This window comes from Rhodothermales bacterium, from assembly GCA_039944855.1.
Lineage (GTDB): Bacteria > Bacteroidota > Rhodothermia > Rhodothermales > JANQRZ01 > JBBSMX01.
On the sequence record JBDUXZ010000037.1, the window covers coordinates 1 to 115,343 of the forward strand.

97 protein-coding genes, 2 tRNA genes and 1 pseudogene (1 of these 100 running past the window's edge) are annotated in these 115,343 nt (G+C 70.9%); 28 read left to right on the forward strand and 72 right to left on the reverse strand.

Annotated elements, in window-relative coordinates; all coding sequences use genetic code 11:
- From ABJF88_17905 to ABJF88_17995, 19 genes and pseudogenes are all read right to left on the reverse strand, one after another.
- The coding region (locus ABJF88_17905) for a hypothetical protein (GenBank protein ID MEP0548816.1) at nt 1–367 on the reverse strand (367 nt) is incomplete at its 3' end.
- A 301-nt stretch (nt 368–668) separates the two neighbouring features.
- Nucleotides 669–1,232 (reverse strand): hypothetical protein, encoded by a 564-nt coding sequence (locus ABJF88_17910; protein ID MEP0548817.1) that lies wholly within the window; start codon nt 1,230–1,232, stop codon nt 669–671.
- A 16-nt stretch (nt 1,233–1,248) separates the two neighbouring features.
- A complete protein-coding gene (gene hemN / locus ABJF88_17915; GenBank protein MEP0548818.1) occupies nt 1,249–2,625 on the reverse strand; it encodes an oxygen-independent coproporphyrinogen III oxidase in 1,377 nt (458 codons plus the stop codon).
- Nucleotides 2,626–2,628: 3 nt separating this feature from the next.
- Nucleotides 2,629–2,829, reverse strand: coding sequence for a cbb3-type cytochrome oxidase assembly protein CcoS (gene ccoS / locus ABJF88_17920; GenBank protein ID MEP0548819.1), 201 nt, complete (start codon nt 2,827–2,829; stop codon nt 2,629–2,631).
- Nucleotides 2,830–2,860: 31 nt separating this feature from the next.
- The gene (locus tag ABJF88_17925) at nt 2,861–5,590 is read right to left on the reverse strand and encodes a heavy metal translocating P-type ATPase (protein ID MEP0548820.1); all 2,730 of its coding nucleotides are present in this window, start codon (nt 5,588–5,590) and stop codon (nt 2,861–2,863) included.
- Between the two features lie 138 nt (nt 5,591–5,728).
- Nucleotides 5,729–6,481 (reverse strand): hypothetical protein, encoded by a 753-nt coding sequence (locus ABJF88_17930; protein ID MEP0548821.1) that lies wholly within the window; start codon nt 6,479–6,481, stop codon nt 5,729–5,731.
- Nucleotides 6,478–7,191: a polyphosphate kinase gene (locus tag ABJF88_17935; GenBank protein MEP0548822.1), complete on the reverse strand. Its 714-nt coding sequence runs from the start codon at nt 7,189–7,191 to the stop codon at nt 6,478–6,480. The genes ABJF88_17930 and ABJF88_17935 overlap by 4 nt, the downstream gene beginning before the upstream one ends.
- A gap of 2 nt (nt 7,192–7,193) precedes the next feature.
- A complete protein-coding gene (locus ABJF88_17940) occupies nt 7,194–8,924 on the reverse strand; it encodes a Na/Pi cotransporter family protein (GenBank protein ID MEP0548823.1) in 1,731 nt (576 codons plus the stop codon).
- Between the two features lie 129 nt (nt 8,925–9,053).
- Nucleotides 9,054–9,623, reverse strand: a complete 570-nt coding sequence (locus ABJF88_17945; GenBank protein MEP0548824.1) for a FixH family protein — start codon at nt 9,621–9,623, stop codon at nt 9,054–9,056.
- 43 nt (nt 9,624–9,666) lie between these two features.
- On the reverse strand, nt 9,667–11,118 hold the full coding sequence (gene ccoG, locus ABJF88_17950) for a cytochrome c oxidase accessory protein CcoG (protein MEP0548825.1): 1,452 nt from the start codon (nt 11,116–11,118) through the stop codon (nt 9,667–9,669).
- Nucleotides 11,119–11,270: 152 nt separating this feature from the next.
- A complete protein-coding gene (locus ABJF88_17955; GenBank protein ID MEP0548826.1) occupies nt 11,271–11,909 on the reverse strand; it encodes a cbb3-type cytochrome c oxidase N-terminal domain-containing protein in 639 nt (212 codons plus the stop codon).
- 1 nt (nt 11,910) lies between these two features.
- Nucleotides 11,911–12,111 (reverse strand): cbb3-type cytochrome c oxidase subunit 3, encoded by a 201-nt coding sequence (locus ABJF88_17960; GenBank protein MEP0548827.1) that lies wholly within the window; start codon nt 12,109–12,111, stop codon nt 11,911–11,913.
- Nucleotides 12,112–12,338: 227 nt separating this feature from the next.
- A pseudogene (gene ccoN / locus ABJF88_17965) lies at nt 12,339–14,463 on the reverse strand (cytochrome-c oxidase, cbb3-type subunit I).
- A 250-nt stretch (nt 14,464–14,713) separates the two neighbouring features.
- Nucleotides 14,714–15,229, reverse strand: coding sequence for a universal stress protein (locus ABJF88_17970; GenBank protein MEP0548828.1), 516 nt, complete (start codon nt 15,227–15,229; stop codon nt 14,714–14,716).
- A gap of 15 nt (nt 15,230–15,244) precedes the next feature.
- Complete coding sequence (locus ABJF88_17975) at nt 15,245–15,475, reverse strand: hypothetical protein (GenBank protein MEP0548829.1); 231 nt, start codon at nt 15,473–15,475, stop codon at nt 15,245–15,247.
- Nucleotides 15,476–15,508: 33 nt separating this feature from the next.
- Nucleotides 15,509–16,489: a universal stress protein gene (locus ABJF88_17980; GenBank protein MEP0548830.1), complete on the reverse strand. Its 981-nt coding sequence runs from the start codon at nt 16,487–16,489 to the stop codon at nt 15,509–15,511.
- Nucleotides 16,490–16,528: 39 nt separating this feature from the next.
- Nucleotides 16,529–17,341 carry an SDR family oxidoreductase gene (locus tag ABJF88_17985; GenBank protein MEP0548831.1) on the reverse strand — a complete coding sequence of 271 codons (813 nt, stop codon included), beginning with the start codon at nt 17,339–17,341 and terminating at the stop codon, nt 16,529–16,531.
- Nucleotides 17,342–17,631: 290 nt separating this feature from the next.
- Nucleotides 17,632–18,282 carry a response regulator transcription factor gene (locus tag ABJF88_17990; GenBank protein MEP0548832.1) on the reverse strand — a complete coding sequence of 217 codons (651 nt, stop codon included), beginning with the start codon at nt 18,280–18,282 and terminating at the stop codon, nt 17,632–17,634.
- A 49-nt stretch (nt 18,283–18,331) separates the two neighbouring features.
- The gene (locus tag ABJF88_17995; protein ID MEP0548833.1) at nt 18,332–19,957 is read right to left on the reverse strand and encodes a PAS domain S-box protein; all 1,626 of its coding nucleotides are present in this window, start codon (nt 19,955–19,957) and stop codon (nt 18,332–18,334) included.
- A 284-nt stretch (nt 19,958–20,241) separates the two neighbouring features.
- On the opposite strand from ABJF88_17995, the gene glgP reads away from it, so the two are divergent.
- The 3 genes from glgP (at nt 20,242) to corA (ending at nt 23,554) form a co-directional block, all read left to right on the forward strand.
- Nucleotides 20,242–21,879 carry an alpha-glucan family phosphorylase gene (gene glgP, locus ABJF88_18000; protein ID MEP0548834.1) on the forward strand — a complete coding sequence of 546 codons (1,638 nt, stop codon included), beginning with the start codon at nt 20,242–20,244 and terminating at the stop codon, nt 21,877–21,879.
- Between the two features lie 162 nt (nt 21,880–22,041).
- Nucleotides 22,042–22,401 carry a TerB family tellurite resistance protein gene (locus tag ABJF88_18005; GenBank protein ID MEP0548835.1) on the forward strand — a complete coding sequence of 120 codons (360 nt, stop codon included), beginning with the start codon at nt 22,042–22,044 and terminating at the stop codon, nt 22,399–22,401.
- A gap of 31 nt (nt 22,402–22,432) precedes the next feature.
- Nucleotides 22,433–23,554, forward strand: coding sequence for a magnesium/cobalt transporter CorA (gene corA / locus ABJF88_18010; GenBank protein ID MEP0548836.1), 1,122 nt, complete (start codon nt 22,433–22,435; stop codon nt 23,552–23,554).
- A 61-nt stretch (nt 23,555–23,615) separates the two neighbouring features.
- On the opposite strand, the gene ABJF88_18015 is transcribed toward corA, so the two are convergent.
- The 12 genes from ABJF88_18015 to ABJF88_18070 all read right to left on the reverse strand — a co-directional run bounded on the left by ABJF88_18015 (nt 23,616) and on the right by ABJF88_18070 (nt 35,881).
- Nucleotides 23,616–23,692: transfer RNA gene (locus ABJF88_18015), tRNA-Asp, on the reverse strand.
- Between the two features lie 138 nt (nt 23,693–23,830).
- Nucleotides 23,831–24,229, reverse strand: coding sequence for a high-potential iron-sulfur protein (locus ABJF88_18020; GenBank protein ID MEP0548837.1), 399 nt, complete (start codon nt 24,227–24,229; stop codon nt 23,831–23,833).
- 219 nt (nt 24,230–24,448) lie between these two features.
- A tRNA-Phe gene (locus ABJF88_18025) sits at nt 24,449–24,521 on the reverse strand.
- Nucleotides 24,522–24,726: 205 nt separating this feature from the next.
- On the reverse strand, nt 24,727–26,634 hold the full coding sequence (locus ABJF88_18030; protein MEP0548838.1) for an ABC transporter ATP-binding protein: 1,908 nt from the start codon (nt 26,632–26,634) through the stop codon (nt 24,727–24,729).
- 103 nt (nt 26,635–26,737) lie between these two features.
- Nucleotides 26,738–26,893, reverse strand: coding sequence for a hypothetical protein (locus ABJF88_18035; protein ID MEP0548839.1), 156 nt, complete (start codon nt 26,891–26,893; stop codon nt 26,738–26,740).
- Nucleotides 26,894–26,968: 75 nt separating this feature from the next.
- Nucleotides 26,969–27,376: a hypothetical protein gene (locus ABJF88_18040; GenBank protein ID MEP0548840.1), complete on the reverse strand. Its 408-nt coding sequence runs from the start codon at nt 27,374–27,376 to the stop codon at nt 26,969–26,971.
- A 116-nt stretch (nt 27,377–27,492) separates the two neighbouring features.
- Complete coding sequence (locus ABJF88_18045) at nt 27,493–27,975, reverse strand: CoA-binding protein (GenBank protein ID MEP0548841.1); 483 nt, start codon at nt 27,973–27,975, stop codon at nt 27,493–27,495.
- Nucleotides 27,976–28,155: 180 nt separating this feature from the next.
- Nucleotides 28,156–28,470, reverse strand: coding sequence for a hypothetical protein (locus ABJF88_18050; protein MEP0548842.1), 315 nt, complete (start codon nt 28,468–28,470; stop codon nt 28,156–28,158).
- Nucleotides 28,471–29,842: 1,372 nt separating this feature from the next.
- Complete coding sequence (locus tag ABJF88_18055; GenBank protein ID MEP0548843.1) at nt 29,843–30,139, reverse strand: DNA methyltransferase; 297 nt, start codon at nt 30,137–30,139, stop codon at nt 29,843–29,845.
- Between the two features lie 76 nt (nt 30,140–30,215).
- Entirely contained in the window at nt 30,216–31,694 is a 1,479-nt protein-coding gene (locus ABJF88_18060; protein MEP0548844.1) for a deoxyribodipyrimidine photo-lyase, read from the reverse strand.
- Entirely contained in the window at nt 31,687–33,267 is a 1,581-nt protein-coding gene (locus ABJF88_18065; protein MEP0548845.1) for an FAD-binding domain-containing protein, read from the reverse strand. The genes ABJF88_18060 and ABJF88_18065 overlap by 8 nt, the downstream gene beginning before the upstream one ends.
- Before the next feature lie 76 nt (nt 33,268–33,343).
- Complete coding sequence (locus ABJF88_18070) at nt 33,344–35,881, reverse strand: M14 family metallopeptidase (protein MEP0548846.1); 2,538 nt, start codon at nt 35,879–35,881, stop codon at nt 33,344–33,346.
- Between the two features lie 204 nt (nt 35,882–36,085).
- Here ABJF88_18070 and ABJF88_18075 point away from each other — a divergent pair, with 204 nt between their 5' ends.
- From ABJF88_18075 to ABJF88_18085, 3 genes are all read left to right on the forward strand, one after another.
- Nucleotides 36,086–37,012 carry a spondin domain-containing protein gene (locus ABJF88_18075; protein ID MEP0548847.1) on the forward strand — a complete coding sequence of 309 codons (927 nt, stop codon included), beginning with the start codon at nt 36,086–36,088 and terminating at the stop codon, nt 37,010–37,012.
- A gap of 60 nt (nt 37,013–37,072) precedes the next feature.
- Nucleotides 37,073–37,396 (forward strand): hypothetical protein, encoded by a 324-nt coding sequence (locus ABJF88_18080; protein MEP0548848.1) that lies wholly within the window; start codon nt 37,073–37,075, stop codon nt 37,394–37,396.
- An 869-nt stretch (nt 37,397–38,265) separates the two neighbouring features.
- Nucleotides 38,266–38,748: a T9SS type A sorting domain-containing protein gene (locus tag ABJF88_18085; GenBank protein MEP0548849.1), complete on the forward strand. Its 483-nt coding sequence runs from the start codon at nt 38,266–38,268 to the stop codon at nt 38,746–38,748.
- 66 nt (nt 38,749–38,814) lie between these two features.
- On the opposite strand, the gene ABJF88_18090 is transcribed toward ABJF88_18085, so the two are convergent.
- Complete coding sequence (locus ABJF88_18090) at nt 38,815–39,396, reverse strand: thioredoxin family protein (GenBank protein MEP0548850.1); 582 nt, start codon at nt 39,394–39,396, stop codon at nt 38,815–38,817.
- Between the two features lie 314 nt (nt 39,397–39,710).
- Here ABJF88_18090 and ABJF88_18095 point away from each other — a divergent pair, with 314 nt between their 5' ends.
- The 7 genes from ABJF88_18095 to ABJF88_18125 all read left to right on the forward strand — a co-directional run bounded on the left by ABJF88_18095 (nt 39,711) and on the right by ABJF88_18125 (nt 51,251).
- Complete coding sequence (locus tag ABJF88_18095; GenBank protein ID MEP0548851.1) at nt 39,711–41,624, forward strand: heavy metal translocating P-type ATPase; 1,914 nt, start codon at nt 39,711–39,713, stop codon at nt 41,622–41,624.
- Between the two features lie 35 nt (nt 41,625–41,659).
- Nucleotides 41,660–44,191 carry an ATP-dependent helicase HrpB gene (gene hrpB, locus ABJF88_18100; protein MEP0548852.1) on the forward strand — a complete coding sequence of 844 codons (2,532 nt, stop codon included), beginning with the start codon at nt 41,660–41,662 and terminating at the stop codon, nt 44,189–44,191.
- Between the two features lie 96 nt (nt 44,192–44,287).
- Nucleotides 44,288–44,770 carry a hypothetical protein gene (locus tag ABJF88_18105; protein MEP0548853.1) on the forward strand — a complete coding sequence of 161 codons (483 nt, stop codon included), beginning with the start codon at nt 44,288–44,290 and terminating at the stop codon, nt 44,768–44,770.
- Nucleotides 44,771–44,980: 210 nt separating this feature from the next.
- On the forward strand, nt 44,981–46,321 hold the full coding sequence (locus ABJF88_18110) for an OmpA family protein (protein ID MEP0548854.1): 1,341 nt from the start codon (nt 44,981–44,983) through the stop codon (nt 46,319–46,321).
- Nucleotides 46,322–46,614: 293 nt separating this feature from the next.
- Nucleotides 46,615–49,755 (forward strand): two-component regulator propeller domain-containing protein, encoded by a 3,141-nt coding sequence (locus ABJF88_18115; GenBank protein MEP0548855.1) that lies wholly within the window; start codon nt 46,615–46,617, stop codon nt 49,753–49,755.
- A 136-nt stretch (nt 49,756–49,891) separates the two neighbouring features.
- A complete protein-coding gene (locus ABJF88_18120) occupies nt 49,892–50,542 on the forward strand; it encodes a response regulator transcription factor (GenBank protein MEP0548856.1) in 651 nt (216 codons plus the stop codon).
- A gap of 139 nt (nt 50,543–50,681) precedes the next feature.
- A complete protein-coding gene (locus tag ABJF88_18125) occupies nt 50,682–51,251 on the forward strand; it encodes a hypothetical protein (GenBank protein MEP0548857.1) in 570 nt (189 codons plus the stop codon).
- Nucleotides 51,252–51,347: 96 nt separating this feature from the next.
- Here ABJF88_18125 and ABJF88_18130 read toward each other — a convergent pair whose 3' ends face one another.
- The gene (locus tag ABJF88_18130; protein ID MEP0548858.1) at nt 51,348–51,671 is read right to left on the reverse strand and encodes a metalloregulator ArsR/SmtB family transcription factor; all 324 of its coding nucleotides are present in this window, start codon (nt 51,669–51,671) and stop codon (nt 51,348–51,350) included.
- 194 nt (nt 51,672–51,865) lie between these two features.
- Between ABJF88_18130 and ABJF88_18135 the strand changes: the two genes are divergently transcribed.
- From ABJF88_18135 to ABJF88_18180, 10 genes are all read left to right on the forward strand, one after another.
- Complete coding sequence (locus tag ABJF88_18135; protein ID MEP0548859.1) at nt 51,866–52,435, forward strand: YeeE/YedE thiosulfate transporter family protein; 570 nt, start codon at nt 51,866–51,868, stop codon at nt 52,433–52,435.
- A gap of 14 nt (nt 52,436–52,449) precedes the next feature.
- Complete coding sequence (locus ABJF88_18140; GenBank protein MEP0548860.1) at nt 52,450–52,998, forward strand: DUF6691 family protein; 549 nt, start codon at nt 52,450–52,452, stop codon at nt 52,996–52,998.
- Nucleotides 52,999–53,107: 109 nt separating this feature from the next.
- On the forward strand, nt 53,108–54,571 hold the full coding sequence (locus ABJF88_18145; GenBank protein MEP0548861.1) for a rhodanese-like domain-containing protein: 1,464 nt from the start codon (nt 53,108–53,110) through the stop codon (nt 54,569–54,571).
- A 69-nt stretch (nt 54,572–54,640) separates the two neighbouring features.
- Nucleotides 54,641–55,792: a TSUP family transporter gene (locus ABJF88_18150; protein MEP0548862.1), complete on the forward strand. Its 1,152-nt coding sequence runs from the start codon at nt 54,641–54,643 to the stop codon at nt 55,790–55,792.
- Nucleotides 55,793–55,877: 85 nt separating this feature from the next.
- Nucleotides 55,878–56,207 carry a thioredoxin gene (trxA, locus tag ABJF88_18155; protein MEP0548863.1) on the forward strand — a complete coding sequence of 110 codons (330 nt, stop codon included), beginning with the start codon at nt 55,878–55,880 and terminating at the stop codon, nt 56,205–56,207.
- A gap of 11 nt (nt 56,208–56,218) precedes the next feature.
- Complete coding sequence (locus ABJF88_18160) at nt 56,219–56,575, forward strand: rhodanese-like domain-containing protein (GenBank protein ID MEP0548864.1); 357 nt, start codon at nt 56,219–56,221, stop codon at nt 56,573–56,575.
- 3 nt (nt 56,576–56,578) lie between these two features.
- A complete protein-coding gene (locus ABJF88_18165) occupies nt 56,579–57,439 on the forward strand; it encodes a sterol desaturase family protein (GenBank protein ID MEP0548865.1) in 861 nt (286 codons plus the stop codon).
- Nucleotides 57,440–57,465: 26 nt separating this feature from the next.
- Nucleotides 57,466–57,915 carry an OsmC family protein gene (locus ABJF88_18170; GenBank protein MEP0548866.1) on the forward strand — a complete coding sequence of 150 codons (450 nt, stop codon included), beginning with the start codon at nt 57,466–57,468 and terminating at the stop codon, nt 57,913–57,915.
- A gap of 16 nt (nt 57,916–57,931) precedes the next feature.
- A complete protein-coding gene (locus ABJF88_18175) occupies nt 57,932–58,471 on the forward strand; it encodes a rhodanese-like domain-containing protein (GenBank protein ID MEP0548867.1) in 540 nt (179 codons plus the stop codon).
- 40 nt (nt 58,472–58,511) lie between these two features.
- Nucleotides 58,512–58,754 carry a DUF2892 domain-containing protein gene (locus tag ABJF88_18180; GenBank protein MEP0548868.1) on the forward strand — a complete coding sequence of 81 codons (243 nt, stop codon included), beginning with the start codon at nt 58,512–58,514 and terminating at the stop codon, nt 58,752–58,754.
- Nucleotides 58,755–58,757: 3 nt separating this feature from the next.
- On the opposite strand, the gene ABJF88_18185 is transcribed toward ABJF88_18180, so the two are convergent.
- From ABJF88_18185 to ABJF88_18280, 20 genes are all read right to left on the reverse strand, one after another.
- Nucleotides 58,758–60,449 carry a GMC family oxidoreductase gene (locus ABJF88_18185; protein ID MEP0548869.1) on the reverse strand — a complete coding sequence of 564 codons (1,692 nt, stop codon included), beginning with the start codon at nt 60,447–60,449 and terminating at the stop codon, nt 58,758–58,760.
- A gap of 149 nt (nt 60,450–60,598) precedes the next feature.
- Nucleotides 60,599–61,711, reverse strand: a complete 1,113-nt coding sequence (locus ABJF88_18190; GenBank protein ID MEP0548870.1) for an ABC transporter permease — start codon at nt 61,709–61,711, stop codon at nt 60,599–60,601.
- Between the two features lie 9 nt (nt 61,712–61,720).
- Nucleotides 61,721–62,815: an ABC transporter permease gene (locus ABJF88_18195; GenBank protein ID MEP0548871.1), complete on the reverse strand. Its 1,095-nt coding sequence runs from the start codon at nt 62,813–62,815 to the stop codon at nt 61,721–61,723.
- Nucleotides 62,816–62,827: 12 nt separating this feature from the next.
- Nucleotides 62,828–63,583, reverse strand: coding sequence for an ABC transporter ATP-binding protein (locus ABJF88_18200; protein MEP0548872.1), 756 nt, complete (start codon nt 63,581–63,583; stop codon nt 62,828–62,830).
- On the reverse strand, nt 63,576–64,550 hold the full coding sequence (locus ABJF88_18205) for an ABC transporter ATP-binding protein (protein MEP0548873.1): 975 nt from the start codon (nt 64,548–64,550) through the stop codon (nt 63,576–63,578). Before ABJF88_18205 ends, ABJF88_18200 begins: the two co-directional genes overlap by 8 nt.
- Nucleotides 64,551–64,552: 2 nt before the next feature.
- Nucleotides 64,553–65,524, reverse strand: a complete 972-nt coding sequence (locus ABJF88_18210; protein ID MEP0548874.1) for an HlyD family efflux transporter periplasmic adaptor subunit — start codon at nt 65,522–65,524, stop codon at nt 64,553–64,555.
- A 2-nt stretch (nt 65,525–65,526) separates the two neighbouring features.
- On the reverse strand, nt 65,527–66,870 hold the full coding sequence (locus ABJF88_18215) for a TolC family protein (GenBank protein ID MEP0548875.1): 1,344 nt from the start codon (nt 66,868–66,870) through the stop codon (nt 65,527–65,529).
- Nucleotides 66,871–66,948: 78 nt separating this feature from the next.
- Entirely contained in the window at nt 66,949–67,587 is a 639-nt protein-coding gene (locus ABJF88_18220) for a helix-turn-helix domain-containing protein (protein ID MEP0548876.1), read from the reverse strand.
- 111 nt (nt 67,588–67,698) lie between these two features.
- Complete coding sequence (locus ABJF88_18225) at nt 67,699–68,076, reverse strand: spore germination protein GerW family protein (protein MEP0548877.1); 378 nt, start codon at nt 68,074–68,076, stop codon at nt 67,699–67,701.
- A 72-nt stretch (nt 68,077–68,148) separates the two neighbouring features.
- Nucleotides 68,149–68,673, reverse strand: a complete 525-nt coding sequence (locus ABJF88_18230; protein ID MEP0548878.1) for a DsrE/DsrF/DrsH-like family protein — start codon at nt 68,671–68,673, stop codon at nt 68,149–68,151.
- A 44-nt stretch (nt 68,674–68,717) separates the two neighbouring features.
- Nucleotides 68,718–69,026, reverse strand: coding sequence for a TusE/DsrC/DsvC family sulfur relay protein (locus ABJF88_18235; GenBank protein ID MEP0548879.1), 309 nt, complete (start codon nt 69,024–69,026; stop codon nt 68,718–68,720).
- Between the two features lie 37 nt (nt 69,027–69,063).
- Entirely contained in the window at nt 69,064–70,329 is a 1,266-nt protein-coding gene (locus ABJF88_18240) for an FAD/NAD(P)-binding oxidoreductase (protein ID MEP0548880.1), read from the reverse strand.
- A gap of 229 nt (nt 70,330–70,558) precedes the next feature.
- The gene (locus ABJF88_18245) at nt 70,559–71,863 is read right to left on the reverse strand and encodes an outer membrane protein transport protein (GenBank protein MEP0548881.1); all 1,305 of its coding nucleotides are present in this window, start codon (nt 71,861–71,863) and stop codon (nt 70,559–70,561) included.
- Between the two features lie 270 nt (nt 71,864–72,133).
- Entirely contained in the window at nt 72,134–73,057 is a 924-nt protein-coding gene (locus tag ABJF88_18250) for a universal stress protein (protein ID MEP0548882.1), read from the reverse strand.
- Nucleotides 73,058–73,077: 20 nt separating this feature from the next.
- Entirely contained in the window at nt 73,078–73,509 is a 432-nt protein-coding gene (locus ABJF88_18255; protein ID MEP0548883.1) for a hypothetical protein, read from the reverse strand.
- A gap of 60 nt (nt 73,510–73,569) precedes the next feature.
- On the reverse strand, nt 73,570–74,052 hold the full coding sequence (locus ABJF88_18260) for a hypothetical protein (protein ID MEP0548884.1): 483 nt from the start codon (nt 74,050–74,052) through the stop codon (nt 73,570–73,572).
- A 63-nt stretch (nt 74,053–74,115) separates the two neighbouring features.
- Nucleotides 74,116–74,901, reverse strand: coding sequence for a cupin domain-containing protein (locus ABJF88_18265; protein ID MEP0548885.1), 786 nt, complete (start codon nt 74,899–74,901; stop codon nt 74,116–74,118).
- Between the two features lie 187 nt (nt 74,902–75,088).
- Nucleotides 75,089–76,336: a TolC family protein gene (locus tag ABJF88_18270; protein MEP0548886.1), complete on the reverse strand. Its 1,248-nt coding sequence runs from the start codon at nt 76,334–76,336 to the stop codon at nt 75,089–75,091.
- Nucleotides 76,333–79,488, reverse strand: coding sequence for a CusA/CzcA family heavy metal efflux RND transporter (locus ABJF88_18275; GenBank protein MEP0548887.1), 3,156 nt, complete (start codon nt 79,486–79,488; stop codon nt 76,333–76,335). The genes ABJF88_18270 and ABJF88_18275 overlap by 4 nt, the downstream gene beginning before the upstream one ends.
- A complete protein-coding gene (locus ABJF88_18280) occupies nt 79,485–80,660 on the reverse strand; it encodes an efflux RND transporter periplasmic adaptor subunit (GenBank protein ID MEP0548888.1) in 1,176 nt (391 codons plus the stop codon). Before ABJF88_18280 ends, ABJF88_18275 begins: the two co-directional genes overlap by 4 nt.
- A gap of 156 nt (nt 80,661–80,816) precedes the next feature.
- Here ABJF88_18280 and ABJF88_18285 point away from each other — a divergent pair, with 156 nt between their 5' ends.
- Nucleotides 80,817–81,524, forward strand: coding sequence for a response regulator transcription factor (locus tag ABJF88_18285; GenBank protein ID MEP0548889.1), 708 nt, complete (start codon nt 80,817–80,819; stop codon nt 81,522–81,524).
- On the forward strand, nt 81,514–82,950 hold the full coding sequence (locus ABJF88_18290) for a HAMP domain-containing sensor histidine kinase (protein MEP0548890.1): 1,437 nt from the start codon (nt 81,514–81,516) through the stop codon (nt 82,948–82,950). Before ABJF88_18285 ends, ABJF88_18290 begins: the two co-directional genes overlap by 11 nt.
- Before the next feature lie 6 nt (nt 82,951–82,956).
- Here ABJF88_18290 and ABJF88_18295 read toward each other — a convergent pair whose 3' ends face one another.
- Nucleotides 82,957–84,264 carry a glucoamylase family protein gene (locus tag ABJF88_18295; protein ID MEP0548891.1) on the reverse strand — a complete coding sequence of 436 codons (1,308 nt, stop codon included), beginning with the start codon at nt 84,262–84,264 and terminating at the stop codon, nt 82,957–82,959.
- Between the two features lie 285 nt (nt 84,265–84,549).
- Between ABJF88_18295 and ABJF88_18300 the strand changes: the two genes are divergently transcribed.
- The 3 genes from ABJF88_18300 to ABJF88_18310 all read left to right on the forward strand — a co-directional run bounded on the left by ABJF88_18300 (nt 84,550) and on the right by ABJF88_18310 (nt 94,700).
- A complete protein-coding gene (locus ABJF88_18300; protein ID MEP0548892.1) occupies nt 84,550–93,249 on the forward strand; it encodes a glucoamylase family protein in 8,700 nt (2,899 codons plus the stop codon).
- Nucleotides 93,250–93,518: 269 nt separating this feature from the next.
- Nucleotides 93,519–94,178, forward strand: coding sequence for a hypothetical protein (locus ABJF88_18305; protein MEP0548893.1), 660 nt, complete (start codon nt 93,519–93,521; stop codon nt 94,176–94,178).
- A gap of 141 nt (nt 94,179–94,319) precedes the next feature.
- Nucleotides 94,320–94,700, forward strand: a complete 381-nt coding sequence (locus tag ABJF88_18310; protein MEP0548894.1) for a hypothetical protein — start codon at nt 94,320–94,322, stop codon at nt 94,698–94,700.
- 42 nt (nt 94,701–94,742) lie between these two features.
- Here ABJF88_18310 and ABJF88_18315 read toward each other — a convergent pair whose 3' ends face one another.
- The 18 genes from ABJF88_18315 to ABJF88_18400 form a co-directional block, all read right to left on the reverse strand.
- Nucleotides 94,743–95,147 (reverse strand): type II toxin-antitoxin system death-on-curing family toxin, encoded by a 405-nt coding sequence (locus ABJF88_18315; GenBank protein MEP0548895.1) that lies wholly within the window; start codon nt 95,145–95,147, stop codon nt 94,743–94,745.
- The gene (locus tag ABJF88_18320) at nt 95,144–95,371 is read right to left on the reverse strand and encodes an AbrB/MazE/SpoVT family DNA-binding domain-containing protein (protein ID MEP0548896.1); all 228 of its coding nucleotides are present in this window, start codon (nt 95,369–95,371) and stop codon (nt 95,144–95,146) included. The genes ABJF88_18315 and ABJF88_18320 overlap by 4 nt, the downstream gene beginning before the upstream one ends.
- Nucleotides 95,372–95,581: 210 nt before the next feature.
- The gene (locus ABJF88_18325) at nt 95,582–97,174 is read right to left on the reverse strand and encodes a L,D-transpeptidase family protein (protein ID MEP0548897.1); all 1,593 of its coding nucleotides are present in this window, start codon (nt 97,172–97,174) and stop codon (nt 95,582–95,584) included.
- The gene (locus ABJF88_18330; protein ID MEP0548898.1) at nt 97,171–98,040 is read right to left on the reverse strand and encodes a universal stress protein; all 870 of its coding nucleotides are present in this window, start codon (nt 98,038–98,040) and stop codon (nt 97,171–97,173) included. The genes ABJF88_18325 and ABJF88_18330 overlap by 4 nt, the downstream gene beginning before the upstream one ends.
- Nucleotides 98,041–98,217: 177 nt before the next feature.
- Nucleotides 98,218–100,929: a cation-transporting P-type ATPase gene (locus tag ABJF88_18335; protein ID MEP0548899.1), complete on the reverse strand. Its 2,712-nt coding sequence runs from the start codon at nt 100,927–100,929 to the stop codon at nt 98,218–98,220.
- Nucleotides 100,922–102,412 carry a PAS domain S-box protein gene (locus ABJF88_18340; GenBank protein ID MEP0548900.1) on the reverse strand — a complete coding sequence of 497 codons (1,491 nt, stop codon included), beginning with the start codon at nt 102,410–102,412 and terminating at the stop codon, nt 100,922–100,924. Before ABJF88_18340 ends, ABJF88_18335 begins: the two co-directional genes overlap by 8 nt.
- A 48-nt stretch (nt 102,413–102,460) precedes the next feature.
- A complete protein-coding gene (locus tag ABJF88_18345; protein ID MEP0548901.1) occupies nt 102,461–103,147 on the reverse strand; it encodes a response regulator transcription factor in 687 nt (228 codons plus the stop codon).
- On the reverse strand, nt 103,144–104,061 hold the full coding sequence (locus ABJF88_18350; protein MEP0548902.1) for a universal stress protein: 918 nt from the start codon (nt 104,059–104,061) through the stop codon (nt 103,144–103,146). The genes ABJF88_18345 and ABJF88_18350 overlap by 4 nt, the downstream gene beginning before the upstream one ends.
- 39 nt (nt 104,062–104,100) lie before the next feature.
- Nucleotides 104,101–105,072: a universal stress protein gene (locus tag ABJF88_18355; protein ID MEP0548903.1), complete on the reverse strand. Its 972-nt coding sequence runs from the start codon at nt 105,070–105,072 to the stop codon at nt 104,101–104,103.
- A gap of 63 nt (nt 105,073–105,135) precedes the next feature.
- Nucleotides 105,136–106,062, reverse strand: coding sequence for a universal stress protein (locus ABJF88_18360; protein ID MEP0548904.1), 927 nt, complete (start codon nt 106,060–106,062; stop codon nt 105,136–105,138).
- Between the two features lie 168 nt (nt 106,063–106,230).
- Nucleotides 106,231–108,084 (reverse strand): serine hydrolase domain-containing protein, encoded by a 1,854-nt coding sequence (locus tag ABJF88_18365; GenBank protein ID MEP0548905.1) that lies wholly within the window; start codon nt 108,082–108,084, stop codon nt 106,231–106,233.
- A gap of 38 nt (nt 108,085–108,122) precedes the next feature.
- Nucleotides 108,123–109,739, reverse strand: coding sequence for an AAA family ATPase (locus ABJF88_18370; protein ID MEP0548906.1), 1,617 nt, complete (start codon nt 109,737–109,739; stop codon nt 108,123–108,125).
- Nucleotides 109,740–109,750: 11 nt separating this feature from the next.
- Complete coding sequence (locus tag ABJF88_18375) at nt 109,751–110,776, reverse strand: hypothetical protein (protein ID MEP0548907.1); 1,026 nt, start codon at nt 110,774–110,776, stop codon at nt 109,751–109,753.
- Nucleotides 110,777–110,819: 43 nt separating this feature from the next.
- Nucleotides 110,820–111,788, reverse strand: coding sequence for a universal stress protein (locus ABJF88_18380; GenBank protein MEP0548908.1), 969 nt, complete (start codon nt 111,786–111,788; stop codon nt 110,820–110,822).
- Between the two features lie 232 nt (nt 111,789–112,020).
- Complete coding sequence (locus ABJF88_18385; GenBank protein ID MEP0548909.1) at nt 112,021–112,344, reverse strand: DUF5335 family protein; 324 nt, start codon at nt 112,342–112,344, stop codon at nt 112,021–112,023.
- 138 nt (nt 112,345–112,482) lie between these two features.
- Nucleotides 112,483–113,727, reverse strand: coding sequence for a M20 family metallopeptidase (locus tag ABJF88_18390; protein MEP0548910.1), 1,245 nt, complete (start codon nt 113,725–113,727; stop codon nt 112,483–112,485).
- The gene (locus ABJF88_18395) at nt 113,724–114,344 is read right to left on the reverse strand and encodes a flavin reductase (GenBank protein MEP0548911.1); all 621 of its coding nucleotides are present in this window, start codon (nt 114,342–114,344) and stop codon (nt 113,724–113,726) included. Before ABJF88_18395 ends, ABJF88_18390 begins: the two co-directional genes overlap by 4 nt.
- Nucleotides 114,345–114,395: 51 nt before the next feature.
- Nucleotides 114,396–115,343: the 3' portion of a universal stress protein gene (locus ABJF88_18400; protein MEP0548912.1), read on the reverse strand. The gene runs 9 nt beyond the window's last position; only the last 948 of its 957 coding nucleotides appear in the window; its start codon lies beyond the right edge, outside the window; it ends in the stop codon at nt 114,396–114,398.

Genomic DNA, 115,343 nt, shown 5'->3' on the forward strand with positions numbered 1-115,343 from the left:
GCGGGCGGTACGGGGAGTCGGGCGAGAGCCGCTCGTACTGGGCGAGGACGAAGAGGGCCTCGGCCTCGGCCCCGGCGCCCTCGTGGGCGACGCCGAGGTAGTAGAGCGTCTTGGGGTCGTCGGCGTCGAGGGCGTAGGCGCTCTGGAGCGCCTGGCGGGCGGGGTCGAACCGCTGGAGCTGGGCGTAGGCCTCGCCGAGGTCGCGGAGGGCGCCGGCGTCGGCGGGCTCGCGGAGGGTGCGGGCCTCGAGCTCGGGGAGGCGCGCGCGGAAGTCGGCGGTGGTGAGGGCGGCCTCGGGCGCGCACCCGGCGAGGGCCGAGGCGAGGAGGAGGAGGCACAGCGTGGGGCACGGGCGCAGCAGTCGCATGAGCCGGTCGCGTCGGTGAGAGTTCGGAAAGAAGCGGTACACATCCACTCGTGTCCTGCGCAGCGGCACGACTCGGGCGTGCCACCATCCCCCTCCTCTCGCCCCCGGCCCGGCCCCTCCCGATCGGCCGTCGGCATGAGGCTGGGCTCGGCGGAGCGCACCGCGAGTCTCAGGGTGATGCCCGCCAACTTAACGGAGCCGTAATTCCCAAACAAACAAGAAAATGGCGGCCGTCCAATTGCGGACGACCGCCACCGGAGAGCGCTTGCTCCCCGTCGTTCCTGTGCGCGGCGCGAGCCGGTCACGTCAGGGCGAAGAGCAGCCAGATCGTGAGGGCGAACGTGACGAGCATGAGGAGCAGCGTGCTCGCCTCACCGGCCGTCGTGACACTCTCTTCTCGTTCGTAATGCGGGATCAGGTCGAGGTTGGCCTCGGCAGCCTCGCGGCGGCGGGCGGCATCTTTGGCCGCCTCGGTCCGCTCGACGTCGCGTTCGTTTTGGTAGGCCTCGACGGCGTCGTCGTGGCTGGCGACGAACCGGCCGTAGCCGCTCCACGCCGCTTCGCCCGGGATGCCCTCGGCGCGGACGCGCCACACCAGCTCCGTCTCCCGCACCGGGAGGGCGCCGTAGAGCGTGAGCGCCGTCGTCTCGCCGGCGTTCACCTCCAGCACGTCGCCGGCGAAGTCAGGGCTCGCGGCCACTTGCAGCCGGTAGCCCGTCGCGCCGGGCACGCCGCGCCACGAGAACGGGACGGCCGAGGCGTCGACGACGGCTCCGTCGAGCGGGGCGAGGGGACGCGGCACCTCCGAAGAGGCCGGCGGCGCGGAGGCGGTCGGGGCGGGAGCGGTCGGGGAGTCGGTAGGCATGGACGTGGAGGTTAGGTCAGACGGTCTGGGAGTAGCGCGGCGCGGCGGTCGCCTCGGCGCGGTCGAGGTAGGCGTCGAAGGCCATCGCGGCGTTGCGGACGAAGGGCCGCCCCCGCTCGGGCACGACGATCCGGTCCGGGCCGAGCACGACGACACCCTCGGCTTCGAGCGCCGCGAGGGCGTCGAGCGCATCCGCGAAGTGCCGGTCGAAGTCGATCCCGAAGCGGGCTTCGACGGCGCGCTTGTCAAGAGCGAAGTCGCACATCAGCCGGGTGATGACGTGGCGGCGCAGCACGTCCTCGTCGGAGAGCCTGAGGCCCCGGGCGACGGGCAGGCGGCCGGCATCGAGCGCGGCGTAGTACGCGGCGAGCCCCTTCTCATTCTGGGCGTAGACCCGGCCGAAACCGCCGATCGCGGAAGCGCCGAAGCCGAGGAGCGCGCAGTCGGCGTGCGTCGCGTAGCCCTGGAAGTTGCGGTGGAGCGTGCCGGCGTCCTGCGCCTGGCAGAGCGGGTCGCCGGGTCGCGCGAAGTGGTCCATGCCGACGTGGCGGTAGCCGCGCGCGGTGAGCGCGTCGAAGGCGAGGGCGTAGAGCCGCAGCCGGGCTTCGGCGTCGGGCAGCGCCTCCGCGTCGATGAGCCGCTGGTGCTTCTTCATCCACGGCACGTGGGCGTAGCCGAACACGCTGAGGCGGTCCGGCTCGAGCGACGCCGCGAGGTCGAGCGTCCGCGCGAACCGCTCCGGCGTCTGGTGCGGGAGCCCGTAGATGAGGTCGAACGAGAGCCCCTCGAACCCGAGCGCCCGCGCCCATTCCGTCGCCTGCCGAACCTGCTCGAACGGCTGCACGCGGCCGATCGCCTCCTGCACCACGGGGTCGAAGCTCTGCACGCCGAAGCTGAGCCGGTTGAAGCCGGCGCGGCGGGCCGCTTCGAGGTGCGCGCGCGTGAGCGTCCGCGGGTCGGCTTCGAGCCCGACCTCGGCGTCGGCGGCGACGGTGAAGCGGCGGCGGGTGTGGGCCATCAGCCGTTCGATCCCGGCCGGGCCGAGCGTCGTCGGCGTGCCGCCGCCCCAGTGGATCTGGCGGACGAGCTGGCCCTCACCGACGCGCTCGGCGACGAGGTCGAGCTCGCGTTCGAGGTACGCGCGGTAGCGCTCGACGGGCTCGGGCCGGTCGGTCACGCGCATGTGGCAGCCGCAGTAATGGCACAGCTTCGCGCAGAACAGCACGTGGGTGTAAAGCGAGAGCGGGCGGTCGGGCTCGTCGCGCAGCCGGTCGAGCGCGGCCCCGTAGTCGTCGGGGCCGAAGCCGTCGTGGAAGTGCGGCGCAGTCGGGTAGCTCGTGTAGCGCGGGCCAGGCCGGCTCATCCGGCGGGCGAGGTCGAAGTCGAACGTCATGGGTCAGCGGGAATCGGGGCGGGAATCGAACGGCTCGGAAGCGTCGGGGCGTCGCGGCGGCGCGGGCTCGTCGTCGAGGAGGATGCGGAGAGCGGGCGTCTCGACGTCGTCGAACTGCCCGTCGCGGACGGCCCACCGGAAGGCGAGCACGCCGGCGCCGGCGAGCAGCAGCGCGAGGGGGACGAGGACGTAGAAGACGGTCATGGGTCCGTGGTCATTAGTCCGTAGTCATTGGTCACTGGTCCGTGGTTGCTCTGTCGAGCAGCGTTTCTGTGTCATCCTGAGCTTGTCGAAGGATCTCTCCCGGCACCGCGTTGCTCATCAGAGATGGGCTTCGCCGAGCCCTTCGGGGTTCCTCGGCTGCGCTCGGGATGACACGTAGGGAGGTCTCACGGAGCTCTTCACCGGAGCCGCCGGTGGCCTGCCGTTGTTCCGGCCACGGCGGCGTGCGATTCGCGGTGAACGAGCGCTGGAGGATGGACGAGGCAACTACGACGAGCGACGAGACCGGCATCGCGACGGCGGCGACGAGCGGCGTGACGAGCCCTGCGACGGCGAGCGCGGCGCCGCCGACGTTGTAGACGAGCGAGAGCCCGAGATTGCGGCGGACGACGCCGAGCGTCCGCGCCGAGCCCCGCAGCGCGTCGGCGAGCGGGGCGAGGCCGGGCCGCGTCATGAACACGTCGGCCGCGACGAGGCTCGCCGTGCTGCCGCCGCCGACGGCCACGCCGACATCGGCCGCCCGCAGCGCCGCCGCATCGTTGACGCCGTCGCCGACCATCAGCACCGTCCGCCCGTCGGCCTGCAGCGCTTCGACGAACGCACGCTTGCCTTCGGGCGAAACGCCGCCGTGCGCATCGCCGGGTGCGATCCCGACCTCGGCCGCGACGGCCGCCGCGACGGCGGGGTGGTCGCCCGACGAGAGGAGCACGCGGTAGCCCCGGCGCTGCCAGCGCGCGACGGTCTCGGCGGCCTCGTCCCGCACCGCGTCGCCGACGGCGAGCACGGCGACGACGATCCCATCGACGGCCACCGCGACGGGCGTGTGGCCGCGCGCCGCGAACGCCGCTACGGCCTCGGTGAACCGAGCATCGGCCGAGACCGAGCGCTCGGCGACGCAGTCGAACCGGCCCACGGTCACGTAGCGGTCGCCGACGACGCCGCACACGCCCTGCCCGGCCGTCGCCTGGAAATCGTCGACGTGGAAGCCGTCGTCTTCCGGCCCGCCCCGTAGCCCGGCCGCGCAGCCGCGCGCCTGCACGATCGCCGTGGCGATCGGGTGGTTGCTGTGGGCTTCGAGCGCGGCGGCGTAGTCGAGCGCGTCCTCGTCGCCGACGAAATCGACGAGGCTCATCCGGCCCTCGGTGAGCGTGCCCGTCTTGTCAAGCACGATCGTGTCGACGTCGGTGAGGCGCTGCGTGGCCTCGTCGCTCTTGATGAAGATGCCGGCGCGGGCGGCGCGGCCCGCCGCCACGGCCATCGCGAGCGGCGTCGCCATGCCGAGCGCGCACGGGCACGTGATGACGAGGAGCGCGACGACGTGCTGCGGCATCGCGCCCGGGTCGAGCCACGCCCAGAGCACGGCCGTGACAGCGGCGAGGGTGAGCACGGCGAGGGCGAAGTACCCGCTGATCCGGTCGGCGAGGAGGACGACGCGGGCCTCGCCCCCTTCCTGCTCGCGGACCCACGCGAGGAGCCGTCCGACGCGCGTGGCGTCGCCCGCCGCCTCGACGCGGACGCGGATCGGCGAGCTAAGATTGGTGGCACCGGCCTCGACGGCGTCGCCCTCGGCGACGGGCTCGGGCCGGCTCTCGCCCGTCAGCACGGCGTTGTTGAGCCGGCTCGCGCCCCGCTCCACGATCCCGTCCACGGGCACGACCTCACCCGCCGGGACCTCGACCACGTCGTCGGGCCGGACCTCGTCGAGCCGGACGACTTCGACGGCGTCGGCGTGGACGCGGCGGACCATCGACGGGATGAGCGCGAGGAGGCGTTCGGTGGCGTCGCCCGCGAGGCGGCGCGAGCGGAGCTGGAGCCACCGCGCCGTGAGGAGCGCGGCGATGAGGACGGTGATCGAGTCGAACCAGACCTCGCCGGTCCCCGTCACGGTCGCCCACGCGCTGTGGCCGGTGCCGACGAGGATGCCGAGCGCGATCGGCGTGTCGATGTGGAGGCGGCGCGGGTCGCGCGCACGGAAGGCGAGGCCGAGCGAGGCCCACGCCCGGCGGAAGAACGGCGCGCCGCCGTACGCGACGGCGGGGACGGCGAGGGCGAGGCTGACGTATCGCGCGGCACTCGCGAGCGCCGACGTTTCGCCGTCGAGCCCGGAGTAGAGCGCGAACGCGAGGAGCATCACGTTCCCGGCGAGCGCCCACGTCACGCCGAGCCGGACGAGGAGCCGTCGCTCGGCGTCGGTGCGCTGCGCCGCGTGCTCGCTCCGCATCGGCCGCGCCGCGTAGCCGAACCGGCTGAGCCACCGGCCGATGTCGGAGAGCCGGACCGTCGCGGGGTCGAACGTGAGCGCGAGGCGGGCGCGCGGGAGGTCGAGCCGCGCCGCCGTCACGCCGTCGAGTTCAAAGGGTAGCCGCTCGACGAGCCACACGCACGCCGCGCAGTGGACGCCGTCGAGGAAGAGCTCGACGGAGCGGAGCCCCTCCCCTGCCGGCTTCGTGTGCGCGTCGAGAAATGCGTCGGTGTCGAGCTCGCCGAGTTGGAGCGGGTCGGCCTCGGCGGGGCGCTCCGCCTTCCGCGTGGGTGCGAGGTCGCGGAGCTTGTAATACGTCCCGCCGAACCCGGCGGCGTCGAGCGCGGCGTAGACGACAGAGCAGCCCGTGCAACAAAACGCGACGCCGTCCTCTCTCCCCCGGATCGGGTGCGTCCCGACGGGGAGCCCACAGTGCGTGCACGGCGTCTCGGGGGCGAGGTCCGGCGCGGCGCGGCGAGAAGCTTGGAGCGTAGCGGGCATGGAGCAGCGGAAAGGTCGGAGCCAAGATCCACCGCCGCGCGCACGCGACGTGACAGCCGCCCCGCGTCCTGCGAAGTGGGGCGACGGGGCGGGCGCGTGTAGGGGCGTTCCCCACACGGCGCTGCCGCTGTCTTCGGCTTACCGCACCGGCGGCGGACCGACGGCCGGCTCCACATCGTACGCCGCGCTCAGCCCCTCTACGATCGTCCGCAGCACCTCGACACGGGCGTACCGCTTGTCGTCGCCCGCCACCACGGTCCACGACGCCTCGCGCGTATGCGTCTTCGCGAGCATGTCCGCGACGGCATCGTGATAATCGTCGCGCCGCTCGCGGTTACGCCAGTCCTCGTCGGTGAGCTTCCAGCGCTTGCGCGGGTCGGCCTCGCGCTCGCGGAAGCGGCGGAGCTGCTCGTCAGCGCTGACGTGCATCCAGAACTTGAGGACGACCGTGCCGTAGTCGACGAGCTGCCGTTCGAAGTCGCGGATCTCGTCGTAGCCCCGCTTCCACTCCTCCTTTTTGGCGAAGCCCTCGACGCGCTCGACGAGCACGCGGCCGTACCAACTCCGGTCGAAGATGGCGAGGCGGCCGGCTTCGGGGAGGCGGCGCCAGAAGCGGTGGAGGTAGTGCCGCCGCGCGTCTTCGCCCTCCGGCGGGCCGATGGGATGGACGACGTAGGCGCGCGGGTCGAGCGGGGCCGTGACGCGGCGGATCGCCCCGCCCTTGCCCGACGCGTCCCACCCCTCGAAGACGAGGACGATGGGGCGGCGTTCGAGATACACCGGATAGCCCAGCGCCTGCAACGCGCGCTGGTAGTACGCGAGTTCGCGCTGGTAGTCGTCCTTGTCGAGCGACCGGCTCAGGTCGGCGTTGTCGAGGCGAGGCGGCTTCATGCGGGGGCGAGGCGCGCTTCGAGCGCGTCGATAAGCGTGCGGTAGACGGCGTGGCGCGTCGCGTTCGGGCATGTCGCCGGGAGGACGGTCCACGGCGCGGCGTCGGTGTGGGTCCGCTCCAGCGCCTCCTCATAGACGGGCAGCCAGGCGTCGTAGCGGTGGTGATTCTGCCAGTCCTCGGGCGTGACGCGCCACGCCGTCACGGGGTCGGCCAGGAGGGCTTCGAGGCGGCGGCGCTGCTCCTCTTTGCTGATGTGGAGGAAGATTTTTACGAGGAGGTAGCCGTCATCGACGAGTGCACGCTCGAACTGGAGTATCTCGTCGTAGGCCCGCTTCCACTGCTTCTTCGTGACGTGGCGGTCGATACGCTCGACGAGGACGCGGCCGTACCAGCTCCGGTCGTAGAACGCCCACTCGCCGTGGCCGGGGATCTTCCGCCAGTAGCGCCAGAGCCACGGCCGCGCCGCCTCGAACGGACGCGGCGCGCGGATCGGGTGGACGGTGAACCCGCGCGGGTCAAGCCGTTCGGTGAGGGTGTGGATCATCGAGCCCTTGCCCGAGGCGTCCCAGCCCTCGAACGCCATCATCAGCGGGAGGCCGGCCTCGCTCGCCGCGCGGTGCAGTTCGGCGAGGCGATCGCGGAGGTCGGCCTCCTCTTCCCCGTAAGCTTCGTCCGAGAGCGTGCGCGTCAGGTCTACGGTGTCGAGCATCATCAGGAGGGGTCGAGCGTCGGCATGGTGCCGAGCGGGGCGCCGTCCGTCGGGAACGCGACGCTGCGCTGCTCGACGGCTTTGGCGATGCGCTTGGCGAAGTAGTAGACCCGCTTGAGGTACTCGATCAGCTCGGACTCGAAGCGGTAGAGGCTGAGCCGGTCGGGGTCGTCGGCCGTCAGGCGGTGGGCGAGGTGGGACTCGGCTTCGTCGGCGAGCCGCTGGATCTCGGACTTGGCGTCGATCACCTCCGCGGCCATCGCCGGGCTGTCAGCATCGAGCGCTTGGAAGGCGAGCTGGACGGTCCAGCACACCCGCTCGTGGAGGGCTTCGAGCCGCTCGCGCGTGCCCTCGCTGACGGTCATCCCCACCCCGAGTCGTTCGAGCCCAGCCCGCACGAGGTTCGTCTCGACGAGGTCGCCGATGTTCTCCATGTTGTTGGCCGCTTCGAGGTAGTCGAAGTGCTGCTCGGTCTGGGCGCGGTCGAGGTTCTCCTGCGCGAGTTTGCCGAGGTAGCCCACGACGGCCTCGTGGAGCCTGTCCACCTCATCGTCGAGCCGTTCGAGCGCCCTCAGCTCTTCTAGTTCGCCGTCGAGCGCGACGGGGAGGGCCTCGCGAACCATCGCATACGCCCGCTCGCCGATCCGGCGGAGCTCCATCCGCACCCGGTCGAGCGCGAGCGCGGGCGTGTCGAAGAGGATCGGGTCGAGGTAGCGCGGCTGCACGACGGCGCCGTCGGCCTCGGACCGCTCCGGGACGAGGCGCCGCACCAGCCACGCGAAGGCCCCCGTGAAGGGCAGGAAGAGCAGCGTGTTGGCGACGTTGAAGAGCGTGTGCGCGTTCGCGATCTGGCGCGGCGCCTCGGCGGCCAGCCGCGCCGCCCCCACCAGCTCCGGGTGACTCGGCGAGATGGCGCGCACGACCTCGGCGAGTTGGACCACGAGCCCGAACCAGATCACTACGCCGACCACCTTGAACACGACGTGGGCGACGGCGGCGCGCACGGCCTCGCGCGGCTTCCCGATCGCCGCCAGCATGGCCGTGGCGCACGTCCCAATATTCGCCCCGAAGACGAGGGCGATCCCCGCCTCGAGCGAGAGGAAGCCCTGGCTCGCGAGGACGATCACGACGCCCATCGTGGCCGACGACGACTGGATCACGGCGGTGAACACGGTGCCGATGAGGATCCCCACGACCACGTTATCCATCTGCTGCATCAGCGCCATGAACGGCGCGTAGCTGCGCAGCGGGTGCGTGGCCTCGCTCATCAGCTCCATCCCGAAGAAGATCAGCCCCAGCCCCAGCACCATCGTGCCGTACTGCCGGACGCGGTCCCGCTTCGAGACGAACTGCATCACGAACCCGACGGCGACGAGCACGAGCGCGTACTGCGTCACCTTGAAAGCCACGATCTGCGCCGTGAGCGTCGTCCCGATGCCAGCCCCGAGGATCACGCCGATCGACTGCGGCAGCGTCATCAGCCCCGCCGAGATGAACCCGACGACGAGCACCGTCGTCACCGACGACGACTGGATCACGGCCGTGACGAGCGCGCCGGCGAGCACCCCCGTGAAGCGGTTCTTCGTCAGCCGGGCCAGCAGCGTCTTCATGCCGCCGCCCGCGACCTGCTTGAGGGCGTCGGTCATCTGCTCCATCCCGAAGAGGAACAGAGCGAGGCCGCCTGCGAGGCCGATCACGATCGGCCCAGCGTTGATGGCATGGGTGGGATCCATGCGCGCGTGGAAAGATGCGTACGTGGGAGGAGTCCGCTGCGCCCGTCGCGGCGGAGATCACGAGGGTACGGCGGAACCCGGTTTCCTACAACCCCTGTGGCAAATCGGAACGCGGCGGACGAGCCCGCCTCAGCGCGCGACGTCGCGGCGGATCTCCGTCACGAACTGCTCGTCGCCGCGGCGGGCGGTGACGGCGAAGTCCCACAGCCCGTCGGCGTTGAGAGGCACGAACTGGCGGTAGACGCCGGGCGCGTCGGACGAAGCGAGCGGGATCCGAGCGACGGTGGCGGCGGACTGCGGACGGCTTACGCGGAGCAGCCCGTTCAGCCCCTCGACCGGTGCGCCCTCGCGGTCCCGCACCACCACGTCGACGGCGCAGAGCCCGCCCTCGCACGCGCCGACCTCGACGCCCGCGCTCCAGCCGAGCGCGTTGCTCGCCGCCTGCGCCGCCTGCTCGTCGTCGAACGCGATGGCGGAGTCGTAATACGCCTCGACGACTTGGGCACCCCCGTCAGACTGGGCGGCGAAGAAGGCTTGAAAGGCGGCGAAGATCGACAGGAGCAGGAGCGCGATGACGAAGCCGGGCCACGCGATGTGCGACGGGATGAGCGGCGGCTTGCGCGGCGGCGCGACCTCGTCGGCGGCGGCATGGCCGTCGCCGGCGAACGGGCCGGATTCGGGAAGCGGGGTTGGGGTCACGGGAGCGGGGGCTTGGCGGGAAGGAGGCGGAGGCATGCCGGTGTTACTGCGACGGGCCGAGGAGGGGGAACGGGACGATTTGCTCCGAGCCGTCGCTGAAGACGATGCGGAAGACGGCGTCACGGCGGTCGGCCCCGGCGAAGAGCGCGCGCGGGACGACGACGAACGCCTCGACCCGCTTCATCTCCGCCGACGCGAGCGGCACCGGCTGCACGCCGACGATCTTCACCTCGGCCTCGGCCGGCTCGACGGCTTCGATCTCGAACGTCGCCGCCGACGGCGTCTGGTTACGGACGCGGAAGCGGAGCCGGTTCGCGACGGTCCCGTCGGGCAGTTCGACGAACGGCTCGCCGACGGCGCGGCCCACGTTCACGTCGAACGCCCCGCGCGAGACCACGCCAACGCCGAGCATCGTCATCACCGTGAGAAAGAGGCCGGCGTAGATCACCGTGCGCGGCCGGAGGATGCGCGTCTTCAGCCCCTCCAGTTCGTGCTCCGACGTGTAGCGGATGAGCCCCGGCGGCTTGCCGATGTTCAGCATGATCTCGTCGCAGGCGTCGATGCACTGCGTGCAGGCGATGCACTCCATCTGGAGCCCGTCGCGGATGTCGATGCCGGTGGGGCAGGTGCGGACGCACGCGAAGCAGTCGATGCAGTCGCCCTGTTTGGGGATCAGCCCGGCCTCCTCCTGCTCGATCTTCTTCTTCGAGCGGCGGGCGCGCGGCTCGCCCCGGCGCGGGTCGTAGGACACGATCATCGAGTCCTCGTCCACGAGCACCGATTGGATGCGGGCGTAGGGGCACGCGATCGTGCACATCTGCTCGCGGAAGTAGCCGAAGTCGTAGAGCACGAGCGCCGTCGTGACGGCCATCAGCACGAAGAAGCCCCAGTGCTCCGTCGGCGGCCCCGTCATCCACTCGATGAGCCGGTCCCACCCGACGAAGTACGACACGAAGACGTGCGCGAGGGCGAGGGAGATCGCGAGGTAGATCCCCCACTTCGCCACCTTCCGCCACGCCTTGTCGAGCGTCCACGGCCCCTCGTCGCGCCGCTTGCGGACGTGCTCTTTCCCTTCGATCCACCGCTCGATCGGGCGGAAGACGAACTCGAGGTAGACCGTCTGCGGGCAGCCCCACCCGCACCACACGCGGCCGAGGAGCGCCGTGAGGAGGATGACGAAGACGAGCGCGCTGAGCCCGAGGAGCAGGAGGAGGAACGTGTCCGTCGGGTAGAACGTGATGCCGAAGAGTGCGAACTCGCGGTGGATGAAGTCGAGAAGGATCGCCGGCCGGCCGTTGATGCGGAGGATGGGGAGCGCGACGAAGAGCACGATCAGCCCCCACCCCATCACGAGGCGTTGCCGGTAGAACGGGCCCTTGCTCAGCGTCGGGTAGATCCACTTCCGGTTGCCCTCCAGGTCGAGCGTGGAGAGCACCGCGTCGGGCGATTCGAGGATGTCGACGCTGTCGGCGTCGATGAACGAGCGTGCGGCCATGGGGGCGGGCGTTTGGGAGAGACGACCCAAGATCGCGCGGCCCCGTGCTCGCCGCCGCCGTCCGACGCCACGGCCTGCCGCAAGGCGGCCCCGTCCCCCACCGTGGGGGGATTCCTTACACGCTGCGCTGTCGCCCCGGCGCTAGCCAGGCGCTAGGCCCCTTCGTAGGGGTCGAGCTCGCCCTCCGGCTCTTTGGCGCCGGCGGGGTCGGTGTCGTCGATGGAGCGGATGAAGGCGAGGAGCTCGGCGCGCTCTTCGGCGGAGAGCACGTTCTCCCACGGCGGCATCCCCTTCGCCGGCACGCCGACGGCGAGGATCTCCCAGATCGCCTCGTTCGAACTGCCGTGGACCCAGTAATCGTCGGTGAGGTTGGGGCCGATGAGGCCCTGCCCCTCGTTGCCGTGGCAGGAGGCACACGTCGCCGCGTAGACCTCGGCGCCGGCCGCAGCCATCTCGGCGTCGCTCGCATAACGCATGAGGGCGCGCTCGTCGGTCTCGAAGGCGGGGCCGCTCGCGGCGTACGCATCGCGCATCTCCACGAGCTCGGCCTGCGCCTCGGCGAGGTCGTCCTCGTAGGTGTCGACGAAGCCGAAGACCTCGATGCCGAGGAAGTACACCACGCCAAAGACGACGGTGATGACGAAGAGCCAGACCCACCAACCGGGCATCGGGTTGTCGTACTCGCGGATGCCGTCGTACTTGTGGCCGGGGATGACTTCGTCGGCGGCGCCGCCGACGAGGAGGGAGCCGGACTCGGGCGCTTTGGGAGACTCGGGAGGGGGCTGGCTCATGTCAGGGGCGGTTGCCGTTGTCGGAGGACGCGCGCGGGAGTTCGGGCGCGTCGTCGAGGGGGAGGTTCTTGTCGTACTCGCGCTTCCGCTTCGAGAGCGTGAAGGCGTAGATCACCATGAGCACGAAGGCGACGAGGAAGGCGATGAGCCCGATCTGGGCGAGGATGCCGGTCTCCATCGCGCGGACCACTTCTTTCATCATGGCTGGTCGGGGGCTTGAATTCCGTCGTCTGCGGGATCGTCTACGACGGTGCCGTCTTCGCTCCGGTCGAGGTCCACGTCGTCGGGCTCGGTGCCCGGCGGGAGGTCTTCGACTTCGAGGTCGGTGCCGGGGAGGTCGCCGGGCTGTTCGTCCTGCATGGTTTCGATGATCTCCTCGCGCTCGTGCTCTTCGAGGTCGTCCTCGGCGGGGGCCGCTCCGAGGAAGGTGCCGAGGCGCTGGAGGTAGGCCACGACGGCGGCGATCTCCTTGTCTTCGAGCCCGGCCGGCCCGCCCTGCTCCACGACGGAGGCGGCGACGGCGGCGGCCTGCGCGCGGGCGAGGGCGACGGCGTTCTCGACCTCCTCGTCGGAGTACGGCACGCCGACGGTGCGGAGCGCGCGGAGCTTGCCGGGGATGTCGTCGAAGTCGAGTTCGTGCGAGAGCAGCCACGGGTACGGCGGCATGATCGAGCGCGGGGACGTGGAGCGCGGGTTCTCCATGTGACGCACGTGCCACAAGTCGGGGTACTTCCCACCGACGCGGGCGAGGTCCGGCCCGGTCCGCTTCGAGCCCCAGAGGAACGGGCTCTCGTAAACGGTCTCGCCGGGCTTCGAGTAGTCGCCGTAGCGCTCGATCTCGTGGCGGAACGGGCGGACCATCTGGCTGTGGCAGCCGACGCAGCCCTCGCGGATGTAGAGGTCGCGGCCGGCGACTTCGAGCGGCGTGAACGGCTCGACCGTCGCGATGTCCTCCACCTGGTCGTCGACGAGCACGAGCGGGAGGAACTCGACGACGCCGCCGACGAGCACGGCGACCGTGGTGAGGGCGGTGAAGACGAGGGGCCACCCTTCGAGCCGGCGGTGGAAGCCGTTGGTGTCGAGGAATTTCATGGGGGATCGGGGTAGGGGCGCAGCATGCTGCGCCCGTACGGGGAAGGCGGGAAGATCAGTGGGCGGCGTCGGCGGGCTCGGCCTGGAGCGGGAGCGCGACGGAGGGGTCGGGGAGGTCCTTCGGCGCGCGGCGGACCGTCATCCACATGTTCACCATCAGCATCATCACGCCGACGAGGTAGAGCGTCCCGCCGATGAGGCGGACCCAGTACATCGGCTTGATCTGGACGACGGTCTCCATGAAGTCGGGGTAGACGAGGCGGCCGGCTGTGTCGAACGCCCGCCACATGAGCCCCTGCGTGATGCCGGAGTTGTACATCGCGAGGACGTACATCAGAATTCCGACGGTGCCCGTCCAGAAGTGCCAGTTGGCGAGTTTCTCCGACCACAGCGGCGTCCGCCAGAGCCGGGGCAGCAGCCAGTAGATCATCCCGAACGTGAGGAACCCGTTCCAGCCGAGCGCGCCGGAGTGGACGTGCGCGATGTTCCAGTCGGTGTAGTGCGAGAGGGCGTTGACGGACTTCACCGAGAGCATCGGGCCCTCGAACGTGGACATCCCGTAGAACGTGATCCCGACAACGAACATCTTGAGCACGACCGAGTCGCGGAGCTTGTGCCACGCGCCGCGCAGCGTGAAGAGCCCGTTGATCATCCCGCCCCACGACGGCATCCAGAGCATGACGGAGAACACCATCCCGAGCGTCGCCGCCCACTCCGGCACGGCGGTGTACTGGAGGTGGTGCGGGCCGGCCCAGATGTAGATGAACACGAGCGACCAGAAGTGGATGATGCTGAGCCGGTACGAGAACACCGGCCGCTCGGCCGCCTTCGGGAGGAAGTAGTACATCAGCCCGAGGAACGGCGTCGTGAGGAAGAAGGCGACGGCGTTGTGGCCGTACCACCACTGCACGAGCGCGTCCTGCACGCCGCGGTAGATGGGATAGCTCTTGAGGAGGTCGGCCGGGATCGCGAGGCTGTTCCCGATGTGGAGCATCGCCACCGTGATGATGGTGGCGATGTAGAACCAGAGCGCGACGTACATGTGCTTCTCGCGGCGTCGCCACAGCGTCCCGAAGAAGTTGACGGCGAAGACGACCCAGATGAGCGTGATGGCGATGTCAATCGGCCACTCCAGCTCGGCATACTCCTTCGACGTCGTATAGCCGAGGGGGAGCGTGATGGCGGCGCTGACGATGATGGCCTGCCAGCCCCAGAAGTGCACCTTGCTCATCACGTCGTTGAACATCCGCGCCTTGCACAGCCGCTGTGTCGAGTAGTAGATCGCGGCGAAGATGGCGTTTCCGGCAAACGCGAAGATCACCGCGTTCGTGTGGAGCGGGCGGAGCCGCCCGAACGAGAGGTACTCGCCGAGGTTGGCCTCGGGGAACGGGAGCTGCAGCGCGATCAGCGCGCCGACGAGCATCCCGATGAAGCCCCACAGCACGGTGGCGTACACGAACATCCGCACGATGGCGTCGTCGTACGAGAAGACCTCGAAGCGCGAGCGGTCGCTGCGGAGGAGGGCCGCTTGGGCGGTCGAGGAGGGAGGGATAGCCATAGGTCGCGGAAGCAGGTGCGGAACGGGGCAGGAGCGAGGGTCGGCGTGATGCGGAAAGGACGGGGGCAAGTAACCCCGCCGCGTGGAGGCGGGCTGACGGTGCGCGGTGCGGCGCGGTGTGGGGCACCTCTGTAGGGGCCGGTAGGGCGTTCCCCTACATCCACGCGAGCTGGATGCGCTCGCGCACGGCTTCGAGCACGCCGGTCCACGGCACCGCCTCGACGGCGAGCGGGACGACTTCGACCGGACACGGCGCCCGCGCGGCGACGGCCTCGGCCACGCTCCCGTGCAAGAGGCGCTGCACGCCCCGGCGGCCGTGCGTCCCCATCACGATGAGGTCGGCCCCGATGTCGCGGGCGCAGGCGAGGATCGACGGCGCGGGGTCGGGCGCGAGCCGCTGCTCGACGGTGAGGCGCACGTCGTCGCCCGCGTGGGCGGCGGCGAGATGCTGGAGGGCATCGCGCGCCACCGTCCGCATCCGCGCCCGCAGCGCGCGCGTCGACTCGGACTCGACGGCCTCCGGCGGGAGGTCGTGCAGGAGCGAGTCGAAGACGTGGAGGAGGTGGACGCGGGCGCCGAGCGAGCGCGCCTTCTCGACGGCGTGGTCGAGCACGGCGGCGTCCTCATCCGAGAGGTCGGTGGGGACGAGGAGTGTGGAGGGAGGCGACATGGGAAGCCGTAGCGATCAGGCCGGCAGGTCCGCCGAGGGCTCCCCTGCTCCCGTCGCGGTGCCCTCGTCCCCGGCCTCGTGCGCGGCAGTGCGGGAAACGCACGACCGGCAGCACGCGCCGCCCGAACTCCGGACGCACGGCCCCGCCGGGAGCGCCGAGGGGAGCAGGAACGCGGGATCCGCCGCGCCGAGCAGCGGCAGCGTCTCCGGCGTCAAGGAGGCAGGGGGAACGAGTTCGGGAGCCATAGCCGGTCGGTGAGTTGGTAGGGAAGGCAGGGTTCAGACGCCGACTTCCGGCTCCGGCGTCGGGCGTGCCGAGCGGTCGGCCGCGAGCGACTCGGCCTGCTGCACGTCGGCATCACTCTTCGTGACGAGGACCGGGCAGCGGGCGAGGCGGAGCACACGCTCGGCCACGCTCCCGAGGAGGAGGTGCTTGAGGCCCGAGAGCCCGCGCGTCCCCATCACGATGAGGCCGCTCCCGAGCCGCTCGGCTTCCTTCACGATCACGTTCGGCGACTGCCCGACGCCGACGTGGACGCGGACGTCGAGCGCCGTGCCGGGCGCCGCCGCCGTCTCGTCATCGACGAGGCCATGGAGCTGTTCGAGCGCGTGCTCGGCGAACTGCGGGCCGTACTCGTAGACGATGAACCCGGTATCGTAGAACGCGGGCACGGGAACCGTCTCGCCGACGTGGAGCAGGTCGAGCCGCGCGCCGAGGAGGCGGGCGAGGCGGACGGCCTGCCGCACGGCGGCCTTGCTCGACTCGGAGAAATCGACAGGCACGAGGATGGACGCGATCTCCTCTACGGTCGGCCCATTCGCGCGCACGGTGAGGACCGGGCACGGCGCCCAGCGAACGACCTCTTCGGCGACGCTGCCGAGCAGCATCCGCCGCAGCCCACTCCGCCCATGCGTCCCCATCACGATGAGGTCGATGTCATGCTCCTCGGCGTAGCGGAGGAGCGCCGGCGCGGCGGCCACATCGCGCACCACGGCGTGCTCCATCTTCACGCTGCCGGGGTCGAAGCGGACGTGCTCGTCGCGGTCGTGCTCGACGCCTTCCTTGAGCCGCTCGCGGAGCTTGTCGAGCGCGTCGGCCCCGGTGTCGGAGCGGCCGTAGGGGTCGGCGTGGAGCACGTCGGCGTGGACGACGTGGACCGTCGCCCCGGACTGGGCGGCGAGGAAGAGCGCGGTTTCGAGGGCGCGCTCGGCGCACGGGGAGAAGTCGCGCGCGACGAGGATGCTGCGGATCGGTTTCATGGGGGTCGGGGGAAGCGGCGGCGTTCCGGCCTGAGCGCGTCAGGCCGGGAGCCGCTCGATGTGGCGAAAGAGGTCGGAGTAGGCGGCGGATTCGGCGGGGCGCGTGTAGGGTGGCGTGGCGGTGCCGCCCCCGCTGAGGAGGAGGACTTGGCCGGTCACGCCGCGAGCCTCGCTGGAGGCGAGGAAGCGGGTCGTGTAAGCCGCATCGTAGAGTTGGTGCGAGCGGCGCTGCCGGTCCACGCGCACGGCCGCCGCCGAGCCCAGCGCTGCCATGTCGAGGGTGTGGTCGGCGCGGGCGGGGTCCTCCATCGCCACGCCGTTGAGCGTGACGCCGCGGTCGTGGAGCGCCGTCGCGGCGGCGTGCACGAAGGCGCCGAACGACGACACGGCGACCTTGCAGGCCGCCTCGCCGAGCCGCCCGGGCCATGCGCCCCGGAGGAGCGCCGTCAGCACGACGTTCCCCTCGGGCTGCCGCTCCAGCGCCGCCCCCGCCATACGGACGGCGGGAACGAACGAGGCGAGGTCGACGGAGAGCGCGCCGTCCCCCGCCCCGTTCCGCACCGTCACCTCGCCGTTGACCACGACGGCGTCGACGCGGCCGAAGGTGCTGAGCGCGGTGCGGATGATGAGGCGGGCGCCGGCGTCCGTCGCCGCGTCGGCCTCCACGAAGACCGGTTCCGCCTCGAGGCCGTGGAGCGCGCGGATGCGCTCGACCTCGGCCAGCACGGGCCGGGCGGCTTGGGCGTTGGCGTCGGAGAAGAGGATGCAGCGTGACTCGCCGGCGAGGCGGCGGGCGACGGCTTGGCCGATGGGGCCGGCGATGCCGGTCACGACGGCCACGGTGCCGACCATACTTGGGGTCGGCGAAAGGGACGCAGCTTCCATGGGAGCGGGCACTGGGGGTGGACTCGGAGGTTCAGCCCCAGGCTACGCCGTCCGCTCCCGCGCCGCTGACAGGCTGCGCGCCGCCCGCATCGTGGGGTCCTTGCGCCCGCCGATGTGGGGGAAATCCTCGCACGAAGAGACGATGAAGGGGCGAGCGGAAGAGACGAAGCGTGGAAGAGTGCCAGCCTTCGCTCTCGGTGCTCCGTAGCTCCCCGATTCCTCGTCTCCTCGATTTTTCGTCTCCTCGTCTCCTCCGATCAGTGCGCGCCTTCGCCCTCGACCCACTGCACGGCCTGCTGCAGCAGTTCTGTCCCCGTCTCGATGTTGAGCTTCTGCTTGATCCGCGCGCGGTAGCTCTCGACCGTCTTCACCGAGAGGTGCAGCCGCTCGGCGATCTCGCGCGTCGGCAGCCCACGCCCCGTCATCTCGAACACCTCCAACTCGCGGTCGGAGAGCACTTCGAGCGGGGACTGCATCGGGGCCTTCCGCCCCACGGCCGCCCCGAAGAGCAGCCGGTCCTTCAGCTCGTCGCTCATATAGATCCCGCCGCGGAGGACGTGGCGGACGGCCTGCACGATCTCGTTCCCCGCCTCCAGCTTCATCACGTAGCCCTTCGCCCCGGCGCGGACGGCGCGCTCGGCGTAGAGCGCCTCGTCGTGGCGGGAGACGACGAGCGTGAGGAGGTCGGGGTTGAGCGCGAGGAGGTGCTTCAAGAGCTCGATCCCGCTCATCCCCGGGAGGGAGATGTCGATGAGGACGAGGTCGGGCTTGAGCTTGTCCATCACCGAGAGGGCTTCCTCGGCGTCGGCGGCTTGCCCGACGACCTCGATGTCGGACTCGGCCGAGAGCGTGAGGGCGAGGCCCTTCCGCATGAGCGGGTGGTCGTCGACGATCATCAGGCGGTGCATGGCGAACGGGGCTAAAGGGGGCGAAAGAAAGGGGCGGAGGATCGAGAGATTACGGGCGGTGGCCGTCGAGGAGGATCGTGCAGGTTACGATCGTCCCCCCGTCGACGGCGGGGCGGATGTCGAGGGTGCCGCCGGCGATGCGGGCGCGGTAGTGCATGATGCGGACGCCCATGCCGCGGTTGTCGTCGGGCCGGGCGGGGGCGGCGACGCTTCCGCCGTGGACCCCGGCGACAGGCGTATCGACGGCGGGCGTGTCGGCGCCGCCGGCGCGGATCGCATCGGGGAAGCCGACGCCGTCGTCGTGGACGCGGAGCCGGACCTGCTCCTTCCCCACCGAGAGCGCGATGTCGATGCGGCTGGCGCGGCCGTGGCGGACGGCGTTGCTCACGGCCTCCTGCGCGATGCGGAAGAGGTGCATCGGGTGCGGGACGGCGGCGACGCCGGCGTCGAGCCCGCTCGTTTCGAACGCGCACGTGACGTTGAAGAGCCGCTCGGCGTTCGAGGCGAGCCGCGTGAGCGCGGCGGCGAGCCCGTTCGCTTCGAGCTCGACGGGCACGAGTCCACGTGCGAGGCCTCGGGCGTACTCGTCGGCTTCTTTGATGAACTGCGTGATCTCGCGCGCGTCCTCGGCGACGGGCGAACCGGCGGCTTCGAGCTGCCGCGCGAGGCCGCGCGCGAGCAGGCCGATCCCGGTGAGCTGCTGGCCGAGCCCGTCGTGGAGGTCCTGCCCGATCCGGCGGCGCTCCTCGTCGGCGATGCGGAGGACCTCGAGCTCGAGCCCCCGCCGCTCGGAGATGTCGCGGACGATGCCGGTGAAGATCTTCCGCCCCTCCAGCTTCACCTCGCTCACGGCGAGGTCGAGGGGGAACGTGCTGCCGTCCTTGCGGCGGCCCGTCACCTCGCGGCCGATCCCGATGATGCGGCGGCGGCCGGTCTGGTGGTAGGCGTGGAGGTAGCCGTCGTGCTCCTCGTGGTAGGGCTCGGGCATGAGCACGCGGACGTTCTTCCCGATCACCTCGGCGGCGGCGTAACCGAAGATCCGCTCGGCCGCCGGGTTGAACGTCTCGATGCGCCCCTCCGCGTCGATCGTGATGATGCCGTCGACGGTCGTTTCGAGAATCGCGCGGGCGAGGGCTTCGCTCTCGCGGAGCGCCCGCTCGGTCCGGCTCTCGCCGAGCGCCCCCGCGAGCACGTGCCCCACGGCCGCGACGAAGGCGTGCTCCTCCTCCCCCAGCACGCCGGGCGCCGGCACGCACGCGGCGAGCACGCCGAAGGGCCGCGCCTCGCCGCCGATCCGCACGCACACGCCCTCCACCACCGTCGGCTCGGGCACGAACGGGGGTCGCGCCGTCCGCTCGCGGAGTGCGACCGGGCCGGACGTCTGCAACGCCTCGGTGAGCGGAAGCCCGGCCTCGTCGGATATCCTGCGCTCGCCCGTGCCGTTCGCCTCCGGATGAAGCAGGAGCCAATCCCCGCCCCGGACCTCGAACACGGCGACGAGGTCGGTCCCCAACGCCTCTCCCACCGTGCGGACGGCGCGCTCGACCACTTCCTGCGGCGTTGCGGCGGTTAGTGCGTACTGCCCCAGCGCGGCTACGGCGTCGTACCGCGGCGTCCCGTCGAGCCCCGCATCGGGGTCGCCGGGGAGGGATAGATGGGGGTTCGACGGGGGCATCTCGTACTCGTTGACGGCGGGGAGAGAAGGTAACGACGGGGTCGGGAGGCGTGAATCTACGGCGCACAGACGCACCGGCGGGGCCGCCGAGCGCGATCCGACCGCCTCTCCGTCGCGGCCGTGCGAACCAGGCCGGGCCGGCACGCATTCTGCGAGGCGGGAGCGCGCGTAGCGGCCATCCCGTGGCCTTCTCGCAGTTTTCACGCCCCCGAGCGCGAGGCGGCCCCTAGTCTCAGGAAATTTTCCTACGCCTCCCGCCGCACCCGCTAACTCCTTCCCTCCCTATGTCCTCTCGTTCGCAGCGTGTCGCCTACTTCTGCATGGAGTACGGGCTCGACCTCCGACTGAAAACCTACGCCGGCGGCCTCGGCATCCTCGCCGGTGACCACCTCAAAGGCGCACACGACCACGGATACCCCATCGTCGGCCTCGGCCTGAAGTGGAAGCAGGGCTACGGCAACCAGTCCTTCAACGAGAATGGGAAGCCGCAGACGGACTTCCGCTCGTATACCTACGCCGACGACGTGCTCGAAGACACCGGCGTCGAGGTCACTGTTAGCGTCGCCGACGAGGACGTGCACTGCAAGGTGTGGAAGACGACAGCCTTCGGCAACGTCCCGCTCTACCTCCTCGACACCGACCTCCCCGGCAACCCGGCGCCCCTCATCACGGACCGGCTCTACGGCGGGAGCCACGAGGACCGCGTCGCGCAGGAGATCGTGCTCGGGATCGGCGGCGTCCGCGCCCTCCGCGCGCTCGGGCTCGACATCGACGTGTACCACTTCAACGAGGGCCACGCCCTCCTCGCCGCCTTCGAGCTGATCCGCGAGAAGCGGGCCGCCGGCGCGAGCTACGACGACGCCCTCGCCGCCACGCGCGACGAGATCGTCTTCACGACGCACACGCCCGTCCTCGCCGGCAACGAGCAGCACCCGCTCGACCGGCTGATGGACCTCGGCGCGAACAACGGGCTCACGCGGGCCCAGCTCAAAGCGCTCGGCGGCGAGCCCTTCAACATGACCGTCGGCGGGCTCCGGCTCGCGCGGAAGGCGAACGCCGTCGCCCAGCTCCACGGCGTCACGGCGCAGCTCATGTGGCGCCACGTCGAGGACGGCGCCGAGATCGCCGCGATCACGAACGGCGTCCATCACCCCACGTGGGTCGACTCGGAGATCACCGCGGCGGCCGACGACGCCGACGCGCTCTGGGCGCAGCACCAGCAGAACAAAGAGGCCCTCCTCGACCTCGTCGAGCGCCGCACCGGCACCCGCCTCCGCGCCGACCGCCTCCTCATCGGCTTCGCCCGCCGCGCCGTCACTTACAAGCGGCCGACGCTGATCTTCACCGAGGAGGAGCGGATCGCGCCGCTCCTCGAGAGCGGGAAGCTCCAACTCGTCTTCTCCGGGAAGGCGCACCCGCAGGACGCCGCCGGCCAGGCCATCGTCGCCGAGCTCGCCGCGTTCAGCGAGAAGTACCCGAAGGGCGTCGTCTTCATCCCCGACTACGACATGGAGGTGGGCGCGGCGATGACGCGCGGCGCCGACGTGTGGCTCAACAACCCGCGCCGCCCCAAAGAGGCCAGCGGGACGAGCGGGATGAAGGCGGCCATGAACGGCGTGCTCAACCTCAGCACGCTCGACGGCTGGTGGCCCGAGGCGTGCGACCACGGCGCCAACGGCTGGCAGTTCGGCGACGGCTTCGAGAGCCCGGACGAGGACCTCCTCGACGCCCACGACCTCGAAGGGCTCTACGACGTCCTCTTCGGCGAGGTGGTGCCGACCTACTACGACGACCGCGCCCGCTGGGTCGCGATGATGCAGCAGAGCATCGCCGACACGCACGAGCCCTTCTCCGTCGAGCGGATGCTGCAGGAGTACGACGAGCAGCTCTACACGGCGAGCGCGCCGGCTCCGGCCGCGTAACCCGTTCGAGCAACCCCGGCAGCGGCCGGGCCGTCCGCTCTTTGCATGAGCGGACGCCCGGCCGCTGCCGTATCCTGTCTCCCCGAACCCGGCGAAGCACCGGCCGAACCGAAAGGCCGATCCGTTCGTTTGTCATCTCCCGTCTCGCCAAACCGCGCGTCCATGCCGCTCACGCTGCTCCTCCACGACCTCGCCCTCCTCTACCTCGCCCTCGCCCACGGCGCCGACGGCGAACTCGACACCGCCGAGCAGGCCTCCATGCGGGACCAGCTCCGCGCGTGGGCCCCCGGCACCGACCCCGCCCTCTGCGACCACGCCCTCCGCGAAGCCGGGCTCTCGTACGGCAACGGCGTGGGGAAGGAGAAGATGGACGACCTCCTCCAGCGGCTCCACGACGGCCTCGACCCCGACGGGCGGGCCCGCGTCCTCGCCGACCTCATGGAACTGGCCCGCGCCGACGATGTGGTCGAACCCGGCGAAACCGCGCTGATCGACCGGGTGGCCGCCGCGTGGGCCACGTGATGGCCCCGCCCGCTTAACCGGACTACGGCTCATGCACGTCCCCTCCGGCCCCGACGTCCTCCGACGTGTCCAGCGCCGCCTTCGGCCCAACAAAAAGCCGCCCGGCGCCGTCCCCGGCACGCTCGTCTACGAGGGCGAAGAGCCCGAGGCCCCCGTCCGCATCCACGCCTTCGACTACGGACCCGCCCGCTTCGAAGAACGCGAGATCGCCGACGTCGCCGCGTGCGCCTCGCTCCGCTCCTCCAGCACCGTCACGTGGATCGACGTCGACGGCGTCCACGACGTCGGCATCGTGGAAGCGATGGGTCGGCTCTTCGGGCTCCACCCGCTGACGCTCGAGGACATCGTGAGCACGGACCAGCGGCCGAAGCTCGAGGAGTACCCGGAGTACGTCTACCTCGTCCTCCAGATGATGCACTACGACCACGCGACGTGCCGGATCGAGCCGGAGCAGGTCAGCATCGTCTTCGGGCACGGCTTCCTCCTCTCCTTCCAGGAATCCAAAGAGGGCGACGTGTTCGACCCCGTCCGGCAGCGACTCCGCGAGGGGCGCGGCCATCTCCGGCAGATGGACGCCGACTACCTCGCCTACGTCCTCCTCGACGTCGTCGTAGACTACTACATGGAGATCCTCGAAGGCCTCGGCGAGCACATCGAAAGCCTCGAAGACACCGTCACCCTCCGCACCGACACCGACGGGCTCCGCGCCATTAACGGGCTCCGCAGGCAGGTCATCGCGCTGCGCCGCTCGATCTGGCCGCTCCGCGACGTGATCGTGGCACTGGAACGGAGCGACCGCCCCTTCGTCACGGCCGCCATCGACCCCTACCTCCGCGACGTGTACGACCACACCGTCCGCACGGTCGAACTCATCGAGTCGGCGCGCGAGATCCTCTCGTCGCTCGTGGAACTCCACCTCTCGACGGTGAGCAACCGGATGAACGAGGTGATGAAGGTGCTCACGATCTTCGCGACGTTCTTCCTCCCGCTCACGTTCATCGTCGGGATCTACGGGATGAACTTCGACCCGGCCGCCTCCCCGCTCAACATGCCCGAGTTGGCATGGCGCTGGGGCTATCCCTTCGCGTGGGCGCTGATGCTGGGCGTAGCTACCGCGATGTACTTCTTCTTCCGGCGCAAGGGCTGGCTCTGACCGCGAGGCAAAAAAAGAAGCCCCCGAGTCGGCGGGGACTCGGGGGCTTAAGCTTCGATCGTGGCGGTCCGGACGGGACTCGAACCCGCGACCTCTGCCGTGACAGGGCAGCGTTCTAACCAACTGAACTACCGGACCGGGCTGCGACCGAAGCGGGGCTATAATACCGCGCATCCGGAGCGAAGCGCAAGCGGCTCGAAAGCCTCCACAGGTTCTTTACCTGACGGGGACCCCCGAGCCGCCGCACCGACGTGCGGCGCTACGCGGCCGGAGCGTTTACGCGGCCTGCGCCGCCCACGACTGGCACCAGCCAGCGGGCGATACGGGTCCGGCGAAGAGCTGGCAGCCGCCGCACGGAGAGCCGCCCTGCGGCTGGGTGTAGAACCGGCAGTTCGCACAGTTCTGCCCTTCGCGGGGCGTGGCGTCGACGTAGCCGAGCGCCTGCCGGGTTTGGAGCGCTTGCGGGTCGAGGGCGTCGTAGCCCTCGCAACTCGACGCTTCGACGACGCGAGCGCCGTCGGACGTGCCTGCGGTGGTGGCCTCATCCCCGCCGCAGGCGGCGAGGAGGGTGGACCCGCCCAGCCCGACCGCGCCGACCGCAGCGAGGCGGCCGAGGAACGAGCGGCGAGAGAGCAGAGAGGGCGTAGTTGGGGCGGGGGACGTGTGGTCTGGCATGGTCAAACGGGGTTTGGGTGAAGAGACGCGGGCCGGGCTGGCGCGGTCGGAGAGCAGCAGCGGCTCTCGCGGAATCCGTTGGATAAGCCCGGCAGGAAGGGAGATTGGACCTGTTTGCTTCCTGTCAACGACGTACTCCGCATTCCGGTCCCGTTGGAGCAAAGTCACCCGACACAAAAAGTCCCGGCCAGCGCGGGGCTGGTCCGGGACTTCGGGAGGTGGCCAGAGGCGGACTTGAACCGCCGACACACGGATTTTCAGTCCGTTGCTCTACCAACTGAGCTACCTGGCCGGGTGTGGAGAATATACGCGGCGCATGTGCTCGGTGACGCCGCGCCGGAGTTAGAGACTTAGTGAAGACGCTGCGGACACTCATCGGAGGCACCCCGCGAGACCGGCCAGCCCGCCGAGCAGGATACGAATCACACCTCCTGGCTGGACGCAGAGTCAGCCGTCACGCACGGGACGGATTAGCGAAGCGCGGGCGAGATCGTGGGCTACCGGTAGCCCGCCGCTTGCAACTCGAACAGTTCGGCGTAGCGGTTGCCCGCCGCGAGCAACTCCTCGTGCGTGCCGATCTCTTCGAGCCGGCCGTCGGCGAGGACGAGGATGCGGTCGGCCATGCGGACGGTCGAGAAGCGGTGCGAGATGAGGACGGCGGACTTGCCCTCGGTCAGGTCCTTGAAGCGCTGGAAGACCTCGTACTCGGCGCGGGCGTCGAGCGCGGCCGTCGGCTCGTCGAGGATGAGGAGCTGGGCGTCGCGCATGTACGCCCGGCCGAGCGCGACCTTCTGCCACTCCCCGCCCGAGAGGTCGACGCCGGTTTTAAACCGCTTACCGACGACCTGCTCGTACCCATCGGGCAGCTTCTCGATCACCGAGTCGGCGAGGCTCCGCTGCGCGGCGCCCTCGATGCGCGGCCGGTCCTCCCGCTCACTGATCCGCCCGACGGCGATGTTCTCGGCGGCGGTGAGGTGGTAGCGGACGAAGTCCTGGAAGATGACGCCGATGTTCGCCCGCACGTCGGCGAGGTCATATGCCCTCAGATCGTGGCCGTCGAGGAGAATGCGGCCCTCGTCGGGGTCGTAGAGCCGGGCGAGGAGCTTGACGAGCGTCGTCTTCCCCGCCCCGTTCTCGCCGACGAGCGCGAGCGCTTCACCCGCCCGGAGGTGGAAGGAGAGGTCCCGGAGGATCCAGCGCTCGGCGCCGGGATAGCGGAAGCCGACGCCCTCGAACGTGAAGCCGTGGCGGATCGGCTCGGGGAACGGGAGCGGCTCAGCGGGCGACGCCACGCGGGGCGTGATCTCGAAGAACGAGAAGAGGTCGTCGAGGTAAAGCGCCTGCCCGGCCACCGTTGAGAAGCTGGCGAGGAGGCCTTCGAGGAGGGACCGGAGGCGGCCGAACGAGCCGGCGAGGAACGTGAGGTCGCCGATCGTGAAGTCGCCGCGGACGGTGCGGTAGACGATCACGGCGTAGGCGGCGTAATACCCCAGCGAGCCGACGGCGGCGAGGCCCGCACCCCACCCGGCGCGGCGGACGGCGAGGCTGCGGTTGGCCCGGTAGAACGCGTCGGCGAGGCTCCGGTAGCGCTCGGTGAGGAAGTCGTTGAGCCCGAAAATCTTGACTTCTTTGGCCGTCTCGTTGCTCGCGCCGGTGTAGCGGAGATAGTCGAGCTCGCGGCGCTCGGGCGTCCACGCATACGTCAGCGAGTACGACTGCGCGTTGAAGTGGGCCTCGCCGAGGAACGCCGGGACGAGGGCGAGCACGAGGAGCACGATGAGCCACGGCGCATACACGAGGAGCCCGACGCCGAAGGTCGCGATCGTGATGACGTTCTGCGCCTGGCTGAACACCTGGCTCATCAGCACCATCCGGCCGGTCGTCTGGCGGCGGGCGCGTTCGAGCTTGTCGTAGAAGTCGGCGTCCTCGAAGTGGGCGAGGTCGAGCGTCGCGGCGTGGGCCATGAGGCGGACGCTCGTCTCGTTCGTGAAGAGGTCGCCGAGGAGGCTATCGAGGAGGGCGACGGCGCGGCCGAGCGTGTCGGAGAGGATCGCGAGGCCGAACTCGGCGGCGACGAGCACGACGAGCGTCTGCAATTCCCCGCTCGCCCACCACGTATCGAGCCCGTCGAGCGCGAGCCCCGCTCCGGCGAGGCGGACGACCTCGTCGATGATGAGCTTGCCGACGTAGAGCATCGCCACCGGGAGGACGGCCCTCACGAGCCGGAGCCCGAGGTTCGCCGCCGTCATCCACGGGCTAACGGCCCAGACGAGCCGGAAGAGCGGGCCGAGGTTGCGGAGCGCGCCGAAGCGCTCCTGCAGCGAGAGGTCGCCCTGCTCGGCCGCCGCCCGTCGCCCTCGGCGGGCGGGGCCTCCGTTGCTCGATCCACCAGAAAACAGTGCCATGCCCGGCACACTCCGCACCCGGCGGGAGGTTTCGCGCGGCCCCTCAACGGAGCGGGGGTGAAGGCGCTCGGCCCCCACCCCCGCTCTCGGTGCACGAATCGCGCTACAGCCCCAGTATCGACCACGCTGCCGCGACGAGGGCGACGACGAGCGTACCCGCGAAGAACCACAGCGCGTAGCGGTCTGCGGGGTTCGGCGCGCCGTTCGTGTTCGTAGGGCGCGGGGTCGATCCGGTGGGGGCGTTCAGAGAAAGAGCCATGGGAGTGCGTAGAAATCGGAGAGAGGACGGAGGCGCAGAGGCCTCGCTTGAGGAGCGGTCACGACCACCCCATCCTCACAACCGATACACGCAGAGCCTGCATAGCTCGGGCGTCGTCCGGTCTGGCCCGAAGGCGTGCACCGAGCCGAGCGTCGCCGGACGCGTTGCGCGACGGGCAGCCTCGCCGGCCCCCTGCCCACCCGCCGCCCACTCGCTGGGCGATGGGCCGCTGAGCGGACGTTCGCCGAACTCCGCCGCTCCGGTCGGGAGCGGCGCCTCCTGCCACCCGAGCGTGTTCGCGAGGGCCACGACGTTGAGCGGGGTCGCGAACACGCTGCCCGAGACACTGCTCATCGCGGGCTGGAGCGCGGTCGCCGTCGTGCCGCGCGTCGCGCCCTGCTGCCCAGCCGCGGCTACGCTTCCGGCAGCGACGAGGATCGCTAGCAGGAGATAGAGTCCGGGATGACGACGGAGCGGTTGCACGAGCGGAGGTTTAGCGATCCGCTTTGAAATCGTATCCGACGGATAGTTCCAGCGACGGCGGCGGCGCTGCTATTTTCATGCAGCGAAGCGTGGAATCCCTCCGTGCACTGGCGGAATCAGCCTGCGAGCACCGGCTCCGGCAGACGGCCGGTGAGGCGCGAGACGGCGCGGATGCACCGGTGCCCCACGTCCACCGGGTCGAGGAACATCATCGGGCATGCGCCGGGGATTACGGCGATGCCGTGGGCGCGGCAGCGGGCCACAGCCGACTCGGAAACGCTACCCGGCCCGATCCCCCGGTGCATCCACAGCCGCGGGATGCCGAGTTCGACACACTCCTCGGCGATGACGGCCGTCGCGGCGGGCGATGTCACGGCCACGACGCCGTCGAGCCGGACGGGCACGGCGGCGAGGTCGGGGTAGCACACGTCACCCTCGACTTCGACGGTGCTAGGGTTGACGGGGTAGACGTCGTAGCCGGCGTCGCGGAGCCGGCGGTAGATGGCGTTCGCGGCCTCGGCGGGGTTGCGGGAGACGCCGGCTACGGCGATGCGCCGCTGCGCGAGGAAGTCGGCGGCGGCGTGTTCGAGCGTGTTCATACGGAACCTCGGATGGTGCACCCCACGATAGGCCGGGGCAACCGAGATCGCTGTCGGACACTCCCCGACCGCAACGTAGGCGAGTCCCTGAATCCGCCTGCGCGCTGCCCACCTGCACCCTGCTCAGCGGTAGCGCTGATCGGCATTCTCTTCAGAGGAGAATGCGAGACGTGGTGGCGCTTATCCGAGACCGGAACGTTGCCGGTAGCGCTCCAGCTCTTCGTCGCTGAGCTCACCCGGAGCGACGAGACGGTAATGGCTCTCGTCCACCTTGCGCACCTCATCTTTCGCTCCCGTTTCATCGACCGTGAACTCGAAGAGCGCAATCACGTCGTCGGCCATGAACTGCGCCGCAATGGGACGGCACACGAGGTTCGGGTATTTCTCCGCGCCGAGCGCCATGTCTTGCTCGATCTGCACGACGCCGATTTCGTCGTTCCCACCCTTCGCTTGGACCGGAAAGACGTAGTGGACCCCTCGCTTATCTACGCCCACGTATAGCTCGTCTGTCTCGACTTGCCCGATCCCCTTGACCGTCGTCCGCAGGTGATTCTGGAGCGAGTAGCAGGTGACCCGGTAAAGATGTCGATCAACCGGTTGCAGTCGAGACTGCCAGCCCCGTGCTCCAAGATGACACCGGGACGCGCTCAGTAATCACCGGGGGGATACAGCGCGTGGTCTGGCATATCAAACGTCTCACCGTGGATCAAACCGCTCACTCGGACTTCCTCTCCCCCGACTAGAGCGTCCAGCTTTCCTACCTGAGCCAGCACGTTATCGAAATCTATAAACTTGCACCTACCAATGATTGACTGGAATGAGGGCCGCATTAGCTGCCTCGCTACATGATCTCGCCTATAACTATTCGAGGATATGTACATTTCAATATTGTTATTTGGCTGCGACAACACCAAGTCGTTAAGGCGGAGAAGACCGCTATATATCGTAGTAGTCGACTCGATTTCGAACGCTTTCCTGACCACATTACGGTCTAGCCAGAGGACGTCAATATTTCGAATGATCCGCCGAGCAACCTCGTCAAATCCAAGACGCGGGAAGCGATCCAACGTGTAAGATTCGAAACGATGAGGCCCTACTGCGAGGTGGCGATCACCTGCAGGGACCCATACGGAATGTCCAGCGGCACGCCCTAAACGGATCAGAGCCCATTGAATCGCGACATGATCCCGGACAGTTGAGGAGACATCTCCATCAACGTCTTCGACTTCGTCTGGATCAACGCTTTCGCCTACTCGAGGCGGATATGCGTTGAGGTAGCGGGTGACGTCCAGCTTAGTGTGACCCGTTGTCTGGAGTATATAGCGTCCCTCATCAAGGAACACGTCAAGGCGGCGCGTACTCACGCCCTCAAGCATCTGGAGTACGAACGGGTGGGGCAGTACCAGTACGTTCTCCGCCGTGCCGCAAACCAAGAGCACAAACGAACCATGCACTGTTTGGGGGAAGACCCCCTCAGAGCTCGCCACTTCCTGCGAAAGGCCGAAGAAGTATTTGTGGCCCCGGAGAAGTTTAGAGTAGTTGATAGAGCAGGCTAGATCTCCGCTGCACCGATACAAACGACTCCTGCCAAACGGCGTCGCGTTACCATATTGCTGAATCAGTAGCTTGACAACCGATTGGACAGCGGATGGAAGGCTCATGGTTTAGTGAGCGATTAGTTCAGGCTCTACTTCTGTACCACACTCTAAGCATTTATAGCAGTCAACGTCGTGCCAAATTGATCGCTTGTAAGTCATATTTCCGTCCAGTAAGTTAACCGAGTAGTACATCACTTCTTCGAACCGATCCTTGTTTCCACAAGCCGGGCACTGAAGCACGAAGCTAGTACGGTTGCTATCTGATTCTCTCATGTGGCAAGGACCATTACAGAGACACTAGTGGAGGCTACCATGTGGACGACCGGATTCGGCTCGATCCCGACGCTCCCGATCCCGAGCTTCTTGCACTCGACGAGCGTCGTCCCCGTGCCGCAATACGGATCGAGGACCCGCATCCCCGGCTCCACTCCGAAGCGAGCCACGTAGTCCCGAACAAGGTGCGGAGGGTACGACAGGACGAAGCGGTACCACTCGTGAATGGGGAGGTCGTCCACATAGGGTCGGTTCAACTCAACCCCTGCTTTCTTCTGCGTGACGTAGGCCATAGATGGATTTCGGTTTTCTACAATCTACGGCCTGTGCCGACCCCGTTGCGTTGCTCCTTGCGAGGAGATACCGGAGTCAGAGGTAGCGGGCGAGCGCGGCGGCCTCGTCGTCGGGGAGGGCGGCGCGGAAGGTCGGGCGGGCCGCTTCGGCCTCGATCCAGGCGGGGACGCCGTCGCGCTTCTTGAGCGCGGCGCTCGTCTTCCGCGGGACCCAGCCGTAGACCTCCGTCTCGCGGTACGCCTTCTTGCTGTCGCCGAAGCCCCAGCGGATGCCGCCGTACGTCGCCGCGTCGCGGCCGTCGAGGCTGAAGCGGTCGTTGAGGTAACAGGCCGTCGCGAACGCGGCCTCGGGCCCAGCGCACCACGGGAGGATCTGCTTGACCCAGTACATGCGGAGGTTGTTGTTCATCCACCCGTCGAGGAGGAACTGCTTCTGGGCGGCGTTCCAGAACACGTCGTCGGTTTCTCCGTGGACCAGCGCGTCGAGGCTTCGGAGGTCGGGGCGCGGGTCGTCGGCGTGCGCGGCGAGCGTCTCGCGGGCCCACGTCGGGAGGCCGCGGAAGCGCGACCAGTCGGCGTCCCAACGGCAGCGGTGGTAGTAGTACTCGCGCCACGTCAGCGTCTCGTCGAGGAATTTGTAGCGCGCGGCCGGGTGGACGTCGCCCGCCTCCTCGGCCGCGACAACGGCGCGGGCCACCTCGCGCGGCGAGAGCACGCCGAAGTGCATCCACGGCGAGAGCTTCGACGTGCCGTCGGGCGTCGCCGGGTTGTTCCGCGTCCACTTGTAACGCCCGACGATCTGTTCGACGGCGACGCCGAGCCGGCCGAGCGCGGCCGACCGGTGCCCGCGGAAGTCCAGCGCGGGCGGCACCGTCATGTCGACACCGGTTTCGGCGATGAGCGCGTCGAGCCCGTCGCCGTCGAGGTCTTCGATGGCTTCGGAGTCGATGTCAAGGTCGCCGTCGAACCGCGCCACGTCGGGCTCCTGCCGCAGATCGGTGGCGAGGTGGAGCGCGCGCTGCGGCGTGTGGGCGGCGCGGAACGTCTTCGTCGCCCCGAGCCGCTGCTCGAACGCATTCATCGGCACGAGGCAGCACGCATCGACGCCGAGCACGGCGCGGTCGAGCCGGTCGGCGAGGGCGTCGGCGTACTCGCGCGTGACGAACGTCGGCACGTCGTCGCAGACGACGGCGGCGGCGCGCTCGGCCAGGCGGGCGACGAGGTCGACCTCGCTCTCCCCTTCGCGCCGGACCCACCGCACGAACCGCAGCCCCCGCGCCTCGACGCCCGGCCCGAGCTCCTGCGACGCTTCGAGGATGAACCGGTGGATGCGGTGCGAGGCGTACGGGTAGCGGTTCTCGAGCGCGTGCAGCACGACGACTGGCAACCCGCGCGCATTCCCGAGCGCGATCGCCGCGTCGAGCGCGGGGTTCTCGTCGGCGCGGAGCGCCTGCATCAGCCAGCACAGCACGTAGTCGCGTCCGCGCGTGATGATGCGGCGGTCGGTGAGCCGGCGTGTGCGGAGGCGGAGGAGGTCGAGCGCGTCGTCAGCCATCGGTCCGGTCCTCCACGTCGAAAAGCGGCGCGGGCTTCGGGAGCTTCGCCTTTTTCGTCTTCCGTGGCGCGTTCGACGTCCACGTCCGCGCGCTCGCCGGCCGCCGCGAGCCGTGACGCTCGTACACCCGTTCCGCCAACGCTTGCGTTTCGGGCAGCCGCTTGATCGCGTAGTAGTCGTCCTTGAACGCCTTCGACGTTTCGAGCCGGTCCACGATGGGCGCGGGATAGTCCGGGAGCGGTCGGGCGTGGTGCTTCAGGATCGCCTCGGCGGGCACGTCGGCGAGTTCGGGCACCCAGCGCTTGACGAAGACGGCCTCGGGGTCGTGGTCGGCGAGCTGCTTCTCGGGCGAGTAAACGCGGAGCTGGTTGATGCCGACGACGCCCGCCTGCATCTGCGTCTGCGCGATGTGGATGCCGGGCTCGTAGTCGGCCCAGAGCCGGGCGACGGGGTACAGCGTCTTCCGCCAGTCGATGCGGAGCGTGTGGACGGCGACGCTCGTGACGAGCGCGCGCATGCGGAAGTTGAGGAAGCCCGTCGCCGCCGCGCACCGCATGCAGGCGTCGACGAGCGGCCAGCCGGTGCGGCCCCCCAGCCACGCCTCGACGTGTTCGTCGCCGGGCGTCGGGAGGTCGGCGTAGGCCGGGTTCAGGGGTACGAACTCCATCTGCGGTTCGGATTCCAGCCGCTGGATGAAGTGGTCGCGCCAGTGCAGCCGGCTCGTGAACGCCCGCAGCGATTTCTCCCACTGCCGGGCGTCGGGGTGGGCGATGTCTTTGAGTTCGAGCCGCCGGGCCTCGGTCGCGGCGTAGGCCTGCCGCCCGGTGAGCGTCCCCCACGCGAGGTGGACCGAGAGCCGCGAGCCACACTCGAAGGCGTCGTTCGGCGACGAGATGCCGCCGGAGTAGCAGAACCCGCGTTCGTGGAGGAACGAGCGCAGCGTCTCCTCGGCCGCCGTCTCGCTCACCGGTTGCCGGAGGTCGCGCCGCACATCGGTGAGCGGGTGGCCGAACGCGCCGGGCGTCGGCGTCGCGCCCTCGGGAGGCTGGAGGGCGCGGAGGGCGTCGGGCACGCGGACGCGGGCGAGCGCTGCGTCGTCGGGCACCGGGAGCGGGCCGTCGGCCATGAACGCTTTCCATCGGGCCGAGCGCTTATCGCGGTCGACCCCGCCGCGAAAGACGCCGGTCTGCCGGTGCTCGTGCCACGCGACGCCGTGGGCTTCGCACCACGCGGCGACGGCCTTGTCGCGCTCGAACGTGACGCTGCTGCCGACCTCTTCATGCGAATAGATCGCTTCGAACGGCGCGGCCTCGTGCAGTCGCCCGAACGCCTCGACGGCGTCGGCGTGGAGGGCGAGCACGTCACCGCCGTGGGGCCGGAGTCGGCTACGGAGATCGGCGAGCGCTTCGATCCACGCGGCGACGTGGAAGCCGCTCGTTTCTTCGGCGCGGAGCACGGTGGGCTCAAAGAGGAAGACGGGCACGACCGGAGCGCCCGTGTCGAGCGCGGCGGTGAGGGCCGGATTGTCGGCGAGGCGGACGTCTTTTTTGACCCACCAGAGAACGGGCGACATGACGCGACGAGCGGACGGGAAGGGAGAAGGGATCGTGCCTACGCCCCCGCCGGATGAAGGTTTGCTAACCCTCGCTCTACAACCCCCCGAAGAACACGGCGTTCGCGAAGAGCAACCGGCCCGCGTACCAGAACCCCCGGAAAAGCGGGTCGTCGACGAGGTAGATCACGCGCCCCCGCCCCAACTCCTGCACGCCGAACGCGAGCGAGTCCTCCAGCCTCTTCCCCGTCTCGTAGCCCGCGAAGCCGCTCACCGGCTCGCCCGAGCGCAGCACGCCGACGTTCCACCCGTCTTTCAGAAACGGGTACGCCGCGGTGCTGCGCTTGAAGGTGTGCGTGTCGCCGTCGTAGCCGAAGGCGAGGGGGTGCGTCGCGTCGAGCGTGACGCGGAAGACGCTGCCGGGCACGTCCTCGGCGATCCGGTCCCGCTCGCGGTTGCCGTACACCGTGAGCCGCGCCTCGACGGTGTCCCCCTCTGCCTCGTCGTCCTCTCGCTCTTCGACGGCAAATCCGTCCTCGCCCGCGAGCGCGGCGACGGCCCGCTCCAGCGCGACGAGCCGCCCGCCGTCCCGCACCCAGTCTTTCAGCGTGCTCCGCCGGCCGTCGGTGAGGAGGTCGCCGTAGGAGCCGTTCGGGAGGACGAGCACCTCGTAATCGGCGAGCGTGGCGGCGCGCAGCCCGTCGGCGGGCAGGAGCGTGACCGGGTAGCCGAGCTGGGCGTCGAAGTAGTGCCAGACCTCGCCGACGGCGCTCGACGAAAGCGCGTCGTCGACGAGGAGCGCGACGCGGGGGGCGGAGATCGCGCGCACGTCCGACGAGCCGAAGTCGGGGCCGCTCGTGACGAGGCCGCTCGCAACGGCCGTGAGTCCCTGCCCGGCGGCGGCCTCCCGCACCGCCGCGTCGAAGTCGATGCGCTCGTTGCCGCGCCGCGTGAGGACGAGCGTGCCCCGGTCGTAGCGCGCGCCGTCGATCTCGAACGGCTCGGTGGCGACACGCGGCCGGACGCCCGCGTCGAATAGCCGCGCCAGCGCACGGGCGTCGGCGAACGAGGTCCAGCGGAGGAGGTAGGCGTACGGCCGGGTCGCGGACGGCGGCGGTGCCACGGACGGCGTCCACGGACGGAGGGCGAGGTTCGGAGCCTCGGCGAGCGCCCAGCCGTCGAGGTCGTAGACGTACGGCAGCGCCCACGCCGTCGCGTCGTAGCTGAGCGAGTCCGACAGCACGGGCGACGGGTCGAAGAGCACGCTCGCGAGCACGCCCTTCGGCTGATCGGTGGTCACGACGAGATCGTCCGGCCCGAGCGCGAACCGCTCGTCTTCGCCGTCGGCGTACCGCCGGCCGCGCAGCGTCACGTCGCGGTCGGCCCGCTCGGCGCGGACGCCCTGCTCGGCGAGGTGCTCGGCGAGGGCGGCCAGTACGCCGGCGTCGCCGCGCACGACGAACGCCCGGTACGGCCCCCGGTCGGCGTCGCGGTAGTAGGCGCGGAAGTTCGTCGTGATCGCCTCGCGCTCGCGCGCCGCCACCTCGACGGTCGAGAGGCCCGTCGCGACGTGGTGGGCGATGCGGTCCGTGAGCGTCAGCGTGTCGCCCTCCGCCGTGCGGACCGCGAGACCGCCGCGCCCGCCGCCCGCCTGCTCGTAGGTCATCCCCACGGCCCCGTTGAACATCGGCCATGAGTCGCCGTAGCCGGGATAAAGCAGGTCGAACACCTGCCCGGTGAAGTAGAGCCAGCCCTCACGGTCGAACCGGGCGGCGTGGTTGCGGCCGATTGTGGTTTGGAGGTCGCGCTGCCAGTCGGTGATGCGGGCGTGGAGCGGCTCGGCGGCGGGGGCGAAGTAGTACGGCGCGTCGATCCCCTGCTCGTGGAAGTCGACGTGGACGTGCGGCAGCCAGCGGTTGTAGAGGGCGAGACGGGCGCGCGTCTCCTGCTGCGTGCCCCACGCCCAGTCGCGGTTGAGGTCGAAGAAGTAGTGGTTCGTCCGGCCGCCGGGCCACGCCTCGTCGTGCTCCCAGCCGGCGGGATCAGCGTCGGGCCGGATGCCGAGGCGGCGGTGGAAGCCATCGACGTAGCGCTCGCGCCCGTCGGGGTTGAGGCACGGGTCGAGGACCACGACGACATCGCGCAGCCACGCCTGCGTGCGGGCGTTCGTCGGGTCGGCGAGGGCGTAGAGCGTCGCGAGCGCGGCCTCCGTGCTCGACGACTCGTTGCCGTGGACGCCGTAGCTCAACCAGACGACGCTCGCCTCCGGTACGGCCCCGCCCGGCAGCACGCCCGCCGCGCGGAGGTTCTGCTCCCGCACCGCGTCGAGCCGACCGAGCCGCTCCGGCGTGGCGACGTAGGCGACCCCGAGCGGGCGCCCCTCGACCGTCTCGCCGTAGGGCTCCCACCGCACGTTCGGCGAATGAGCGGCGACGTGCTGCACGTAGTCCACGACACGGTGGTGCGGCGTGAAGCGGTCGCCGAGTTCGTACCCGAGGAACGTGGCGGGCGATTGCAGGGCGTCGGCGCGCGGCGGGACGGCTTCGCCCGCTCCCTGCGCGATGGCAGGCAGCGCGAACGTCAGCACCAGCGCGGCGAGGGCGAAGGGTCGGCGGAGCAGCAGCGGGGCGGGCATAGAGCGGCGGAAAAGTGGGCCGCCAAAGATAGGCGGCTGCGATCTCCGATGAAGGCATCGAAAGACGGATCGGCCGCGGCGTGCGCCTCGTGCCCTCCCCGCCCGCTTGTTTCCGTTTCGTTACATGCGGCCGGTTGCATTATGCCACGGCCTGCCGTTCCTTTACCTTCCGTTCATCCCGCTGGTTTTCCGAGGCCTTCCCCGATGCTCGCTCGCGTACTCACGTTTTTGTTCGCCCTCACGCTCGCGCCCCTCGCCGTGGCGCAGAGCACGGCGACGTACCGGGTGACGTTCGAGAGCACGTGGAGCGCGGCGACGCACCCCGACGGCTTCCCGCCGGACCCGCACTTCTCCGGCCTCATCGGCGCGGCCCACGACGCCACGGCGACGTTGTGGGAGAACGGAGGGATCGCCTCCGACGGCATCGAGCAGATGGCCGAGACCGGCTCGAAGACGCTCCTCCGCAACGAGGTCGAAGCACTCCTTGCGCAGGACCGGGCGCTCGCCGTCGTCTCCGGCGGCGGCATCGGCCTCTCCCCCGGCGCCGTCACGCTCACCTTCGACGTCACGGAGGACCACTCGCTCGTCTCGCTCGTGACGATGCTCGCCCCGAGCCCGGACTGGTTCGTCGGTGTAAGCGGGCTCGACCTTTTCGACGACGGGGCATGGCTGCCGGAGAGGGCCGTCGACCTCTTCGTGTACGACGCAGGCACCGATAGCGGGCCGACCTACACCTCGCCCAACCAGGACACCGATCCGCCCGAGCCCATCACGCGGATCGTCGATGCGCCGTTCGCCACGAACGGGACGGTCGGCACATTCACGTTCACCCTCCTCAACGTCACTGGGTCCGAAGACGCCGCTCCCGCGACGGCCTTCGCCCTCGCCGCGCCGACGCCGAACCCGGCCGTAACGCGGACCACACTCCGGCTCCAACTCGGCACGGCGCAGCCGGTCCGCGTCGAGGTGTTCGACCTCCTCGGCCGCCGCGTCGCCACGCTCCACGACGGCGTGCTCGCGCCCGGCAGCCACCCCTTCGACCTCGACGTGCGGGCGCTCCCGAGCGGGATCTACTTCGCCCGCGTGCAGGGCGCCGGCACACAGGCTACGCGCCGCTTCGTCGTGCGCTAGCGGTCGCCCGAGCGTAGCCCTACGTCCCCAGCGGCTTCCTCATTCTCGCCCCTTGACGCCGTGTGGGAAGCGATCCAAGCGTGGTTCCTCAGCCTCGGCCCGCGGTACGGCGTCGACCCCATCATCTTCGGGGCGATCTACGTCGGCGCGATCCCGTTCTTCACGCTCTCGCTGGGCTGGCTCATCCGGAATCTGAAGCAGAAGAAGCCGGTCGCGCTCCCGGCATTTCTGACAGGGTTCTTCTTCCTCTCGGCGTACCTCTACCTCCTCGTCGCGGGGCAGAACATCCCGTGGTGGGTCTACGGCGCGATCGCTGCCCTCGTCGTGTTAGGCGCTTGGTCGACGGTGCAAAAGATCCGCACGAAGGTGCGCGCTCCCGAGTAGCGAGCATGGCCGATTTGGGAGGGCGGGACAGACCGCAACGGCGCGCCCGACGCATGTTCGTTTCATATCCGGTTGTTTTGCCAGTTTTTATTTGCGCTGGATGGGCGATACTACGGACTCACCCTCCCGCTGCTCCTGAGCGAAGGGGCTCATTCCCTCCCTCATCCCGCCTCCCTATGAGCGAGTTTTACAAGTCGTGTTCAACGCTCCTGCCCTTGTTTGCCCTGATCGTCATGTCAGGGCTAACCACGAATTCCGCTGCCCACGCCCAGACCCTACACAACAACCGTGCTTCAGCACTCCCCATTTACAGCGCACCAGGCCCTTACACGTATTCCCATGTGGGAGCTACCGGGGGCACGTTTGTAGATCGCGTGGCCTCGTGCCAGTCCAACGATGGCCGGAACACCACATGGGTTGCGTTTCGTCCCGAAGCGAATGGGACGATTGATGTCACGACCGCCGGCTCCGATTTTGACACCATCTTGCTCATCACCGATACACTGGGTAACGAACTAGCCTGCGATGACGATGGGGGCCCGAGTACGCAGTCAACGATCAGCGGCTTTCAGGTTTCGGCGGGTACGCAGTACTTCCTTCGAATCTCCGGATGGAACGGTCAAGAAGGGAATGTGGCGGTTTCTATTCAAGGCGTCGACCTGAGGCACCCGTTCGACCGCTGGACGGAAGCGATCAGTACCCTATCGACGAACAGCCGAATCTTTGGGTGGAACTTAAATACGGTGGGAGGGCCGGGGCTCTCCTGCTTCGTTGCGGATGCGAACACCGCCGTATGGTATGCTGTAACGAACATCGAATTCAGCCGGGTAGCTTTTGAAGTGGAGTCCCTCAGCCCCAACTTCAACCCCATGATTCATATCTATAGCGGGGACCCCACGCAGCAGGCCAACCTCATCGACTGCTCGGACGCGCCGGGTGGGGGAACCACGGACAGAGTCCAGACCGATATCCAGCCCTTACAGGTCATCTACGTTCGTGTAAGTGGCGCGACATCGGGTCCCCAAGGGAGCTACTTCCTGAACACAATCGACCTGTTGAACACCGACGCCGAGGAAGGCGGTACTCCTACGAGCGCGACGCTGAGCGCAGCTTATCCCAACCCATTTGCGGATCAGACGACGCTCGACTACGTCCTCCCCGCTGCACAGGACATCCACGTCGCCGTCTATGACGTGCTCGGCCGCGAGGTCGCTGTACTCCACGAAGGCGTACAGACGGCCGGCGAGCACGAGGCGACGTTCGACGCCGCTGGATTGCCGAGCGGGCTCTATGTCGTCCGCCTCACGGTCGGCGATCAGACGCTCGCGCGACGCGTGACGATCGTGCGCTAAGCCCAGCCTTCATCTGCCGTCAGCATCAGCCCGCCGTGGGGATCGCTCCCTGCGGCGGGCCTTCCGTTAGCGGCTTTCAGCCGCGACTTCGATGCCGTCGACGATCTCTTCGAGCGTGGTCCGGCCCTTGTCGCGGGCGTAGAACCGGCGGACGATCTTGTAGCGCTCCTCCGAGTCCATCTTGAGCCCCTCCTCCAGCACCCACCGCTGGAGGTCGGTCGGGCGCGGTCCCCACCAGCCCCGCTCGACGAAATCCTCGTCGAGGAGGATGACGACGGGGATCGAGCGCGACGTGCCGTTCGTGAGGTGGGCGTCCATGAGGTCGAGGTGCGCGTCGCGGGAGAGCAGGCGGAGGTCGACGGTCGGGACGGCCTCGGCGAGGCCGGCGAGGACGGGGACGATGTTGACGGCGTCGCCGCACCAGTCTTCGGAGAGGACGAGGAGATGCCACGCGCCGGGGAGGGCGGCGGCGCGCTCGACGAGGTCGTCGGGGAGGCGGACGCGGTCCCACACGCTCTGCCAGAGTTGGGCGTTTTTCTCGGCCGTCGGGAGGAAGGTCTCGAAGGAGATGCCTTGCGCGTAGTAGGATTCGAGCGAGCCCTCGGTAGCGGCAGGATGGAGCGGGGAGATGAGCGGGGTATCGGACATGAGCACGGGGTTAGATGGCGGCCCGTTGTATGCGCGAGCCGAGGCCCCGTTCTCGCTCCGAGGTCGCGCCGCGCCCGATTCCGGGGCTTTGCGGGATTTCCTCACACGGGCGGCAGCCCCGCCCCCACGCCCTCTCGCGCGGAGCCTCTCCCCACCTCCCGCGTTCCATCTCCTCGCCCTCCCGTCTCCCCGTGGCCGACCCGCTCTCCCCCGTTTCGCACGCCCCTCCCCGCGCCGACGCAGTGCAGCGCCCCGCCGTCTCGAACGGCGCGCCAGAGCCTCGAAACGGCGCACTGCCCGCGCCGAGCGGCCCGCTGCCACGTCTCCGCACGTGGCTCGCCGAGACCCGCACCGAGGCCGTCTTCACCGCGCTCACGTTTGCGGGGATGATGACGGGGCTCGTCGGCGAGTGGTCGGACGCGCCCGCCGCTGTAGTGTGGACCGGCTACATCGTGGCGTACGTCTTCGGCGGGTGGTTCGGGCTCCGCGCCGGACTCGACGCGATCCGCGATTTCAAGGTCGACATCGACTTGCTGATGATCCTCGCCGCGCTCGGGGCGCTCGCGATCGGCGCGCCGTTCGAAGGGGCGATGCTGCTGTTCCTGTTCTCGCTCTCGAACGTCCTCCAGCACTACGCGATCGGCCGCTCGCGCCAGGCGATCCAGGCGCTGATGAAGCTCCGGCCCGAGACCGCCCTCGTCCGCCGCGACGGCGCGCTCACCGAGGTGCCCGTAGGCGAAGTCGCGGTGGGCGAGGTCTTCGTCGTCGTGCCCGGCGACCGGCTCCCGCTCGACGGCGCGGTGGAGACGGGCGAGAGCAGCGTCGACCAGGCCTCGCTCACCGGCGAGTCGGTGCCCGTCACGAAGCGGCCCGGCGACGAGGTGTTCGGCGGGACGATCAACGGCGGCGGCTCACTCGACGTGCGCGTGACGAAGCCGGCGGGCGAGTCGGCGATCGCGAAGCTGATCCGGCTCGTCGAGGAGGCGCAGAGCGAGAAGGCCGAGACGCAGCGCGTGATCGACCGGTTCGAGCAGCCGTACGCGCTCGGCGTGATCGGGCTGACGCTCGTCGCGATTGCCGTGCCCATCGTCGCGCTCGGTGAGGCGTTCGACCCGGCGTTCTACCGCGCGATGACGCTGATGGTGGCCGCGAGCCCCTGCGCCCTCGTCATCTCGACACCCGCCGCCGTGCTCTCGGCGATTGCGAACGGCGCGCGGCGCGGCATCCTCTTCAAAGGCGGCGTCTACGTCGAGGAAGCCGCGACGATCGAGGCCGTCGCCTTCGACAAAACGGGCACGCTCACCGAGGGCAAGACGAAACTGACCGACCTCCGCGTACTCGACCCTGGGCTGCAAGACGACGACCTCCTCGCCCTCGCTGCCGCCGTGCAGCGCCGCTCCGAGCACCACCTCGCCCGCGCCACCGTCGAGGCCGCCGACGCCCGAAGCCTGACAGTATTCGACGCCACGGAATTTCAGGCCACGGTCGGCCGCGGTGTCCGCGCCCGGCTCGACGGCGCGACCGTCCACATCGGCAACCCGCGCTACTTCGAGGGGCGAACGGACGGGTTCGACGCAGCGCTCGCCGCCGTCGACGAGTTGCAACGGGAAGGCAAAACCGCCGTGATCGTGGCGCGCGAGCGGGACGAGACACTGGAGGTGCTCGGCGCGATGGCGTTCGCGGACACGCTCCGGCCCGGTGCGGCCGAGGCCGTACGCGACCTCAAGCGGCTCGGCATCCGCGTCGTGATGCTGACGGGCGACAACCGCGTGGTGGCGGAGCAGATCGCCCGCGAAGCCGGCGTCGACGAGGTCTACGCCGACCTCCTGCCCGAGCGAAAAGTCGAGATCGTCCGCGAAATCCGCGAAACCATCGGTCCCGTCGCGATGGTCGGCGACGGCGTGAACGACGCGCCTGCACTCGCCGCCGCCACGCTTGGCATCGCGATGGGCGCCGCCGGCACCGACGTGGCGCTGGAGACGGCCGATCTCGTGCTGATGGCCGACGACCTCGACAAGATCACGTATGCGATCGCCCTCTCGCGCAAAACGCGGCGCACGCTCATCGCGAATCTCGGCTTCTCCGTGGGCATTATCGTCGTCATGCTCGGGTTCATCCTGACAATCGGGCTGCCGCTGCCGCTCGCCGTCGTCGGGCACGAGGGGAGCACCGTCCTCGTCTCGCTCAACGGGCTCCGCCTCCTCGGCTTCCGCGGGCACGGCGCGTAGCGGAACCGCCCCGGCACGACCGGTTTGCAGAGGCCATGCCAGCCCTCCCCATCGATCCCGTCCTGCCCGAGCTGCGGGCTACGCTGCGTGCGCACGTCAGCGCCGTGCTGCAGGCCCCGCCCGGTGCGGGCAAGACGACGCGCGTCCCGCTCGCGCTGCTGGACGAGGACTGGCTCGGCGGGCAGCGAATCGTGATGCTGGAGCCGCGCCGGCTGGCGGCCCGCGCCGCCGCGCACCGGATGGCTTCGACGCTCGGCGAGCGTGTCGGGCAAACGGTCGGCTACCGCGTGCGGATGGATACGAAGGTGAGCAAGCAGACGCGCATCGAAGTCGTGACGGAGGGCGTGCTGACGCGCATGCTCCAGAGCGATCCGGCGCTCGACGGGATCGGCCTCGTGATCTTCGACGAGTTCCACGAGCGGAACCTGCCGTCGGACCTCGGGCTCGCGTTCGCGCTCGAAACGCAAGCGGCGCTGCGCGACGATCTCCGCCTGCTCGTGATGTCGGCCACGCTCGACGGCGCCCGCGTCGCGACACTCCTCGACGACGCACCGCTGTTGACGAGCGAGGGCCGCGCGTACCCTGTCGAGACGCACTACCTCGACCGGATGCCAGAGCCTCACTGGCGGATCGAGGGCCACGCCGTCGCCGCCGTTCGCCGCGCGCTCGCCGAGCACGAAGGCGACGTGCTCGTCTTTCTGCCCGGCGCGGGCGAGATCCGCCGCACCGAGTCGATGCTGGGCGAGGGCGGGCTGCCACCGGGCGTCACCGTCGCCCCGCTCTACGGAGACTTGACGCAGGACGCGCAGGACCGCGCGATCGCGCCGAGCCCGGCGAGCACGCGAAAAGTCGTCCTCGCTACGCCGATCGCCGAGACGAGCCTGACCATCGAGGGCGTCCGTGTCGTCATCGACGGCGGGCTCGCGCGGGCTCCGCGCTTCGACCCGAACAGCGGGATGACGCGGCTCGAAACGGTGCGCATCTCGAACGCCTCGGCCGATCAGCGGCGCGGCCGGGCGGGGCGACTCGGGCCGGGCGTCTGCTACCGGCTGTGGACGCCGCCCGTGCAGGCCCACCTCGCCCCGCACACCCCGCCCGAAATCTTGACGACGGACCTCGCCCCGCTCGCGCTCGAACTCGCCGCGTGGGGCGTCCACGACCCGTCCGCCCTCCGCTGGCTCGACCCGCCGCCAGCCGCCGCGTTCGACGCCGCGCGCGACCTCCTCACCGATCTCGGCGCACTCGACGGCGGGACGATCACGGCCCACGGCCGGGCGATGGCAGCCCTCGGCTTCCACCCGCGTCTCGCCCACCTCGCCCTCCGGGGCCGCGACCTCGGCGTCGGCGCAACGGCGTGCGATCTCGCGGCCCTCCTCTCCGAGCGCGACCTCTTCCGCCGGCAGGGCGACACGTACCCGCCCGCCGACCTCCGCCTCCGGCTCGAACTCCTTGCCGCGCGCGACGGGCGAAGCGACAACGGTTTCTCGCGCGGGTACGCCGTCTCGCGCGGGGCCGTCCACCGCGTGCGGAAAGAGGCGGCGCACTGGCGGCAGCGGCTCGGCGTCGGCGACAGCGACCGGGACCGGGACATCGACGCGGCGGGCGTCCTCCTCGCCCTTGCCTACCCCGACCGCATCGCCGAGCGGCGGCCCGGCGGCGACGGGAACGACGTCCGCTTCCGCCTCCGCAACGGCCGCGCCGCTGTCCTCCGCAACGCCGGCGCGCTCGGCAGCGCGGAGTATCTCGTCGCCGCCCACCTCGACGGGCGACGCGGCGAGTCGACGATCTTCCTCGCCGCTCCGATCACGACGGCCGAGGTCGCGACGCACTTCGGCGGGCAGATCGCGTCGGAAGACGTGATCGCGTGGGACGGCGACGCCGGGCTCGTCCGCGCGCGGCGGCAGGAGCGGCTCGGCGCCGTCGTGCTCCGCAGCGGCCCGCTCCCGAACCCCGCCCCGACCGAGGTCGCCCGCGCCCTCCTCAACGGTGTCCGCGAGCGCGGGCTCGACGCGCTCCCGTGGACGAAGGAAGCGCAGAGGCTCCGCGCACGCATCGGCTTCCTCCACCACCACGACGCCGACTGGCCCGACGTCTCCGACGACGCGCTCCTCGCGGGCCTCAACGGCTGGCTCCTCCCCCACCTCGTCGGAATGAAACGGCTCGACGATCTGCGGCGGCTCGACCTCGTCGCGCTCCTCTCCGGCCTCGCCGGGTGGAACCGTCGCGCCGACCTCGACCGGCTCGCGCCGACGCACCTCACCGTCCCGAGCGGCTCCAACATCCCGATCGACTACAGCGAGCCCGCCGCGCCCGTCCTCGCCGTCCGTTTGCAGGAGGTGTTCGGGCTGACCGAAACGCCGCGCGTGGGCCGCGGGCGGGTCCCGCTCACGCTCCACCTCCTCTCCCCGGCGCAGCGGCCCGTGCAGGTCACCCAAGACCTCGCGAGCTTCTGGCGCGACGCCTATTTCGACGTGCGGAAGGACCTGCGCGGCCGGTACCCGAAGCACCCCTGGCCGGAGGATCCGCTCGCGGCGACGCCCACGAACCGGGCCAAACGGCGCGGATAGCCTATAGGGAACACACAGGTAGGGTTATGCTTTGCACATCTCAGGCCGGCTCTCGAGCGTCGGTCCCTCCACCCCGATCACCCATCCCCCAATTCTATGTATCGCCTCTCAATCAACCTCCTCACCGTGTTCATGCTCTTCGCGGGCGGCCTCCTCCTGAGCGCCTGCAACGCGGAGCCCGAGCAGTCCGAAGCGATGGAGGACGCCATGGAAGACATGGAAGGCCCCATCGAAGAGGAAATGCAGCAGGAGTTCGGCCTTTACGACACGTGGGACGCCGACCGCGACGCCCGCCTCACCTCCACCGAGTTCCGCGACGGCTACGGCACCGGCACCTACTGGAGCGAGTGGGACACCGACGGTGACACCTACCTCTCCGAAGACGAGTACAACGCCGCCTACAGCAACTACAGCTGGTACGACGAGGCGCAGTACGGCGAGTGGGACACCGACGCCGACGGCCTCCTCACCGAGGACGAGTGGAATACCGGCCTCTTCGACACCTGGGACACCGACCGCGACACCTACCTCTCGCGGGACGAGTACGACATGAACGACGGCATCTTCGACACGATGTAAGCCGCCGCGCCTTGCTCTTCGAGCCCCGCTTCCGCACGTCGGAGGCGGGGCTTTTTCGTGTCGCGATGCGACGGGGAACGAACGGCGTGCACGGACGGCGGCGCGCCGCGAATCACATCATCGGGTGATGCGCTCCGGCGGGTTCACCCCCTAGCGTGTCACTACGGGCTCCGAGCCCGACGCCGCCCCGTCCGCTCAGCCCGTGCCGCGATGCGCTCCGCCCGCCCGCTCCTCCTCGTCCTCTTCGCCGCCCTCTTCGCCGCGCAACCGGCCGACGCGCAGATCTTCGACCGACTCAAGGAAGGCGCTAAGCGCGGGGCCGAACGGGCCGCCGAGCGCGAAGCCGCCCGCCGCGCTGACGCCGCCGTGACCGACGTGTTCGAAGCCGCCGACGACGCCGTCCGCTGCGCCGTCGGCGACGATGTGTGCGTCCGACAGGCCGAGTCAGACGGCAAACCCGTCGTCTACGTCGACCGCAACGGCGAGCCGCTCCCCGCCGACCAGCAGCCGGCCGGCAGCGCAGCCGGATCGAACGGCGGCCCGGCTCCCGGCGGTGCCGCGCCGGGCGAAGGCGTGTGGGCGAACTACGACTTCGTCCCCGGCGACCGCGTGCTGTTCTACCACGATTTCGAGGGCACCCGAACCGGCAACTTCCCCTCCCGCCTCGACTACATCGCCGGCAACCTCGACGTGGTTGAACTCGGTGACAACAAGGTGCTCCGCGTCGGCGAGGGCACGAGTGAGGGCGGCCCGGGCGGCAACGGCTGCGTCACGATCCCGCTTCCCGAGACGTTGCCCGAGCGCTACACCATCGAGTTTCGGGTTCGGACGAGTGATCCGCTCACCCGGGCCAACGTCCAACTGTTCTCCGACGGCAGCGACGACACGCCCGACACGCGCTGTACCTACCCGCCCAAACCCCACGTCTTTGTGGGCCGCCACGAGCAGGGCCTCCAGCTTCCCGGCGCGGCGAAATCGACGGGCAACGCCGGGCTCACGGTGAACGAGTGGATGGACGTCGCGATCACCGTTGACGGCGACTACTGGAAGATGTACGTCGACGGCACGCGGATCGCGAACGTGCCGAAGTACGAGTTCCCCCGCGCCCCTGCGCTCCACCTCTTCCTCAACGTCTACCGCTACTCCCTCTTCGTCGACGACCTCCGCATCGCCGAGGGCGGCCCGCGCTCGCTCTACGACGACCTCGACGCCGACGGTTTCGTCGCCACGACCGGCATCCTCTTCGACTTCGGGCAGGCCACGATCAAACCCGAGTCCACCCCCACGCTCAACGAAGTCGTCGGCATGCTCGAGGACCACGGCGACCTCCGCCTCCGCATCGAGGGCCACACCGACAACGTCGGCTCCGACGACGCAAACCGGGCGCTCTCGGAGCGCCGCGCCGACGCCGTCCGGCAGCACCTCGTCGCACGCGGCGTGGACGGCGGACGGCTCACGACGGCCGGGCTCGGCGAGGACCGCCCGCGCTCGTCGAACGATACCGACGAGGGCCGCGCCGAGAACCGCCGCGTCGAGTTCCACCGGCTCTGAGCGACTGTTGAGTAACGATGGAGGATTGCGTCCCTCCCCCTCCGAGGGGGAGGACAGGTGGGGGTCCGCGACGGTCAATCACCCTGTGAGGCGTTACCCGAGCGTCGCAGCCCCCCCGCTCATCCCGCGTGCGGGATTCGCTGCCCCCCTCGGAGGGGGGCGGGCGAGTATTCAGCATTCCCAAAACGGTTTCTTAGTCGCCGCGGGGCGAGCGTATGCCGCGCCGGTCCCTGTGCTTATCACCGCTGCTCACGGTATGTTAGACTAACATCTTGTTCGTCTGACTGTTATCGATGCGCATCGCCTGGCTCCTGATCCTGACCGCGCTGGCCTGTCCGGCCTCCGCAAAGCCCGAGGCTCCGCTGGCGGACGCCCCGCCGCACGAGCCGGACGTCCGCTTCGAGCGCGCCCACGACGTCGAGCCCCACCTCCCGCAGTCGTCCGTCTACGAGATCCTCGAAGACCGGCGCGGCTTCCTCTGGTTCGCCACGCGCGAGGGGCTGGGCCGGTGGGACGGCTACACGATGCGGACGTGGAAGTCCGACCCGTTCAACTCCAACTCGCTCCCCGGCAACCTCGCCCGCCAACTCGTCGAGGACGGGCACGGCGACCTCTGGGTGCGCACCGAGATCAACGACTGGACCCCGTCGGGGGCCGCGCGCCTCGTCGGGCCGGAGCACGAGCGCGTCGTACGCTACGACACCGGCGACGGCGTGCTCTTCGTCGGGCCCGATGCGGAGGTGTGGGTCGCACGGAGTGACAGCCTCTACCGCTACGACCGGCAGCGTGACCGCTTCGTCGGGGCTGAGGCGCGGCTCGGGGACGCGCCTGCGCGGAAGGGCCTCACCCGGCGCGACGGCTCGGTGTGGATCAGCACGACAGCCCCGTCGCTGGAGCAGTACGGCCCCGGATCGCGGCGGCGCGTGCTGGAGCCCGGCTCTGGTTGGCCCGACCCGACGCCGGGAACGGGGACCGTGCTCGGCATCCTCTTCGAAGACGTGGAGGGGACGCTGTGGGTCGGCGGCTCGCAGCTCGGCCGCGTTCGTGGCGGAGAGATCAAGCCCGCCCTCTCGCTCCCCGTGTCGATCGACAGCTACGGCCAGGGGCTCGGCGTCGGCTCCATCTTCGACGGCGACGACGGGCGGCTCTGGCTGGGTACACTCGACGGCGTCTACCGCTTCGACCCCGACGCGCCGGACGCGGCGGAGCGCTTCTCGCTCCAACTCCCCGGCGACATCTCGACGCAGAACTGGGTGACGTCGCTCTACCGCGACCGCGCGGGCACGCTCTGGGCCGGGACCGTGTGGGGGCTCCACCGCTACATGCCCTACGACGAGCCGTTCCGGCTGATGAGCCACAACCCGAGCGACCCGAACAGCCTCGGCAGCGGGCTCATCCTCTCGCTCCACGAGGACGCGCACGGCACGCTCTGGGCCGGCACGCTCGGCGGCGGCCTCAACCGGATCGACCGCGCGACGGGCACCGTCACCCGTTTTCGCCACGACACGCGCGACGAGGCAACGCTCAGCCACGACTGGGTCTGGTCGCTCGCGAGCGACGAGCGCTCGCTCTGGATCGGGACGGGCGATGGGGTGGACCGGATCGACCTCGACGCGCCGGGCACTGTCGAGCGGCTCCGGGATGCAATCCCCACCGAGCTGACCGTCGGGCCGTGGGGGCCGAGTGCGGCGGGGCTCACGGTCGGGCCCGACGGCACGTTCTGGTTCGGCTATGCCGGGGCGCTCTTCCGCCGCACGCCCGACCGACGGTTCACCCATACGCTCCTGCCGGAGAATGTTGGGATCCAGGCAATGCTGCCCGTTCCCGGCGGCGCGTGGATCACCACGTCGCGCGGCCTCTTCCGGTTCGACGACGCGACGAGCACGTTCCGCATCTACCGTCACGACCCCGGCGACCCGACCTCCCTCAGCCACGACGCCACGATCTCGGTTCTGCTTGACCGCGACGGCACCCTCTGGGTCGGGACGAACAGCGGGCTCAACCGCTACGACCCGAACACCGACGGCTTCCACCACTTCACCTCGGCCGACGGCCTCCCGAGCGACGTCGTCTACGCCCTCCTCGAAGACGACGACGGCCTGATCTGGCTCTCCACGAACCGCGGCCTCGCCCGCCTCGACCCCGCGACCGGCACCGTCCGCGCCTTCACCCTCGCCGACGGCGTGGGCAACGTCGAGTTCAACCGCAACGCCGCCACGCGGGGCCGCGACGGCACGATGTACTTCGGCGGCGACCGGGGCATCACGGCGTTCGATCCCGCGCTGATCCGCGACAACCCGTACCGCCCGCCCGTCGTGCTCACCGCGCTCCACCGCGCGACGCGGACCGGGACGCAGACCGTCCGCTACCTCGGCAGCGAGGCCGTGGAGGTGGCGCCGGACGAATACACCCTCACGTTCGAGTTCGCCGCCCTCAGCTTCACGAACCCGCACCACAACGAGTACGCGGCGATGATGGTGGGCTTCGACGCGGACTGGGTGGACCTCGGGACGAGCCGCCGCGCGACGTACACGAACCTCCCGCCGGGCCGCTACACGTTCCGTGTGAAGGCGGCGAACGAGGACGGCGTGTGGAACGAGGAGGGCACTGCGATCCCGCTCGTCGTGCGCCCGCGCTTCTTCCAGACCGCGTGGTTCCGGCTGCTGGCCGTCCTCGGTGCCGTCGCGTTCGTGGGTGCCGTCGGGTGGTCGGCGTCGCGGCGGCAGTACCGACGCGAGCTCGCCCGGCTCCAGGCCCGGCAGGCGCTCGAAGCCGAGCGCACGCGGATCTCGCGCGACATGCACGACGAGGTCGGCGCGAGTCTCACCGAGATCGCGATCCTCTCCGAGCTCGCGCAGCGCGACCTCCTCCGCACCGGCGGCGACGGCGCGCCGAGCACCGAGCGCCTCAGCCGCATCGCCGACACGAGCCGCGCCATGCTCGACGCGATGGGCGAGATCATCTGGGCCATCAACCCACAGCACGACCGGCTCGACCGGCTCGCCGCCTACCTCCGCGAGCACGCCGCACGCACGCTCGAAGGCGTCGCGCCCGGAGGCGTGGGCCTCCACGTCCGCCTCCTCTTCCCCACGGACGTCCCGCCCCACGTCGTCTCCGCCGAGTTCCGGCGCAACGTGTTCCTCGTGCTCAAAGAGGCGCTCCACAACCTCGTCCGCCACGCCGGGGCCCACACGGCCACCGTCCGGCTCGAACTCGACGGCGACGCCCTCGTGCTCACCGTGCAGGACGACGGCTGCGGGATGCCGGAGCACGACGCCCCCCGGCCGAGCGGGCGTGGCGGCAACGGGCTCGGCAACATGGCCCACCGCGCGGGGGAGATCGGCGGCACCCTCACGCTCGACGCGGCGCCGGGGCGCGGCACCCGCCTCACGCTCCGTGCGCCCCTATCTGAGCGGGTAAAGGGAGAAGGGTAAAGTGTAAAAAACGGAAACGATCTATGTTGCACGGCGCTCGGTGGCTGCGGTCTCTTCACCCTTTACCCTTTAAACATCACCCCTCCATGCGATTGACGCGGAGGCCCCGGAGCGGGATGTTGGAGCGTACGTCCGCATGCGCATAACGAAGCCAGCCGAGATGATCCGCGTCGCCATCGTCGAGGACCGCACCGAGGTCCGTCAGGGGTTGGGCTACCTCATCGACGGCTCCGATGGGTTCACGTGCGTGGGCACCTACGGCGACGCCGAGCGCGCGCTCGACATGCTCACTGGCGACAATGTGGACGTCGTGCTGATGGACATCGGGCTGCCGGGGATGCAGGGGACCGAGGCCGTCAAACTGCTCAAAGCGTCCCACCCGCGCGTGCAGGTGATGATGCTCACGGTCTACGAAGACGACGACCACGTCTTCTCCTCGCTCCAGAACGGCGCGACGGGCTACGTCCTCAAGACGACGCCCCCTGCCGAGCTCCTCGAAGCCATCACGCGCCTCGCCGGCGGCGGCTCCCCGATGTCGAGCGGGATCGCCCGCCGCATCGTCGAGACGTTCCACCGCGCCCCCCTCGTGCCTGACGACGAGGCTCCGCTCACGGTGCGGGAAGAGGAGATCCTCGCGCTCCTCGCCCAGGGCTACCGCTACCGCGAGATCGGCGAGGAGCTATTCATCTCGATCGACACGGTACGGACGCACATCCGGCACATCTACGAGAAGATGCACGTCCGCTCCCGTGCCGAGGCCACGCTGAAATACCTCGGCCGGGGCTGAGACGCCTCGCCCGCCCGTGTCCGGCCGCCAGGTTGCACCGGGATAAGCAACTGTAAAATCACATCTACGGGTGAGGAAACCCTGGGCCAACGCGTGTCACTTTGAACACGTCGATTCCGCTCATCAGCCCGCTCCAGCCATGCCTCGTTTCTTCGCTACCCTCCTGCTTTGCTTCGTCCTCCTCCCCTTCGCCGCCTGCGACTCCAACTCCGATGGCGACGGAAACGGTAACGGTAACGGTAACGGTGGAAGCACCATCGGCAGTTCGAATGTGACCGTGTCGGGCGCGTTCTCCGACTCCTTCTCCGGCAATGCCGCCTTCGGCGTCGGCGAGGACGGCAGCAGTTTCTCGCTCGCCCTCTTCGAAGGAAACCTCACGGCCGGCGGGACCACCTCCGGCGGGCTCGTCGGAATCGGACGCAACGAGGGTCGACCCGGCGAGGGCACGTTCCAGATCACGGCGAGCGGCTCCGCGATGGACTTTGCTGCGGCGTACATCAGCGATTTCAGCAATACGACGGGGGGCATGTTCGTCGGATCGGCCACGGGCACGCTCACGATCACCTCGTCGACGAGCGGCCGTGTGGCGGGCTCGTTCACCTTTACGGGGCAGGCGGCCTCCACGTCCGGCCCGTTGGGCGAGGTCACCGTCCAGGGCACCTTCACCGCCGACCTCGCCAGCACGATCCCCTCCACCGGCTTCCCGTAACGCCCGGGGTTTGCCTACACACGGCACGCTACTCCTGCGCGCGCCACGCTGCTTCGGTGGCGTGGCGCGTTCCATTGGGGTGCATCGCGAGCCTGCTCAGTTCGACGCCGCGTCGGAGACCGCGGTGCGTTGAAGCTGGCCGCAGACGAGGAGGCAAAGCCCCGGCACGCTCGGGTCCGTGACGTGGTAGTGGGCGAACGCGCCCTCGCGCCGGCACCCGACGATCTCGCCGGCGGCGAGGGCACGGAGGTGCTTCGACGTGTTCTGGTGGCTCTGCTCCGTCGCCTCGGCCAGTTCCTGCACGGTGGCTTCGCCCCGGCCGAGGAGCATGTTCAGGATGCGGAGGCGGACCGGATCGCCGAGGAGGCGGAAGCGGGCGGCGGCCGTTTCGAGGAGGTCGTCGGGAACGGGAGGATGCATGAGGCTTTGCACAACCGATCGGTTGCCCTTGCTTATAAACAGGGAGCGATGGCCTTTCTACTTTCACAACCCTGCGTTGTTTCTAAGAATATAAACCTATCCCCTTCATCATTCCTTTGTCAAGCAGCGCCGGAACTGCGCAACTGATCGGTTGTACACGACGCCACACCACCTGAACCGACCGTCCTTCCTTTATGAACCTCGTTGAACCCTGGCCGTGGTACATCGCCGGCCCCCTCATCGGCCTCGTCGTGCCGGCCCTCCTGCTCTTCGGCGGGAAGGTCTTCGGCATCTCGGCGAACCTCCGACATGCCTGCGCCGCCCTCCCCGTCCCCGCCTCCCGGAAGCCGGGCTTCCTCCGCTACGACTGGAGGACAGCGGGGACGTGGAATCTCGCGTTCGTCGTCGGCGTCGTCGCCGGCGGGTTCGTCGGTATCCAGCTACTCTCCGACCCTAGCGCCCCGCTGTCGATCTCGCCCGACACCGTTGCCGCCCTCGCCGCGCTCGGCGTGACCGATCTCGCGGGCTTCGTCCCGGCACAGCTCATCTCGTGGAGCGCGCTCGCCACGCCCGCCGGCGCGCTGATGGTGATCGGCGGCGGTTTCCTCGTCGGCTTCGGGGCGCGGTGGGCCGGCGGCTGCACGTCCGGCCACGCCATCAGCGGCCTCGCCGACTTCCAGCTCCCGTCGCTCGTCGCCGTCGTCGGCTTCTTCATCGGCGGCCTCGCCGTGACGCACCTCCTGCTCCCCGCCCTCCTCGGATAATGTCACTGCCTGCCATGCTTCCCTATACGACTCCCCTGCCCGACCTCCACGCCGTCGAGCCCGACGAGTGCTTCGACACGGAGCAGGTCGCGCCCGAACAACGTCGCCGCGCGCTCGCTGAGGGGAACGCGCCCCTCGCCCTCGCCGCCTACGCCCTCTTCGGCGCGTACCTCGGCCTCGTGTTCACCAAGAGCCAGGTGATCTCGTGGTTCCGGATCTACGAGATGTTCCGGTTCGAGAGCTTCCACATGTACGGCATCATCGGGAGCGCCGTCGCGACGGCCGCCCTCTCGATCTGGCTCATCAAGAAGCTGAACCTCACGACGATCCACGGCGAGCCGATCCGGCTGAGCCCGAAGCTCTGGGGCCGCAGCCCTATCCCCGGCGCGCGCTACTGGATGGGCGGGATCACGTTCGGGCTCGGCTGGGCGCTCCTCGGCGCGTGCCCCGGCCCGCTCTTCGCCCTCCTCGGCGGCGGGATCTCGGTGATGGTCGCCGCGCTCGTCGCTGCGCTCGCCGGGACGTGGGCCTACGCCCTCCTCCGCGAACGCCTCCCGCACTAGCCTTACCCCACGTACAGGCGCCGCCCGGCACGCCCGGATCCGCCCGAATCGTACGCTCTCTTACCCAGAACCACCGTCGCTCCGCGACCCCACGCCAACTCCCAACGCCATGCTGTTCCGCCAATATTTCGACCCCAAGCTCGCCCAGTATGCGTACCTCGTCGGCTGCCAGCAGACGGGCGAGGCGCTCCTCATCGACCCGCTCCGCGACATCGACCGCTACGTCGAGGCCGCCGAGGCTGAAGGGCTCACGATCGCGGCCGTCGCCGAGACCCACATCCACGCCGACTTCCTCTCCGGCGCCCGCGAGTTCGCCGACCGCTACGGCGCGAAGCTCTACCTCTCCGACGAAGGCGCCGACGAGGGCTGGGCCTCGAACTGGGCCAAAGACTCCGACTACGACGTGACCTTCCTCCGCGACGGCGACACGTTCTGGATCGGGAAGATCGAGATCACCGCCGTCCACACGCCCGGCCACACGCCCGAGCACGTGAGCTACGTCGTCGTCGACAAGGGCTCCGGCGCGACGACGCCGATCGGGATCGCGACGGGCGACTTCGTGTTCGTCGGCGACCTCGGGCGGCCGGACCTGCTTGAGCAGGCCGCCGGGATGCACGGCGTGCAGGAGGACGCCGCGCGCACGCTCTTCCACTCGCTCCCCGCCTTCCGCGAACTCCAAGACTACCTCCAGGTCTGGCCCGCCCACGGCGCCGGCTCGACGTGCGGCAAGGCGCTCGGCGCCGTCCCGACGACGACGGTCGGCTACGAGAAGCTCTACAACGCCTCGCTCGCCGCGGCCGACGAGGGCGAGGACGCCTTCGTCGACGCGATTCTCGCCGGGCAGCCCGAGCCGCAGATGTACTTCGCCCGGATGAAGCGCGACAACCGCGACGGCGTTCCGCTCCTCGGCGCGCTCCCGCAGCCTCGCAAGCTCACCGCGCGCGAGCTCGGCGAGCGCGCCACCGACGGCGCATCGCTCGTGATCGACACCCGGCTCGACCGTTCCGGCTTCACGGCGAAGCACCTCCCCGGCGCGCTCTACGCCCCGATGAACAAGAGCTTCAATACGGTCGTCGGCTCCCTCGTCGTGGACGAGACGACGCCGCTCGTGCTCGTCATCGAAGAGCAGCACGTCGAGGAGGCCGTGCGCGACCTCGTCCGCATCGGCTACGACACCATCGCTGCCTACGCCACGCCGGACACGCTAGAAGCCTACTTCGAGTCCGGCGGCGAGGCCGCGTCCATCGAAGAGATCACGTTCGACGACGTGGCGCGGCTGAGGGACGACGCGGACACGGCGGTCGTAGACGTGCGCTTCGCGAGCGAGTTCGCCGGGGGTCACGTGCCCGGCGCGGTCAACGCCTCGTACACCCGGCTCCCGGACTATGTCGCGACGCGGATTCCCGAGGGCAAGACGCTCCTCGTCCACTGCGCGTCGGGTGCCCGCAGCGCAGCGGCCAGCGCCTTCCTCGCCCGGCTCGGCTACGACGTGAAGTACGTCAGCGACACGTTCGCGGACTACGCCGAAACGCACGACGTGGAAGCCGGCCGCCCGGCGCTCACCCACGCGTAACGCGTGCTCACTACCTGATCGCGGGCCGGGGAACGTCCTCGGCCCGCGCTCCTCTCGCTACCTCCTCTGATGCTTTACGCTCTCCTCGGCGCCGTCGCGATCGGGCTCGTCCTCGGCCTCCTCGGCTCCGGCGGCTCGATCCTCACCGTCCCCGTCCTCGTCTACCTCGCGGGCCAGCCCGACAAAGTCGCGATTGCCGAGAGCCTCGCGATCGTCGGCGCGATCGCGGCCGTGGGCGCGCTCCCCTACGCCCGCCAGAAGCTCGTCGACTGGCACAGCGTCCTTTACTTCGGCGTGCCCGGCATCATCGGGACGTACGGCGGCGCGGCGCTCGCGAAGTGGGTGCCCGGCCCGGTCCAGCTCGCGCTCTTCGCCGTCGTGATGCTCCTCGCGGCCGGGCTGATGTTTCGCGGCCGGAAGGAGGCCCCGGAGGGCGAGCACAAGCGGCAAGCGCTGTGGAAGATCGCGGGCGAAGGCCTCATCGTCGGCGTGCTGACGGGGCTCGTCGGCGTGGGTGGCGGGTTCCTCATCGTCCCGGCGCTCGTGCTCCTCGGCGGGCTCTCGATGCGGCTCGCCGTGGGGACCAGCCTCCTCATCATCGCGGCGAAGAGCGCGGCCGGGTTCTGGAAATACACCGACGTGCTCGCCGAAGCTGGGCAGCACGTCGATTGGAGCCTCATCGGGATTTTTGCAGCGATCGGCATCGTCGGCTCGTTCGCCGGGAATGCCCTCAGCCAGCGCGTGCCGCAGGCCCAGCTCAAGCGCGGCTTCGCCGTCTTCCTCGTCCTCATGGGCGTGTTCATCCTCGCGAAAGAGGGACCGAAAGCGCTCGGGATGCGGGACGCCCAGGCCGCCGCCGCTCCGGCACCGACCGAGCTAGCCGTCACCGAGATCGTCCGCCTCTCCCCTTCCGAAACGGCTGCCTACCTCGCCGCCACGCCCGACGCGGTCGTCGTCGACGTTCGGACGCCCGGCGAGGTCGCCGCGAGCGGTCGCCTCGCGGGCGCGCTCGTCCTCGACGCGATGGCGCCCGACTTCGAGGCTCGTGCGCTCGACGCCCTCGACCCGGCGCAGCCCGTCGTCCTCTACTGCCGCTCCGGCAACCGCTCGGGACAGGCCGCCGAACGCCTCTCCGCCCTCGGCTTCACCGATCTCGCGAACGCGGGCGGCTTCAACGCCCTCGCCGCCGAAGGCTTACCGACGGAACCCTACGCTCCGTAGCCCGGTTGCGAATATCCCGTTCTGCGCTCTGTTTCCGCACCAAAAATCGAGCGGCCGACTCCGCCGCGCCCAACGCCTGAACGCCATGTCTTCGCCTGATTTCTTCCAGACCGAAGTGCTCGACAAGAGCCGCGAGAAGCCCGTCGTCGTCGATTTCTGGGCGCCGTGGTGCGGGCCGTGCCGCGTGCTCGGGCCAACGATCGAGCGGCTCGCGCGCGAGAGCAAGGGCGCGTGGCGCCTCGTCAAAGTCAACTCCGACTCGCACCCCGACCTCGCGCGGCGCTACGGCGTGCGCGGGATCCCCGCCGTCAAGCTGTTCGTGGACGGCACGGTCGCGGCCGAGTTCACGGGCGCGCTCCCCGAGCCCGCGATCCGGCAGTGGCTCGCCCAACACCTTCCCGCCTCCACCTCCTGACCCCCGCTCCGATGTCGTTCTTCTCCCGCTCCCAGCCCGCCGCCCCCGCCAACACGTTCGACCTCGCCCCGGCCGACTTCCGCGAGCGCCGCTCGGCCGACGACCCCGTGCTCGACGTCCGCACCCCCGCCGAGTTCAGCGACGGCCACGTCGTCGGCGCGCGCAACGTCGACATCATGGCACCGGACTTCCGCCGGCAGATCGAAGCGCTGGATCTGGACCCGGACCAGCCGGTCTACCTCTACTGCCGGAGCGGCAACCGGAGCGGGAAGGCCGCCGCGATGCTGCGCCAGATGGGCTTCGACGACGCCCACAACATCGGCGGGCTGCACGGGCTCGCCGAGGCCGGCGTCGAGACGGAGCGGTAGCCGATGCCGGGGATTCCTCCGATCCTCGCGACGGTGCAGGCGGGCGTCGCCTTCGGCGGGCTCGTCGCGCTGCTGCTCGTCGAGAGCGCGCACCCGTTCTTCGCACTGTTCCGCGATCGGCGCGAGCGGGGCGTCCACCTGCTGCGTAACCTCGCGCTCGGGCTCGTCAACGCGGCCGTCGTCGCGCTCGTCTTCGCCGGGCTGTGGGTGCTCGCCGCCGCGTGGGCCGACGAACGCGGGCTTGGCCTGTTGAACGTGCTCCGCAACACGGTAGGCCTGCCGGGTTGGGCGCACCTCATCGGCGCCGTCCTCCTCTTCGACGTGTGGACGTACACGTGGCACCGGCTGAACCACCGCGTCCCGTTCCTGTGGCGCTTCCACCGGCTCCACCACGCCGACGCCGAGATGGACGTGACGACGGCGAGCCGCTTCCACGTCGGCGAACTCGCGCTGTCGTCGGCGCTGCGGATCCCGCTCATCGTGCTGATCGGCGCGTATGCGTGGGAGCTGCTGGTCTACGAGACGATGATGTTCGCCGTCGTGCAGTTCCACCACGCGAACGTCGGCCTGCCGCCGGCGCTCGACCGCGCGCTGCGGGCCGTGATCGTGACGCCGGCGATGCACAAGGTCCACCACTCGCGGCTCCAGCCCGAGACCGACTCGAACTATAGTTCGCTGTTCTCGTGGTGGGACCGGCTCTTCCAGTCGTTCCGCCTCCGCGAGCGGCCCGAGGAGATCCGCTTCGGCCTCGACGCCTTCGACGGCGCCGAGCACCGGACGCTAGGCGGGCTGCTGCGGATGCCGCTCGCCCCCGTCCGCCCACCCGACCGCAAAGACGACCCCGCCCCGCCCGGCAGCTCGTGATCCTCCGACTTCATCCCCGATACGCCATGCATCCCTTCCCGCATCGCTACACCTGCACTGCCACCTCAGACTCCGACGGGACCATCGGGCTGGAAAGCCCGGGGCTCCCCGTGCTCGCGACGGCCGCCCCCGAGGAGTTCGGCGGGCCCGGCGACGCGTGGTCGCCGGAGACGCTGTTCGTCGCGGCCGTGGTGAGCTGCTTCATCCTGACGTTCCGGGCCGTGGCCCAGGCCTCGAAGCTCGCGTGGCTCGACCTCACCTGCGAGGGCGACGGTGTCCTCGATCGCGTCGACCGCGTCACTCGGTTTACCGAGGTCCGCCTCCGGGCCGAGTTGCGCGTGCCGGAGGACACGGATCCCGAGCGCGCTCACGGCCTCCTCGAGCGGGCCGAGCACATCTGCCTCGTCACGAACTCCCTCACCGCTGCCGTCCACCTCGACGCCCGTGTGGTCGTGGGCGAAGCCGTCGGCGAATGACAGCGCCCGATCCCCCATGATCCGCCGTCTTCTCACGTCCCTCGCCGTGCTCCTCGGCCTCGGCCACACCGGCTGCGCGCAGTCGGGCGACGGCTCGCTGTCGTGGCGGGCGGTCGACGCCCTCATCGAGCGCGAGTTTCCCGCCGTCGCGTCGGTCTCGACCGATTCCCTCGCGGCGTGGCTCGACGACTCGACGCGCGTGCCGCCGCTGCTCCTCGACGCGCGAGAGTCGGAGGAGTACGCCGTGAGCCATCTCCCCGGCGCACTCCGCGTCGACCCCGACGCCTCGGCCGAAGCACTCGCCGCCGCCCTCCCGGGGGACTTCGACCCGGCGCGCCCCGTCGTCGTCTACTGCTCGGTGGGCTACCGATCCGCCCGCATCGCCGACCGGCTCGAAACAGCAGGCGCGCGGGACGTACGCAACCTCGACGGCTCGATCTTCAAATGGGCGAACGAGGGTCGCCCCGTCGTCCGCGACGGCGCGACGGTCCGGGAAGTCCACCCCTACGATGCTACGTGGGGCCGCCTGCTGAACCGCGACCTCCGCGCCGAGTAACCCTCCCTCCACGTCTCTCCTCTCTCTTCCCTATTCCGCCATGGATTTCGCCAGCACGCCCTTCGCCCGCTTCATCGTCAGCCCCGCCGGCCGCGCTACGCGCATCGGGGCCGGCCTCGCGCTCCTCATCGGCGGCCTCGCCCGGCGCGACACGGCCGGCGGCAAGACCGCAGCCGTGCTCAGCCTCGTCCCGCTCGCGGCCGGGGCGCTCGACCTCTGCGTGCTCGCGCCGCTCTTCGGCGCCCCGCTCGACGGCGAGGCCGTCCGCCGCGCCGGAAGCTGATCGCTACGGGACCGCGACGGGTTCGGCCACTTCTTCGATCCCGATCGGTGCGCGCGCCTGTGCCCCCGGCTTCGGCGGAATCCGGCTCATCGCTAGTTCGGCCATCGCCGTGATCGTCAGGCTCGGGTTGACGCCGGGGTTCGCTGGCAGCATCGAGCCGTCGACGGCGTAGAGGCCGGGGTAGCCGTGCACCTGCGCGTCCACGCCGATCACGCCCTCCTCGGCGTCGCGGCCGTAGGGGCAGCCGCCGAGGATGTGCGCCGTCATCGGCATGTCGAGCAGACCCTCGTTGACCGTGCCGTTGGCGATGCCGTTCGTCTTCTCCGCGAAGCGGCGCGTGACCTCGTGCGCGATCGGGAGGTGGACGGGGATCGTCCGCTCGTCGTCGGGCTCCGAGATGAGGTCGCGGCGCCCGCCGGTCCAGCGGCTCCGGCCGAAGCGGAGGCGGATGCGGTTGTCGACGGTCTGCATCACGAGGAGGATCGTCGCGCGGTCGGCCCAGCCGGGGAGGACGTGCGTGCGGAGGAAGTCCTTCGGGCGACGGGCGATGTCCACGATGGACTTGGCGAGCCGCGCGGGGAAGCTATCGGCGATGATCGGCGGCCCCGAGAGGTAGCGCATCAGCCCCGAGCCCGAGGGGTAGCGAACGGGCTCGACCGTCGTCACGTCGTCGGCGTAGAAAATCGACGTGATGGCGACGCCCTTCGAGTAGTCCGGCTCGGGCGTGCGGCTGACCGAGCCCATGAGTGCCTCGCTGTTCGTGCGGACGCGCTCGCCGAGGCGGGGCGACACGTCGGGGAGCGAGCCGGTGACGTCGCGGCAGCGGAAGAGGAGCCGCTGCGTGCCCAGCGCGCCGGCCGAAAGGATCACGTTCCGGGCGCGGACGCGCTGCGTATCGCGGCGGAGCGGGCGCGTCGAGCGGCGGTGGACGACCTCGTAGCGCGCGCCGTCGTCGCCGGTGATCGGGCGGATATCCTGCACGAGCCGTTCGGCCCACACCTCGGCGCCGCCCTGCTCCGCGAGGTAGAGGTAGTTCTTGACGAGCGTGTTCTTCGCGTCGTAGCGGCAGCCGACCATGCAGCCGCCGCAGTGGATGCAGCCCGTCCGCGCCGGCCCCGTGCCGCCGAAGAACGGGTCCGGCACTGTCTCCCCCTCCTCACCGAAGTAGACGCCGACCGGGGTGGGCTCGAACGTGTCGCCTCGGCCGAGTTCGTCGGCGATCTCGCGCATCACGTGGTCGGCGGGCCAGAGGCGGGGGTTGCGGGCGACGCCGAGCATCCGCCGAGCCGTGTCGTAGTGCGGGCGGAGCGCATCGCCCCACGGGATCGGATCGTTCCATGCCGGCGTCTCGAACGTCTCGTCGTAGGGCTGCATCAGCACGCCCGCGTAGCCGAGACTGCCGCCGCCGACGCCCGCGCCGTGGAGGACGAGCACGTCTTTGAACGGGCTGATCTGCAGAATCCCGAAGCACCGGAGCGCGGGGGCCCAGAGGTAGCGCCGCGCGTTCCACGTCGACCGGGCGAAGTCCTCGTCGCGGAACCGCTTGCCGCGCTCCAACACGAGCACGCGGTAGCCCTTCTCCGCGAGGCGGAGCGCCGCCACGCTCCCGCCGAAACCGGAGCCGACGATGACATAGTCGTAGGTCTCGCTGGAGGGAGACGAGCGGTGGCCGGAGCGCGCACGCGGGAGTTCCATCACGCCGGGGGTTTCCCGAGCGGCGGGGATTCGCCACCGGGGGTAGGGCAAGTTCGAGCGCGCCGGGCGACGGGGCGAGAGCCGAGGGCCGCACGCGCCGTAGGCCATCGTCCCGCCGTCGTGTGGGGGCGCGGCTGATATCCCCAGCGCTACGCCGCGGTCTTCCGGTAGCGCGCGAGGGCGAGCGGGAGCGTAACGACGGCGAAGAGCGCCATCGCCCCGATGCCGCCGGCCACCTCGCGGAGCCCGGCCCCCTTCATCAGCACGGCCCGCAGCAGCGCCGCGAAATGCTTGATCGGGTTCAGCTCGGCGAGCGCCTGCGCCCACCCCGGCATCGACTGCACGGGGGTGAAGATGCCGCCGAGGAAGAAGAACGTCACGAGCACGAAGAACGTCACGAACATCGCCTGCTGCTGCGTCGCCGCAACCGTCGAGACGAGGAGGCCGAGGCTGAGCGCGGCGAGGAGGTAGACCGCCGCGCCTGCGTAGACCACGGCGACCGAGCCCACGAACGGAATCCCGAAGACGAACCGGATAAGCGCGAGCCCGAGCGTGAGTTCGAGCAGGCCGAGCGCCCAGAACGGGATCAGCTTGCCGGCGATGAACTGCCCCCGCGTGATCGGCGTGACGTTGAGCTGCTCCAGCGTCCCGATCTCTTTCTCGCGCGCGATGTTCTGCGCCGTCAGCAGAATGCCGACGAGCGTCACCAGCGACGCGAGCAGCCCGATCGCCATGTACGCGAGGTAGCCGCGCTCCGGGTTGTAGAGCGTCCGCGTCTGCACCGCCACGCCCCGCATCGACGAGGCAGAGCGAGCAGGCGCTAGCTCAGCGCGCGAGAACGCAGCGAGGATCTGCGCGGCGTACGACTGCACGACGCCCGCCGCCGCGCCGTCCTCCGCGTTGAGCACGAGTTGGACCGTCGGTGCCGCGCCCCGGCCGAGGTCGCGCGCGAACCCGGCGGGGATGCGGAGCACGGCCCCTGCCTCGCGCTCCAACAGGGCGTCGTCGGCCTGGTCGCCCGACGCCGTGTACAGTGCGACGTCGAACCGGCCGCTCGCCGTGAACCGCTCGACGAGCCGCTCCGACGCCGGGCTTCGGTCGAGATCGACGAGCGCGAGGTCGGTGTGCTTCACCTCGAACGTCATCGCCTGCGAGAGGATGAGGAGTTGGAGGATCGGCGGGACGAAGATCTGCACGAGCATGATCCGGTCGCGGAGGACCTGGAGGATCTCTTTCCGAACAATGGCAAGAATCGTACGCATGGCGGCAGCCTACCCGATCCGGTCGTTGAACGAGCGCGCGCCGGCGGCGAGGAGCACGACGGCGAACACGCAGATCACGAGCACCTCCTTCCACAGCACGGCGAGGCCGACGCCTTTCAGCATCACCCCACGCGCGATGATGATGAACCACGTCGCCGGAACGATGTTGGTCACCGGCTGCAACCACCCCGGCATCGAGGCAATCGGGAAGATGAAGCCGGAGAGGGCGAGCGTCGGGAGCAGCAGGCCGAGGAGCGCGCCCATCATCGCCGTCCGCTGGTCCGGCGTCCGTGACGAGATGACGACGCCGAGCGCGAGCGAGACGAGGACGTAGACGAGCGCGGCGGCGAGGAGCAGTCCGATGCTCCCATGCACCGGCACCCCGAAGACGAGCCACGCCACGCCGAGCGCCGACACCGCGTTGACGAACGCGAGCACGAGGTACGGCACCACCTTCCCGACGACGATCTGGAACGGGCGCAGGGGCGAGACGAGCAGCACTTCGAGCGTCCCCGTCTCTTTCTCTTTGGCGAGCGAGATCGCCGTCATGAGTGCAGAAACGAGCGTGAGCACGAATGCGAGCAGGCCGGGCACGAAGAGGTTTTCGCTCGCGAGCGTCGGGTTGAACCGCATCCGCGTCGCCGTGCGCACGACCGCCGCGCCGCCGCCCCTCTCGCTCGACCACGCCTGCACGACGGTCCGCACGTAGCCCTCGGCCGTCGCGGCGAAGTTCGCATTCGTCCCGTCGCTAACGACGAGCACCTCGGCCGTCCCGCGCCCGACGCCTCGCGCGAAACCGATCGGGAGCACGAGGGCGACGTCGGCCTCGCCTGCCCGGAGCATGGGCTCGACGGAGTCGACGCTCGCGACCACGCCGACGAGCCGGAGCGCCGTCGTCGAGGCCACGGCGCGCGTCAGTTCGAGGCTCCGCGCGTCGCGCGAGGGGTCGACGACGACGACGCGGACGCCTTCGACGTCGGTGCGGATCGCGAAGCCGAAGAGGAGGACCATCGCGACGGGCATCAGCAGGAGCACGGCGAGGGTCTGCCGGTCGCGCAAGATGTGGCGCGTCTCCTTGACGACGAAGCTGCGGAAGGCACTCATGGCGGTGGCGGATTACGAGGGGCGAGCGAGACGGACAAACACGCCTTCGATGGAAGTAGCGCCGAACTGCGCCTTCAGCTCGGCGGGTGTCCCGAGCGCAGCGATCCGGCCGTCGACCATGATCGAGACACGGTCGCAATACTCCGCCTCGTCCATGTAGTGCGTCGTGACGAAGACCGTCGTGCCGCGCGCGGCGGCGGCGTAGATCATCTCCCAGAACTGCCGGCGCGTGACGGGGTCGACGCCGCCCGTGGGCTCGTCGAGGAAGACGACGTCGGGCTCGTGGAGGAGCGCGACGGAGAACGCGAGTTTCTGCTTCCATCCGAGCGGGAGCCGGCCGACGCGCTCGTTCGCGGTATGCTCGAAGCCGAGTTGCTGGAGGAGCGTCGCCATCCGCTCGTCGATCACGCGGTCGACGAGCCCGTAGACCCGACCGTAGAAGCGGACGTTCTCGCGCACGGTGAGGTCGTCGTAGAGCGCGAAGCGCTGGCTCATGTAGCCGATCCGGCGCTTGACCGCCTCGGGCTCCGTCGCCACGTCGAAGCCAGCCGTGTGCGCTTCGCCGCCGGAGGGCGCGAGAAGGCCCGTGAGCATCTTCATCGCCGTCGTCTTCCCCGCGCCGTTCGCGCCGAGGAAGCCGAATACCTCGCCCTTCGCCACGGAAAACGTGATGGCGTCTACGGCCGTGAAGTCGCCGAACGTCCGTGTGAGGTCGCGCGCCCACACGGCCGCGTCGTCCTTTGCAATCATGGGCTCGCGGTCAGACATGACGAACCTCGGCGGCGGCATCGAGATCGTCCATTAGCGCCATGAACACGTCCTCGACTGAGGGCTCGGCGGGCTCGGCGACGACGCCGGTCCACCCTTCGGCGTCGAGCGTGCGGCGGGCGGACGCGGCGAGGGCGGCGGCGTGCTCCCGGCTCGCCGCGCCGGTGCCGGTGATGTGGACCCACTCGCCGAACACGTCGGCGCGAGCGACGCCGTTGGTGGCGCGGAGCGTGCGGAGGAGCGCGGCGCGATCGCCCTCGGCGCGAACGCGAGCGAGGGGCGCGGCGAACGCGCGGGCGACGGCTTCGGGCGTGTCGGGCGCGCGGAGCAGCCGGCCGTTCTGGAGGAGCGCGATCCGGTCGCAGCGCGCGGCCTCGTCCATGTATGGCGTCGAGACGAGCGTCGTGATCCCGCCCGCCCGCAGTTCGGCCAGCATGTCCCAGAACTCAACGCGGCTGACGGCGTCGACGCCCGTCGTCGGCTCGTCGAGGACGAGCACGCGGGGGCGGTGGACGAGCGCGCACGAGAGCGCGAGCTTCTGCTTCATCCCGCCCGAAAGCGCGCCCGCGCGGCGGTCGTCGAAGGGCTCGATCTGTGCATAGATCGGCGCGATGAAGTCGTACTCGGCCTCGACCGTCGTCCCGAAGACGGAGGCGAAAAACTCTAGGTTCTCACGGACGGTGAGGTCGGGGTAGAGCGAGAACCGGCCGGGCATGTAGCCGACGCGGCGGCGAATCTCGCGGTAGTCGCGCACGATGTCGAGCCCGTCGACCGTCGCCGTCCCGTCGTCGGGCAGGAGGACGGTGACGAGGAGGCGGAACAGCGTTGACTTCCCCGCCCCGTCGGGGCCGATCACGCCGAACAGCTCGCCGCCTTCAACGGCGAGCGAGACGCCGTCGAGCGCGGGCGTTCCGTCGAAGCGCTTGACGAGGCCGTCGACGGTGACAGCGGCGGGAGCGTGGGGCATCGTCATTCCTCCGTCGGGCCGGGGGCAAAGCGGACCTCGCCCGGCATCCCGACTTTGAGCAAACCGTCCGGGTTGGGCACGCGGACGTCGAAGGCGTAGACGAGCTCGGCCCGCTCGTCGCGGGTCTGGATCGGCGTCGGGGTGAACTGCGCTTCGGCGGCGATCCACGTCACCATGCCTGCAAGCGAGCGCAGCGCGCCGTCCTCTCCATCGACGAGGATTTCCACCGACGCGCCGAGGCGGAGGCGCGGGAGCTGCGTGCCGCTGGCGTACGCGCGGAGCGTCAGCGTGTCGAGGTCGGCGACGGTGTAGAGCGGCGTGCCGGGCTGGACCGACTCGCCCCGCTCGGCGAGCACGGTGAGGACGGTTCCAGCCGTCGGGTTGACGACGCGCGCGTCACGCATCCGCTCGTCGATTTCGCCGATTTGTGCCTCGATCTGCCCGGCCTGCGCGGCGACGCTCGCGGCCTGCGCGCGGACGGTCCGCGCCCGCGCCGTCGCCTGCTCGATCTGCCGGCGGAGCACGGCGACCTCGCCCTCGCGCTGGTTCAGCTCCCGCGCCGTCGCGGCGGCATCGGCGAAGAGCCGTTGCGCGCGGGCGAGCTCTTTGCTTGCGGTTTCGAGTTGGGCGCGGAGGGCGCCAGCCTGCGCGGCGACCTCCGGCTCCTGCGCGAGCGTGGCCTGCCGCTGCGCCAGCAAGCTCTGCCGCTGCGCGCCGAGCGCCCGCCGCTGGAGCCCGAGTCGCGTCGTGTCGATGAGCCCAACGACGGTGCCTTCCGTGAGCCGGTCGCCCTCGTCCACGTCGAACCGGAGGAGGTGGCCCTGCGCGTCGGCCGAGACGGTGGTTTCGGTCGCTTCGAAATTGCCGTAAGCGTCGGGCTCGTCGCCGTCGCCGCAGCCGCCGAAGAACAGCAGGGCGAGCAGCACGCCGAGGACGAGGGCGCCGAGGTCGATGAGTGCGTGAGCGCGTCGCATGGTCAGTTCCGGTCGAGGGTGGGCGCGGCGGGAGCGGGCGGTTCGGGGAAGCGGCCGAGCGCGGAGAGGAGGCGGGCCTGCGCCTGCGCCCGCTCGATGCGGTGGCGCGCGAGCGTGAGCCGCGCCTCGGCGAGATCGGTGAGGCGGTCGGTGTAGCGGTCGGGCAGGAGCACGCCTTCGTCGAGCTGGCGTCGGGCGGCGCGGAGCACTTCTTCGCGGAGCACGACAATCCGCCGGTCGGCGGCGAGCGCGACGTCGAGCCGAGCGAGGGCGGCCCGCTCGTCGGCGACGTCGCGGAGGATCTGCCGGTCGAAGGCGGCGGCCTCGGTTTCGGCGATCTCGGCCTGCACGCGGAGCGCTTCGGCCGTGCGGCGCGCCCGGCCGCCGTCGAACACCGGCCAGCGCACCCTTGCGCCCACGATCCCGAACTCGGCCACGTCGTCAGCGAAGAGGTCGAACGGGCTCGGACGGCCGACACCGGCCTGCCCGAAGAGGCCGAGCGTGGGGCGCGTCGACGCTTCCATGGCGCGCGCCTCGGCTTCGGCGCGGGCGGCGGCACGATCGAACCGGACGCGCTCGGGCCGACCCGCCGCGACTTCCTCTTCTGCCAGCGCGGCGAGCGCACGGGCCGCCTCGGCGTCGAGGTCGGGCACGGCGAGCGCGGCGACGGCGAGCGGTTGCCCTGTGAGATCGGCGAGCACATCGAGCGCGGCACGCCGTCCCGCCTCGGCTTCAGCGATTGTCAGCCCGATGCGGAGCCGCTCGGCCTCTAAGGCCGCCGCGTCGGCCGCGAGCGCCGCCCCCTCCTCAGCCTGCCGCTGCACGACCCGGAGCCGTACGTCGAGATCTTCCGCCGCGAGCGCGAGCACGCCCGCCTGAGCGTCGAACAGGAGCGCGCCGAAAAATGCCTCCGCCGCGGCCTCGCGGAGCCGGTAGAGCGTGACGGCCACGCCGGCTACGTCTTCGGCGTAGCGGGCTCGCTCGGCAGCGGCCTGCTGCGCGACCCGACCGCCGTCGTAGAGCGTCCAGTCCGCCTCGACCTGGACGCGGGCCTGTTCGCGCGGCGGGCTCGGCACGGCCTGTTCGGGTAGGTCGATCGGGATCTCGGGCACCGCGTTCTGCACCGTCGCCTGTCCGCTGAGGGCTAGTTGTGGGAGACGCTGCGCGCGAAGCGCCGCCAGCCGGAGCTGGGTCGCGCGGGCGAGGAGATCGGGCTGCACGGCGCGGGGGTCCTGCTGTGCAGCCGCGGCACGGAGCGCGCCGAGTTGGAGTGTGTCCGGCGTGCTCGCCGGCTGCGCCATGGCAGCGGCTGACAGCGCGAAAAGGAGCGGGAGAAATAGGCGCATAGCGGTCAGCGAGCTTGCGGGGAAGATGAGTATCCGCGCGGTTTATCTACCTGGTTAACTGTCGTTCAAAAAAGGGGCTCATGGCGCGAGGCTGCGGAGGAGTGCATCGGCGAGGTTCTGGCGGCGGCGCTCCATCATTGCCTCCCGCGCGTCGGCGTCGAGGCCGAGGACCGCTTCGAGCATCGGGGCGGCGGCGTACGGGAAGACGAGTTGGGCGAGAAGCGCGACGAGGAGGTCTTCGGCCCGCGCCGGGCGTAGCCGCCCCGCCTCGGCCTCCGCATCGAGCTGGCGCTGAAGCCCGTCGAACACCGCTCGCCGCATCGCATCGACGGGGAGCGTTTCGCCGAGGATGCTGCGGAGGTGGTCGGGGCGGTACTGGAACTCGGCGATGAGGTAGCCGGGGAGATACGGGTTCTCGTCGAGGATGCCGAGTTCGACCTCGACCGCGCGCTGCAGCTTGTCGCGCAGCGGAACATCGGCGGCGAGTGCCTGCAACATCTGTGGGAAGAGCGTTCGCGCCGCACGGAGGAAGACGGCCTCGGCGAGCTTCTCCTTCGAACGGAAGTAGTAGTGGAGCAGCGCTTTGTTGACGCCCGCCTCGTCGGCGATCTCCTGCGTGCGGGCACCCGCCGTGCCCCGGCGGAGGAACACGCGGTGCGCGGCTTCGAGGATCTGCGCCTCGGTGTCACTCGGAGAAACGGCGGGCGGGGTAGGCATGGATCGGGAGAAACGATGCGGAGCGGAGAAGCGTTAACCACGAGGTTAAATCATCCTACCAACCCAGAGTTCCCACCTCGGCCCTCTTCTTTCCACGGAGATGCCGACGCCTCAGCGGAGCAGCTTCCCGAGCGTGACGACAGCGGTAGCCGCAAGGGCCATTGCGCCGAGCGCAAGCGAGGTCACGTCGACGATGGGCTCGTAGCGCGTTCCGCTCGGTGTGACGCAGATGTAGCCCCGAGGCGTCACCCTCCCTCGGCCGAGACTCCCGCCCCCACCGCCGCCCTCCTCGTCCGGCCCACGGCCGGAGCCGCCTCCGAACCCGAAGCCGAGGCGGACTTCCGCGACGGGGATCACAGTAGTGTCACCGGACAGGACGGGTTCGCCAAAAATGGCGCGGGGACCGAGCGTCCGAAGCAGTTCTTCGATGGGCTGCGCTACGTCTTCCTGCCGAAAAAGCGGAGGCCTATCGACGCGTATCTGTTCCATGATGGGTCGGTACGGATGCGCCCCGGACGAGCCGGGGCGCGGTGCACGGGGTCCTTCAGCCGAAGGGCATTCTCAGATGAAGATGATCTGCGCGCCTTCGCCTTCCGCGAGGGCGTACATGTCGCCGACCGTGATGACGCCAGCGAGGTCGTCGATGAACTCATCCTCCTCGATCTTGAACATCTCGACGGCGAGCTTGCAGCCGTAGATCTCGCCACCGCCGGCGACGATCATCTCCATGAACTCGGAGACGGGCGGGATGTCGAGCTTGTCCATCTCCTTCCGCATCATCGCCGAGGCAAGCGCCTCGAACCCGGGGAGCCCGCCGAGCATCGTCGGCATCTTTTGCATGAAGGCCGGGTTGCCGACGGTCGAGGTGTGGAGGTGGTCTTGCCGGTCTTTGCGGATCGCTTCGAGGCCGAAGAAGGTGAAGAACATCTTCGCCTCCATCCCCTCCATGAGCGCGCCGTTGGCCATGATGAGGCCGGCATACACGTCTTCGAGCGTGCCCTTCGAGACGATGACGAGGACTTTGCGGACGGGGTGCTCGTCCGCCTTCTTAGTGGTGGGGTCGGTGTACGTGGCAGGGGCTTCCATGATGGTACCTCGATGGAGTCAGAGTGGAAGGGGAGGCAGCGGCGTCAGACGCAGCTCGCAGGTTTCGGGATGCCGGCGATCTTGCTCGACACCTTCAGCGGGCCGCCGGGGAAGAGGTCGTAGAACTCCTTGATCGTGACGAGGCCGGACTTGCCGATGCGGCGGATCGTCAGCGGCGTGCCCTCGGCGTAGCGATCCCGGAGGTAGTGGAGGACTTCGAAGTGCTTGTCGGTGAGTTCGAAGCCCTGCGCCTGGGCGATCTGGTGCGCGAGCTCCGGCGTCCACTGCCCGGGGTCGGTGAGGTAGCCTTCGTCGTTGACGTCGACGGTCGTAATGCCAATGGTCTGTTGCATGGGTCCGGGGGTTGATCGGTGGTCGGGACGGTGGGGGTCAGGCGGGCTCGGCTTCGGGCTCCGGCGTGCCGGCGTCTTTGCCGAGCATCGACATGTGGGACGAGACGGGGAGCGGCTTGCCGGTGAGGAGGAGGTGCCAGTAGACCCACTCGAAGGCGAGCTTGCCCATGTGGTTGGCGCGGGTCTCTTTGAGCAGGCTCATCGGGCCGAGGAGCGGGAGCGGGAATTTGCCCGGCAGCGGCTCCGTGTCGTAGTTGAAGTCGATGAGCGTAGCCTTGCCGTGGCCGGTCTCGATGAAGCAGTTGGCGTGGCCGTCGAACGCGGCATCGAGCGGCTCACCGTGGATGTAGTGGAGGACGTTCTCGGTCAGGATCTCGGCCTCGAAGTGCGCCACCGAGCCGGCCTTCGACGTCGGAAGGTTCGTCGCGTCGCCGATGACGAAGACGTTCTCGTAGTCCCGCGCCTGCAGCGTGTGCTTGTCGGTCGGGACGTAGTTGAGGTCGTCGGCGTCGCCCATGTCGCTGGCCTCGACGAGGTCGGCGCCCATGTTCACGGGGACGGCGACGAGGAGGTCGAAGGGCACCTCGCGCTCGTCGTACGAGACGAGGACTTTGCGCTCTTCATCGACGCGCTCGACGTAGAAGTCCGGGACGACGGTGATCCCCTTCTCCGCCATCAGCCCGCTGAGGAATTCCGTCGCCTTCGGCTTCGTGAACGCGCCGGAGAGCGGGGTGACGTAGCTGATCTCGACGCGGTCACGCATCCCGCGCTCCTCGAAGAACGAGTCGGCGAGGAAGGCGAACTCGAGCGGGGCGATGGGGCACTTGAAGATGCTCTCGGCGAGGAAGATCACGAGCCGCCCGCCCTCCCACGTCGCGAGCCGGTCGCGGAGCGCGCACGCGCCCTCGAAGGTGTAGAAGTCGAAGGCGTCGCGGTACCACAGCTCGCCGTCGAGGCCGGGCGTCTCTTCGGGCCGCGGCGTCGTGCCGGTGGCGACGATGAGGAGATCGTAGCCCAGCGCTCGCCCGTCCGTCAGCCGCACCGTGTTCGCCTCCGGCTCGATCTCTTCGACTTCGGCGACGACGAACGTGACGCCGTCGGGGATGAAGTCGCGCTTCGGGCGGACGAGCCGCTCGGCGTCGTAGATCTGGAAGGGGACGAAGAGGAAGCCGGGCTGGTAGTAGTGGTCTTCGTCTTTGTCGACGACGGTGATGGCCCACGCGTCGGCGTCGAGCGCCTTGAAGAGCTTGTTGGCCATCATGGTGCCGGCCGTGCCGGCGCCGAGGATGAGGAGGTTTTTCATGGCTCGTAGATGTTTTGGCTGCGGTCGTTTCAGGGTACGAAGCCGACGGCCTCGCGGCCGTCCGGCCAAAACCCCCCGATTGTGCCATCCCGTCACCCAATAGCTTGTAGGCAAGGACCCCACAACTGTCCAGTTGCATACTGGAGCTAGCTAATGAACAAGGCAGACGCGATCAAAAGCCGCAACGGCACCCCGACCGGACCGCCGAGGTGCCGCTGGGCAGTGGGGACTAGAACCGGTAGCTCACGCCCACCACGGCCGTCAGCGTCGAGAGCTCGCTCGTGACCGTCGTGCCGGGCACGCTCGACTGCCCGGTCATCGGGATCATCATCGGGCTCTGCATCGCCGAGGTCACCTCGTTGCGCGGGGCGTACTGCACGGCGGCCGAGGCCATCACGCGCGCGTTGACGAGGTACGAGAACCCCGCGCTGAGGTGGTGCTGCACGATCGCCGGCGCGGCCACGTTGAAGAAGGCCACGTCGTCGCGGATCGGGTTCTCGTTGTAGGCGTAGCCGAGGCGGACGGGCAGCCGGTCGGTGACGTCGTATTCGAGCCCGACGGCGGCGACCCAGATGCTCTCCCAGCCGAAGCCGGTGACGGCGCCGGTTTCGTCGAACGCGGCGGCCTGGAAGCCGTCTGTGTTCGCGAAGTCGAGGTAGCGGACGTCGGCCACGAGCGTCAGCCGGTCGATCCCGCTGTAGGCGGCGGCGACCGACGCGATCAGCGGGTAGTCGAGGTTGTAGCTGAACGTGCGGTCGGCGTACGCGAAGTCGAAGTCCTGGAAGAACTGCGGGGTCTTGACCGAGATGCCGGCGGTGAGTCCCGCGTCCGTGGCGTAGTGGAACCCCAGCTGCGCGCCGAAGCCGAGCGCCGTGGCGCGCGGGCCGTCGGGATAGCCGTTCTGGTCCGGGTTCGTCGCCGGGAACGGAGCGACCTCCAGCATCCCGACGTTGAGCGTCGGGGCGAGCCCGAAGGAGAGCCGGTCGTTGAAGGCGAACGCGTACGTCGGCGCGACCTGGAAGAGCGAGAACGATGAGCGCAGCGCGCCGAAGCCGCCCGCCTCCTGCGGGAACGTGATCGGGTTCCCGTCAGCCGTGGTCGGATCGGACGCCGCGTAGTTCACGCCGAACCCGCCGACGCCGAGCGCGCTGATCCCGAACGTGGACCGGCCGTGGGCCGGGCGGTAGACGAAACCGACCGCCGGGATCGGGAACGGGCCGGTGTCGCTCGCCGTCGTGCCGCTCAGCCGGACCGGCGGCGCGTCGGGCCCCATCGCCCCCGTCTCGATCGTCGAGGCGAGGTCGGTCGTCGGAAACATGAGTTGGAGGCTGACGTCGAGCTGCGTCGCGTCGAGCGTGGCGATGGCGGCGGGGTTCCAGTGCAGCGCCGCGAGCCCATCGCGGGGCGCGGCCATGCCGGCCCCGGACCAGCTCTGATCGATGGGGCCGACCCCGTTGAGGACGTGGCCCGTCTGCGCCACGGCGACGGGGAGCACCCCGAGGCTGAGGACGAGCAGGCCGAGGGTGAGGTGCATGTGTCGCATGACGTTCCTCCAAAAGAAAAGTGCGGTGCCGTGGGTGCAAGACGGGAGACCCCGACTCGGTACAAGTCAGCTTAGCACGCGCTACGGCAGCATGTCGTAGTCGGCAGGGCCTCCCCCGTGCCGTCCGAAGTCGACCCGTGGAGTAGGCCCGTTGCTTAGGGCCGAGCCCTCCCCTCGCCCCCGGCTGACGGCCGTCTAGGCCCCGTCCCCATCCCCCGATCGGGGCCTCCCCCACAGCGCGCCGACCTCATCGCACCGGCCTCACGCCTCGTCCCGGTCGGGCCGTTCGAGGTGGCGCATGGAGAGCACGGGGCACGGGGCGGAGCGGATCGTCCGCTCGGTCACGCTCCCGACGAGGGCGTGCTCCAGCCCCGTCAGCCCGTGCGTCGCCATCACGACGAGGCCGGCCCCGCGCTCCTCGGCCAGTTCGATGATCTCGCGGTGGGGACGGCCGACGCAAATGTGGAACGCGGCGGCCGGGTCGCCTCCGACCTCCGCGTCGAACGCGCGGAGGTGTCGCTCGGCGCGCTCGATGAACGTCGCTTCGGCGACGCCCGGCGACACACCGAACGCCTCGGGATAAAAGACCGGGTACGGCCCCGTCTCTTCGACGACGTGCACGAGCTCGACGGGCGCCTCGAACAGCGCGGCCGTCCGCTTCGCCGCGCCGACCGCGTTCCGGTTGGACGCGGCGAAGTCGACCGGCACGAGCACGGGCGCGTCCGGGCCGGGTGCCGTCCGCACCGCCGCGTTCGGGACCGTCAGCACGGGGCACGGCGCGAGGCGGACGACCTCTTCGGCCACGCTCCCCGCGAGGAGGTGGCGCACGCCGCGCCGCCCGTGCGTGCCGACCACGACGAGGTCGGCCCCGACCTCCCGCACGTAGTCGAGCAGCACCTCGGCTGCGACCTCGCCGCGCCGGACGACGACCTCCGGCCCGATCACGTCGAGCGCTTCGTCGCCGCCGAGCGCGGCCTCGGCGAAGGCGCGGGTACGAGCTTCCAGCACGTCGGTCGGCTCCTCCGGCTGCGGGAGGCTCCCGAGGTCAAGGTTGAAGATGGACGCGGCGTGGACGAGGTGGAGGCGGGCGTGGAGCCGCTCGGCGAGGTCGGCAGCGCGGACGAGCGCGGCCTCGGACCCCTCGGAGAAGTCGAGGCCGGCAACGACGGTACGAACGTCAGTCATGGTCGTGGGGGTTGGGCGAGCTATCTCCGACCGCGCGGGCCGGTCGCGCCGCGGCGCCAGCCGCGCCACGCGGGGTGCCCGGCGTCGTCGCGGAGGACGAGGACGGCGTCGCCGCGCTGCACCTCGCGGGCGATCACGATGGGCTCGCGGTCGAGCGTGACGCGAGAGCCGACGATGACGACGGCGTCTCCCGCGTCGATCTGCTCGTCCTGGCCTTCGAGATACCACGACGGGCCGAGGTGGACGGGGACGGCCTCGCCGTCAGCATCGACGACGAGGTGGACGCCGTAGCCGGTGCCACGCCGGTCCGGGTGCATCGCGACGCTCCGCACGGTGCCGCGCAGCGTCTCGACGGTGGAGAGATCGTACTTCGGCCCTTCGGCGGGCGGGCCGGACTGCGCCCAGGCCGGGGTGGCGAGGAGCAGGGCGAGGACAACGAGAAGTGCTTTCATGGCAGTGTGGGCTTAACGTGAGGGCGAGCCCCCGGACGAACGACGACAGGTAGGCCGACGTCAGTCGTCGTCAACTTCGTATGCGCCGGGGTTCGCCGATGTAGGGGTAGCGCGGATCTCGGGGTGGTTGATCTGCCCGCCGAGGTTCGCGACGTAGCCGATCCACCCGCCCGCCGCGAGGGCGAGCACGAGCGCCAGCGCCGTCGCCGAGCGCGGCACGGCCTTCGTCCGAAAACTGACGAGCAGCAGCAGCGCCACGACCCCGACGACGCCGACGGCGACCGCGGCCCCGAGCGCGGCGTCCTCGTGCGCCTCGATCGCCACCTCCGAGACGCCGACCTGATGCTCCACGAGGTCTTCGGCCTCCTCGCCGGAGAGGTAGACGGGCAGCACGAGGAGCCCCGCGAGCACGAGCAGGCCGAGGCTCGCACGCGCGACGCCGTCGTTCTTTCCGACGAGCGCCCAGACGAGCCCGAGCGTCGCGAAGACGATCCCGAAGAGCGGGGCGTGGTTGAGGATGAGGTGGAGGTGAGCGGCACTCATGGCGTCAGCAGTTGAGCGTTCAGCGTGGAGGGCGCGAGTTCAGAGAACGCGCGTTGGACGGAGTCACCGGGGGCGTATCAGCACGGCCCGGGCGTCCTCGATGGCTTCGAGGGCGTGGGCGACGCCGCCCGGCAGGACGAGGCCCTCGCCGGTGCGGAGCGTGTGCACGTCGTCGCCCACGGTCACGCGCACGGCGCCTTCGGTCACGAGCAAGAAGGCTTCGACGGGCACGGTGTGAGCGGGAAGCCCCTGCCCTGCCCGGAAAGCAAACCCTTTCACGCGGGTATTCCCGTCGTACAAGTCAGCCGTCGTGAAGGGCGCATCGTCGGAATCGGGAAGCAGGGGCAGGGCGGAGAAAGCCGACGAGGGCATGTCGGGAAGCGGAGTCGGCTCATGAGCGCGGTCCATCCCCCGCGCCACGAACTCGCTCACCGCACGGTGGGCGTGCTGCCGGATGAGCGCCACGACCTCGGGATCGTCCGATGTCTCGACCACCCGCACGCCGCGCGGCGTTGCCTCGACCTCCATCGAGATGGCGTCGGCGTGCTCGAAGATGGCGGCGAAGAGCGGGTCCCACCGCCGCATCGGCTGCCCCGATGCCAGCCGGTCCTTCATCTGACGGACGTGCTCGCGGATCCGCGCCGCGACGGCGGGATCGTCGGACTCGGTCCACGTCTCGACGCCGTCAGGCCGGTCGACGACGCGGCGCTCGATGGCTTCGTGGTCGGCGAGGAGGGCGTGGATGGTGTCGTGGTGGGCACCGCCTCCCTGCCCCATCCGGTCGCCCTGAGCGTGGGCCGCTGGCAGGGCGAGTAGGGCAGCGAGGAGGACGAGCAGTCGGGGCGTCATCGGTTTGGGCGTTTGAGAGTCAATGGAGACCGGCAATTCCGCATCGCATCGTGCGGTTACCGAGTTCAGCACGGTCGGGCTATCGCTAGAACCGGCGCGGCAACGATCAGCAGCAGGGAGACGAGGAGCAGTTTCGTGACGGCGGATCGGATTGGGAGTAGAGGGAGTGGGCGATGCACGGGGGCTTTCATCGACTCGCCGCGAGAGCGCCGGGGAAGACGAGCGCGCGGCCCGTGAACCGCTCCAGCTCGGCGAGGCGGAGGAAATAGTCGCGGAGGGCCGCGGCGTAGCGTTCTTCGGCGGCGAGCGCCGTCCGCTGCGCGTCGAGGAGCGCGAAGAGCGGGACCTCGCCGAGGAGGTAGCCCTCGTACGAGCGGGCGACGAGCGTGTCGGCCTGCGGGCCGACGACGTCGCGGTAGCGGGTCACCTGGGCGAGCGCGGCGCGGTAGCCCGTCCACGCGGCCTCGGCCTCGGCCGCGAGTTGGATTGCTGTCGCTTCTCGCGCCCACGTCTGCTCGCGGAGCCGGGCCTCGGCCACGGCGCGCGGGCCGCGAACCGACGGCGTGCCCGGAATCGGAATCCGCAAGCCGACCTGGAAGCCGACCGTATTGAACCCGTCGCCGAAGTCCTGCGGGAAGACCTCGACGGCGAGGCCGGGGAAGCGCGCGCCCTTCGCCTCGCGCACGCCGAGGCCGGCGGCGGCCACGCTCGCGCGGGCGCTCTGCGCTTCGGGCAACGACGGTAGCCCGCCGACCACGTCGGCGCGCGCCACGTCCACAGGCCGGAACGCGAGCGGCCCCGGCGTCACGACCTCGACCTCGGCCCCGAGCGCGGCGGCGGCGGCGACCACCAGGCGGGATCGGGCGAGCGCCTGTTCGGCTTCCACGAGCGCGGCCTCGGCTCCGGCGCGTTCGATCTCGGCGCGCATCGTCTCCAGCCCGGCGGCCTCGCCCACGTCCTCGCGCAGCCGCGCCGCCTCAACGAGCTGATCGGCGAGGGCGACGGCCTCGGCCCGCAATTCGATCAGCCGCTCGGCGTACATCACGCCCACGAACGCCTGCTCGACGTTCTGCCGGAGCAGGGTCCGCCGCGCCTCGGCGTCGAGCCGGAGCGCGTCGGCCTCGGCGTCGATGCGGCGAAGCCCGAAATACGTGGCGAACGGCGAAGCCAGCGACTGCCCGAAGACGAACCGCTGCTCGGCGAAGCCGTCGCCGTCGATCCCTTCGCGGGCGTACGACAGCGTCGGCGCGTCGAGGCCGAACCCGAGGAGGCGCTGCCCACGGTTCACAGCGAGCGCGGCCTGCAACCGGCCGAGGTCGGGGTGCTCGGCCTCGACGCGGGCGAGAGCGTCGTACACCGTCAGCGGCTGCGCCTGAGCCGGACCCATCAGCAGCACGGCGGCGAGGGCGAGAAGGATGAGCGCGAGGCGGGTCATGCCGAGACCTCGTGGGTTGATACGGCGGGGAGGCCTTCGGCGACGCCGTCGCCGCCGAAGTCGTGGTGGCCGGGGTCGGGCGGGAGCCGGTCGTCCTTCTCGATCCACGCGTAGACGACGGGCAGCACGAGGAGCGTCAGGAGGGTGCTCGTGATCAGCCCGCCGATGACGACGGTGGCGAGCGGGCGCTGCACTTCGCTCCCCGGCCCCACGTTGAAAGCCATCGGGATGAAGCCGAGCGAGGCCACGAGCGCCGTCATCAGAACCGGCCGGAGCCGGTCGGCGGCGCCGTCGAGCGCGGCCTCGCGGACGGATTTGCCCTCGCGGCGGAGGTGGTTGAGGTGCTCGATGAGCACGATCCCGTTGAGCACGGCCACGCCGAAGAGCGCGACGAACCCGATGCTCGCCGACACGCTCAGGTACAGCCCGCGCATCCACAGCAGGAAGATGCCGCCGGAGAGCGCGAGCGGGAGGTTGAGGAAGACGAGGAGCGCGTAGCGGACCGCGCCGAACATGAGGTAGAGTAGCCCGAGGATGATGAAGAGCGCGAGCGGCACGACGAAGAGGAGGTGCTGCGTCGCCCGCTGCTGGTCCTCGAACGCGCCGCCGTACGTGAGAAACACGCCCGCCGGCACGTCCACCTCGGCGTCGATGGCGGCCTGCAGGTTCGCCACGTACGTCCCGATGTCGAGCCCGTCGAGGTTGATCCCGACGATGACGCGACGCCAGCCGTTCTCGCGGGCGATCTCGCGCGGGCCTTCCTCGGCCGTGACGAGCGCGACGCGGTTCAGGGGAATCGTCTCGCCGTTCGACAGGCTCACGGGCGCGTCCATGATCCGGCGCGGGTCCGAGCGCGCGGCCTCGGGGTAGCGCACGACGATGTCGAACCGCCGCTGCCCCTCGAACACCTCGCTCACGGCCTGCCCGCCGAGCCCGGCCTCGATCGTGCGCTGCACGTCCTCCACGTTGAGCCCGTACGCCGCCACCGCCTCGCGGTCCACCTCGACGTTGAGGTACGGCTGCCCTTCGGTCTGCTCGACGAAGAAGTTGCCCGTACCCTCCAGCCCCGGCAGCACGCGCGCGATCTGGTCGGCGACGGCGCCGAGCGTCTCCAAATCCTCGCCGAACACCTTCACGGCGAGGTCGGACTTGACGCCGCTCGTGAGCTCGTCGACGCGCATCGCGATCGGCTGCGTGAAGTTGTACGCGAGGCCGGGCTCGGTTTCCAAGAGGGGGCGGATCTGCTCCTGAATGTCCTCCTTCGTCATCCCGTCGCGCCACGCGTCGCGCGGCTTGAGGACGACCCACACATCCGTCTGGTGGACGCCCATCCAGTCATTCGCGAGGTCGCTCCGCCCGGTTTTGGGGACGACGGTCTCGACCTCGGGCACGCGGCGCATGATCTCGCCCGCGAGCCAGTTCGCGTTCTCGACGCTCTCGGCGAGCGTCACGCTCGGCATCCGCACCTGCTCGACGAGGATGCTCCCCTCGTCGAGCTCGGGCAGGAACTCGGTCCCCATCCGGCTCATCAGCACGAGTGAGAGCACGAATACGGCGAGCGCGACACCGACGATCTGCACGCGGCGGTGGAGGTGCTTTTCGAGCCCGCGCCGGTACCACGGCCGCAGCCACTCCATCACCCGGTTGCGGCGGACTTTCACGCCCTTGCGGAAGACGAGCGCCGCCACGGCCGGGACGTAGACGAGCGCGAGCAGGAGCGAGCCGAACACGGCCGTCGCGACCGTGATCGCCATCGGGCGGAAGAGGATGCCCTCGGTGCCGGAGAACGTCGCGACGGGCACGTACACCATGAGGATGATGAGGACGCCGAAGAAGATGGGCCGCGCCACCTCGTGCGCCGCCTCGCGCATGATCTGGACGGCCGGGCGCTTCCCCCGCTCGCTCTCCAGCCGCGACACCATGTTCTCGATCATCACGACCGAGCCGTCGACGACCATCCCGAAGTCGATGGCGCCGAGGCTCATGAGGTTGGCGGCGAGGCCGAACTCGCGCATCCCGATGAAGGCGAAGAGCATCGAGAGCGGGATCACGCTCGCCACGATGAGCGCGCCGCGGATCTCGCCGAGGAGCAGCAGGAGCACGGCGATGACGAAGAAGCCGCCTTCGAGCAAGTTCGTCTGCACCGTGTGCGTCGTCCGCTCGACGAGGTCGGCCTGGTCGTAGAATTTTTCGACGCGGACGCCTTCGGGCAGGCCGGGCCGGATCTCTTCCAGCTTGGTCTCGACGGCGCCGATCACCTCGCGGCCGTTCCCGCCGCGCAGCATCATCACGATGCCGGTCACGACTTCGCCTTCGCCGTCTTTCGTGACGGCGCCCTGCCGGAGCTGCCGCCCGAGACGGACCTCGGCCACGTCGCGCAGGAAGACGGGCCGCCCGCCGCGCTCGGCCACGACGACACGCTCCAGATCCTCGGCCGTGCGGATCAGCCCGTAGCCTCGGATGATGTACTGCTCGCGGTTGTGCTCCAGATAGTTTCCGCCTGCGACGCCGTTGTTCGCCGCGATCGCGTCCATCACGTCGCCGAGGCCGACGCCCGCGGCGCGCAGCCGGGCCGGGTCGGCGAGCACGTCATATTGCTTGACGTGGCCGCCGAAGGCCGTGATCTCGGTGACGCCGGGGATTGTCTTGAGCTGCGGGCCGACGAGCCAGTCCTGCGTCTCGCGCAGTTCCGTCAACGAGTGGCCCTCGCCCTCGACGGTGTACTGGTAGATCTCGCCGAGCGCCGTCGAGATCGGCCCGAGCTGCGGCGCGTCGACGCCGTCGGGGAGCGCGTCGACGACGCTCTGCACGCGCTGGGCGACGAGCTGGCGCGCGAAGTAGATGTCGGTCCCCTCGTCGAACTCGACCGTCACGGCGGAGAGCCCGAACTGCGAGATCGAGCGGACCTCCTTCACGTCCGGCAGCCCGTTCATCACCGTCTCAATTGGGAAGCTCACCAGGCGCTCCACGTCAAGCGGCGAGTAGCGGCCGGACTTCGTGATGACGAGGACCTGCACCGGCGTCACGTCCGGGAGCGAATTGATGGGCAGCTGCGTGAGGGAGACCACGCCGCCGACGGCGACGAGCGCCACGAGCGCGAGGGCGACGAACTTCTGCCGCAGGCTGAAATCGATGAGGGCCTTGAGCATCATTCCTCTCCGTATTGGGCGTAGCGGCCGAGCGCTTTGAGGCTGAACACCTGGCTCACGGCGACCTCCTCTCCTGCTTCGATCCCGCCGGTGGCGACGACGAACGATTCGCCGACGCGGCCGAGCGTGAAGGCGCGGCGCTCGAACGTGCGGTCGTCGCGGCGGACGAAGACGGTGGCGGCGTCGCCCTCGTAGACGACGGCCGCCATCGGCACGAGCACGGCGGAGGCGGTGGCGGCCGTGGCGATGTCGAGCTCGACACTCTGGCCGGGCACGAGCTCGCGGGCGGGCGTCGCCACGCGGACGTTGACGGCGACGGCCCGGCGCTCGGCGTCAGTGGCGGGCTGGACGGAGGTGACGCGGGCGGCGACGGCGCGGGCGGGGTCGTTCGGCGGTCGGATCGTGACGGCGTCGCCGGGGCGGACGCGGGCGGCCTCGTCGGGCGAGACGAACCCGCGGACGAGGACTTCGGCGCTGCTCACGATCGTCGCGAGCTCGTCGTAGGCGGCAACGGACTGACCGAGGTCGATCCGGTGTTCTTGGACGAACCCGGAGCGCGGCGCGGTGACGGCGACGACGGCGCGGCCCCCGTCGCGGGCGTAGCGGTCGAGCGCGGCATCGGAGACGCCGGCGGCGGAGAGGCGGGCCTTAGCGGCCTGCACGAGCGCGTCGGCGCGCTGGAGGTCGGCGCGAGCTTTGTCGAGCACGCTCCGGGCGGTGATGCGCTTCTCGACGAGCGGCTCGTAGCGTTCGACCTGCTGCCGCTGGAAGTCGGCCTCGGCGCGGGCTTCGAGGTAGTCGCCGACGAGCGACGCCAATTCCAGGCTCTCGATGAGCGCGACGGTCTGCCCGGCGCGGACGGCCTCGCCCTCGTGCGCCCCGATGCGGACGACCCGCCCCCCGATCGGCGCGCTGACGACGGCGTACGCTTCGGGCGAAGGCTCGACCGTGCCCGGCACCGTCAGCACGACAGGCTCGGCGCTCTCGGCGACGCGAACGGTCTGCACGGCCAATTCGGCCGCCTGCGCGTCGTCGAGCCGGACGAGGCGGGTCTCGTCGGCGACGCGGATCGACGGCGGCGGCGGGGCCTCGGCGGCGACGGGGTCGGGGGCGTCGTCGCCGCACGCGGCGAGGGCGAGGGCTGCCGTGAGGAAGAGCGGGAGGAGTCGGGGCATGGCGGCGTCGCGCTGGTCTCCCGAAGGCTAGGCGTTGCCTGCGCCCCGTTCCTGAGAGCACCGTGAGAGCCGGATGAGAGGACGGTGAGAACGGCGCGACCGCGGCGCCGAGCGCCGTCCGCGTGCGTACCATTACGAGCGTCCTTCCCCGGATTCATGCACCGCATCCTCCTCATCGAAGACGAGCGCCACGTCGCCTCCTTCGTCCGGCAAGGGCTGGAGGAGGAGAGCTATGCCGTCGAGTGGGCGGCGACGGGCCGTGAGGGCGAGCGCCGCGCCCTCGCCGAGCCGTTCGACCTCGTGCTCCTCGACCTCCGCCTCCCCGACGTCCACGGGGTCGAGGTGTGCGAATCCGTGCGCCGCCACGACCCCACGCTCCCCATCTTGATGCTGACCGCGCTCGACGCCGTCGAAGACCGCGTGGCCGGGCTCCGCGCCGGGGCCGACGACTACCTCCCCAAGCCGTTCGCCTTCGACGAACTCGTCGCCCGCGTCGAGGCGCTCCTGCGGCGGGCCGCGCTGGAACCCGCCGCCCGCGCCCACGCCGACGGCCCGCTCGAACTCGACCCCGGCACGCGGCGCTGCGCCTGCTTCGGCGAACCGCTCGACCTCTCGGCCACGGAGTTCGATCTGCTGGCGTACTTCGTCGCTCGGAAAGGCCAGGTCCTCACGCGCGACGAGCTCCACCGCGACGTGTGGGGCCACCGCTTCGACCGCGGCACGAACCTCATCGACGTGTACGTGGGCTACGTCCGGCGGAAGCTCGACGCGGCGGGGTGCACGGCGCGGATCGAGACCGTGCGCGGCGTGGGCTACCGCTACCGCCCGGCCGACCAGACCGAAGAGGTCCGCGATGCAGGCTGAGCCCGGACCCGCGACGCCCCGGCCCGGCGCGTCGTCGTCGTTCCGCCGCCGGCTCACGCTCACGCTGGGCTCGGCGCTCGCGCTCGCGCTCGCCGCGTTCGGCGGGCTCGTGCTGCTCGGCGCGTGGGCGTTTATGACCTACAGCGCGCGGGCGCACCTCACGTCGGAAGTGGGCAACATCGCCGCCCACGTCGTCCACGCCGGCCGGCTCGACCTCGACGCGCCGCCGTGGGACGAGCCGCACCACCGCTTCACCGAGCCCCACATCGACCCCCACTTCGTGCAGGTGTTCGACGCCGAGGGGCGGCCCCTCCGCTCGTCGACGAACGTGGCGCGCCTCGGCGACGGCTTCCCGGCCCGCCTCCTCCCCGTCACCGGCACGGCCCCCGGCATCGAGCCACTGCGGACGTTCGAGGCCGGCGGCATCCGGTTCTACCACCTCACGACGCCGCTCACGACGCAGCGGGGCCGCGTGCTCGGCTACCTCCAGGTGTCGCGGTACGAGCCGCAGATCGGGACGATGCTCGGGCGGCTCGGGTTCGGGCTCGCCGTGGGCTACGTCGTCGCGCTCGCCGGGCTCGTCGCCCTGCTATGGGCCGTCGGCGGGCGCGTCGTCCGCCCGCTCGAAGCGATGACGGCGAGCGCCCGCGCGCTCTCGCCGGAGCGGCTGAGCCAGCGCGTGCCCGTTCCCCCCGGCGCCGACCGCGAGACAGCCGAGCTAGGCCGCGCGCTCAACGACGCTCTCGGCCGGCTGGAGCGGGCGTTCGGCGAGGTCCGCCGGTTCACGGCCGACGCGGCGCACGAGCTCCAGACACCGCTGACGGTCCTCCTCGGCCACGTCGACGTCGCGCTCCGGCGCGAGCGCTCGCCGGAGGCGTACCGCGAGACGCTCCACGTCCTTCGCGACGAGGCCGAGGAGATGGTCCGCACCGTGCGCGGCCTCCTCACGCTGGCGCGGCTCGAAGGCGCGGCGCACCCGCCCGAGCCCGTCGACGTGGGCCTCATCGCGCGCGACGAGGCCGACGCCGCTCGCCCCCGCGCCGAAGCCAAAGGGCTCACGCTCACCGTCGCCGCCGACGCCCCGGCGGGCGTCACGGGCCACCCGGCGCTGCTGCGCGAGGCCGTCCGCAACCTCCTCGACAACGCCGTGAAGTACACCGAGAGCGGCGAGGTCCGCGTCCGCGTGACGCGCCGGGACGGGCGCGTCGCGCTCGTCGTCGAGGACACCGGCGTGGGGATCGCGCCCGAGCACCTCCCCCACGTCACCGGCCGGTTCTGGCGGGCCGACGGCGTGCAGCACCTGCCGGGGAGCGGGCTCGGGCTGTCGCTCGTCGAGCAGGTCGCGGCACACCACGGCGGCGCGCTCTACGTCCGCTCCGAGCCCGGCGCCGGCACGCACGCCGAGCTCGTACTCCCTGCCGAGTGAGGCGCGTCACCCGGCCGCGTCGCCGAGCCAGCCGCCGGTGAAGCCCGCCCGGCGGAGGCCGTCGGCGAGGGGCCTGCACCCGCGCATCAACCGCCAGAGCAGGCCGCTCCGGTAGTTCTCGATCATCAGCACGACCGGCCCCTGGTCGATCCCGTAGTGGCCGGACGAGATCCACCCGCCGCCCGCGTCGCCGTCGGGGAATGTGGGGTTGATGCTGCAGAGGTAGCCGTAGCGGCCGATCGCGTCGGGGTACGTCCGGTTGACGTGGTGCAGGGCGCGGAACACCTCGTCCGGCGCGAACGGGAGCGAGGCGGCGACGGCCCACGGCGAGAGCGTGCCGTCGTCCAGGCCCCACGGCACGCCGCGCGCGCGGTAGCCGTAGAACGTCCGCGTCTCGCCGCCCACCTCGCGCTCGGCGGGGCCGGGGCCGTCCGAGGCGGTGACGCCCCAGCAGTCCTCGCCGTAGCCGTCGAAGCCGCGGGTGTTGCGGCGCGCGTAGGCCCGCTGCACGAGCGTCGCGCGGCGGGAGTTCTCGAAGTAGTCGATCCCGCGCTCCCGCATAAACGCGTCTTGAATATCCCGGAAATCGACCCAGACGTGGGAGAGTTGGTGGGTGAAGAGGGGGCCGGCGAAGAGGTGCTCGTGGCCGTAGAGCGTCTTCCAGCGGTAGCCCGCCGTCCACGCCGCATAGCTCGACGGCGGCAGCGGGTGCGTGGGCGAGCCGAGGCCGAGGGCGTAGAGCAGCAGCGCCTCGTTGTAGCCGACCCAGCGATACGGCAGGAAGCCGCGCTCCGGCCGCCACCCGTGCGAGACGGCCTCGCCCGCGCCGCCGGACTCCGGGTTGAGCATCCACGTCCAGTCCGCGCGGCGGTAGATCGCGTCGGCGAGAGAGCGAACCTCGCGCTCGGCCTCGCCGTCGCCGTCGAAGTAGGTGGCGGCGGCGAGGGCGCCGGCGAAGAGGAACGTCGAGTCGATCGAGGACAGTTCGCACTCCCACACGCGGCGGCCGGTGGCGGGGTCGAGAAAGTGGTAGAAGAAGCCGCGGTGGCCGGTGGCGTCGGGGGCCTCGCTCTGCTCGGCGTGCCAGAGGAAGCGGAGGGTGCGAAGGGTGCGGGCCACGGCGTCGGCGCGGGCGATGAACCCGCGCTCGGCGGCGACGGGGTAGCAGGCGAGCCCGAGCCCCGTCGCGGCGATGCTGGCGACGGACTCGGGCCGGGTGGTGTCCTGCACGAGGCCCGTCTCCGGGTCCGCCTCTTCGAGGAAATAGAGGAACGTCTGCCGCTGGAGCGTCTCCAGCACGGCGTCGTCGCCCATGCCGAGCGCTTCGGCGTCCCGCACGTCGTCGAACACGTCGGGGGCGGTGGGACGGAGGGGCGGCATGGAATCGGAGGGGCGAAGAGAGAGGCGAGGCCGGGGTGTGGAAGGGCGAGCGCGAACGCGGGTTCCATCACCGTGGCCCGATTATGAGGAGCTACGGCGAGGAGTAGGGGATTGCGGCCGCGCGCCGTAGCATGGGACGGAACCCACGCGCACGGTGGAGGTGTGGACCTTCTCCTCGCCGCGCCTGCCCCTCCCCCTCCCCCTTCGCCCGCCCTTCTCGTGTCCGAGCCCGTAGAAAACCCGTTCGACCTCGAAGCCCTGGCGGCCTACGCCCGCCGCATGGCCCGGACGCAGGCCGTCGTCGTCGAGCCGCGCCGGCTTACACGGCCTCCGCTCTTCCTCCTCCGCGAGGCGTACCGCGGCCTGCCCGAGGCGTACCGCGCCCTCAGCCGGGCCGCCAAGAAGCGGCAGTCGCTCACGCCCGCCGCCCACTGGCTCCTCGACAACTTCCACCTCATCCGCGAGCAGGCCAACCAGGTGCGGGAGGGGCTTCCGTGGTCGTACTACCGCGTCCTGCCCCGGCTCGAAAGCGGGCCCGACCGGGGGCGGCCCCGCGTGTTCGAAGTCGTGCGCGCCCTCGCCCAGCACACCGACAACGCGCTCGGCGACCGGCAACTCGCCCCGTTCATCTGGGCCTACCAGGAGGTCTCCCCCTTCCTCCTCTCCGAGCTGTGGGCGCTCCCCTCCGCGCTCCGCCTCGTCCTCCTCCAGAACCTCAGCGCCCTCGCGCAACAGGTCGTCACGGACCTCGAAGATCGGGCGGCGGCGGCGACGTGGGCCCGCCGGATCGCCGAGCACACCGAGGGCGACTCCGCCGATGTCGTGACGGTCCTCGCGGGGCTCGCCGAGCGGCACGCCCCGCTCTCCGACGCCTTCATCGTCACGCTCTCGACGGCGCTGCAGGGGCAGGGCGCCGCCGCCGCCCCCGCCCTCGACTGGATCGAGCGGCGGCTCCACGCGCGCGGGAGCACGCTCGACACCGTCATCCACCGCGAGACCCAACGCCAGAGCCATCGGCAGTTCAGCGTCGCGAACGCCGTGACCTCGCTCCGTGAGGTGGACCGGACCGACTGGCCCGACCTCGTCGAGTCGCTGTCGGTCGTGGACAAGGCGCTCCGGCGCGACCCGGCGGGCGTGTACGAGGCGATGGACTTCCTCACGCGCGACCGCTACCGCCACCGCGTCGAGGACCTCTCCCGCTACGCCGGCACGCCGGAGTTGGGCGTCGCCGAGCGGGCGCTCCTCCTCGCCGCCGACGCCGCTCACGCGACGGCATCGGAGGCTGCGACACCGACGACGGCCGAGCCCGTCGGGCACGTCGGCTATTGGCTCGCGGGGCCGGGCGCGGCCGAGCTGGAGACGGAGATGCGCTACCGGCCGCCGCTCGGGCAGCGGCTCCGGCGGTGGGCGCGCGCCCATCCCAACATCACGTACTTCGGCCTCGTGACGGGTTGGGCGGCCGTGCTCTACGCCGTCCTCGTCCTCCTGCTCGACATGATGACGGCGCCGCCGCTCGGCCTCGTCGTCCTCGCCTTCGCCGTCTCGTTCCTCCCCGTGCTCGACCTCTCGGTCGCGCTCACGAACTGGCTGCTCACGCGCGTGATGCCGCCGGACATCCTCCCGAAGCTGGCCTTCGAGGAGGGGCTGCCCGACGCGTCGCGGACGTTCGTCGTCGTGCCCACCCTCATCGACTCGCCGGAGAGCGCGCAGCGGCAGGCGGAGCGGCTCGAAGTCCACGCCCTCGCCAACCCCGACCCGAACCTCCGCTTCGGCCTCCTCACCGACTTCCCCGACGCGCCCGCGCAGCACGCACCGGGCGACGCCGCCACGCTCGCCGCCGCGCGCGAGACGGTCGCCGCGCTCAACCGGCGGTACCGCGACGACGCGGGCGACAAGTTCTTCCTCCTCCACCGCGAGCGCCGCTGGAACGCCGTCGAGGGCGTGTGGATGGGCTGGGAGCGGAAGCGCGGCAAGCTCGAAGAGTTCATCCGCCTCCTCCGCGAGCCCGACGCGAGCACGACGTACACCGAGATCGAGGGCGACTTCCGCGCCGTCGCCGCGGGCGATGCGTTCCGCTACGTCCTCACCCTCGACGCCGACACGGAGCTGCCGCCGGAGGGCGCGGCGGCCCTCGTTCGCACGGCGGCCCACCCGCTCAACCGCCCGCGCTACAACGCGACCCGCACGCGCGTCGAGCACGGCTACGGCGTCTTCCAGCCCCGCATCGGGATCGGGTCAGAGGCGGGGCACCGGACGGGCTTCGCCCGCGTCTTCGCCGGGTTCGCCGGGATCGACCCGTACACGACGGCCGTCAGCGACGTCTACCAGGACCTCTTCGGCGAGGGGATCTTCACCGGGAAAGGGCTGCTCGACATCGATGCCTTCCGCACGGTGCTCGAAGGCGTGTTGCCCGAAAACAAGATCCTCTCGCACGACCTCCTCGAAGGGCTCCACGCCCGCGCCGCCCTCGTCACCGACGTCGTGCTCTTCGACGACTACCCGTCGCACTACGCGGCGTTCGCGAAGCGGCTGCACCGCTGGGTCCGCGGCGACTGGCAGATCCTGCCGTGGCTGTTCCCCGCCGTCCCCGGCCCGGACGGGCGCTGGCGCCGCAACCCGGCCCGGCTGCGCGGGCGGTGGAAGGTGTTCGACAACCTCCGCCGCTCGCTCACGCCGCCGTCCGTGCTCGTCTTCCTCCTCCTCGGGTGGACCGTCCTCCCCGGCTCGCCCTTCGTGTGGACGGCGCTCGCGCTCGGCGTCCTCGCCTTCCCGATCTACGCCCCGTTCACGAGCGCGCTCCTCGCCCACCCCCGCGACGTCGTCTGGCGAAGCTACCTCCAGGGCGCCCTCACCGACGCCCGGCGGTCGACGGTGCAGGTGGGGCTCTCCGTCGTCTTCCTCGCGCACGAGGCGTACGTGATGACGGACGCGATCGTGCGGACGCTGTGGCGGATGTTCGTCAGCCGGCGCCGCCTGCTCGAATGGGTGACGGCGCAGCAGGCCGAGCAGCGGAGCGGCCGGGCGCCGGGCCTCTGGTTCTCCGTCCTCTGGGGCGGCCTCGTCCTCATCGTGCTCAGCTTTGTCAACCCCCTCGCGTGGGTCGTCGCGCTCCCGTTCGTCGCGGCGTGGGTGGCGGCGCCGTGGGTGGCCGACGCCATCAGCCGGCCGGTGAAGGAGACGGCGTATGTGCTCAGCGACGCCGAGCGTGCGCGGCTCCGCCTCGTCGCGCGGCGGACGTGGCGCTACTTCGACGCCTTCGTCGGGCCCGCCGACCGCTGGCTCGCCCCCGACAACTTCCAGGAGCAGCCCTTCCGCGGCGTCGCCCGCCGGACCTCGCCGACGAACCTCGGCCTCGCCCTCCTCGCCGCCCAAGCCGCCCACGACTTCGGGTACCTCTCGCGCAGCGCCCTCCTCGACCGCCTCGCCCACCAGCTCAGTGCGATCGACGAGCTGGAGCGGCACGCGGGGCACCTCTACAACTGGTACAGCACCGAGACCGGCGCCCCGCTCCACCCTCGCTACGTCTCATCGGTGGACTCGGGCAACCTCGCCGCCGCGCTCGTCGCCCTCCGCGAAGGACTTCGCGAGACGCCCGACGCGGCGTGGCCGTCGCCCGGCCTCGCCGACGCCCTCGCCGACGCCCTCGCCGCGCTCGACGAGGTCATCGCACGGCCCCGCGCCGACGTGACGGGCGAGAGCACGCGGCTCGTCGTCGCCGCCGCCCGCTCGCTCCGCGGCTCGCTCCCCGCTGCCTTCAGCGCCGACCTCCCGACGCGCTACGAGCAGCTCCTCGCGCTCGACCACGACGCCGAGGTCCTCCGCGACGCCGCGACCGACCTCGCGATTCGCTCCTCCGCCGACCGCGAGGAGTTCCTCTACTGGGCGAGCCAACCGTTCCTCCGCCTCCGCGCCGAGCGCGAGGAGCTGGAGCGGTTCGCCCCATGGCTCATGCTCGACGCCGATGCGCCCCCCGACCGCTTCGCCGCGCCGGGCTCGCTCGGTGGCCTCCGCGCGCACACGCAGGCGGCCCTCCGCCACAACGGGCAGCCCGGCCCGCTCCACGACGCGCTCGTCGCCGCCGACGAAGCCCTCACGTTCGCGCTCGACCGCGCCGAGCAGCTCGCCATCGACGCCGAGCGGCTCGCTCTCGGGATGGACTTCGGCATGCTCTACCGCAAAGGCGTCGGCCTCTTCGCGATCGGCTACGACGTCGACCGCGCCGCGCTCGACGCCCACGACTACGGGCTCCTCGCGAGCGAGGCCCGCCTCGCTTCCCTCCTCGCGATTGCGAAGGGCGACGTGCCCGTCGAGCACTGGTTCCGCATGGGGCGGCCCACCGCCGCACCCGACGGGCACAAAGTGCTCCTCTCGTGGAGCGGGACGATGTTCGAGTACCTCATGCCGGTGCTGCTCACGCGGCTCTTCCCCGGCTCGCTCCTCGAAGAGAGCGCCCGCAACGCCGTCGCCGTGCAACGGGCGTACGGGCAGCGGCACGGCCACCCGTGGGGGATCTCCGAGAGCGCCTATTTCAAGCTCGATCCCGAACTGACGTACCAGTACCGCGCCTTCGGTGTGCCCGGCCTCGGCCTCGACCGCGGCCTCCACAAGCACTACGTCGCGGCGCCCTACGCCACGCTCCTCGCCCTCCCGATCGCGCCCGAAGCCGCGCTCGCCAACCTCACCGCGCTCGCCGAGCTCGGCGCGTACGGGCCGTACGGCTACTACGAGGCCGTGGACTTCACGCCCCACCGCGTGCCGCCGGGGAAGGACCGCGCCGTCGTCCGCGCGTACATGGTCCACCACCAGGGCATGGGCCTCCTCGCCCTCGCCAACACCGTTCTCGGCGACGCGATGCAGCACCGGTTCCACGCCTCGCCGCTCGTCCGCTCCGTCGAGGTGCTGCTGCAGGAGCGCGTGCCGCGCGAGATCGAGAAGATCGCCGTGGCGGAGGAGATGGAGGAAATCGAACCCATCGACGCCCGGCCCGTCCGCCCCGCCGTCCGCCACGTCCCGGCCGAGCGGCTCCGCGACGAGGTGGCCCACGGCGCGCTCCTCTCGAACGGCGACTACTCCACCTTCGTCACCGCCGCCGGCTCGGGCTACAGCCGCCACGGCGGCGACGCCGTCACGCGCTGGACGCCCGACCGCACGCGCGAGCACGACGGCCTCTTCCTCTACGTCCGCGACGCCGACTCGGGCCGGACGTGGAGCGCCGCCGCGCAGCCCATCGCCGGCACGCCCGACCGCTACGAGGCGTGGCTCCACACCAACAAGGTCGAGATCGCCCGCGTCGACGACTGGATCGAGACGTTCAGCGAGGTCTGCGTCTCGCCCGAGGACGACGTCGAGCTCCGCCGCTACACCCTCACCAACTACGGCGACCGGCCGCGCCGGCTGGAGTTGACGAGCTACGCCGAGGTCGCCCTCAACGACGCCGACGCCGACCACGCCCACCCCGCCTTCTCCAAGCTCTTCGTGCAGACGGAGTACGTCCCGACGCACCATGCCCTCCTCGCGTGGCGCCGCCCGCGCAGCGACGAGGAGCCCCACCGCTGGCTCTTCCACACGATCGCCGACGACGAGCTCGACGCGGCGACGGGGCCGCTTCAGATCGAGACCGACCGCGCCCGCTTCCTCGGCCGGGGCCGCTCCACGGCCGACCCCGCCGCGCTCGACCCTGGCGCCTCGCTCTCCGGCTCGCTCGGCCCCGTGCTCGACCCGATCGTCAGCCTCCGCCGCGTCGTCGAGGTCCCGCCGAAGGGGAAGGTGACCGTGACGTTCGCCCTCGGCGTGGCCGACAGCCGCGCCGAAGCCCTCCGCCTCGCCGACCGCTACGACCACCCCGAAGCGGCCCGGCGCGCGTTCGACCTCGCGACGGTCTACGGCCTCGTCGAGCTCCAGCACCTCGGCTTGCAGGGGAACGACGCGCTCTATGCGCAGGGCCTCGCCTCGGCCCTCCTCTACGCCCCGCCGTCGCTCCGCGCCGACACCGCCACGGTCGCCGCGAACCGGCGGAGCCAGCCCGGCCTCTGGGCCTACGGCATCTCCGGCGACCTCCCGCTCATCGTGCTCCGCGTCTCGAAGACCGAGCACATGGAGACGGTCCGCCGCTTCCTCCAGGCCCACGCCTACCTCCGCGCGAAAGGCCTCCACGCCGACCTCCTCGTCCTCAACGAGCACCCGCCGTCGTACGCCGACGAATTGCAGAAGGCGATCCTCGACGCCGTGCAGGCTTCGCCGGGCCGGAACCTCCTCAACGAGCGCGGCGGCCTCTTCGTGCGCCGCGCCGACGGGCTGCCCGAGGAGGACCTCACGCTCATCCTCGCCGTCGCCCGCGTGGTCGTGGACGGGACGGCGCCGGAGCTCGCGCTCGACGGACCGCCGCCCGTGCCGCCGCCGCCCATCCGCGCCCGGCCTGCTGCGCCTGACGATCTCGCGGACGAGGACTCGGTGCCTGATGACCGCGCGCCGCTCCAGTTCTTCAACGGCTACGGCGGCTTCACCGAGGACGGGAGCGAGTACGTGATCCGCCTCGGCGGCGAGGGCGAGCCCGCCATCACCCCGCTCCCGTGGACGAACGTCGTCGCCAACCCCGACGTCGGGTTCACGGCGACGGAGAGCGGGACGGGCGCGACGTGGGCCGGCAACAGCCAGATGAACAAGCTGACGCCGTGGAGCAACGACCCCATCGCCGACCCCGCCGAGGAAACGCTCTACCTCCGCGACGAGGACGCCGGCATCTACTGGTCGCCGACGCCGCGCCCGGTGCCGGCCCCCGGCGGCTACGAGGTCCGACACGGCTGGGGCTATTCCACGTACCGCCACGCCAGCCGCGAGCTAGAGCAGGAGACGACGCTCTTTGTCCCGCTCGACGCCCCCGTGAAGCTCGTCCGCCTCCGCGTCACGAACCGGAGCGCGGAGCCGCGCCGGCTCTCGGCGTTCCGCTACCACGCGTGGGTCCTCGCCGATCAGCGCCGGAAAGGCGCGCTCCACACCGTCGTCGAGGGCAGCGAGGACGACACCGTGCTCTTCGCCACGAACCGGTTCAACGCGCCCTTCGCCGACCGCGTCGCGTTCTCCGCCGTCATCGCCCCCGGCGCGGCCGGCATCACGGCGACGGCGGACCGGACGGCGTTCCTCGGGCGCGGCGGCAGCCCGGAGCGGCCGTTCGCGCTGGAGCGGACCGAGGCGCTCGACGGCCACGCCGGGGCCGGGCTCGACCCATGCGCGGCGTTCCAGGTCCCGCTCGACCTCGCGCCGGGCGAGACGGCCGCGGTGCTGTTCCTCCTCGGCCAGACCGGCAGCCGCGACGAGGCCGAGTCGCTCCTCGCCCGTTTCCGCGACGGCGACGCGGCCGAGGCCGCCCTCGCCGAGGTCCGCGACTTCTGGCGCGAGACGCTCACCGCCGTCCAGATCGAAACGCCGGTGCCCGCGCTCGACGTGCTCGCGAACGGGTGGCTCCTCTACCAGAACCTCGCGTGCCGGCTGTGGGGCCGGACGGCGTTCTACCAGAGCGGCGGCGCATTCGGCTTCCGCGATCAGATCCAGGACTCGGCCGCGCTCGTCTACACCCGGCCCGACATCACGCGGGCGCAGATCCTCCTCCACGCCGCGCACCAGTTCGTAGAGGGCGACGTGCTCCACTGGTGGCACCCCGAGACGCAGGCCGGCATCCGCACGCGGTTCTCCGACGACCTCCTGTGGCTGCCATACATCACCGCGTCGTACGTCCGCACGACGGGCGACACCGCCGTGCTCGACGAGGAGATCCGCTTCCTCACGGCGCGGGCGCTGGAAGAGGGCGAGGACGAGGTCTACCTCACCCCGACGCCCGCCGGCTCCGGCTCGCTCTACGAGCACGGTTGCCGCGCCCTCGATATCTCGCTCACGAAGGGGCCGCACGGCCTCCCGCTCATGGGCAGCGGCGACTGGAACGACGGGATGAACCGCGTCGGCAACGACGGGCGCGGCGAGAGCGTGTGGCTCGGGTTCTTCCTCCGCCACATCCTCCGCCTCTGGATCCCCCTCAGCGAAGCGCGGGGCGACGACGAGCGCGTCGCCGCCTACCGCGCCTACGACGCCCACCTCGCCGACGCCCTCAACGACACCGGGTGGGACGGCGACTGGTACCGCCGCGCCTACTACGACGACGGCGCCCCGCTCGGCTCGTCGGAGAGCGACGAGTGCCGGATCGACGCGATCGCGCAGGGCTGGGCCGTGATGTCCGGGACGGCCTCGCCGCAGCGCGCCGAGCGCGCCCTCGCCTCGGCCGAAGCGCACCTCGTCGACCGCGACGCGGGGATCGTCAAGCTCCTCGCCCCGCCCTTCGACACGACGCCGCACGACCCCGGCTACATCAAGGGCTACGTGCCCGGCGTGCGCGAGAACGGCGGGCAGTACACGCATGGCATCCTCTGGCTCCTCCGCGCCCTCGCTGAGACCGGCCGCGGTGACACCGCCGCCGACCTCCTGGAGATGATCTCGCCCGTCACGCGGACGGCCACGCCGGAGCGCGTCGCCGTGTATCAGACCGAGCCCTACGCCGTCGCCGCCGACGTGTACGGCGTCGAGCCGCACACCGGCCGGGGCGGGTGGACGTGGTATACCGGCTCGGCCGGGTGGTTCTACCGCGTGATCGTCGAGAGCCTCCTCGGCTTCCGCATCGAGGGCGGCGACACGCTCGTGCTGACGCCGCGCATCCCGGCCTCGTGGCCCGGCTTCACCTTCCGCTACCGCCACGGCGACGCCGTCTACACCCTCACCGTCGCGCCCACCGACGACGACACCCTCCACGGCGACGTGGACGGCGAGGCGCTGACTTCCGACGGCGAAACCGTCCGCCTCCCCCTCCGCGCCGACGGCCATGCTCACGCTGTCGCGCTCCACGTCCCGCGCACCATGCAGCCCGCCGACTCCTGAGAGACGTACCGCCTGTGACCGGCCCGAAGAGCACAGGCGATGCGCACGAGTGCAGTCGTGTCGTTATGACGATGGCGTCCGTATGTTGACAGCCCCGCGCCGGGACTGCTCGTAGTTAGAGCGGCCTTGGCGTGGCCAATCACAGACGCTTACCGCCCCTCCACCGTAACCCCAGACTGCACGTTACGCCGACGGCGTCCGCGTTAAAACGCCGACAGCGTCGGCCTAATCAGGGGTTATGCTGCTGTTGAAATGAACGGTCACAAACCATGTTTATAGGACACCTCGCGGTGGCACTTGGTGCTAAGTCGATTGATCGCCAGGTACCTTTGCCGTTGCTGATTGGGGCTTCATTTGGTATCGATTTGCTGTGGCCGATTTTTATCCTGATTGGTATTGAGACTGTAGAGATAGATCCGGGTAACACAGCGTTCACCCCCCTGTATTTCGTTTCATATCCGTGGAGTCACAGCCTGTTGACTGTATTGGGATGGAGCTTGCTGCTTGGATTGATCGCAAGGGGCATGGGACTGTCCTCCAAAAGCGCAATACTCGTAGGCGGATTGGTAACGAGTCATTGGGTTCTGGACTGGCTTACTCATCGTCCAGATCTTCCTTTGTGGCCTGGTGGCAAAGTGACTGGCTTGGGGCTTTGGAATTCTATTCCCGCTACAATGATAGTAGAGGGATCAATGCTGGTTCTTGGAGCAATACTTTTCTTTAGGACAGTTAAGCCAAATGGGTGGAAGGGGTGGATTGCAATTTCCTCTTTATTACTGCTCGTTGTAGCGATTTGGGCTAGCCAGCCGTTCTCGCCACCACCGCCAAGTTCGGAAGCGATTGCGATTGTTGGGTTGACCACATTCCTGCTTCCGTTGTGGGGACTATGGATCGAAAAGCAGTCGACAGAGCTTTCTCACGCAGCATAACAAGCGCCTCCGCCTGACCGCACGAAGACCGACTTACCTCGTTTCATCTAACTATATTCATCGCCTCGTGCCATTGCTGTGCCGCCTGCGGCAGGTGAGGCGCAGCCCGTTCTGCCGCTTTGCAATCGATCAGCTAGAGCGATGCCCATCCTGCGGAAACTGCTGTGGGTGGACTGCACGGCCGGCGCCGTCGTCGGGGTGACGGTGATCGGGCTCAGCGGGTGGCTCAGCCGCCTGGAGGGGCTGCCGCAGGACGTCCTGCTCTTCACCGGCGTGATGAACCTGCTCTACGCCTCGTACTCGTTCTCGCTCGCCGTCCGGTCCGAGCGGCCGATGCGCCTCGTCAAGCTGCTGGTGTTCGCGAACCTGGCGTGGGTCCCGGTGTGCCTCGGGCTGGCGGCGGCCTTCGCCGAGTCCGCGACGCCGTTCGGGTTCGTTCACCTCGTCGGCGAGGCGTTCTTCGTCGGCGGGCTGGCCGTTCTGGAGTGGCGCCATCGGGACCTGCTCCTCACAGCGGCCTGAATCGGGACAGGCTCGTCGATCACCCTACCGCTGCACTCGCCGCTACCTCGGCTCCGCGTTGGTCTCCAGCCACTCCGCGAGCAGGACCTCGTCTACGGTCCCACCAGCCAGGCCTTCCATCACCGTAACCGTCTCCACTTCCTCCGGCTGGAGGTGGTACCCGTTCCGAAACAGGAACGCTCGGACGGCTAGCAGGGCGGCGCGCTTATTCCCGTCCACGAAGGCGTGGTTCTTGGCGATCCCGAACCCATACGCAGCGGCCAGATCGAAAAGCGTAGCCCCCTCCTCATACGCACGGAGATGTCGGGGCCGAGCGAGGGCGCTCTGGAGCAGCCCCTCGTCGCGTACGCCCTGTGCCCCTCCGAACAGCCGGATCGATTCCGCGTGGAGCATCTTCAGCTGAATCGCCGTGAGCCAGATGGGGTCGCTCCCGGCCGGCTCGCTCACTTGGCCAGTTCGCGGAACGCGTTCCGGTGGGAGCGCATGAACGCACGCGCGTCCTCCATCGCTGCCGCGAAGTCGGGGTCGTAGGGCGTCGCGCTGATCCCGTCCGGCGTGGCCGTCACGAAGAGCTCGTCGCCCTCTTGGAGTGCCATCGTGTCCGCGACGGGCTTCGGTATGATGAACCCAAGCGAGCCCCCGAACCGGCGGACCTTCGTCGTCTCAGGCATGGCCTTCCCTCTGTGGTTGATCGTGGGCTGTGGTTTCGGTCTCTGCTCATTGAACTTAAGTTCAACAGGCCATGCGTACAACGGCCCCGGAGCATTTCTTGTTGCTTTTCTCTTGTCGAGCCGGGTGCCTACAGAACCCGCGCGGCGCATGCGACAAACACGCTCCAGCGACGTGGAAGACGCCGTGAGCAGCTTCGCGGGATCGCAGGACTACGAGCCGTCCACCAGCCTGAGCGCATCCGCCAGCGGGTGGTCCCGGCCGTAGAGATCCGGGGCGAAGTGGACCGTTCCGGTTTCGTCCACCCACGCTGTCCAATAGCGGACGTGGATCGGGACGGGATCGGCGAGGGCGATCCGCGTCTCTTCCCCCACCGCGATGACCTCGTTCATCCGCTCGGCCGTCCACGCCGTATCAGCCCGGAGGAGCGCCGCGGCGAGGTCGATGGGCCGCTCGGCCCGGATGCAGCCGTGGCTCAGCGCGCAGTCCGTCCGCGCGAACAGCTCGGGGTTCGACGTGCCGTGGAGGCGCACGCCGAAGCGGTTCTCGAAGAGGAATTTCACCGGGCCGAGCGGGTTGTCCGGGCCGGGGTCCTGCCGGATCGCGTACGGGAAGCGCCGCGCCGAGACGGCCGACCAGTCGACGGCGTAGGGGTCGACGCGGCGGCCGTTGCGGAGGAGCGTCATATGGTGGCGGGCGAGGTACGACGCGCTCCGGCGGAGGTGGGGCAGGATCTCGGCCGTGGCGATGCTGTACGGCACATGCCAGTACGGGCTGAGCACGACGTGCGTGATCTCGCTCGCGAAGGCCGGCGTCGGCGTCCGCACGGTCCCGACGATGACGCGCATCACGAGCGTAGTCCCACCGCCGCGCACGTACTCCAGCCGGAAGCTCGGCACGTCGATGAGGACGTACTCCCGCCCGAGGCTCCGTGGTAGCCAGCGCCACCGCTCCATGTTCAGCTCGATCTGCCGGACGCGGTCCGCCGCCGGGACGTCGAGCGCGGCCTGCGTCTTCGGCCCGACGACGCCGTCCGCGTCGAGGCCGTGCCGGTGCTGAAACGTCCGCACGGCCGCGTCCACCGCCGCGTCGAAGCGTGGGGCTTCGGCAGTATCGGCCGCAGCCCGCAAGTCATCGGTGAAGCGGAGGCGGCGGCGCAGCGTGGCGATGCGTGCGTCGCGGTCACCGAGCCGGAGCGTCGGCCCCGGCGCTGTAGTTGGCCAGCCGCCGGCCTCGGCGAAGGCGCGGTAGCGGGCGAGGGTGCGACGCAGCCGGGTGTAGCCAGCGTGCGGCGGCGGCAGCGCGGCGAGGCCCTCCTCCACCCGACCGGCCCGGAGTGCGTCCGCGAGCAGGCGGGCTGGATCGACGGTGCGCGGCGGCTCGTCCCAGTCGTCGTACAGTCGGTCGGGGCGAACGCGGCCGGTGCGCTGATCGCGGGCGTAGCGGAGGAAGGCGTCGGAGAGGAGCACGTCGAGGCGGGCCTGCTCGCTCGCCGTCAGCGCACCGCCGCGCGCAATCGATCGGCGGAGGTCATTCGCGTGGTAGTCGGCGGGACGGAGCCCTTCGGCGGCGCTCGCCGCGAGCACGTCGGCGAGGGCGTGTGCGGTGGCCGTGGGGTGTCCGGCGACGAGCCACGCCGGGGCGTAGTCGCGGGCGTCGTAGAACGCGGCGAGGTCGGGCGCCGGATCGCTCTGACGTGCGAGGGCCGCGCGCAGGTCGCTTGCCGTGAGCGGCTGCGCCGCCGCCGTGCCGAGTCCGGCGAGGCCGAGGAGCCCCGCCACGAGGACGCGGGCGAGCCGAGTCATCCGGCTACCGGAAACGGCCGCGCGACGGCCTTCGGCTCTGCGGGGACTTTGTGCGCGCGCTCTTTCACGGCGAGCACCGGGCACGGCGCCGCGTGGACCACCGCCTCCGCCACACTCCCCATCTCGCCCCGTTCCCGCTCCTCCCCCCGCGTCCCCATCACGATGAGGTCCGCGTGGAGCCGCTCCACGTGGGCGACGATCTCCTCGGCCGGCTCGCCCGTGCCGACGTGGGCGACCATGACGACGTCGGGGCCCGCAGCGGCGACGGCGAAGCGGAACAGCCTCGCCTGAATCGCCTCGGCGCATCGCGGGACGTGCGCTCGTCGGCCAGCGTCTGGCACCACGTGGAGGAGGTCGAGCTGCGCGCCGAACCACGCGGCCACCCACCTCGCCTGCGTGACGGCCGTCCGGCACGGCTCGGAGAAGTCGACGGGGACGAGGATGCGGCGGAGCCCCGTCGAGCGCATCCGGTCCCGCACCGTCAGCACTGGGCACGACGCGTAGCGGACGACGGCTTCGGCGACGTGACCGAGGTCGGGCAGGTCCGCCCCACTCCGCCCCCGCGCGCCCATCACGATGAGGTCGACGTCGTGGCCCTCGGCGTAGCGCACGATCGCGCGCGGCACCGATGCCGCATCGACCTCCTCGACCGTCTCGGTGAGGCCCTCGACGAGGGGCAGGCAGAACTCGTCTCCCTCCATCACGGGAGGAGTTTCCGCGTGCCGATTTCCGTGGGACGGGAGGCGGACGTGGAGCGCGTAGAGCTCGGCGCTGAACTTCGCGGCGAGCCGCGCGGCGTAGGCGTAGGCCCAGCCCGAACTCTCAGAAAGGTCCGTCGGGAAGAGGATGCGGTGGATGCGAGACATGGCGGTACCGGCTGTGGTGGCAGACCCAGGCCTTGCTTGCTCGGGCGACCTCAGGCCCTGCTCGCACGGTACCGATTCCTCGTGGGCCCTCTTGACAGCCGGCCGGCCGATGGATCGTCAGCATCGCCCCCAACGCGCCCTGCGGTATTTCCCCATCCCCCTCCTCCCCCCGCGCCTTCACCGCTCGTGGCGCCGCGCGATGGCTTTGACGACCTCCGGCACGACGATCACCGGCACCGACGCGAGCGCGATCCACCCCCACGCGGCGAGGTCGAGCCCGACCGTCCCGAGCGCCGTCTGGAGCACGGGGACGTAGACGGCTGCGACCTGGAGCCCGAGCGAGCCCGCCACCGCGAGGAGCAGCCACGGGTTCGAGAAAAAGCCGAGCGACGTGACCGGCAGGCGGAGCGAGCGGAAGTTGAACACGTTCACCTTCTGCATCACCACGAGCGCCGTAAACGCCACGGTCTGCGCCCGCACGAGCGCGTCGGGGCCGCCCGCTTGCAAGGCACCGTGGAAGAGGAAGAGCGCGGCGGCGGCGAGGTACGCGCCCATCAGCAGGATCAGCCCCATCCACCGCCGCCCGAGGATCGGGGCCGAGGGGTCGCGCGGCGGGCGGCGCATCGCGTCGGCCTCGACGGGCTCGGCGCCGAGCGCGAGCGCCGTCGCCCCGTCGGTGACGAGGTTCATCCACAGGATCTGCACCGGGAGGAGGATCAGTGGACCGCCCGCCACGATGTTCAGCCCGACGGCGAGCACCTCGCCCGCGTTCGAGGTGAGGAGGTAGCGGACGAACTTCTCTACGTTCGCGAACTGCCGCCGCCCCTCCTCCACCCCCGCGATGATCGAGGCGAAATGGTCGTCGGTGAGGACGATGTCGGAGGCGTCGCGCGCCACGTCGGTCCCGCGCAGCCCCATCGCCACGCCGACGTCGGCCTTCTTGAGCGCGGGCGCGTCGTTCACCCCGTCGCCCGTCATCGCGACGACTTCGCCCTGCGCTTGCAGCAGCCCGACGATGCGGATCTTGTGCTCGGGCGCCGCCCGCGCCACGACGACGGGCGCGCGGAGCGCAGCGGCGAGGGCGGCGTCATCCATCCCGGCGAGGTCGGTGCCGGTGAGCGGCGCCCCCCCGCCGAGCCCGACCTGCCGCCCGATCGAGTGCGCCGTCTCCGGCGCATCGCCCGTGATCATGACGACGCGGATCCCCGCGCGCTCGGCCTCGCGGACGGCCAACGCCGCCTCCGGCCGAGGCGGATCCTCGATCCCGACGATCCCGAGGAGCACGAGGTCGCGCTCGACGGCGTCCGCGTCGAAGACGGCGTCGTCGGACAGCGCGCGGCGGGCGAGGGCGAGCGTCCGTTGCCCGGCTTCGGCGAAGCGCCGGTACGCCGCCTCGCCGTCGGCGCGGAGCGCGGCCGTCATCGGCTCTACGTGGTCGCCGACGCGGACGGCGTCGCAGCGCGGGAGGATCGCTTCCGGCGCGCCCTTGACGTGGGCCACCGCGCCGTCGCGCGTCTGCTCCACGACCGTCATCCGCTTCCGCTCCGACGTGAACGCGAACTCGGCCGCGCACGGGCACGGCGCCGTCGAGAGCGACGCCTTCATCGCCGCGACGACGAGCGCGGCCTCGGTCGGGTCGCCGGCGGCGTACCACGCGCCGTCCTCCGTGTATACATCGGCGTGGTTGCAGCGGAGGCCGGTTTCGAGGAGCGCGCGGAGGTCGGGCGCGCGGTCGGGGTCGAGCCGGGCGCCGTCGCGCTCGAAGTGGCCGTCGGGCGCGTAGCCGGCCCCGCTGACGGAGACGGCGCCGGAAGCGAGCCACACGGCGCGCACGGTCATCTCGTTCTGCGTGAGCGTCCCCGTCTTGTCGGTGCAGATGACGGTTGCCGCGCCGAGCGCTTCGGCGGCGGGGAGCCGGCGGAGGAGGACGTTGCGGCGGACCATCTGCCGCACGCCGAGCGCGAGCGTGACGGTGACGACGGCCGGGAGCCCCTCGGGCACGGCCGCGACGGCGAGGGAGACGCCCGTCATGAACATCGTCACGAGCGGGTGCCCGAGGAGCCACCCGATGAGTGCGACGGCGGCGGCCACGGCGAGCGCGACCCCGCCGAGCTGGCGGCCGAGCGTGCCGAGCTTCCGTTGAAGCGGCGTCTGCTCGTCCTCGACCTCGCCCGTCAGCCGGGCGATCCGTCCGAGTTCTGTCCCCATCCCCGTCGCCGTGGCGAGGCCGCGCGCGGTCCCGCTCGTGACCACGGTGCCGGCCCACACCATCGGCGCGCGCTCCGCGAGCGGCGCATCCGCCGCGACCGTCGCGACGCCCTTCGCCACCGGCACCGACTCCCCCGTCAGCGCCGACTCGTCGACGCGGAGGTCGGTGGCCTGCACGAGCCGGAGGTCGGCCGGGACGCGGTCCCCGGCGTCGAGCGTGACGAGGTCGCCGGGGACGAGCGTCCGGGCCTCGACCTCGCGCCCCCGGCCGTCGCGGACGATGCGGGCGTGCGGCGCCGTGAGCCCGCGGAGCGCTTCGAGCGCGCGCGCGGCCCGCCACTCCTGCACGAACCCGAGCACGCCGTTGAGCGCGACGATGGCGAGGATCGTCAGCGCGTCGACGACGGCGCCGACGGCGAGCGAGACGGCGGCGGCGACGAAGAGGACGAGGATGAGCGGGGTGACGAACTGCCGCCCGAGCAGGCGCCACCACGGATCGGCGGGCTGCACGGCGAGCGTGTTCGGCCCCGCCGAGGCCAGCCGCCGCGCGGCGTTGGCGTCTGAGAGCCCGCGCTCCGCATCCGCTTCGAGCACGCGGGCGACGGCGTCGACGGATTCGGCCCACGGGGAAATTAGCCGCTCAGCCGTGGAGTCGGGTGGAGAGACGGCGCGCTCACGCATCGCCCTCCGGCCGTGTCTTCGCGCGCTTCGAGCCGGTCGCTCCGGCCTCCGCCCGCGCCATCGGAACCCGGCACACGACGACGAGGCCGCCCGCCGGATTCGCCCGGAGGTCGAATTTCCCGCCGATCATCCGGGCGCGGTAGGCCATCGTCTGCAGCCCGAGCCCGCGCTCCTGCGGGCGCGGCGTGCCCGCGAGCCCACGCCCGTCATCCTCGACGGTGAGCACGACGGCGTCGCCCTCGACGCTGAGCGAGATCGTGACGCGCGTGGCCTCGGCGTGGCGGAGCGCGTTCGTGACCGCCTCCTGCGCGATCCGATAGAGCTGCATCGCCACCTCCGACCGCAGCGGCGGGAGGTCCGGCGACGCCTCGAACGTGCAGCGAAGGTCGGTGTGCGCGTCGGTGTCGGCGGCGAGGCGGGCGAGCGCGACGGCCGGCCCCTGCCCGTCCACGTCGACGGGGTTGAGGCCGTGAGCGAGGGCCCGCGCCTGCTCCGCCCCCTCATCGATGAGGCGGGCGACCTCCACTAGTTCGTCGGTGAGGTCGGGGGCCGTCTCGCGCGAGCGGCGGGCGAGGCCGCGCACAAGCATCCCGAGCCCGACGAGGTGGCTGCCGAGCCCGTCGTGGAGGTCGCGTCCGAGGCGGCGGCGCTCTTCGTCGGTGGCACGGAGGACTTCGGCTTCGAGCCGGTGCCGCTCGGTCACGTCGCGGAGAACGCCGAGGAGGCCGTCGTCGTCGATGCGGACGACGCGGAACTCGTACATGTGGCCTTCCACCTCGTTCGTGACGTAGTCGGTGTGGAGCACGCCCGAGGCGAGGGCGGCGGCGAGGCCCTTCTCGAGTTGCGCGGCGAGGTCCGGCGGGAGTACGGCGCGCACGGGGCGGCCCACCGCCGAGTCCGGGATGAGGAACGGGCTGCCCGACGGCGCCTGCACGTCGCGTACGATGCCGTCCGGGGAGAACAGGATCACGAGGTCCGGCAGGGCCTCGACGAACGCGCGGTTCCGCGCCTCGCTCCAGTGCAGCGCCTGCTCGATCCGTTTCTGCTCCGTCACGTCGGTGTGGACGCCGACGAGGCCGAGCGCGCGCCCGCACCCGTCGCGGATCATGCTCACGCGGAGGAGCACCGTCATCGTGCTCCCGCTCCGGCCGCGCATCTCCACCTCCCCCGTCCACGACCCATCGCGGACGGCCCAGAGAAACGCCGCGCGGCCCGCGCCGGGGTCGGCGAAAAGATGGAGCGGGCCGCCGCCGGCCTCTAGCGTGTCGGCGTCGTAGCCGACGAGGGCGCGGAGCGCGGGGTTCATGTAGACCACGCGGCCTTCGAGATCGACGATGCCAATCCCGTCGTGGGCGGCCTCGACGGCCTGCCCGATGCGGGCGATTTGGGTGGCCGTGGCGCGCCCCCGCGCCGCGCCGGCATCGGGGGTGGCACGGACGCGGTCGGGGGAGGCCGACGGGGTGGGGTGGGAAGAGTCAGGCATCGGGGTGGGGGAAGCGGAGGAGGCCGAGCCGCAGCGGTCGGCCGGGGGCTAGGTGCCGCGACTCGGCGCGGGGTGACTCCCGATCGACTCGACCCAGCGCATCGCCCGGCGCATGAGGTCCGTGGCCGTGTCCACGCCGAGCTTCGACTTGATCTTCGCCCGGTGGCTCTCGACGGTCTTCGGGCTGATCGAGAGGCGGTCGGCGATCTCGCGCGTGGGGTACCCGCGCCCGATCATCTCGAACACCTCCAGCTCACGGTCGGAGAGCGCGTGGAGCGCCGTCGCCGCGCCGTCCTCGTGGTGGGGCCTCGCCTGCCCGATGTGCTGGTAGAGCAGCCGGTCCTGCACGGCGTCGCTGACGTAGACGTGCCCGTCGAGGACGCGGCGGATGGCGCGGAGCACGGACTCGTCGCCCTCCATCTTCATGAGGTAGCCGCGTGCTCCGGCCTGCAGCGCGCGCTCGGCGTAGAGGGCCTCGTCGTGCATCGAGATGATGAGGACGGGGAGGTCGGGCCGCCACGTGAGGAGCTGCTTCGTGAGCTCGATCCCGTTCGTCCCCTCGATCGAGATGTCGGCGATGACGAGGTCGGGCTCCGTCGCCTCGACGCCGGCGAGGGCGGCGGAGGCGTTCGCGGCCTCGCCGCAGACGGCGAGGTCGGGCTCGGCGTTGACGAGGCAGGCGTAGCCCCGCCGCATCATCGGGTGGTCATCGACGACGTACACCTTCCGTTTCATGACGCAGCCTCGTCTGGTACGATGGCGCGGAGCGAGAGCACGGGGCACGGCGCGGCCCGCAGCGTGCGCTCGGTCACGCTCCCGATGATGGTGTGGTCGAGCCCCGTCCGCCCGTGCGTCGCCATCACGATGAGGCCGGCGCCGATCTCGCGGGCGAGGTCCACGATCTCGCGGGCCGGGCGGCCGTGGCGGATGTGCGTGCGGGCCGCCCCGTCCCCTACCGTCTCCTCCACCAACCGGCGGAGGGCGGACCCGGCGTTCCTGTCGACGGTGACCGTGTCAGTGACCGTGTCGTTGATCGTGAGCAGCGACGGGATGGGCCGGTGGTGCGCCGCCTTCCCTTCGAGGACGTGGACGAGCTCCACCGGCGCCGCGAACTGGTCCGCGACGAGGCGGGCCGCGGCGAGGGCGTCGTCGTTCGCCGCCGAGAGGTCTACGGGCACGAGCACGGGCGCGCTCGGCCCCGGCGCCGTGCGGGCCGCCGCGTTCGGCACCGTCAGCACCGGGCACGGCGACCGGCGGACGACCTCGGCCGCGACGCTCCCCATCAGGAAATGGCTCACGCCCCGCCGCCCGTGCGTGCCGACCACCACGAGCCCGGCCCCGATTTCGTCGGCGTAGCGCACGACGGCGTCGGCGGCCGCTTCCCCGCGGCGGACGACGATCTCCGGCCCGATGACGTCGACCGCTTTCGCCCCGCCGAGCGCGCGCTCGGCGAAGGCCCGCATGCGCTGCTCGTAGGAGTTGCCGGCAGGCCCGGCTTTGGTCCCGCCGTATTCGGAATACGCCGTCGACGACGAGTGGACGAGGTGGAGGCGGGTGTGGAAACGCTCGGCGAGGTCGGCGGCGCGGATGAGCGCGGCCTCGGCGCCCTCCGAGAAGTCGAGGCCGACGACGATCGGTTGCGTGGTCATGGCAGGTGGGGATTACGTGGGGATGCGGGGACGGATCGGCTAGACGGCGGCCGGCTGCGCGTCGCGCTCGGCCGGCACGCCGGCGTCGACGAGCGACTTGCCGAAGCTCTTGCAGACGAACACCGGGCACGGCGCGCTGCGGACGAGCTGCGAGGCAACGCTGCCGAGCAGGAGCCGTTCGAGGCCCGTGTGGCCGTGGCTGCCCAGCACGATGAGGTCGGCCCCCGTGGTCTCGGCGAGGTCGAGGATCTCGTTCACCGGGTGGCCGGCTTCGAGGTGCGTCGTGACGTGGTCGCGCAGCGTCGGCACCTCCGCTTCGAGGGCGCGCATGAGGGCGTCGAGGGTCTTCTGCGCGCGCCGGCGCGCCTCATCGAGGGAGACCTTCCCTCCCATCGGGTCGAACGGGAGCGTCGCCAGGTCCCCGGTGTCGAGCACGGTGACGAGGTCGAGTTCGGCGCCGTAGACGGAGGCGAGGGCGGCGGCGTGGCGCGCCGTGAGCGTCGAGCGCGTGGAGAGGTCGACGGGCACGAGGACGCGGCGGATCACCCACGGGGCCATGTCGTCGGTCTCGTCGTGGGTCCGCACGGTGAAGACGGGGCACGGCGCGAGGCGGACGACCTCCTCGGCGACGCTCCCCACCATCATCCGGCGGAGCCCGCGCCGCCCGTGCGTCCCCATCACGATGAGGTCGATGTCGTGGTCCCGGGCGTAGCGGAGGATGACGGGGGCCGGGTCGGGGCCGGACTCCTCGGCAGAGACGATGCGGACGGGCTCGTCGGCGGGCCGGTCGTCGCGCTCGGGGAGCGGGAGGTGGAGGTCGGCCGCGAGGTCGGCGGGGGTGATGCGGAAGTCGTCAAAGCACGTCTCCAGCGGGTCGCCGACGGGCTCGGTGACGTGGAGGAGGTGGAGCTCGGCCCCGTGGCGGTCGGCGAGGTAGGCGGCGTGCGTGAAGGCGCCTTCGGCGCAGGCGGAGTAATCGGTCGGGAAGAGGATGCGGCGGATCGTCAACATGGCAGTGGAGGCTGGAGGGTGGAGGGAGCGCCGGTCGATGGGGGGAGCGGCATGGGGATGGCCTCAGGCCGTCTCGTGGTGGAGGCGGGCTTCGGTGCCGGGCAGGAGCGATTTCTCGAAGGCCTTGACGGTGAAGACCGGGCACGGCGCGAGCTGCACCACCTTCTCGGCGACGCTGCCGAGGAAGAAGCGGCGGACGCCCGTGCGCCCGTGCGTCGCCATCACGATGAGGTCGGCGTCGAGCCGCGCGGCGGCGTCGAGCACGTCGAGCGCGGGGTTGCCCATCCCGCCGATGACGTGGAACGCGGGCGAGGCCGCCGAGCCGTCCGTCGCACCGAGCACTTCGGCGGCGATCTCGCGGAGGGCCTCTTCGGCAGCGGTGCGCTCGGCCTCGGACATCGGGTGCGGCTCGGGCGGCGCGTCCACGATGCCGTAAGCCGGGAGGGTCTGGAGCACGTGGAGGAGGTGGAGTTCGGCCCCGGTGAGGCGGTGGAGCTCGCGGGCGTGCGCGAGCGCCTTCCGTGCGTGGGCCGAGAAGTCGAGCGGGACGAGGATCCGCTTCGCCGCGACGCCGTGGTAGGGCGCGCTCGGGCGCGCGGTGAGGACGGGGCACGCGGCGCGGCGGACGACCGACTCGGCGACGCTGCCGATGAAGGCGTGGCTCAGCCCCCGCCGCCCGTGCGTTGCCATCACGATGAGGTCGGCGTCGATCTCGGCGGCGTAGTCGAGGATGCCGGCGTCGGGCGAGAACACCTGCCGCTCGGCCTCGACGAGTTCGACGCCGGCGGCGGCGGCGGTCGCACGGAGGCCGGTGCGGAAGGCGTCGTCGGCCTCGGGCGGGTCGAGCGTCTCGGCGGCCTCGTCCCACGTCACCGTGAGCGCGTGGAGGCGAGCGCCGTGGCGCCCCGCGTAGAAGACGGCGTGCTCGAACACGGACTTCGACCACGCCGTGCGGTCGGTCGGAAAGAGGACGTTCTTGATCAGTAGCATGGCGCGTCGGCGATGGGCGCCCTCGCTCCTACTTCCAGACCTCGGGCGCACGTGGGGAGATCACTCGGTACCAAGTACACGTTTTTGCGGCCCGCGCGCTGCCCTCCACGGTCTACTCCGGCTAGCGGAGGAATCCCCGTTCCGCTGTGGGGCCAACCCCGACGCTGGTCAGAGCCACACGCCGAGGAGGTTCCAGTACGCCAGCAGCGGCACGACGACGACCGCCGCGACCGCGACCGCGCTGTAGTGCAGCCGGCCCGCGACGGACCCGAGCCCGCGCCGCCACAGGATCACCGCCGCCGGCACCGCCGCGAGCCCGAGCACGGCGGCCACCGTCGGGAGTGCGAACGCCGCCTTGAGCGCGAGCGGGAACGGGTAGAAAATGCCCTGCGGCCCGAGCGCGACGAGCGACCCGGCGAGAATCGCCACGAACGCGAGGTGGAGCGCGCCCGCGAGCGCCACGAGGCCCCGCGCCCGCCGCAGCGCGAGCGGCCCGCGCCGACCGCGCGTACGGAACCGGCCCGCACCCCATGCCATGACGGCGGAGGCGAAGAGCGCGAGGCAGCCCCCGAACAACGCCGCCTGCACCGGCAGCGTCTCGACCCAGCCGATCCGCTCGAACGACGCCGTGCTCGTGTGCAGGCGCACCGCGCGGCCCGACGCGTCGGTCTCGAAGAAGAACCGCGTCGGGTCCGGCCCCGGCCCGGCCCACACGCCCGTCTCGACCTCGCGCAGCGGCACCCGCTCGCCGCCCACCGCCAGCACGAGCGCCGAGTCCGCCGCCGCGACGCGGAGGTGGTACGGCATCATCGGCGAGAAGAGGGCGAGCTTGTCCGCGCTCCGGTGCGGGTGCCGCGCCAGCCGATACGTCCCTGCGAAGCCGTCGGCCACGTAGTCGGACAGGCTGCGTGCGGCGAGCGGGGCGGGCGGCAAATACCCGAGCACCTCGGCCACGAAGCGGTCTTCCACGGCGTCGAGGAACGCCGGCGCGTCGGCGTTCGCGGCGATGAAGAGACCGAGGCGGAGGTCCGGGACGAGGATGACCTGGGCGACCCAGCCGGGCCACCCGCCGCGGTGCCGGAGGCTCGGGTGCCCGGCGACGGTGCCGCGGAAGAACCCGTAGCCCATCCCCGCGAGCGCCGGGTGCGGCGTCCACTGCCGGGCGTGCATCGCGCGCCGCGTCGTGTCGGCGAGGAGCATGTCGGCGCCGCGCCCGCCGAGGTGGGCCGCCATAAACCGGGCCATGTCCGCGCCCGTCGTGTAGAGCGCGCCCGCCGGGGCGAAGGCGACGTAGTCCGGCGGCAGCGGCACGGCTCCGGCCGGCGTCCGCGCATAGCCCGTGGCGAGCGCGCCGCGCAGGTCGACGGGCGGCGGCTGCCGGAACGTCGAGCGCGTCATCCCGAGCGGGGCGAAGACGTGCTCCTCCGCGTAGCGCTCGAACGCCACGCCCGACACGCGCTCGACGAGCGCGCCGAGGAGGCCGTAGCCGTGGTTCGAGTAGCTGTGGAGCAGGCCCGGCGGATAGACCCGATCCGGCAGCGTCCGGCGGAGGTAGCCGACGAGCGGCGGCGGCTGACCCGGCGTGCCGGCAGCGAGCAGCCGCTCGTCGAAGCCGGCCGTGTGCGTGAGAAGGTCGTGCGGGGTGACGGGCTCGCCGAACGCCTCGGGCACGCGGACACCGCCGAGGGACGCGTTGACGTCGGCGCCGAGGTCGAGCGCGCCACGTTCCCACAACTGCATCACCGCCGTCGCCGTGACGAGCTTCGAGACGGAGCCGACGCGAACGACGGTCTCCGACACGTCCATCGGCCGGCCCGCCGCCACGTCTGCCCACCCGTATCCCCGCTGCACGACCACGGAGTCGCCGAGCACGACGACGAAGACCGCACCGGGCGCCCCCGCGCTGTCGACCACGTCCGGCACCGCCCCGTCGGCGAACACACGGATCGCCTCGGGCGCCGGTTGCGGGTGCGCGGCCGGGGCAGCCAGAAAGAGGGTAAAGAGGAGGGCGAGATAGCGCATCGGACCACCGATGGCGGGCGGAGCCGAGCGGGCGGGCGTCAGTCGCTCCGTTCGGCGAGGGCAGTGAGGATCGCGCGCGTCGTCGCCTCCGGGTCCGAGGCCGCGTCGGCGCGGACGTGCTCGGGGTCTTCGAGGGCGTCGGGCGGCTCGTAGCGGGCAGCGAGGAAGGCGAAGTCGGACGCGCGGGCGTCGGAGACGACGGTGCCGTCGGCGCGGGCGGCGAGGCGGTGGCGCAGTGCGCCGGCGGGCGCGGTGAGTTCGACGAGGCGGTGGCGGACGCCGGCAGCGGCGAGGTGGTGGCGCAGCGCGTCGCGATGGCGGCGTGTGCCGAACGTGGCGTCGAGGACCGTGCTGAGGCCGTCGCTCGCGCGGCGGAGCGCGGTCTCGCAGAGCGCGTCGTACACGGCCTCGGTCCGGTCCGGGGCGTAGAGCGCGGCCCGCTCGGCCTCGCTCCCCCGGCGGAAGAGCGGGACTCCGGCCTGCGCCTTCCGCACCCGGTCCGACGACACGACCTCCCACCCGAGCGCCGCGCCGAGCGCCTCGGCCTGCGTCGTCTTCCCCGCCCCCACCGGCCCCATCACGGCGATCACGAGCGGCTCCGACCCGGCGACGGCGTACGCCATCGCGAGCTGGAAATACCGCCGCGCGCGGGCTCGGCTCGCGGCGCGCTCGGCCTCGGGCACCTCCGACTCGCCGCTCCGCATCGCCTCCACTTTGCCCCGCACGTAGGCCCGGTAGCCCTTGTAAAAGTCGATCACGTCCCACAACTCGGGATCGTCCAGCGACGCCGCCATGCGGGCGACGACGTGGTGCGCGAGGTCCGGCCGGCCGTGCACGTCGAGGTCCATCGCGAGGAACGCGAGGTCGCTCGCGATGTCGACGCAGCGGAAGCGCTCGTTGAACTCGATGCAGTCGTAGACGCAGAGCGCGTCGCCGTCCGAAACGTCGTCGGGGCGGAGGTGGAGGTGTTCGAGCCGGAGGTCGCCGTGGCCGTCGACGACCCGGCCCTCGGCGCGGCGGCGGTGCAAGAGTCGGGCGTTCGCGGCGAAGAACCGATCCGTCGCCGAGCGGAGCGCGTCGAACGCCGGGCGCGCGATCAGATCGCCGACGAAGCGTTCGGTCTGCGCGACGTTCTCGTCGGTGCTGAGGCGGAGCCGCTCGGGCCACCCCCACGCGGCGGCCTCGGGCGACGGCGGCTGCCCGCGATAGAACGCCGCGAGCCGCTCCGTCACCCGGTCGAGGTCGGCCGTGGTGAGCGCGCCGCGCCGGAGCCGGGCGTCGAAGAACCCCGCCGGATCGAGCCGCCGCATCTTCACCGCGACCTCGACGGGCTCGCCCTCCCCTTCGACGCACAGCGCGTCCCCGTCCCACGCGATCGGAACGACGCCTTCGTAGAGGCCCGGACAGAGCCGCTCGTTGAGCCGGACCTCCTCCTCGCAGAAATGCCGCCGCCGCGCGAGCGTCGAGAAGTCGAGGAAGCCGAAGTCGACGGGCTTTTTGACTTTGTACACGAACGGCGGGGCGAGGGCGACGACGGAGATGTGGGTCTGCACGATCTCGACGCGCTCGGGCCGGTGCGGGTACGCGGCCGGATCGGCGAGCGCGGCGAGCAGCGCGTGCGGCGTCGGAGGCGAGGGGGCGAGCGTCGGGGGCATGGCGGCGGGGGCTACGGCACGGGCGCCGGCGGCGCGAGCGTACGGGCCAGGAGGGCGTCGAGCGCGGGGTACGAGGCCGGGTCGAGCATATTCAGCGCGGGCACATCCGTGAGGCGGGCGAGGAGATCGAGCCCGGCCTCGGTGTTCGTCGCGATGCCGCTGACGAGGTCGGGCGCGAACCCGAACGCGGCAATCGCGCCGACGACGGCGTAGGGATCGGACGCGCAGAGCACCGTGCAGCCGACGGCGTCGCGGACGGCGGCGGCGGCGGCGGCCCCGTTGTAGCGCTCCAGCGGCGACGAGCCGATCTCGACCACGGCCACGTCGGCGGGGTGCGCGGCCATCCGCGCGAGGAGTTGGGCGAGCGCGGCGCGGTACGCCTCGGCCGGGTGGACCGTCGAGGGCAGGCCAGCGTCGACGAAGTCGTAGATCCACTCCGCGCCGGCATCCGCCATCGCCTGAATGTCACGGTAGCGGCCGGCCCCGGTCAGCTTCGCGCCGAGCACGCGGTGGCCCGCCCGCACGAGGCGGCGGATGAGCACGCGCGCCGCCGTCGTCTTCCCCGACGACATCGACGTGCCGACGAGGAGCAGCGTCGGCGTCGTCCACGGCCGCGCGGGTACGGGCTCGACGAATCGCTCCATCGTCGCCTTCGTGCCGCCGATCAGGACGTGACCCTCGTACCGGACCGAGATGATGCCGCCGACGTAGGGCGAGCACGAGAGGACGGCGCCGAGCAGGCCCGCCGACGTGAGGAACTGCATCCGCCCGTCGGCCTCCACCGCCTCCCACGAGCCGGTGACTTCGAGCGTCGCGTAGCGGTGGCCGAGCGCGCCCACGACGAGGTCGCCGGGGAGCACGCCGCGCATCCGCCCGCCCACGAGTTCGAGGTGGGCCGTCACTGGCGCCGCCGTGACGCGCACGGCGACGAGGTCCCCCGTCGCCCACCGCTCGCGGCCGAGCACGGCGAGCGGGACGGCCCGGCCGTCGAGCGGGGCGTGGCGCGTGAGGGACGTCAGGATGGGTAGCTCGGTCATGGCCGATGGCCTGCTGCGCGGCGAGGGATCGGTCCGGGCGGGGTCAGAGCGCTAGGAGGGAGCGCAGGCCGGGCGCCTCGTCACCGGGTTCGGTATCGGGTTCGGTGCCCGACGTCTCGCGTCCGGCCTGCACGGCAGCGCGGGCGGCGGTGCGGGCGGCGGGCGTCTTCACGGTGAGCACGGGGCACGGCGCGGTGCGGACCACGGCCTCGGCGATGCTCCCCATCACGAGGTGCTCGAAGCCGCGCAGCCCCTTCGTTCCGAGGACGATCAGACCCGACCGCAGCCGCTCGGCCGTCTCGCCGATGACGCGGGACGGGAAGCCCGGCACGACCTCCACCGTCCCGAGGCGCTCGGGCTCGCCTCCCGCCTCGGTGTAGAGCTCGCGCAGGGAATCGCCGAGACTGCGCACCAGCCCCGGCTCCACTTGGTACACGGGCTGAAGCGTGTAGCCGCCACCGACGGGCCGGAACGGCTCCTCGACGACGTGGAGGAGGTCGACGTGGGCGTCGAACGCATCGGCGAGGCGGAGCGCCTGCCGGAGCGCCTCGTCTGCGGTGTCGGAGAAGTCGACGGCGACGAGGATCGCGCCGCCGTGGAGCGCCGGGAGCGCCGCGTCGTCGGTGCCAGGCCGGACGGTGAGCACGGGGCACGGGGCGAGCTGGACGACCTCGCGGGCCGTGCTGCCGAGGAGGAGGCGAGAGAGCCCCCGCCGCCCGTGCGTCCCCATCGCAATGAGGCCCACGTCGTGGCTCTCGGCATAGCGGAGGATGGCGGCGGCCGGCGCGATGTCGCGCGTCAGCACCGTCTCGATGGGGACCGGCGCCTCCTCGCCGAGGTCGGCGAGGCGCTGGCGGACGTTCGCGCCGTGATGGACGCTGCCGAAGAGGGAGTCCACGTAGAGCAGATGGAGCGCGTCGGCGTGGCGGGCGAGTTCGAAGGCGAGCGGACGGGCGGCCTCAGCGCAGGCCGAGAAGTCCGTCGGATAGAGGACTGTGTGGAAGATCGACATGGCAGCGGGGGTTTAGAGGCGGTCTATGAAGTCGAGAAGCGGTCCCCCTCCTGGACAGGAGGGGCTAGGGGTGGTCGATTCGGACGACGGAAGCGTTCCTCGTCTACCCCCTCCCCCTGTCCAGGGGGAGGACTTCCCAAAGGGCACCTGGGCATCTTCATAAACACACTCTCAGAGGCGGAGGGGGTCGGCGTGCGCGCCGCTCGGCATCGGGCGGCTCGGCCGCGGGCGGCTAGCGGAGTTCGATGATCTCCCGCGTCCCGTCGCGGCGCACCACCTCGAAGCGGTCGAGGTGCTCGCCGTCCTCGTCGACGTAGATCGCCTCCGGGTGCCCGATCAAGTGATCGAGGCCGGGGACGGTCACTTCGAGGAGGTCGTCTTTGGCGTCGTAGGTGAGGCCCTGGAGCGGGAGCCAGCTCGTCTGGGGCTGGGCGCCGTCGTCCGCGGAGAAGATGCGGATCTCGGCGTAGTCGATGCGGCCGGTGTCGGACTTCACGCTGGAGAAGGCGTCGAAGTACGAGCTCCAGTCGGCGCGGGGCAGCGTTCGGATAGCCATGGCAGCGTCTGGAAAGAGTCGGGAGGAACGGAGGGCGGGGTAGCCTACGAGAAGGTCCCCATTCCAGCGCGGCGCGTTCGCCAGACGGATGCGCCCGCCGCTGCCGGGGCAGCACCGATCCGGGTACGGGGCCGGACCCTACTTCGACTCGTCGCCGCCCGTCGAAGCGAGCGCCGCGCCGTCCAGCGGGGCGAGGAGGAGGAGTGCGAGGAGCGCGGCCCGCTCCCCCATCCGCTCCACCTCGACGTATTCGTGCGCCGCGTGCGCCCCGTCGCCCACGGCACCGAGGCCGTCGAGCGTCGCCGTGAACTGGCTCGTCGTGTTGCCGTCGGAGCCGCCGCCGGCCGTGCCCTCGGCGAGGTCGAGCCCGAGGAGGCGGGCCGCCTCCCGCGCCTGCTTCCAGAGCCGCCGGTTGCGCGACGTCGGTTCGAGCGGCGGCCGGACGATCGCGCCGGTGATCTCGACCGACGCCCCCGGCGTCACGGCGTCGATGCCGAAGATGGCGCGCTCGATGCGCCGCGCGTGATCGTGCGAAGGCACGCGAACATCGACCACGGCCCGCGCCTCGGGCGCGACGACGTTCGCCCGCTGCCCGCCCTCGATCATCCCGACGTTCACCGTCACCCCGGCGTCGAGGTCGGTGAGGGCGTGGAGTTGCTGCACGACGTGCGACAGTTCGAGGATCGCGCTCGCCCCCTCGCCCGGCGCGAGCCCGGCGTGCGCCGCCCGCCCGCGCACGACGACGTCGAACTTGCCGATCCCCTTCCGCGCCGTCTTCAACCGGCCCTCCGGCCCCAGCGCCGGCTCCAGCACGAACGCCCGCGCCGCCGCCCGCGCCAGCCGCGCGATCCACCGCCCGGACTCGCGGCTGCCGATCTCCTCGTCGGTGTTGACGAACACGACGGGCGCGGCGGGCGGAGCGAGCTCGAGCACGCGGAGCGCATTGAGCGCGGCGAGGAGTTGGACGAGGCCCGCCTTCATGTCGTACACGCCGGGGCCGCGCGCCCGGCCGTCGCGCACGGCGAATGGCATCGTGGCGAGCGTGCCGACCGGCCAGACGGTGTCGGCGTGGCCGAGGAGGAGTTGGACGGGCGCGCCGCGCTCGCGCCGCTCGGGCCGGGCGTAGAGATGCCCGCCCGTCGCCCGCCCCGGCACGATGCGCGTCGCGTAGCCGAGGCGGTGCAGCTCATCGGCGAGCAGGCGGAGCACGGCCCGCTGCGTCTCCGGCTCTGTCGACGGCGACTCCGCCTCGACGAGCGCGCGGAGGAGGTCGAGCATGGCTGACTGCCGCCCGCGCATGAACGCGAGCACGACCTCGGCCACGGCCGGCGTGACCACGGCCGAAGGCGGAACGATCGAGGGCGGCGCGGACGGAGCGGTCATCGCGAGAACCCGGTCGGGAACGGGAAGGCGTGCGTCTCGGCGACCTCTGCGTAGCGGCCGGGGTGGAGGTACGCGAGGAGCGGGTCGGCGGCGAGCCGCTCGGCGTCGCTGCCGTCGGAGAGGCGGACGGCCTCGGGCGCGGCGTACGCCGCCACGACGCGCCCGGCGATGAGGCTGTTCACCCCGAACCCGTCCACGACGCGGTCCAGCTCGCATTCGAGGAAGAGGTAGCCGTCGGCGAGGAACCGGCCGCGCACGACGCGGGCGGGCGCCGTCGGGAGCGTCTGCAGCGCGGGCTTGGCGCCGGGCCCGTCGGCGCCGTCCGTGCGGGGCGCGGCGGCGAGGGCGGCGAGGACGACCTGCTCGGGCCGGACGTAGGTCACGGTGAAGGCCCCCTCGCGCTTCGCGTTGCGGTATGTCGCGTGGCGCGGCGTGCAGACGAAGCCGAAGTACGGGCCCCACCCCAGCGGCACGGCCATGTGCTTCGGCGCGAGGTCGTAGCCGCCGCCCACCTCCTCCGTCCCCACGACGACGAGCGGGGCGACGACGAAGACGCGCTCCCAGAGCGCCGTCTCCGGGTCGAGGGCAACGAGAGGGCGAGCGGTCGGGTCGGCCATCGGTCGCGTCACGGTTGGAGCGTCACAGTTGGAGCGTCACGGTTGGAGAAGTCAGTCGTCGTCCTCGATGGGGAGGACGAGGACGGCGCAGGGGGCGAGGCGGCAGACGCGCTCGGTCACGCTCCCGAGGAGCAGGCGCTCGACGCCGTGGAGCCCGCGCTTCGCCATCACGATGGCGTCGGCGCCCCGCGTGCGGGCGGCCTCCACGATGGCCTCGGCCGCGCGCCCCTCGACGAGGTGGTAGCCGATCCGCGACAGCACGCGGCTGCCGCCCTCCACCGGCTCGTCCGCCCGCACGCCGTCGGCCAGCGTCCCGACGAGCGCGGGCTCCTCGGTCAGGGCTTCGAGCCGATGCGTGGCCGCGGCGCGGATCTCGGGGAACAGGTCGGCCGCGACCTCCGCCCCCGTGATCGCCTCGACGAAGCGGGCGGGCTCGAGCGCGTGGAGGAGGTCGAGCCCGGCGCCGTAGAGCGCGGCGAGCCCGGCGGCCACGGAGAGCGCCCACCGCGACGGGTCCGAGAAGTCCGTCGGCGCGACGACGAGCCGGAGCGGCTTCTGCCCCGACACCGACTCGGGCACGATCAGCACCGGGACCTCCGTGTGGCGCAGCACCTCGCCGGCCACGCTGCCGAGGAAGAACCGGCGGAGCCCGCGCCGCCCGTGCGTCCCCATCACGACGAGGTCGCACCCCTCCCGCTGTGCGTAGTCGAGGACGACGTAGGCCGGCGCCCCCTTCGAGATCACCCGCTTGGCATGGAGGTCCGTGCGGTCCACCCAGTCGAAGCGGGTCGTCAGCGCCGCGTCGGCCTCGTCGAAGAGGCGGCGGTAGAAGGCGCGGTCGTCCTGGGAGAGGTCGTCGAAGGCGGTCTCGGGGCTCACGCCGGGGACGACGTGGAGGACGTGGAGCTCGGCGCCGGTGCGCGAGGCGAGGTCGGCAGCGCGGCGGAGCGCGGCGTCCGAGGCTCCGGAGAAGTCGACGGGGACGAGGATGCGGGTCGG

Bases quoted from the DNA above. Each gene is read 5' to 3' on its own strand.
- hemN (MEP0548818.1), bottom strand. From the start codon at position 2,625: ATGACGTTCGACTTCGACCTCGCCCGCCGGATGAGCCGGCCTGGCCCG.
- ABJF88_18130 (MEP0548858.1), bottom strand. From the start codon at position 51,671: ATGCATCCTCCCGTTCCCGACGACCTCCTCGAAACGGCCGCCGCCCGC.
- ccoS (MEP0548819.1), bottom strand. From the start codon at position 2,829: ATGACCGTCTTCTACGTCCTCGTCCCCCTCGCGCTGCTGCTCGCCGGC.
- ABJF88_18085 (MEP0548849.1), top strand. From the start codon at position 38,266: ATGATTCATATCTATAGCGGGGACCCCACGCAGCAGGCCAACCTCATC.
- ABJF88_18005 (MEP0548835.1), top strand. From the start codon at position 22,042: ATGCCGCTCACGCTGCTCCTCCACGACCTCGCCCTCCTCTACCTCGCC.
- ABJF88_17970 (MEP0548828.1), bottom strand. From the start codon at position 15,229: ATGTCGCCTCCCTCCACACTCCTCGTCCCCACCGACCTCTCGGATGAG.
- ABJF88_18310 (MEP0548894.1), top strand. From the start codon at position 94,320: ATGCCCATCCTGCGGAAACTGCTGTGGGTGGACTGCACGGCCGGCGCC.
- ABJF88_18395 (MEP0548911.1), bottom strand. From the start codon at position 114,344: ATGGCCGACCCGACCGCTCGCCCTCTCGTTGCCCTCGACCCGGAGACG.
- ABJF88_18355 (MEP0548903.1), bottom strand. From the start codon at position 105,072: ATGTTGACGATCCGCCGCATCCTCTTCCCGACCGATTACTCCGCCTGC.
- ABJF88_17995 (MEP0548833.1), bottom strand. From the start codon at position 19,957: ATGCCCCCGTCGAACCCCCATCTATCCCTCCCCGGCGACCCCGATGCG.
- ABJF88_17990 (MEP0548832.1), bottom strand. From the start codon at position 18,282: ATGCACCGCCTGATGATCGTCGACGACCACCCGCTCATGCGGAAGGGC.
- ABJF88_18380 (MEP0548908.1), bottom strand. From the start codon at position 111,788: ATGTCGATCTTCCACACAGTCCTCTATCCGACGGACTTCTCGGCCTGC.
- ABJF88_18115 (MEP0548855.1), top strand. From the start codon at position 46,615: ATGCGCATCGCCTGGCTCCTGATCCTGACCGCGCTGGCCTGTCCGGCC.
- ABJF88_18230 (MEP0548878.1), bottom strand. From the start codon at position 68,673: ATGGAAGCCCCTGCCACGTACACCGACCCCACCACTAAGAAGGCGGAC.
- ABJF88_18270 (MEP0548886.1), bottom strand. From the start codon at position 76,336: ATGACCCGCCTCGCGCTCATCCTTCTCGCCCTCGCCGCCGTGCTGCTG.
- ABJF88_17960 (MEP0548827.1), bottom strand. From the start codon at position 12,111: ATGATGAAAGAAGTGGTCCGCGCGATGGAGACCGGCATCCTCGCCCAG.
- ABJF88_18220 (MEP0548876.1), bottom strand. From the start codon at position 67,587: ATGCCTACCCCGCCCGCCGTTTCTCCGAGTGACACCGAGGCGCAGATC.
- ABJF88_18370 (MEP0548906.1), bottom strand. From the start codon at position 109,739: ATGCCCCCGACGCTCGCCCCCTCGCCTCCGACGCCGCACGCGCTGCTC.
- ABJF88_18280 (MEP0548888.1), bottom strand. From the start codon at position 80,660: ATGCCCCGACTCCTCCCGCTCTTCCTCACGGCAGCCCTCGCCCTCGCC.
- ABJF88_18170 (MEP0548866.1), top strand. From the start codon at position 57,466: ATGCATCCCTTCCCGCATCGCTACACCTGCACTGCCACCTCAGACTCC.
- ABJF88_18305 (MEP0548893.1), top strand. From the start codon at position 93,519: ATGTTTATAGGACACCTCGCGGTGGCACTTGGTGCTAAGTCGATTGAT.
- ABJF88_18375 (MEP0548907.1), bottom strand. From the start codon at position 110,776: ATGACCGAGCTACCCATCCTGACGTCCCTCACGCGCCACGCCCCGCTC.
- ABJF88_18135 (MEP0548859.1), top strand. From the start codon at position 51,866: ATGAACCTCGTTGAACCCTGGCCGTGGTACATCGCCGGCCCCCTCATC.
- ABJF88_18195 (MEP0548871.1), bottom strand. From the start codon at position 62,815: ATGAGTGCCTTCCGCAGCTTCGTCGTCAAGGAGACGCGCCACATCTTG.
- ABJF88_18320 (MEP0548896.1), bottom strand. From the start codon at position 95,371: ATGCCTGAGACGACGAAGGTCCGCCGGTTCGGGGGCTCGCTTGGGTTC.
- ABJF88_18190 (MEP0548870.1), bottom strand. From the start codon at position 61,711: ATGCGTACGATTCTTGCCATTGTTCGGAAAGAGATCCTCCAGGTCCTC.
- ABJF88_17980 (MEP0548830.1), bottom strand. From the start codon at position 16,489: ATGAAACCGATCCGCAGCATCCTCGTCGCGCGCGACTTCTCCCCGTGC.
- ABJF88_18035 (MEP0548839.1), bottom strand. From the start codon at position 26,893: ATGGCTCTTTCTCTGAACGCCCCCACCGGATCGACCCCGCGCCCTACG.
- ABJF88_17975 (MEP0548829.1), bottom strand. From the start codon at position 15,475: ATGGCTCCCGAACTCGTTCCCCCTGCCTCCTTGACGCCGGAGACGCTG.
- ABJF88_18350 (MEP0548902.1), bottom strand. From the start codon at position 104,061: ATGACCACGCAACCGATCGTCGTCGGCCTCGACTTCTCGGAGGGCGCC.
- ABJF88_17940 (MEP0548823.1), bottom strand. From the start codon at position 8,924: ATGGATCCCACCCATGCCATCAACGCTGGGCCGATCGTGATCGGCCTC.
- glgP (MEP0548834.1), top strand. From the start codon at position 20,242: ATGTCCTCTCGTTCGCAGCGTGTCGCCTACTTCTGCATGGAGTACGGG.
- ABJF88_18030 (MEP0548838.1), bottom strand. From the start codon at position 26,634: ATGGCACTGTTTTCTGGTGGATCGAGCAACGGAGGCCCCGCCCGCCGA.
- ABJF88_18260 (MEP0548884.1), bottom strand. From the start codon at position 74,052: ATGAGTGCCGCTCACCTCCACCTCATCCTCAACCACGCCCCGCTCTTC.
- ABJF88_18325 (MEP0548897.1), bottom strand. From the start codon at position 97,174: ATGACTCGGCTCGCCCGCGTCCTCGTGGCGGGGCTCCTCGGCCTCGCC.
- ABJF88_18290 (MEP0548890.1), top strand. From the start codon at position 81,514: ATGCAGGCTGAGCCCGGACCCGCGACGCCCCGGCCCGGCGCGTCGTCG.
- ABJF88_18020 (MEP0548837.1), bottom strand. From the start codon at position 24,229: ATGCCAGACCACACGTCCCCCGCCCCAACTACGCCCTCTCTGCTCTCT.
- ABJF88_18285 (MEP0548889.1), top strand. From the start codon at position 80,817: ATGCACCGCATCCTCCTCATCGAAGACGAGCGCCACGTCGCCTCCTTC.
- ABJF88_18090 (MEP0548850.1), bottom strand. From the start codon at position 39,396: ATGTCCGATACCCCGCTCATCTCCCCGCTCCATCCTGCCGCTACCGAG.
- ABJF88_18200 (MEP0548872.1), bottom strand. From the start codon at position 63,583: ATGTCTGACCGCGAGCCCATGATTGCAAAGGACGACGCGGCCGTGTGG.
- ABJF88_18205 (MEP0548873.1), bottom strand. From the start codon at position 64,550: ATGCCCCACGCTCCCGCCGCTGTCACCGTCGACGGCCTCGTCAAGCGC.
- ABJF88_18330 (MEP0548898.1), bottom strand. From the start codon at position 98,040: ATGTCTCGCATCCACCGCATCCTCTTCCCGACGGACCTTTCTGAGAGT.
- ABJF88_18165 (MEP0548865.1), top strand. From the start codon at position 56,579: ATGCCGGGGATTCCTCCGATCCTCGCGACGGTGCAGGCGGGCGTCGCC.
- ABJF88_18150 (MEP0548862.1), top strand. From the start codon at position 54,641: ATGCTTTACGCTCTCCTCGGCGCCGTCGCGATCGGGCTCGTCCTCGGC.
- ABJF88_17910 (MEP0548817.1), bottom strand. From the start codon at position 1,232: ATGCCTACCGACTCCCCGACCGCTCCCGCCCCGACCGCCTCCGCGCCG.
- ABJF88_18385 (MEP0548909.1), bottom strand. From the start codon at position 112,344: ATGGCTATCCGAACGCTGCCCCGCGCCGACTGGAGCTCGTACTTCGAC.
- ABJF88_18235 (MEP0548879.1), bottom strand. From the start codon at position 69,026: ATGCAACAGACCATTGGCATTACGACCGTCGACGTCAACGACGAAGGC.
- ABJF88_18075 (MEP0548847.1), top strand. From the start codon at position 36,086: ATGCTCGCTCGCGTACTCACGTTTTTGTTCGCCCTCACGCTCGCGCCC.
- ABJF88_18345 (MEP0548901.1), bottom strand. From the start codon at position 103,147: ATGAAACGGAAGGTGTACGTCGTCGATGACCACCCGATGATGCGGCGG.
- ABJF88_18340 (MEP0548900.1), bottom strand. From the start codon at position 102,412: ATGCCTGACTCTTCCCACCCCACCCCGTCGGCCTCCCCCGACCGCGTC.
- ABJF88_18275 (MEP0548887.1), bottom strand. From the start codon at position 79,488: ATGATGCTCAAGGCCCTCATCGATTTCAGCCTGCGGCAGAAGTTCGTC.
- ABJF88_18335 (MEP0548899.1), bottom strand. From the start codon at position 100,929: ATGCGTGAGCGCGCCGTCTCTCCACCCGACTCCACGGCTGAGCGGCTA.
- ABJF88_18105 (MEP0548853.1), top strand. From the start codon at position 44,288: ATGTATCGCCTCTCAATCAACCTCCTCACCGTGTTCATGCTCTTCGCG.
- ABJF88_18390 (MEP0548910.1), bottom strand. From the start codon at position 113,727: ATGACCGCTCCGTCCGCGCCGCCCTCGATCGTTCCGCCTTCGGCCGTG.
- ABJF88_18160 (MEP0548864.1), top strand. From the start codon at position 56,219: ATGTCGTTCTTCTCCCGCTCCCAGCCCGCCGCCCCCGCCAACACGTTC.
- ABJF88_18245 (MEP0548881.1), bottom strand. From the start codon at position 71,863: ATGCACCTCACCCTCGGCCTGCTCGTCCTCAGCCTCGGGGTGCTCCCC.
- ABJF88_18110 (MEP0548854.1), top strand. From the start codon at position 44,981: ATGCGCTCCGCCCGCCCGCTCCTCCTCGTCCTCTTCGCCGCCCTCTTC.
- ABJF88_18120 (MEP0548856.1), top strand. From the start codon at position 49,892: ATGCGCATAACGAAGCCAGCCGAGATGATCCGCGTCGCCATCGTCGAG.
- ABJF88_18225 (MEP0548877.1), bottom strand. From the start codon at position 68,076: ATGGAACAGATACGCGTCGATAGGCCTCCGCTTTTTCGGCAGGAAGAC.
- ABJF88_18145 (MEP0548861.1), top strand. From the start codon at position 53,108: ATGCTGTTCCGCCAATATTTCGACCCCAAGCTCGCCCAGTATGCGTAC.
- ABJF88_18365 (MEP0548905.1), bottom strand. From the start codon at position 108,084: ATGCGCTATCTCGCCCTCCTCTTTACCCTCTTTCTGGCTGCCCCGGCC.
- ABJF88_18125 (MEP0548857.1), top strand. From the start codon at position 50,682: ATGCCTCGTTTCTTCGCTACCCTCCTGCTTTGCTTCGTCCTCCTCCCC.
- ABJF88_18065 (MEP0548845.1), bottom strand. From the start codon at position 33,267: ATGTCGCCCGTTCTCTGGTGGGTCAAAAAAGACGTCCGCCTCGCCGAC.
- ABJF88_18175 (MEP0548867.1), top strand. From the start codon at position 57,932: ATGATCCGCCGTCTTCTCACGTCCCTCGCCGTGCTCCTCGGCCTCGGC.
- ABJF88_17935 (MEP0548822.1), bottom strand. From the start codon at position 7,191: ATGCTCGACACCGTAGACCTGACGCGCACGCTCTCGGACGAAGCTTAC.
- trxA (MEP0548863.1), top strand. From the start codon at position 55,878: ATGTCTTCGCCTGATTTCTTCCAGACCGAAGTGCTCGACAAGAGCCGC.
- ABJF88_18180 (MEP0548868.1), top strand. From the start codon at position 58,512: ATGGATTTCGCCAGCACGCCCTTCGCCCGCTTCATCGTCAGCCCCGCC.
- ABJF88_18140 (MEP0548860.1), top strand. From the start codon at position 52,450: ATGCTTCCCTATACGACTCCCCTGCCCGACCTCCACGCCGTCGAGCCC.
- ABJF88_17925 (MEP0548820.1), bottom strand. From the start codon at position 5,590: ATGCCCGCTACGCTCCAAGCTTCTCGCCGCGCCGCGCCGGACCTCGCC.
- hrpB (MEP0548852.1), top strand. From the start codon at position 41,660: ATGCCAGCCCTCCCCATCGATCCCGTCCTGCCCGAGCTGCGGGCTACG.
- ABJF88_18045 (MEP0548841.1), bottom strand. From the start codon at position 27,975: ATGAACACGCTCGAACACGCCGCCGCCGACTTCCTCGCGCAGCGGCGC.
- ccoG (MEP0548825.1), bottom strand. From the start codon at position 11,118: ATGGCCGCACGCTCGTTCATCGACGCCGACAGCGTCGACATCCTCGAA.
- ABJF88_18360 (MEP0548904.1), bottom strand. From the start codon at position 106,062: ATGCTACTGATCAAGAACGTCCTCTTTCCGACCGACCGCACGGCGTGG.
- ABJF88_18060 (MEP0548844.1), bottom strand. From the start codon at position 31,694: ATGGCTGACGACGCGCTCGACCTCCTCCGCCTCCGCACACGCCGGCTC.
- ABJF88_18250 (MEP0548882.1), bottom strand. From the start codon at position 73,057: ATGACTGACGTTCGTACCGTCGTTGCCGGCCTCGACTTCTCCGAGGGG.
- ABJF88_17985 (MEP0548831.1), bottom strand. From the start codon at position 17,341: ATGGTCGGCACCGTGGCCGTCGTGACCGGCATCGCCGGCCCCATCGGC.
- ABJF88_18185 (MEP0548869.1), bottom strand. From the start codon at position 60,449: ATGGAACTCCCGCGTGCGCGCTCCGGCCACCGCTCGTCTCCCTCCAGC.
- ABJF88_18255 (MEP0548883.1), bottom strand. From the start codon at position 73,509: ATGAAAGCACTTCTCGTTGTCCTCGCCCTGCTCCTCGCCACCCCGGCC.
- ABJF88_17955 (MEP0548826.1), bottom strand. From the start codon at position 11,909: ATGAGCCAGCCCCCTCCCGAGTCTCCCAAAGCGCCCGAGTCCGGCTCC.
- ABJF88_18070 (MEP0548846.1), bottom strand. From the start codon at position 35,881: ATGCCCGCCCCGCTGCTGCTCCGCCGACCCTTCGCCCTCGCCGCGCTG.
- corA (MEP0548836.1), top strand. From the start codon at position 22,433: ATGCACGTCCCCTCCGGCCCCGACGTCCTCCGACGTGTCCAGCGCCGC.
- ABJF88_17930 (MEP0548821.1), bottom strand. From the start codon at position 6,481: ATGAAGCCGCCTCGCCTCGACAACGCCGACCTGAGCCGGTCGCTCGAC.
- ABJF88_18265 (MEP0548885.1), bottom strand. From the start codon at position 74,901: ATGACGCCCCGACTGCTCGTCCTCCTCGCTGCCCTACTCGCCCTGCCA.
- ABJF88_18295 (MEP0548891.1), bottom strand. From the start codon at position 84,264: ATGGGCGACGACGCCGTGCTGGAGACGCTCCAGCGGCAGACGTTCCTC.
- ABJF88_18055 (MEP0548843.1), bottom strand. From the start codon at position 30,139: ATGGCCTACGTCACGCAGAAGAAAGCAGGGGTTGAGTTGAACCGACCC.
- ABJF88_18215 (MEP0548875.1), bottom strand. From the start codon at position 66,870: ATGCGCCTATTTCTCCCGCTCCTTTTCGCGCTGTCAGCCGCTGCCATG.
- ABJF88_18240 (MEP0548880.1), bottom strand. From the start codon at position 70,329: ATGAAAAACCTCCTCATCCTCGGCGCCGGCACGGCCGGCACCATGATG.
- ABJF88_18210 (MEP0548874.1), bottom strand. From the start codon at position 65,524: ATGCGACGCGCTCACGCACTCATCGACCTCGGCGCCCTCGTCCTCGGC.